This window comes from Hymenobacter negativus (assembly GCF_017571495.1).
In the GTDB taxonomy this organism is placed as follows: Bacteria; Bacteroidota; Bacteroidia; order Cytophagales; family Hymenobacteraceae; genus Hymenobacter; species Hymenobacter negativus.
This window is the reverse complement of the sequence record NZ_JAGETZ010000004.1, coordinates 400051-515393: the sequence shown is the minus strand read 5'-3', so window position 1 is coordinate 515393 and position 115343 is coordinate 400051. Positions and strand designations below refer to the sequence as shown.

The window sequence follows — 115343 nt, the reverse complement described above, 5'->3', positions numbered from 1 at the left end:
CTTGCTCGTCGGGAGCGCAGTCTTCGCAAAGGCCAGCGCTATGGTTCCAGCAGGCATCGGGACACACCCAATGGCCGCAGCGGGTACATTGCTTGAACTGCTGCTTGCCCTCGGCTACTGCTTTTTCCAGGGCCTCGTCGTGGGCCTTGCCGCCTACCGCACGCTGGATGTGGTAAGCCGCACTTTCGGCCCCGCCCAGGCCGCCAAACAAGCTGCTGGCCGCCTGAATAAAGCTCCCGGCAATGCCGATGGCGTTGGGCTGAAACCGCGACATATAGCCGTTGCGGCATTTGTCGCAGTGAAACTTAAACTGGAAGCCCTTGTCTGTGGAAAGGTCGTCGTAGTTGGCAACAAATTGAATCATGGAGCTCATGGGCAAGGTTCGGGAAGGTGGTGAGGCAAAAGTAGGCGCAGCAGCGTATCTACGCAGCTTTAGCGTCTGAATCGTAGGAAATGGCTCAGCATTACGGTCCCTTGGCCAACAGCGTATTATCAACGACCGCAACGCCGCAAAAAAATATTGCCGCGCTGCCCAAGCTGAGCAACGCGGCAATGCGAATGGAGCCATCAGGGGCCAATAGCTAGTGGGCCACCACGATGCGCCTGGTGAGCGTGGCCGTGCCGGCTTGCACGCGCAGCATGTACACGCCGGGAGCCAGGTCAGCCACCGGCAGTTGGGCTTTGAGGCCGGTGCTGCTCAGGGGCTGGGCCTGCTCGCGCACCCGCTGCCCAAGGCTGTTGTACAAGCTCAACTGAACCTGGCTCACGCCGCCCACGGCCGGCAGTTGTACAGTGACACTTTGGCGGGCCGGATTGGGATAAAGCTCGATGGCACCCGCCGTCAGGGCCGATTGCGTAGCCAGGGGGCGGGCCGGGCCAAAACGCAACTCGAAACGGCTGGGCAGGCTGGTAGCCGTGCCAGTGCTGAAGGTGTAGCTGCTAACCTGTTGCAGGTCGATGGTTTGGTTGGTTTGGGCATCGTAGAGGTAAACCTGGGCACCCACCAGATTCAGGATTTCGGCCACATGCAGGGTGTAGCTACCGGCTTGTGGCACATACAGCGTCAGGGGCACCACGCGGGGAGCCGTCAGCTCCGGCAGGCCGTTGATGGCGAGGTCGAGGTCAGGAGCCTGCGAGGCCAGGTTCAGCCCATGGGGATTGGACAGTTTCACGGCATCGTACCGTCCGTCGACGCCGGCGGTAGCACCGGTCTCGAAATACACATAGGTTTCATCGGCGATGCTACCGCTGCCCTGCACTGTCAGGTGTAGCACGGGGCGAGGGTCGGCGCCCCGGCGCACGGGGGCCTGCTGGCCGTAGCTGGTAACGCGGTTGGCGTTGCTGAGCGTGAGCGTGCCGGCGGTCTGGCCGCTGCTCACTCGCATAAAGAAAGCCTGCGCCGTGCCAATGAGCGGGTTGCCAAACCCATTAACAAAACTGCGGTACTGCCCGGCATACTGTGCAGTGCTTTCGTAAGTGTAGAAAGCTGCGTCAAGGTTGAATTGATTAGCAAGGGGAATGGTGCTGAAATCCAACGGAGAAGGGTAGGGGTTACCGATGAAGTTCCAGCCTGCATCGGCGGCCGTGGCCCCGGTGGCGCGGCTCATTGGCAGGGTGCCGCTGCCATTGCCCACCTGCCCGACAAAGCTCAGCGTCTGCGCGCCCGGCAGCTGCACCGTGAAGCCAGTGCTGCCCAGGGCGGCCGGGCTGCTGAGCGCCGCCGGCGAATACCAGCCTTTATCGAACACCGACGATGTAGTGGACGGCGACGACGCCAAACGCGCCTGGTCGTAGGCGAAGATGGTCGGGAAAGGCGTAATCAGGTTGGGAGTAGGCGACGTATTGTAAGCCGGGGTGGTCACTAGCGCGGCACCACCCGAGCCAAAGGCCGCCACAGTGGCGCCGGCCACCGGGGCCGATAGGTGGCGGTAGCCCAGGCCCGGGTTCAGGGTCGGGTCGATGTAGCGTTGCACCGTCACGTTGCCCACGACGGCTCCCGCGCCCAGATTGGCAATCAGGGCCGTGCCCGTAGCATCAGAAAGCAGCGTCAGGGTCTGGTTGTTGGTGCTCAGGTTGCCCGTGTTCAGAGCCAGCACCTGCCGGATGGCTAGCGCCTGGGACAACGTCACGAGGCTGTTATTGGCCGAAGTCAGGTTGCGAACCTGGCCAGGTAGGCCGGTGCCCGTGGCCTGCGCCGTAGTGCCGTTGTACACGTAGCTGGCATCGGCGCTGAAGCTGCGGGGGCCTGCTACCTGCACCGCGCCGGTAGTACCCGTGGCGGCAATGCCAGCCGCGTTGCAAATGCTGAGCGTGGCCCCGGCCGCCAGGGTAAACGAGCCGGCGCCGGTCAGCGCCTGGCAGTTGGTATTGAGTGAGCCATTGGCCTGCACCACGAAAGCACCGGCCACATCCACAGCGCCGGTGAGGGTGCCCACGCCGGTACCAGTCACGGTGATGTTGTTGTAGTAGCCGGCCGGGATGTTTTGCACAGTACTCACCGTCAGGTCGGGCCGCGGCAATACGCTCACTGTTTGCGGGGCCGAGCTGCTGCAGGTGCCGCCGTTGCTCACGCTTACGGTGTAGGTTTGGGTACTGCCGGGCGCGGCCGTAACGGTGGCCGTGTTGGTGGCGCTCAGGCCAGCGGCCGGGCTCCAGGCGTACGTGGAGGCCACAATGCTGCTCTGGCCGGGCGTTACGTAAGTTGGGCCATTGGCAAGGGTGCCGTTGTTGGTGCCGGTTTCGTCGGTGGCCGTAGTGCCGCTGCCTTCGTTGAAGCGCCAGAAACCGACCAGCCCGGCTGTGTTGCCAGCCGGAGCATCGTTTATAATTGCCTGAATCTGGCTTTGATTACGCGCCGTGTTCCACACGCGCACCTCGTCAATCTGCCCCTGCCACGACTCGCTCGGAAAACTGGGGTTGGCACCAATAGCGAAGCGTGCGTTGGTAGAGCCCAGATTGGCCCCGCCGCCATATGCATACTCCACACCGTTTTTATAAAATCGGATGCCTGTGCTGCTGTACACCACCGCTACGTGCTGCCACTGGTTCAGGTCGACTGGGGCAGCTTCCCACACGCTGGTGCCGGTGAAAATGCCCCAGTTGCTGGTCCCCGCTTCAATAACAAGGCTGCGGTCGAAGCCACCATCATCAACGGAAAACACCGTTTGCCGCACCGTATAGTTGGTGCGCGTAGGATACACCCAGGCTTCCCAAGTGCTGTTGGGCAGCGCAGGGGGGGCAGCGTTCAGATTGGTCGTCACGCGCTGACTGCTCGCGCTGTTTGCCCCCGTAAAGCTCAGGGCCAGGTTGGCGCGTGCCGTCAGGGCCACCGAGCCGCCGGCCGGGAAGGTTGTAGGGCCACTTGCTACAATGGACGGCGGAGCCACGTAATAAATGGTGGCCGTGACGGCCGTGCGCGTGGCGCTTTCCATATTGTTGGCGTTCACGATGCTCACGTAGTAGGTGGTGCTGCCGTAGAGCGTGGGCGTAGTGTAGCTGCTCCCGGTTGCTCCGCCGATGGCTGTGCCGCCCGTGGCCTGGGCATACCAGCGGTACGAACCGCCCACTGGCGCACCGCTGGCCGCTAGCGTCACGGCCCCCGTGCCGCAGCGGCTGGCACCGGTGGTAGTTGGTGCAAAAACAGCGGTATTCAGCAATACGCTGATGGTGCCGCCGGCGCGGTTGGCCACCACAATGTCGGGCTTGCCGTCGTTGTCCACGTCGCCAGCAGCCACGCCCCAGGGTTGCGTACCAGCGCCGGTCGAATACGTGGTGGCCGTGCCAAATGTAGCGCTCCCCTGGTTCAGCAGCACGCCCACTGTCGAGCCGAATGGGCCAGAGGAAAGCGGCCCCAGGTTGCTTACCACAATGTCGGGGCGGCCGTCGCCATTAAAGTCCGCAATATCCACTTCGCGCGGCCCGTTGTCCCCGGTGCTATAGGTAGTCATCGGGCCAAAGGTGCCGGTGGCCTGGCCCAGGAGCACCCCCACGGTATTGCTGCCGTAGTTGGCCACCGTAATGTCGAGGCGTCCGTCGCCGTTCAGGTCGTGCAGCTTGAGGCCCGCGGGGGCCGTGCCCACGGTATAAAACGTAGGCGCGCCCAGCGTACCGTTACCCGCGCCCAGCAGCACCGATACTATGTTGCCAGCGCCCGAATTGAAGTTGGTAATAACCGCATCGAGACGGCCGTCTCCGTTAACGTCGCCCAGGTCCACCCCATATGTGTTATTGGAATTGCCGCTGGCGTAATAGGTAGGTGTGCCCAGCGTGCCGTTGCCCGCACCCAGAAATACACCTATCGGAAGGCTATTGGCCGATGTCGTTACGGCATCGAGGTAGCCATCCCCATTCAGGTCGCCCAGCGCTACGTTATAGCTGCTTGTAGAGGCACTGATATTGGTTGGGAAGTTGGTGGCCGTGCTAAAGGCGCCACCGGCCTGGCCCAATAGTACGCTCAGGTTTTGGGTACCATTGGCGGCGGAGGTGTTGACCACTACTGCATCGGGGCGGCCATCACCGTTCAGGTCGCCCATGTCCAAGCCAAAGGCGCTGCCATTGGCCTGGGCGGGGTAGTTGGCGCTGCTGCCAAAGGTGCCACCGGCCTGGCCTAGCAACACGTTGAGGTCAGATGTTGAAATCCTGGTCGAAATAATGTCCAAGCGTCCATCGGCGTTAACGTCTCGCAGGGCTACATAACTGGGGCTGCTGCTGGGGTAGCTCACCACCGGTGCAAACTGCGCCCGGGCGGCCCCACTGGCTAACCCCAGGCCCAGGAGCAGCACCAGGCGCTGGCTGCAGTAAGAATATGCGTCTAATTGTTTCATAGAAAAGTTGAAAAGTATGACTGGCAAGAAGCAGGTAGGTAGTCTGACGACTATGCAAAACAAAAAGAATCAGAGCAAAAACTGTGATTGCAAGGGTTATATATAGAAGATGAATAATAAAAGTATTAGACGACATATATTAATTCTATGTCTTGTCGTGGGCAGTAATTAGCAAGCTGCGCGGTGCCCTTGCTGCAAACTGGAAATGGAGAAACTATTTAGGAAGTAAGCCGAACAGTGTATTCGTGCCGGCGGCGCGAAAAAAGCGTTTGGCGCTGGCTAAAGCAGTTTCGGAGTGGGTGCACAGGTCGCATGCAGTAGCGCGGATTGTGTAGTCCTCGCTACAATGCGATGAATGCAAAGTCCCTCTAAGGCGTAGATTCGTCGGCCCGGTGCCTGGCCCAAGGCGGCTGCGCAACGTCCGCATTTACTATGTCTGCACTCACTACGCCGGCGGCAGGCCGACTGCCTGGCCTCGACCACCTCCGCGCCCTGGCCATCAGCCTGGTTTTCCTGTTCCACTACCGCATTTTTCCGCACCCGGAGTGGCTGATGGAATTCGGCCGCTTCGGCTGGACTGGCGTGGACTTGTTTTTCGTGCTGAGCGGCTACCTGATATCGGCGCAACTGCTAGCTGAAATAGCCCGCCGCGGCACCATCTCCCTGAGAACATACTTTATTAAGCGGACGCTGCGCATCCTGCCAGCCTACCTGGCGGTGGTGGCGGTATACTTCCTCGTGCCGGCCTTTCGGGAGCGGGAGGCCCTGCCGCCGCTGTGGAAATTCCTGACCTTCACGCAGAACTTCGGGCTGGATTTGATGCACGCCGGCACATTTTCGCACGCTTGGTCGCTGTGCGTGGAGGAGCAGTTTTACCTGCTGCTGCCGCTGCTGCTACTCGTGCTGCTGCGCTTCCGCGTGGGCAAATGGGCGGTGGTGCTACTGCCTGCACTGATTGGGGCTGGCTTCGTAGCGCGGCTATTGAGCTGGTACAGGGGCGTGGTGCCCAGTCTGGCTACCGACCATTCCTGGCTCGAATGGTATCAATACATCTACTACCCAACCTACAATCGGCTCGATGGGCTGCTGATGGGCATTGGCATTGCGGCGCTGTTCCACTTTCGGCCGCAGGCGGCGGCCCAGCTGGGCCGGTACGGGAATGGACTGTTGCTGCTGGGCGGAGCGGTGCTGGCCGGGGCATATTGGCTGTGTTTCGATGCGCAGGCGTTTGGGGCATCCATCTTTGGGTTTCCGCTGGTGGCGCTGGGCTACGGCCTGCTGGTGGCCGGTGCCATTAGCCCAACAAGCGTCCTGCACAAGGTAGAATCCCGCGTGACGGCCCGGCTGGCAGCCCTTTCTTTTGCGGTCTACCTCACCCACAAAGGCGTTATTCACCTGACGCAGGAGTTCTTTTCGGCCCACGGCTTGGCTCCCGATGGTAATGCCATGCTGCTGCTGTGCACCGGAGCGGTATTGGCCGGGGCGCTGGTGATGAACAACCTGCTTGAACAGCCAATGCTCCGGCTGCGGAGCCGCCTGCTGAAACGACGGCCCCGCATCAAGCAAATGGAAATAGCGGCAACTGGTACGTTTGATTAACGTAACTTCGGGCCATGGCTGCTACTCACACCCTCGAAGACTTTTACCGCGTCAAGGTCAACTGGCTGCCCGATAACCTGCGCCAGGACATCGGCCATTTCAACGTGTTCCGGCTTGATGACTTTGTGGGGCCGGCCGCGAAATGCCTGCCCTATAGCCGCAAGGACTTCTACAAAATTACCTTCGTGGTGGGCCAGAGCACCTACCACTACGCCGACAAAAGCGTGGGCGTGGAGGGCAATGCCCTGTTCTTTTCCAACCCGCAGGTGCCCTACCACTGGGAGCCCTTTGATGAAAAGCAGAGCGGCTTCTTCTGCATCTTCACCGAGCACTTTCTCCAGCAGCACACCAGCATCCGGCTCCCCGATTTTCCGGTGTTCCAGCCCGATGGCCAAGCCATCTACCTGCTGAATGAAACCCAGCAGGCCAACGTGCGCCAGCTCTACCAGAAGATGTTCGATGAGCTGGATTCGGACTACGCCTTCAAGTACGACCTGCTGCGCGCCTACGTGCTGGAGCTCATTCACAGCGCCCAGAAGCTGCAGCCAGCCACCACGCTTTACCGCGAAAGCACGGCATCGACGCGTATTGCCTCGCTCTTTACCGAGCTGCTGGCCCGGCAGTTTCCCATTGAGGTGCCAGGCCAGCAAGTGCCGCTGCGCACGGCCCAGGCCTTCGCTACCCAGCTGGCCGTGCACACCAACCACCTCAACCGCGCCCTGAAGGAAGTGACCGGTAAAACCACTACCCAGCTGCTGGCCGAGCGCCTGGTGCAGGAGGCCCAGGCCCTGCTCAAGCACACTGATTGGCCGGTGGGCCTCATCGGCTACAGCCTGGGGTTTGAGGAACCCGCGCATTTCAACAACTTTTTTAAGAAGCACACCGGCCGCACGCCCACGGCGGCGCGGGTTGTTTGATTTTCGTAAGCATTGGTTTGAATGGGGCAAACGGGCCGGCCGCAGCTAGCCCAACCTTTGTGCTGTACTAACAGCACGCTTTATGGATACCCCCAAAACCTGGTTTATCACCGGGGCCTCACAGGGCCTGGGCCTTGCCCTGGCCACCCGGCTGCTGGCCGGCGGGCACCGCGTAGCGGCCACTTCGCGCCAGCTTTCCGGCCTCACCAAAGCCATTTCAGAGCCCACCGATTTCTTCCTGCCGCTGGCCGTGGACCTGCCCAGCGAAGCCAGCGTGGCACAGGCCATCGAAACGACTATTGCCCGCTTCGGCCGCATCGACGTGGTGGTGAACAACGCGGGTTATGGCATGGGTGGCAGCATCGAGGAAATGACCGATGCCGAAACCCGTCACAGCTTCGAAACCAACGTATTTGGCGCGTTAAACGTCATTCGAAAAGCACTGCCGCAGCTGCGGGCGCAAGGCCACGGCCACGTCATCAACATTTCGTCCATTGCGGGCATTGCCGAGGCTACAGGCTGGGCCATCTACGCGGCTACCAAGGCGGCAATGAACGCCTTTTCGGAAGTGCTGGCGCAGGATGTAGCCGATTTCGGGTTGAAAGTAACAGTAGTTGAGCCCGGTGCGCTCCGCACCAATTTCCTCACGCCCGAGTCGCTGGTCATGCCCCGGCAGCCCATTGCCGCCTACGAGGCCGTGCGCGCCTCCCACGCCCGCTACCTCACCATGAACGGCGCCCAGGCCGGCGACCCGGCCAAAGCCGCTGCCGCCATCATTCGCCTCGCGGAAGCAGAAAATCCGCCACTGCACCTGCTGCTCGGGTCCGATGCCTATACCCGCGCCCATGCCAAGCTAAGCGCAATTAACCAGGAGTTTGAAGCCTGGAAAGCATTGTCCACCAGCATCGGCTTTGCAGAGTAGCGCGAACTTTCAGTTCGCGTCACGGAACGAACCAGGAGGCCGCTGCCGGGACGCGAACTGAAAGTTCGCGCTACTACCCACCGAATCCAAAACCGCTCTAACCCTCACTTTATGACAACTGAAAAAACAGCGAAAATGCCAGATACGGCGGCTGTCAATAACCATCCTTACCTCGGGATGTGGGTAACCAGGGACGGCCACATCCGCCAGGAATTGCTGCCGGGTGGCCGCTACGACGAAGCCCGCGGCACCACCAAAAGCGCCTACACCGGCCGCTACACCATCAGTGGCCACCACATCGACTACGTGGATGATACGGGCTTCACCGCCGACGGTGAATTCCGTGACGATGTGCTCTACCACGGCGGCTACATCTTCTACCGCGAAACCTCAAAATAATCCCTCAACTGCAATCAAAACTGCTTTCCAATGACTCCTTCAACCAAGAAAACATGGTTTGTAACCGGGGCCTCTAAAGGGCTCGGCCTGCTGCTGGTGCAGCAATTGCTGCAACAAGGCTACAACGTGGCCGCCACCTCGCGCAACGCCGACGACCTGCGCCGCGCCGTGGGCACCGCTCCCGAAAACTTCCTGCCCTTGCCTATGAACCTGGCCGATGAAGCCAGCGTGGGCGAAGCCGTTCAGGCTACCGTGGCCGCGTTTGGCCGCATCGACGTGGTGGTAAATAACGCAGGCTACGGCCTCATCGGCAGCCTCGAAGAGCTGTCGGATGCGGAGGCGCGGCAAAACTTCGACATCAACGTATTCGGGCTGCTGAATGTGCTACGGCAGGCCACGCCGCAGCTGCGCGCTCAGCAAGCGGGCGTAGTGTTCAACATCTCCTCCGTAGGCGGTTTCACGGGCAATTTCCCCGGTTGGGGCATCTACTGCGCCACCAAGTTTGCAGTGGCGGGGCTCACTGAGTCATATGCGGCAGAGGTGGCGCGCTTCGGCATCAAAGCCACGGTGGTGTATCCGGGGTATTTCCGCACCGAATTCCTGTCGGCCGGCTCGGTGGGCACCCCCCAAACGCCCATCGAGGCCTACCAGGAAGTACGCGAGTCGCAGCTGGTGCATCAGCAGCAAATCAACGGCCAGCAGCCCGGCGACCCAGCCAAGGCCGTGGCCCTGCTCATCGAAGTGAGCGAGGCCGAGCAGCCACCCATCTCTCTCTTCCTCGGGGCCGACGCCTACCAAATGGCCGACCAGAAAATGACGGCTGTGCGGCATGACATGCAGCAGTGGCAGGCCCAAGCTACGGCTACCGATTTCGGCGCGTAGCAACGCAGGCCCTAGTGGCAAGTAGCGCGAACTCTCAGTTCGCGCTACTGCCCAGCCGGTACATGGAGGCCGAAACGGCTCTAAGTAGCTGATTGACTACTCGCCCATGAGCGTGAGCACCAGCGAACGACGGCCGCCATGGTCGCGGTGCTCGCCCAAGTAGATGCCCTGCCAGGTGCCCAGCGCCAGCCGGCCGTTGGCCACGGGAATGCTCACGCTGCTGCCCAGCAGGGCGGCTTTGAGGTGGGCGGGCATGTCGTCGGGGCCTTCTGAGTTGTGCCGGAAGTAGGGCGCGTTCTCGGGGGCCGTGCGGTTGAAAAACTGCTCAAAATCGTGGCGCACCGTGGGGTCCGCATTCTCATTGAGGCACAAGCTAGCCGACGTGTGCTGAATGAAAACGTGCAGCATCCCCGCCCGCACCTGCTGAAGCTCAGGCAGCTCGTGCAGCACAAGGTCGGTGATGAGGTGGAAGCCACGGCGCATGGCCGGCAGACGGAGCTGTTTCTGGAAAACCATTGGCGGAAGGTGTGAGATATGCCCGGCATACGCGGGATGGGTGCTACAGGTCTTGAGGCATGATGGGGCTTAGTGCTACGGTTATTACTGCATGACGTGCGTAGCCTACAATGTTGCGAGCGATACTTATGAGCCACAAAAAAGCCCCACCAGCTACTGGTGGGGCTTTTTTGTGGCCGGGCGCTCTGGTGGGCTAGTCAGGCAGCAGGGGTTTGGCCGCCGCGCCGCCTTGCACGGCTTCGGTCGGCTTCACAGGGGTGCCGTTGAGGGTGACGTTGTTAAATTTTACGCTGGGGTACTTGTTGGTGAAAGTGGCTTTGGGCGACGTGGCTTCGACGTTGGTAAAGACAATATCACTGACTTTGTCGGTTGGGTTGCCATCGAGCACGGCGAACTCGCGGCACTGCACTTTTACGTTGGAAATGCGAATGTTGCGGATGGTGCCGAAGGGCTTTTCGGTGCTGCCCGCCATGTTGAAAAACTGCATCCAGGGCGAGAGCGTGACGATGGTGCCGCACTTGCCGGTGATGTTTTCGACGGTGATATTTTCGTACACTTGGTAGGTGTCCGGGCGCATTTTGAAGAGGAGAACCGGCCGGTCGTTGTCCATCTTGCAGTTGCGCATCGTGATGCGGTTGGCGTGGATGCACTCGCTGCCGCAGGTCATGGCGGCGTGCACTTCGCCGAAGGTGCAGTTTTCCACCAACACGTCTTCAATCGGGCCATTTTCGGGTAGCTTCTGGGCCGTGGGGCCTTTGCCGCCCTTCATGCAGATGCCGTCATCGTTGACGGAGACGTAGCAGTTTCGGATGGTTACTTTGCTGCACACGTCGATGTCGACGCCATCGGTGCTGGGAGCCTTCACCGGGCGGAAGGGCGAGCGGATGTCGCAGCCTTCCATCAGCACGTTGGTGCACTGGTACAAGTGGGTGGTCCAGAAGCCCGAGTTGTGCAGCTTCACGTTCTTGATGGTCACTTTATCGCAGCCCCAGATGAAGAGCAGCCGGGGCCGGTGCACCTCCAGGTTGGTAGAGGGCTTGTGCGCTTTCTGCATCGAATCCCGGTGCGCCCAGAATCCTTTCCAGAACTGCAGCCCGTTGCCGTCGATGGTGCCGGGGCCGGTTATGGTGAAGCCATTCACCTTGGTCGCATTGACGAGCGCGGCATAGTAATCGAGCTTCTGGCCCTCCATCCGCGACGGAATCAGGGGGTAGTCAGCAATATTATCGGAACCTTTGAGCTTGGCGCCGGCTTGCAGCCGCAGGTGGGTTTTGGGCTTGAAAAACAGCGCCCCACTCAGGAAAACACCTTTGGGAATCACCACCGTGCCCCCGCCAGCCGTCGCCGCCTGGTCGATGGTTTTCTGAATTGCCTGCGTATTGAGCTTGGTGCTATCGGTGCCCGCCCCGAATGCGGTGATGACGTATTCCTTGGGTTGGGGTGCTTTCTTAGCAGGAGCCGCAACGTGAAATAGCTGCGAGAAAGCGGTCAGCCAAACAGTTAGCAGCGCAAATACAATCTTCATGGGGCGGGAAAAATGGTGAATGGTGCAAAGAAGCGTTTGCCAACGAGGAGCACTGTTCTGTAGTTACCTGATGTGCCCGTTATAATTAGCGTAACGGCGGCAGCCGGTCCGGTTGTCGTGGCACGGTGCCGTTGCGGCCGAGCAAACGGTGCACCCTTCAACCGGTCGGACGGCGCTGCTGTCGGACCGGGACCGCCCAGCCGCAAAGCAGCAGTCCGCACAAGCAGCGTCGGCGAGCGGCGCAGTTTCTGTATATCGGCAGATAACTATTCGTTTCTTAGCGCCCGGCAGCCCTGTGCGGGGCTGCTGCCCGGCTTTGCCTCGGCCGGGGATTCTGATGCTTTGGTGTGCTTACTGGCCGCCAGGTATCTCACCCTTAAATTGATTAGTCTAGCGAATGGAAAAAGCTCCTGTCCGTCCTCGTTCTACCCCCTTCGCTTTTTTCCCCGCGCTCGTTGAGGCGCTCAAGTGCATTAGCCTCGCCCTCAAAGATTCCTTGAACGCGAAAGTTATTTTTTATTCCGTAGCCATTTGGGTGGGAAGCTTTGTGTTTTGGGGCGCGCTATTCTTTTGGCAGTGGGCCACCATTGTTGCGCTGGCTCAGGTCGCGTCGGCATTTGTGGCTTTGGGAATATTTCTCTTCTTTCCCCATCTGCTGGCCGTTGGTTCGGCTACTCAGGCGGCCATGGCCGCTGCGCCGGTTGCGGCAGCGGCGGCCGGGATTGGGTTCACCATCCTGTCGTATGCTTTTATCGTGGTGGCGTTTATTTTCCTGATTCTGATTTCCGTTAGAATCCTGCTCGAAGTATTCCTGATGAAATATGTGCAGAAACGGACGTTAACGCGCTACCCGCAGCTGGAACAGGGCATCGAAACGAGCTGGCTCGCCGGCTTGCAGGGAGCAGCCGGCAACACCATCAAAGCCTTGTTGTTCGTCTTAATCTGCCTGTTCATTCCCGTCGTCAATGGCATCCTGATTCTGCTGATTGGCTGCTACTACAGCGCCAAATCCTTGGTCGGCGATGCCCTAGAAGACCTTGCTACCATCGAAGAGCAGAAGCAACTCATCCGCGAGAACCGTTTGGGGATTCTGCTAATGGGCCTGCTGCACTTCGGACTTTTGCTCATTCCCTTCATAGGTCTGCTGGCCCCGGCAATTATCGGGTCCAGCATGTGCCATTTCTGTTTCCGAGCAAAAGCGCGGGGATTGGCTGTCTGACGTTAGCGAGGTTTCGGGTGCGTTATAATGTGCGGCTCTGGCATCCATCCAGAGCTGCGCAAGATGCGCCTACGCGAGTCGTTCCAATGCGAGGTACAGCCTCGCCCGATAATTGGCGCGAGTTAAGATGCGCTAAACTCGCGCCAGAATAGAAAGCCTACCATCCCAAACCAGATGCCATTGGTTAAGTCAGATTGCGCAGCAGCCGCGTAGCGGTGACAGATTCCTAGTTGGTTCTGTCACCGCTACGCGGCTTTTACTTTTGAACACTCAACTTTACAAGCCTGTCGCCGCTATGCGGCTACTGCGCAACCGGGGTTAGGTTAATCTTTCTCCAACACCTGCCGGATGCCGCCCAAGCCACTCGAAATATTCTCCAGCTGTGTGAGCACGCTGTGTAGCTGGCCGCCGCTGCTGGTGCGGAGGTTGCGCACGAATGTAGACTTGATGGCCTCCCAGCGCGCTTTTTCTTCGGGCGTGAGCCAGCCCAGCAACTCGCGCAGCTTGAGCAGGTTGGCCTCGGTGCCGCTGGTCAAGGTTTGGGCTTCGTTGTCGTAGTGCGTGGCCAGGAGGGTTCGCACTTCGTCGTCGTTCATCACGGGGCGCACTTTTTCGGCCAGCTTGGCCATGTTGCGGTAGGAGCCTTGCAGCTTGAAGGGCGGCTCGGTGCGGTACTCATTGGCCTGGGCCGCCGAGCGGATGTATTCCTCGTTCACGCGCGCCACCACGTCGCGGATACCCAGCAGCTTTTGCAGCACGGCCACATACTCATTGATTTCCGCAGGCGAGTGGTTGGCTTCAAAGCTGAGGCCCGCGCTGTCGCCGGTTTCGGCCAGCTTGATGAGCGGGTACACGTCGGCCTGGCTTTTGGCGGCGAGGCGACTTAGCACCGGATTTGCCACCAGTGAGTTTTCCACGTAGCTGAGCAGGAAGGTGTTGGCGGTGTCGCCGATGATGTCGCCGAGGTTATAGATGTCGGCCCGGTTGGCCAGCATGTCGGGGATGCGGAATTGCTCGCCCGATTCGGTGTAGGGGTTGCCGGCCATCACCACGGCCACCTTGCGCCCCCGAAAATCGTAGGTGCGCGCCCGGCCCTGGTACACACCCTCAATCTTGCGCTGGGCATCGCAGAGGGAAATGAATTTCTGCAAAAACTCCGGGTTGCAGTGCTGAATGTCGTCGAGGTAAATCATCACGTTGTCGCCCATCTCAAAAGCCAGATTGAGCTTCAGCAGCTCCTCGCGGGCGCCAGAGTTGGGTGCTTGCGCGGGGTCCACGCTGGTCACGGCGTGGCCGATGGCCGGCCCGTTGATTTTCATGAAAATCAAGCCCAGGCGGTTGGCCACGTATTCCATGAGCGTGGTTTTGCCGTAGCCGGGCGGCGACACCAGCAGCAGCAGGCCCATGAGGTCGGTGCGCTTGTCGGCTCCCGCCGTGCCAATTTGCTTGGCCAGGTTGGCGCCGATGAGCGGCAGGTACACTTCGTCAATCAGCTTGTTTCGCACAAACGACGAGAGCACGCGGGGCCGGAATTCGGCCAGTCGCAGTTCCTCCGCAAAGCGGGCCACCAGTTCCTTCTTCAGCGTTCCGAACGACTCAAACAGCGGCACTACCGTGTGGGTGTAATGGTGCAGCCGGCGGCGGTATTCGGGGAAGTTCAGCAGGTAGTTTCGCTCGTGAATGCGGGCGTGGGAGCCTTGCAGACCCGTCAGCATCTCGCGCAAGGGCGTGCGGATGATGCGGGCCGCGTCGAAGGTGGCCGTCATCAGGAGGGTTGCTGCTTCGTTCATCCCATCCCCCTTCCCCTCCAGGGGAAGGGGAGCCACGGTAGCACTGACGTCTGAGTTCGTCGGGCTCCCCTCCCCAAGAGGGCCGGGGCTGGGGTGAACCAGGTGCTGTGCGAATGCGCTCAGCCACTGCCGTACCAACTGGAATTGCGCGGCGGGCTGGTCGGCCAGCGTGGCTATGGAGGTTTCGTATTGGGCCGTGGCGTTGCGCTCCTTCAGGGCTTGCTGGAAGGATTGGTATAGCTCGGCGGCTTCGGGAGAGATGACGAAGGTTTCGCTGCGGGTTAATTCCTGGAATAAATAATCGCCGGCCTCGGCTACTTCCGGGATGGTGAACAGGCCAGTACCAGTGGCAAATTCTTCCACGGCCAGCTGTAGTTCGGCCTTCAGCGCCTCAAACTCCCGCGAGTCGGGGAATACCTGGAGGAGCACGCCGATGCCCTGTAGCTGGTGCTGCCAGGCGGCCTTCTTCTTGCGGCCCGTGAAGCGCTGCCAGTAGAGCGCGGCGGCGGCGCGGGCATTGGCCGGGTAACGCAGCAAACCGGCGGTGCGGGTGAGGCGCACCAGCGCTTCGAGCAGCAGGGCGGCGTCGTGGTCGTGCACGCCCTTGAGGTAGCCCTCAGCGTAGCGCGGGGCCATAAATTCCTGCACGTAGGTAGTCAGTTCGGCCACGGTGAGGTGCGAGAGTTGGGCTAATGACTGCACGGCGTGCGCGCCATCCTGGCCCGGGGTGGGGCGCTGGGCAGCTTGCAGAATCAGCCAGGCCAGGTACTCGGCGCGGTACACGTCGGCGTTTTCGGATACCACCGTTTGGTCCCACACGGCGCGGGCGGCCAGGAAGGCAGGCTCGGTTATTTTCTGGAAGAAGTTGGTGCCCGTGAGGTGGTAGTGCAGGTCGCCGTCGCGCAGCACCACCGTCAGGTCCAGCGGCTGGGTATTGACGGTGAAGGCGTAGGGACCAAATTTCAGGGCCTGCCCACCGTCGGTAAATAGCTCGGCGCGGTCCTTGAGCTGGCGCACGGCGTCCTCCTTCACCGTCTTGAGGCGGCTCTGGATGTCGTCGGCTTTCACCGGGTCGCCGAGGTTGAGCAGGTCCTGCACGGTCTGGCGTACCTTTTCCACCATCAAATCGGCGGCGAAATAGCCGTTGATATCGGCCACCGTTTCGAAGCGTCCCAGGCGGTTTTGCACCGCTTTCAAAATGCGCTCTGCCGACTGCAGCAGGGCCGTGGCACGCTGGTTGCGGGCCTCCACCAGCCCCACCTTGCGCGACTCAAATGCCTCCGAAACCTCTTCCCGCTTGCCCGCCAGCTGCGTCAGGAACTGGTCGAATTCTGGAAACTTACCTTCCAGCTCTTCTAGCTGCACCAGCAGCTTGGTGCTGTACTCGTCGCACTTGGCCGGCGAGTCGCACAGGTCCAGGTAGTTTACCAGGGCTTGGTCGAGCAGCTTGATTTGGGCCGTGAATTCGGCCTGGGCTTCGGTGCCGGCCAGGGCCTGCCGCCGCCGCTTCAGCGCCGCCCGAATCTGGTTGAAGCTGGCGTAAATCGTGGAAATATTATCGATGATGCGCGTGGTCTGCGTGGGGTCGGGCATCGGCAGGTTGCTCACCACTTCAATCAGCAATTCCAACTCCCCGGATACCCCGTTGGCCAGCTTTTCCTGCTCGTTGGCTTCGGCTACCTTCTGCACCTTCTCAATGGCTTCGGCAATGGCCTGCACGCGCACCGTGTATGACTTTAGCGCGTCGGGTTTCAGTAAAAATTCTACCGTTTGAGCGGCCACGTCCTTGCTGGTTTGCTCCAAGTCGGCGGCGGCTTTTTCCACGGTGGGCAGCTCCACGTAGCGCAACTCTTTGAGGGAAATCACTTTGCCGCGTACCGTGCGCAGCTCTGCCAGCAGCTGCACAAACTCGTTTACCTCAGTAGCCGTGGTACGCTTGATGCGGCTGGCCAGTTCGTCGGCTTTGGCCAGCACGCGCTGGGTTTCGGCGTCCGTACTCTTGCGGATGCTTAGCACCTTATCGAACTCCTCCACCGCCGCATTGGCAGCCTGCTGGATGTCGCGCAATGGCTCGGCCAGGGCCTGAGCCGCCGGCTCGCGCAGCCAGTGGTAGGTGTCGGTAAGGGTAGTGGTGAGGCGAATCAGGTCGAGGTAGAGGCCGGCGTAGCTGTCGTCTTTGTTCAGCAGCGTCAGCACTTCCTGGGTTTCGGCCATGGCCCGCACTATTTCCTTGTTGCCCAGCTTGTAGAGGTAGGAGTTGGACGTTACCGGCAGCTCAAAATCGGGGGCCACGTAGGGCGTCTGCCAAATCTGGACGTTGTGGTGCTTCTTCGGCTCCTCGTCGGCGCGGAAATAGCACAGTTCACCATTCTCAAACAGCGCGTAGCCGTGGCAATTAATCGGATTTTCGACCCGCTGCGCGATGATGTTATAGGAGAATAATAAATACGCGCCGCTCTCCTTGTTATAAAAAACATACAGGAAATCTTCCCCGTTCGGCGACGCAATTCGCTTCTCAAACAGCATGTCGCGCAGGCCGTTTTCGAACAGCTTTCCCTCGCCAGTTTGCAGGTAAAAGCCGTGCGAAAATATCAGGCCCTGGCCGTCGGGCAGCAGCACGCAGGCATCGGCCAGCGCGTCCAGGCGCTGCGCTGTTTTCTGCTTGGAATTGTAAATAAAATACCGGTATTCCGACTCTTGGTACGGCCGGATTTTCAGCAGAATTAAATTGCCGACAATGGCGTAATAAATCTCCGAATCGTCGAGCGTCTGGTCCTTGTCGGCCACCGGCTCGGCGTAGATTCCGCGTCCGGTGGCGGTGTTGTCCTCTACTTTAATGGTGAGGTCGCCGTGGATGGTTTCGACAAAAACCCGGTCCTCAATGCTGATATGCGGGTGTTTGCCGGCCCGCTGCATGTCGCGCGTGGTGCGCTTCCAGGTGAATTCGTGCTGCGGCGGATACACGTACTCGTGGTCGCTGCGGTTGTCGATGTAGGTCAGCGTATCGTTCTGCAAAAGCCACTTAAACGTCTTGATATCGTTTACGCTTTTGCCCACCCGGAACACCATAAATAGGTGGTTGCCAAGTACCGCAAATTTCACAAATTGCGTATTCTTGTAATACCGATACAAGTCGCGGAATTCCCCGGCAAATTGCGCGTTATTAATCAGGTCCAGCGGCAGCGGATGAAACTCGTGATTCGCGTAGTGGTAGGCCCCAAAAACATCGGATAATTCCACCTCTGTTTTCAGGCCGAGCACGACGTTGAAACCGAAGAGAAATTTGTCGCCCACAGGCACCATATCCCACGGCACACAATTGTGCTCGGTGGTAATGCGCCCGGTCCCAATCAGCTTGGTATCAATTGCGCCGAACACGGTTTTCCGCTCGGCGTTCAGCTTATCAAGACGGGTTTTGAGGTCAACGCCACTCTTGTGCAGGCGGTTGCGCAGGATTTCGTAGGTGCCGCCTTCGAGCTGTACCCCATCCCCCGGCCCCTTCCCCTCCGGGGGAAGGGGAGCCTGATGGTTAGCGTTGTTGTCTGTAGCTGTTGAGTTATTTGGGCTCATGGTTAGGGTAGAGGACAGCCAAATGCTCGGCAATTGTCTTTAACACTTTGGGTGTGTTGTGCAGAACCTCCTCGTTGGTGAAGCGGAGGACCAGGAAGCCATATTCCTGTAATTCGTGGGTGCGGCCGCCGTCGTATTCGGCCTGGCTTTCGTCGCCGTGAATGCTGCCGTCGACTTCGATGATTAGCCACGCGGCGAGGCAGACAAAATCAACGATAAAGGACTCAATGGCGTGTTGGCGGCGGAAGGGCGCGTTCAGCTTATTGCCGCGTAGCTCCTGCCAGAGATAGTTTTCGGCGGGCGTGGAGTTTTTGCGGTTGTGCTGGGCGTAGGCTTTGAGCGACGTTTTCCAGGCTCGGCGTCGGTGGTGTACATGCCGAAGGGGTAGACCTCGGCCCCGTGGACCCCATCCCCCGGCCCCTTCCCCTCTGGGGGAAGGGGAGCCTGACGAATCTTCTTTTCGTTTTCGTCACCCTTCATGACAAAGCTCAGTTAACCAAGAAATAACAAACAATGTCGTGTGTATGTAGCCGGGCGTCCGCGCCGCCTTGGCTCCCCTTCCCCCGGAGGGGAAGGGGCCGGGGGATGGGGTTCTACAGCTGCAACGTCTTCGCCGGCTTGTCCCCAATGCCCAGCGCGCTGGCTGTGCTGGCCAGCTGCGTAATGGTGCTCCGTGTTGCCTCATCGCCGGCTTTGTTCATCATTTGCAGCAGTAGCGCCGATACACTCAGGTTCTTCATGTCATCGCTGCTCAGGCCGAACTGGTTTACGAAGCGGCGCAGGTTGGTTTTGAAGTCCCCGCCGCCATCGTGGCCGAAGAAGGCGTCTTTCACCGTGCCCAGCACTTCGGAGTTGTGCACGGCGCGGTCCACCATCTTGCCTTTGGTGATGGAGCCGATAATCTGGTCGAAGAACATGGTTTCGCCGCCTACGATGTCGATTTTGGCCGATTTCAGCGCTTCCGAGATAACCCCGGCCTGGGCACCAGCAATGTCCTTCTGGATGTTGATTTGAGCCAGCTCCACCGATTTTTCCTTGTCGAGGCGCAACTTGAATTCTTCGTGGTCTTTGCCCACGCCGTCCAGCTTTTTCATGGCGTCGGCCTTGGCTTCGATGCCCTTGGCTTCCACTGCGAAGCGCTGCTCGTTCACGGTCACTTCGGCCAGGCCGCGCTTCTGGTCGGCGTCGGCCTTGGCTTCGATGACGCTGGCTTCGGCCAGACCTTTTTCGCGGTTCACCTTGGCGGCTACCACGCCCAGCTTTTCGTCGGCTTCGGCTTGGGCCGTGGCGCGCACCTGGATGGACTGCGCCTCGGCCGAGGCGGTGAGCTGCATCACGTTGGCTTCGGCTTCGCCTTCTTTTTGGCGGGCAGCGGCTTTGGCCTGCATCACCTGGGCTTCGGCCAGGCCCACGGCGCTGGCTTTGCTGGCCTCGGCTTCGGCCATGATGCGCATGGCCTGCGAGCGGTGTTCCGAAGAGGCTTTCTCAGCTTCAGCATCAATCAGCGACTGCTTGGCGCGGAACTCGGCGGCCTGCTTGGCCATGTCGGCGTCGCCGACCAGCGCAATGGTGGCCTGCTCGGTTTCCTGCTGGGCCTTGGTCACGGCCACCAGCTTTTCGCGGTCGGCAGCGGCCTGGGCGCGGGTGTCCTTGATGCGCTCTTCCTCAATCACCGTGGCTTTTTCCACGGTAATACGCTCGCGGATGATGCTTTGAATGTTCTTGCGCTCCTCTTCCAGGGCCTTTTCCTTTTCAATCTGAGCGAGGGCCACAATGCGTTCGCGCTCGTTGATTTCCAGGGAGCGGGCCTGTTCCACGCGCTCGGTTTCCACGGCATCGGTGCGTTGCTTGTTGCGCTCGGCAACCAGGATTTGCCGGTCGCGGTTTTGCTCCGAAATCTGGATTTCTTCGTCGGCCGAGATGCGGGCTTTCTCGCCTTTCAGCCGTTCCTCTTGGCGCACTTTCTCGGTTTCGGCGGCTTCCCGGGCCTTGATGTTGGCAATTTCGCGCAGCTGCTTTTCCTGGTTTTCGGCCAGCTGCTTTTCGAGCTGCAGGATAGTTTCCTGCGCTTCTACGTCCTGCTTCTTGATGGTTTTCTGCTGGTCGCGTTGAATCTGGTTGGCCTGAATTTTTTGCTCCGAAGTGAGGGCAATAATCTTCTTGATGCCTTCCGCATCCAGGATGTTGTCCTGGTTCAGGGCTTGCAGCGGCGTCTGCTCCAGGTAGTCAATGGCGCAGTCATCCAGCACGTAGCCGTTCAAATCGGTGCCGATGATGCGCAGTATTTCCTGCTTAAACTGCTCGCGGGAGTTGTAGAGCTCGATAAAATCGAAGTGCTTGCCCACGGTTTTCAGGGCCTCCGAGAACTTGGCGTCGAACAGGCTTTCGAGGGCCAGCGGGTCGGAGGCGCGGTGTGCGCCGATGCTCTGGGCCACGTTCACCACGTCGTCGTGCGTTTTGTTGACGCGGATGAAGAAGTTCACCTTCACATCGGCCCGCAGGTTGTCTTTGCACACCAGTCCTTCGGAGCCGGCGCGGGAGATGACAATGGTTTTCAGCTTGATGTCCATTATTTCCAGCTTGTGCAGGATGGGCACCACGATGATGCCGGAAAACGATACCTTGGCGTCGCCCATGCCGGTGCGCAGCAGGGCCTCGCCCTGCACGGCTTTCTTATACATCTTGGCGATGACCGCCAAAAAGCCGAGGAGAAACAGGCCGACGATAATCAGAACGGCCCAGGAAAGGGATGCTAGCATGTGCGTGGAAGGTTAACCCCATCCCCCGGCCCCTTCCCCTCCGGGGGAAGGGGAGCCAGACGAAGAGCTTGCGTAAAAAGTTGTTGAATAGAAGTGGGTTAGGAAAAAAGCTTGTCCTGAACTTTCGTCAGGCTCCCCTTCCCCCGGAGGGGAAGGGGCCGGGGGATGGGGTTAAGACGTATGGTAAGGCTCCACTAAATAGCAGCGGCGCTGGTCGTCGAAGTCGATAACCAGCCCCGATTCACCCTTAGCCAGCGGCGTGCCCGTGCTGCGGATGTTGAGCATGAGCGGCGCCCCGTCGATGCGGACGGCGGCCTGGCCTAGGCGGTCGGCGGTGGCGGGCAGCAGCACGGTACACACCTTGCCGATGACCACCGCACCGCCGTCGTGGTCTTTTTCGAGGGCCGTGAAGAGCTTCACGAAGGGCAGCGTCAGGAATTTGGCCACGAACAGGCTGCCGATGAACAAGGGCAACAGAAACGCCAGTCCGAGCAGGAGGGAGGTGTTGCCGGTGTAGTAGTTGGCCAGAATGCTGCCCACCCACAGCGGCAAAAACACGAAGCTGAGGAACACCATCAGCGGGATGCGGCCCAGGTTGAAGAAGGCCAGCGCGCCGTTGAGCCAACTCGTGCCCAGGCCATCGTGCGGCGCGTGGCTGTCGTAGTGGAAGTGGCCGTGGTCGCTGATATCGAGGTCCACCGTTTTCATATCCAGCAGCCCCACGATGACGGTGAGCCAGTAGAGCAGCACGAATACCAGCAGGCCGGTGGGCAGCAGATTGGGCGGAGAGATGGCAGCTTGTAAAAGTTCGGTCATGGGCATAAACACGGCAGCTTAAAGGTAGGGGAATTGAGACAACTCCGCAGGCGGCCCGGCCCGGTTGGCTTATTCGGTGTAGCCAAGCTTCGCTTTCAGGGCCTTGAGGTCTTCGCTGGCCTTGCTGGCGCCGGTGCTGCCGAGGGCCTTGTCAATTTCGGCGTCGATGCTCTTGCCGGTCTGGGCAATTTCGCCGTACGACTCGGCCAGGGCTTCCTGCACAGCAATCTTTTCCTTCATGCGCTCCAGCAGCGCCACCGTGCCCGAGGAGTCGAGCTGGGCCATCTGCTTGTTGATGGCGATGGTGGCGGTGCTCACCGTCACGCGGGCCTTGAGGGTTTTCAACTCGTTTTCCCACTGGCTGATGGTCGTTTTCAGCGTGGCCACGTTCTGGTCCATCTGGGCGGCTGACTGCTCAAACTTCGCCTGGTCGGAAGCGGCGCGGGCGGCCTTGGCTTCGTTTTCGGCCTTTTTCAGCAGGGCTTCGCCGGCCAGACGGTCGGCCTCGCTGGCGTCCAGTTCGCCGCGGTGGGCGCGCTGGAGCAGGAGTACGGCTTTGCCCTCGTAGTCGGCCGCTTTGGTGCGGAAGCCCTCGCCCTCGTTGCGGGCCCGAATGGCCATGGCCTTCACTTCGGCCAGACCGTGCAGGCTCTTGTCGAGGTCCTGGCGCAGGTCGCGCAGGCCTTGCTCGGTCATTTTGATGGGGTCTTCCAGCTGGTTGACCGCTGCGTGGGCCTCCGATTGGCCAATTTTGAAGAGACGGTTCAGAATATTCATGACGTTGGGTTAGATATGCGTTAGAGAATTAATTCGTTGACCCTATCCCCCGGCCCCTTCCCCCGGCGGCGAAGGGGCCGGGGGATAGGGTTACTTCGAAAACGAAATCAGTTCCTCGGAAAACTCGCTTAGCAGCAGGCCCAGGGAATTGAAGCATGCTTCCAGCTCGGCTAAATCCAGGGTTTCTATCTGGAGGGTGTCGCGGAAGATGAGCCTGCGGCCGGTGTCGTCGAGGGCGAAAGCGCCGTGGATGATGTCGCGGTTCTTTTGCAGCAGGCGCTGGTACACTTCCAGCGAGGGGGCGGGCAGGTCGAGCAGGTATTGCTCCATAATCAGCAGCGGAGCGCCGCAGCCGATGACGAGGTTCTTAATGGCCAACTCCGGTTTGTCGACCACGAACACGTTTTCCTGCTCGTCGGCGTGGCAGATGTCGAAGCCCAGTTCCAGCAGGTAGCTCTTGATAGTGGCGAAGTAGGGGTTGGTCATGCGGTAACAGGTGGAATGTAGGAGGCTGCTCAAAAAAGTAGCGGTGCAGGGAAGGGCTTCGCCTGAGTTGTGGTAGTTTTACGACGCAATAATAAGCAAAGTTTTGGAACTGCTCATGTTTTGAGCGAAATAACATTTCCGTAACATGTCATTCGTTGGTAAGAATATTCGTAAGCTTCGAACTGTTAAGAAGCTGAGCCAGGCGGCTTTCGCAGAATTATTTGGTTTGGCGCGGCCCAGCGTAGGTGCTTATGAAGAGGGCAGGTCAGAGCCAAAAATGGAAACGCTGATTCAGATTGCTCAACATTTTGGCTTGTCTGTAGACTTGCTACTTACAAAAGAGCTGACGGTGAATGAGCTCTACCACTTCGATATTTTTAAGGAGCAGCTGCAGCAAACGGCCCCGACGCCAGCGCCCGTTGCCAAGGCCGACCGCGAGCAAAACGTGACCCCGTTGGTGTACCGCAACCGGGCCCTGGAATACATCGTGCATCACCACGACCCCACCTTTGTCGACGCGCTGCCTTGGCTGCAGTTGCCGCACCAGCTCACGGGGCCCACGCGGGCCTTCGAGGTATCGGGGGCCGACATGCTGCTGCACCGCCAGGGCCTGCGCCACCAGGACATTGTGCTGTGCAGCCGCATCGACAAAGCCAAGCCGCGCCTGAAAACCGGCAACGTTTACGTTTTCATCACCCAAAGCAAAATCCTCATTCGCCGGCTGGCCGAGCGCCTCGAAGACAACAAGCTGCTGCGCCTCCGGGCCGACAACCCCGACTACGGCAGTCAGGAGCTGGAGCTGACCCAGGCACTGGAAATCTGGGAGGTGCGCGGCGTGTTTACCACCCACCTGCGCGCCCCGGCCCTTCTTGACGAGCGGGTGGCCGAGTTGGAACGCAAAGTGGAGGAGCTGGCCGAGCGACTGGGCCAGGTGTGAGGGGGACAACTCGCCTCGTGCCGCCAACTCCATCCGGGGCGTCTGGTTGCTGCTCAAGTCTATGCTACACCACATTAGCATTCCCGGCCAGGGCCCTGCTCCGCCCGGAAACCGAAACGGCTGAATCAGCAATAAGCCCCGCTAGTAGCGGGTTTGCTCTTGTCCAGGAAAGCATCGCTCGGAAAGGCGGTGCTTTTTTCATGGGGTGTTACAGGTCTTGGGTAAATGGCTGATATCATAAGATAAGCGGCCACTGGGCAACAACTATCAGGTGGCATCTCGTCTCGCGCACTACATCCGGTTCAAGCGCTTTGTCGAAGATAATCTTACCGAGCAGCCAAGCATTGTCGCTATCGCGGAAGAGCTTGCCCTCAATCCCAACAGCTTATATAGCGTGGTGAAGCAGTACTCCGGGCTCTCCCCCAAGGAGTTTCTGAACCCGCCGGCTCATGCTGGAAGCCAAGCGGCGGCTCTACTACTCGCATGGTTCCATTAAGGAGCTGGCCTACGACCTGGGATTCAACGACCTGGAATATTTCTCCCGGCTGTTCAAAAAAACGACGGGCCAAACGGTGTCGATGTACATGCAGGATTTGTCGGGGAAGTAATGCGTTTTGTCCAGTTCCTTCTTTTCACTGCTTCAGAGCTTTGCCCAACAAACCAACGTTCAACACAATGAACAGAATACTAGGAATCAAGAGTGCCGGCGTGGAAATCATGCTGACACATGAGGAACGATTAGCGTATGCTCCAGGTGCAGTCCCAGGCAAATCCACTTGCACGAAGATGCTTCTATTGGCGCATTACGGCACGAATATCAGCATTTCGTTGATGAGCAAGCGGCGGGCTATCTGGGTACTCGGGGACTGTATGATTTGGCTTTCCGAAAGCAGACCGAGCAAAAAGCCTATGCAATCGAAATTGCGATGATGGAAAAGATGGGTAACGAAGAAGCCGCTGCCCAACTACGACTGAACCTGCAAGAAGAACTGGACCGCCTAGCGCGGGACTTGGGCGATATTGAAATCATTTAGTTAACACGTCATGAATACAATACTTCTTGTGGATGCCCAAATGGCCGGGTTAGACGACCAACGGTTGGTAGGCTTCCTTTCCCATGCTTCGGGCCCAATCCGCGCGCGTGCGCTGCCAACGATAGGCGCACGCATTACCAAGGTTCCCCTGCTCAAGGAAGAATTATTTGCCGCTGCTGCCGACCCGGCTAATTTGGCATTGACTTTCTACGCATTCGTCAAAGTTGCCTGGATTGCGGGAATGACGGTCTTAGATTACGGAACTGCCGAGGACATCGCGCGGCTCAAACAGGTTGTGAGTACATGGCCGGAGTCGGAACGAGAAGGATTCTTAGCTTACGTCAAAGACTATCGAGGTTTTGATAAGGTAATGCAACACGTCTGAATAGCAATTGCTGGAGCGTGTACTAAGTCCCAGGTCAGTGCGTGCTGATATGCACCACCGAGCGCAAACCCCTCATCGCCCTGTTGCACCACCACGCCAACCTCATCAAGGAGATGCACACGCAGCTCAAGGCCTACCAGAACTCTCCTGCCAAGCACGAGGTGTGGTTGCGCTTCCAAGGCGACACCTAGCTAATCGTGCTAGGTGGGGGCAGTGCCAAAGGCGACACCGAAGCGAAGAAAGAAGCTTAAACCACTGGAGAAACAAAAATCCCCGCCAGCAGCTGGTGGGGCTTGTTTGGATGGGTTAGTCTGCCTAAATATCTTATTTAGTAGTTTCTTGCCTGTGTTACCTTCCTTACGCTGACCCTATGAAAGCAAGTATCCCATCCCCGGACACTGCCTGCAGCGCCGCCCAACTGGCCGGAGCAAAGCGGCTGTTCCCTCTCCTGCTGCTACTCGTCGTGCCCAGCGCGGCGGCCTTCGCGCAGGCCAAACCCGCCGCACCCGCCAGTCAGCCAGCGGCCAGCGCGGCGAAGGAGGAAACCATGAAGCAGCTGCTGGACTACTCGCGGCCCGGCAGCAACCATGCCTTGCTGAGTAGCTTGGTGGGCAGCTGGACTTTTCAGGATGCGGCCCGGCCATTTGTGAAGGGCACGGTGCGCCGTACGCCGCTTTACGGAGGGCGCTTCTATACCGTCGCCATCACCGGGGGCAATCTGCAGGTGCCCGTAGCGGATGGGAAGATGGAAGAACAGAACTACCAAGGCATGCAGACCGAAGGCTACGATAACGGGCGCCGGCAATTCGTGACGACGTCCATCAACAACCACATCGGCAGCGGCATCGAAACCCAAACCGGCACCTACGACGCGGCCCGCAAAGCCTTCACCTATGAATGGGAAAGCGAACTGATTACGGGCCAGCGACAGAAAAACAAGCGCGTCCTGCGCCTCATTGACACTAGCCATTACGCGGAAGACTACTACGAAATCCGCAACGGCGCCGAAGTCAAGGTGCGGGAATTGGTGTATACCAAAACCAAAGAGGAGTAACGAGCGATGAGCTGGGGCCGGTGTTCGGCTTGCCTAAGCGGCTACACCCAGCTCATCGTGCGGGGCAGGGGCGGCGACGCCACCCAACCCGCCCCGCACGATGAGCCGCGGCAGAAACGAAAAGCCCCACCAGTAGCTGGCGGGGCTTTTTGGTAGGGCTTATCTAGTGTGAGGACTACTCGGCGCGGTGTGTTTGCGCTACATCAGCCATATAGTCTTTGAGTTGTTTGAGTTGCATGGGTTTGTAGTTGCTCAAGCGTAGACGCTTGAAACCGTCCGCGCCCATTTCTTCAAACAGGGTGCCTAACGAGGAGTTCAGGAACGAGCTGGAGAACCCAATGACATCGGTTAGGTCCAGCGTTATGGGGCCCGATTGCGAGGCCATGGCTTCTTTCAGGGCCAGCAATAACTTGTAGCCGTCGGCATTGGAAATGGTGCCGGAGGTGAGGGTGGTTACCGTCAGAACCGAGTTGGTGGGAACTGCGGTAGTCATGGGTTGGGGAGATGGTGAGAATAATAGTGCTGTAAGCTACTAGGCTGCGTTTTGGGTATACGTCCACTCTTGCAGTAGGTGCTCAACCAACGTGTGCAGGGGGCGCGCTTCCTGGGTTGCTTCGGCAGCCTCGAAGCCGTGAACCAGCCGGTTGCGGACCTGCAGCGCGGCGCGGGCTTGCTCAAATTGTTCGTAAGCCAACTCGCCTTGCGAATATAGGTAATCAAGCAAGGCTGCGGTGGACAGGCGCTCAATGGGCAAGCCTACCTGTTCAGCGTGGCGGCGGAGCATGGCCTCGAAGGCCGACCACAACATAAGGAAGGCGGCATCGGACTCACCCAACTGCAAAAGGTGGTCGGCGCGCTTGGCGCGTTCGGCCACAGCTTGCCACGATACCAGTTCATTGGTGTTGCCGGTAGGCAGGACAGGGCCTTCTTCGTCGGTGGGCACCAGCAGCAAGCGCCAGCCTGCATGCTGACGGATGGTTTCAGCGAGGGCTTGCAGGCGGTCGACCGACAAGGGTACCCCGGCTTTCTTGACTTCGATGATAAAGTGTTGCCCCTCCTTCTCGGCCAGTAAATCGGGACGGTACGGGCCCAGGTCGAAGGGAATATCCTCGGCTGCTGGGGCAGTTTTTACCACGAAGCCCTGGGCTTCGTAGCTCCGGGCCAGCTCCAGCACTTTCGTCGTCTCTTTGGTTTTCGGGTCAGTATTCATAGATAATTCTGAAGTGGTTGGGCAGTTCCGGCTTGCACCCGAACATAAACGCATTCTTGCTGCTGGGCGATGCCCTGAATGAGCAGGATAGGCAGACTGGTTAGGTCGAAGGGCTCCGTGAACAAGCGCCGGTGGCTGTCAACGTCGGTGATGAGTTCGTCGGCTGGGTAGACCACCGTTTCCAGCGCATCCTGAATGGGCTTGATGATGTTGTCGATATCAACCGGGCTGGTGTTGCAGAGGTACACCAAGGTAAGCCGAAAAGCGTCCGCATCGGAAGGGCTAGTGGTCCAGACCTGGGCGGCTTCGGCGCGCACGTAGGCTTTCCAAGGTTGTAGCCGCTTGGCTTGCAGCGAAACGGGCCGGCGCGGCAACAACAACTCAAAAATCGTGACCATTCGAGTAGGGGAGTTCCCCACGAAAGTAGGCAGTTCAGCTCGCCCACCCAGCCCGCGGTGTGACTGCGCTTCCAGGGCTACCCCCGGCTCATCGTGCGGGGCGGGGGCGGCGGCAAAGGTGATGCCACCCCACCCGCCGGCCGCTAAGCCGCGAGAGAAATAGAAAGCCCCGCCAGCTGCTGGCGGGGCTTTCTATTTCTCCCTTTGGGTGAGCGTATGGGGCCCGGTGTTTACTGTGGCGCACGAATGGTGGTCCAGTACTCTTCTTTCACGTCATCGTCGATAAGGATGGTTACCCGTTCATAATGCGCGTCGCCCCCACGCTTCTTGGGTCCGGACACCCAGTATTCCTCATTGGTAGCAATGTCGAAAAAGTTGCCTTTGATGCTCGCACTCCCGCCCCGCTGTAGGACCTTGTCTTGGTAGTAAACCGTTTGCATCGTGCGCGAGAACGTGACCCGGCCGATATGTGCTTCGCCCGTTTCTTTGTTCTCGATGTATATAATCCGCGTTTTCATAGCGCATATTACCAAGCCGCGAGTGAAACAAAAAGCCCCGCCAGTAGCTGGCGAGGCTTTTTGTAATATCTGCATTTCGGCAAGAAGCCTAAAATGATGGTAGAAATATCACCGGTTTCCAGAACCTGCTGAGCGCCCGCCCGCTTGGTTATTCCGGTTCGTACGGAGCGTATTCTCCCGGCAAGTAGGTGCGGACGCTGTCGCGGCGCAGCAGCACGAAGCGCGAGGGATGGTATTCGATGCGATAGAGCCGGGAAATGGTATCGGTGTAGGACCGTTGATGGCTGCGGCGGAAGGCGTAGGTGGAGCGTCCCGTTGTGGTTCGCACCGTCGAGTCGTTGAGCACGAAGCCGCGGGTGTTCTCTCCCTGATGAAAAAACCGGTCATCTGTCCACGACGTCTCGCCGCCCCCGGACAAGTAGAGGTTGGCTGGTCGGGATAGCCAATGACCAAAAACAAGCCGCCGAACTCATCCGCTTGCGCGTACACCACCTGGTGGCAGCTGGCCCGAGCGCTGCGCAGCAAGCGCCGCACTTGTCCGCAGTAGTACGCGCCGCCATAGGTATTGAGGGCGGTACTGTCGTCGAGCATGCCGCCAATGAAGTGGGCCCCGTGCAGCAGGCGCTGCTGGTGGGCAAACGGGAGGCGCAGGCTGTCCACCTCAAAGGAAAACCCTTCACGGTTCACTTCTCGAATAAAATCGAAGGTATCGCGCGGAGCAACCGCTGGCCCGCGTGACAGGCAGTGCTGCGCGGCTTGGGGAGCAGAATGGCAGCCGCCCAGCAGAGCCAGACTTATCAAGCATCCGCTGGCTCTCGCGGAAACAAACGAAGGGGAAAACATGGGCCTTTTGTGGAAGCCGGTTGCGAGGCTTTTGGACAAAGATTCACTTCCTTTCGGTAATGCCCACCCAGCCCGCGGTGTGACTGCGCTTCCAGGGCTACCCCCGGCTCATCGTGCGGGGCGGGGGCAGCACAGGCGACGCCACCCCACCCGCCGGCCTCTAAGCAGCTGAGGAAACAAAAAGCCCCGCCAGTAGCTGGCGGGGCTTTTTTGTGTACATTTTGAAATAAGAGCTGTGTAGGAACACTAATCCTCCGAGCCTAATACAATCATTTTTGTATTAGTCCCATTGGAGCTTATGTAAGCATCAGCAGCTGCTAAAATACCAGATATTTTCTGTGTCAAACTGGCTTTGGGTATTCCAGGTTGAACAACGTATACTTCGAATTTGAGTGGGAGTTGCCCTTGAATCATACTGGTTGCTAATGCTAAGTCCCCAATTAAAAATTTATTACATGAACCATCGACTTTCGGAGGTAGGTAGGGCGTTCGTAATTTGTCTCGTCTTTTGAGCGCGTTAATTAATCCCCGTTTCGTGTCTATCCATGTCAAACATTTGACGGATTGTCCGCAAACTTCATAAACGTCACCTGACCTGTCTCCTGGAGATGCTGCGCTCGAACCCTTTATGTGGTATAAAGCAACAATCATAAAATCTCCTTCTGTCTTCAGTCCGACAAAGTCGGCAATTTCTCCAGTTCCGTGGTCATACATTAGTACATCATAGTTTTTGCTGAGAAGTTCTGTTTGAATTGTTTCATGTATTGAGTTTAGATTATTGTTAGCTGATTTTTTAATAATTCTCGTATTTTTTTCATCATAAAATTCTACAGTTATATCGGTATTGGTCGCTTTCCAATCTAATGTGGTAATTAATTCTTTGTCGTAGTTTTCGTCGGTCACAAGGATGCTGCCCATTAACTCATTGCCCATCATGTAAGAGAAATCTGTAAGAAAGAATACGATTGGTCTACTATTTAGGTATTTTGTGAAAGGTATTTTCTTGGCTTTGTCTTCAATATACATTTCGATATCATCCGGGTCTAGGATTCTATAGCCATGTTGTATCTCATATGTAAATTTGATTTCAATTCCCTCGCCATCTGTGACAGTGAATTCAACATGACTATTGCCCTTCACAGAATCGCTGATGTGTATATCAAGCTCTGCAAGTAAGAATTCTTTGGCGGGCAATCCTGATAATTTTATGAATACAGTTTGGCTGTTTATGTAAGCATCAGTGTCCCATGACGCTGAATATGCCGCAGCTGGAAATGTTTTAGTTATTATCGAACGTTGTAAGTTGTCAAATTCGCTTTTTGTATCCACGACAACTTTAGAGTCAATCTTTGCAGCAGTTGCCTTACACCAAGTCGTGAAGTCGGCAATGTTCAAATAAGTATTGCTCCATACTTTGGAAGCGCTGCTATAACCAAGCGTGACTGATTTATTTCCTTCTTTTGCGCTAGCAAACATATGGCCATTAGCAAACATTCTGCCGTCACTTCGCTTTAAAGAGCGTTGCGTTGATTTACCTGTAAGTATTCTGTAGCTCTCTCCATCGGCAACTTTTGATTGTAAACCTAAATTGAAAAATTCAACGTCATCTAGTCCGTGAAGTGTTCTGTGGATTTCATTTTTAGATATCTTTTCGTAATTTTCTGTTAAAAATTTAAGCGCTAAATAATCATATACTTCTTCTGTTTTAACAGAGGAATTAATGAATAATAATTTACTTTCTGGGTTGTAATACAGAAAATAAAAATTGTATTTTATATTTAATAATTGGTCGGATTTAATCCATTTTGGCGCATAATACTGCTTAGTTACAAATAATGTAAAATTTTCCTCCTCGTTACGGTAATGATTTATTAGCTCTTGACCAAATTCTGCAAAATCAGGTACTGCGTGTAAATTAAAAGTGCTGGACTGAAAAATTTTTGCATGGCAAAATGGCCTTAGGCTATGCTTTGGCGCAATTTCTTCTTCGTTATCGCTGTTAATTAGTAAGGTTTCGTCAAATACTTTCTTTATTGTTTGTTCCCTTCCAACGGAAGTTTCTGAAATTTGAACTATTAATTCTGCCCATGCGGCATCTTCTTTGAATAGTTTCTCATTCCCAATTTCTATATCGTTGGTGGTTGCAATAAATTTTGCGCTTCCAATATTCTCGGCGTTAGTTCTTGCAAATCTGCCTATGAATTGTAAGGTTGCGGCTAGCGACTTGTGAGGTGTGTGTACTGCTGCAATCTTCAAATTCGGGAAATCGAATCCTTCTCCGAGCATGTTTACGCATATAATACCATGTAAGTCTCCTGCTCTTAATTCTTTAATTGTTTTGTCTACAACTTTATTTGGCGTGTTGCTATCAATCCTTTTGAGCTTAAGGGAAGTGTTTTTATATATTTCCTCTAATTTTATGGCATGCAATTTTGATGACGTTCTAACCATTATGGAGTGATTGTAATGGTTTTCGCCATCTCTGTCACTATAAAATATATCAGCAGCCTTTTTTGCTATAGCTTCATCCTTGTCTTGTTCTTGAGCACTAACAGCAATGAACTCGATTTTGCCAAAAATCTGGTCTTCAATAGCTTTTGACAAAGGGTAATTGTATACTATTTTGCTATCAATATATTTCTTGTCCCTTCGGAATGGAGTCGCTGTGAAAAGTACTTTCTTCGCGGGTTGAAATAAATTCATGACGCTTTTCCAAGTATTGGCAGCGTAATGATGAGCTTCATCTATGAGGATTAAATCAAATAATTCGTGGTCTGGCGCATATTGTTTAATATTTTGGACTAATCGTGATGGGATACTAACAACTACATCGAAATCTTCTAGTTCTTTCCAATTTACTTCTGAAAGAATATTCTTTTTTGCTTCAAATACTTTAGGAGTGTCCCCATCTTCAATTGCATTTATTTTTTTTAACACCGATAAGGATGAGAAATCTTTTACAATTTGCTCTCTTACCATTCTGGTTGAGCTAAGGACTAAGACTCTTTTTGCTCTTTGCAAAAACGCTGTGGCAATAAGCACTGCTGTTTTTCCAGCTCCAGTAGGTAAAACTATGAGTGCAGAACTTTCAAATAATGTGTAATGCGCGCTGATTGCATGAATGGCTCCAAGTTGTGCGTTTCTCCATCCCTTATCTTTTTTTTTGGTTTCCTCGTCTCTATTGTCTGGTTCAGAGGAATCAATTGCTTTTGCTGCAACTGGAAACTTGAGCCTCTGATAATTTTCTTGAAAGAAAGGCATGTTTGAAAGTGGTCAGTTATGTGGAATTAAGCTAAGCAATGTAACCCTTTCTTCTCTTAATGCAACTAAAAGAGCCCCGCCAGACACTGGCGGGGCTTTTTGTTGCTTAGGCGGCGGGGCTTACTCCTTCACCAGGCGTTCGACCACGGTGCCTTCCTGTGCGTGGATGCGGACAGTGTAGACGCTGGTGGGCAGGCCGCTCAGGTGCCCGCCAACTCATCCGACTCGTGTATCCGGATGCCACCGCCATCGTCCTCGGCGGCGCGCAGCATGGCGGCGGCTACGGCCGCACCCGGCACGGCGCGGTATTTCAGCAGCGGGCCGCGCATCAGGGGAGCCAGCAGCCCCAGCACGCCGGCCCCGATGCGCTCGCCCAGGCGGGGCTTGGCCCGCTCGCCCAGCAGCAGCAAGGGCCGGAAAATGTGGATGGCCCGAAACGGCGTCTGACGCACGGCGGCTTCCATCTCGCCCTTCACGCGGCTGTAGTACACGCGGCTTTCGGCATCGGCCCCCATGCTGCTCACCACCAGCAGCTGCGAGGCAAAGTTGCCCGCCGATACCGCCGCCAGCTGCACCACGTACAGAAAATCAACCTTGAAAAAAGCCTCCTTCGAGCCGGCCTGCGCCATGGTGGTGCCCAGGCAGCAATACACGTCGTCGGCAATGAGCTTGAGGCGCACGGCTTCCAGCTTGTCCAGCTCCGTCACTACCTGCACCAGCTTGGGGTGAATGACGGGCACGGCCTTGCGGCCCACCACAATCACCTTTGTATACCGCTCCGATGCCAGCAGCAGCGGCAGTAGTTGCGAACCAATGAGGCCCGTAGCCCCGGCGAGTAAAGCTGTTTTCATGGGAATTCTACTGGACGGCGGGGGAGAAGGCGGCAACGCTTACCGTCGTTTCAGACCGAAAATTTAGCTGAAGAATTGGTAGGCCGGCAATTTGCAAAATCCGCGCTTTCAAGGCCGGGTCCGGCGGGTGGGATGGCTGGGCTACCTGTGCGTAGGGCTCCGTGGGCAGCGACCAGCTGTAGGGCTCCCACTGCCCGCTCCAGTCAAAGACGAACAGCCCGGCCTGGGCCAGGTCGCGGGCCAGGTTGAGGCTGCCCACGTAGGGTTGCTCCAGCTCCTGCGCCACCTGGGCATGTGTCACGTAGCGGGCCTGCACGGCCTCGGGCACGAAGCCGAAGCCTTCGTTGAAGAAGATGCCAACGTTGCCTTCGGCATCGGCGGCAAACCAACTGAAGTCGACGCCATGGTATTCGTTCAGAAAGGCGTTGGCTGGCTCAGAGCCAGCGTCGTCGCGGCCCATTATTTCAGCACCGTTGCTTCCGGTTCCAGCAGCACCAGCCCCTGGCGGAACAACGCGCCTAAGGCCTTCTTGAACACCTTTTTGCTCATGCCCACGCGGCAGTACACGTCCTCGGCCAAGCTCTTGTCGCCCAGGGGCAGACGCCCCCCCGGCGCGGCTTTCAGGGCCTTGAGCAGCGTATCGGTGGCCGATTCTACTTCGCCGTAGCCTTCCTTTTGCAGGCGCACATCGAGCTTGCCATCTTCCCGCACCTGGCGCAGGAAGCCGGGCAGCTGCTCGCCCAGGCGCAGGGGCCGGAACACCTCGTTGTGAAACAGCAGCCCCTGGTGCGTGCCGTTCACGATGACGGGGTAGCCCAGCTCGGTTTCGTCGGCCACGAGCAGGCGCACCTCGTCGCCGGGCTCGCCTTTGAAGGGAGTATTTTTCAGGAATTGCTTCCACTTGGCGGAGGCCACCAGGCGGTCGCTTTCCTCGTCGAGGTACACGTACACAAACACCCGCTCGCCGATGCGCAGGTCGCGCCGCTGGTTGCGGTAGGGGAGGAGCAGGTCTTTTTCGAGGCCCCACTCCAGGAAGGCACCGGCCGGGCCGTGGTCCTTCACGGTGAGGGCGGCGAAGCTGTCGACCAGGGCCAGGGGCCGCAGGTTGGTGGCAATGAGGCGGTCTTCGGAGTCGCGGTACACGAACACGCGCACGATGTCGCCCACGCGGGTGCCGGCCTCCACGTACTTTTCGGGCAGCAGCAGGTCGCCGTCGTCGGAGGTGAGGTAGAGGCCGATGCTGGTTTCGCGGGCTACTTCGAGGTCGTTGTAATCGCCGAGGAGGAGGCTGGCCATGGGATGCAGTAGTGAGGAGTGAAGAGGCAAAGGTCGGGAGAAATGCCGAGGTCTGATAGAGGTTGGGGCGGGGCAAGCCCCGCCCCAACCTCTATCAACACTGCTGCTTGGCGTAGGGCGGGAAGGGGAATTTTAACTCGAACAACATTAAGTCGGACCCCAACTGGTTCGGTTCCGACCCCAACCAGTTCCCTGTTGCCCCCAACTAGTTGCCAAAAAAGCCCAACTGGTTTGGGCCCGACCCCAACCAGTTGCCGAAAAAGCGGAGTGAATTGCCAAAAAAGGGCAGCCAGTTTCCGAAAAAGCGGAACCGACTGCCCTTTTTGCCCCGCTGGTTGCCAACGGACCCCAACCGGTTGCCTAAAAAGCACAACCAGTTGGGGTTTGCTTATGGATTGCTGGATTTAGGTTTGGCCCTGCCCTGGCCGGCAAAGCGGGGCTCCAGCACCGTAACGGCAGCCTGGGCACCGGGCTGGTTCAGGCTGGCGGCCGTTTTGAGGGCGCTGTAGGCCACCAGCGAGGCGGTGTAGCCCTCAGACCCGGCCTCCATGCGGGTGCTGTCCACGTCGGTGGTGAAGCCGTTGAGCTCCAGGTAAAGGGGCAGCAGGTCCGCATTCACGCCCGCATCTATGGCCAGGCTGGCCACATCGAGGTACTGCGGCATGAGGGTGGGCAGGCTTTGCGCGTATTCAGCCGCCTTGCTCACGAAAGCCAGCGACTTGTCGCCCATCTTGGGCAGGGCAGCGCGCTCCTCCGGCGTGAGCGAAATGAGGTAGGGAGCCACCAGGGCGCGGGCTTCGCGAATGCTCTTGAGGGCGTCGGCGAGGACTTTGGCCGGGATGGCCTGGTTCACAAGGTTGTTCATTGGGGGTGATGGGTTGGTAGAAGCCCCACGGTAGCCGGGCCCCGCGTGCCCCGTCGCTCACCCTTGTGAGCAGCCGGTGCCGGCTCACAAGATAAACGGAACAGTAAGAAAAGAAAGCGAGCCGTTGGCAAAGTGCGCAAATGAGGGCCCGTTTCCCCGTCCGACGGTGGAACTGTCGGACTGGCCCAGCCCATACGCCAACCTGCGCAGCGCTTCGATTACTATTAATTCTTAAGTCAAAGAAGCCCTCGATGCCTAATGAAGAACGCTTTTTCGGGTTTTTTTAACTGATTTTACAAAGGCCTGAAACCTTGTACATGAGCCGGAAGAATGGTTTTAGGACCAGCGGGGAGTAAACTGGACGACAACCTTGTGCCCTGCGTAGGGTATAGTTAGGAGCCCCGGTGTGTGGTCCCGTACCGGGCAATAGACTCTTTTGGACCTTATCTATCACCCAAAACCTCACTCTATGAGACGTATTCTAACCCCCCTGCTGGCGCTGGTTGTGGCGCTGCTGGCGGCTTCGCCCGGCCAAGCCCAAACCGCCGACCGCAAAACCGCCATCAGCCTTTTCGGCAGCGCCTACCAGTACAAAGGCAGCCTCGGCGAAGACTTCTGGAAGTGGGACCGCAACTACTACGGCCCCGGCATTGGCATCAACCGCTACCTGACCAAGGGCCTCGACCTGGGCCTGCAAGGCAGCTACGTGGAGCTGAAAGGCACCCAAAGCCCCGCCACGTTCTTTAATACCAACGTGGTGAACGTGAACCTGGCCCTGAAGCTGAAACTCAACAACGGCTGGGCCCTGAAGGAAGACGCCTTCGTGCAGCCCTACCTGCTGGCCGCACCCGGCTACGTGTACATGAGCCGCGAAGGCCAGGTGCGCGGCACCAACGTGAACGAGAACAAGTCGTACGTTGACCTCTTCGGGGCGGCCGGCCTCAACTTCCGCATCACCGACGGCATCGGGCTGTTTGTGCAAACCGGCCAGCACATTCCCCTCAATGCCAACATCGACGGCGAGCCCAACCGCGACTCCGACAAGTTCGACGACCGGTACCTGCAACACACCGTGGGCGTCACCTTCGCCTTCGGCAAGCCCAAGGATACCGACCAGGACGGCGTGCCCGACCGCAAGGACAAGTGCCCCAACACCCCCGCTGGCGTGGCCGTGGACCCCAACGGCTGCCCGCTGGACAAAGACGCCGATGGCGTGCCCGACTACCAGGACAAGTGCCCCGATGAGAAAGGTACTGCCGCCCTGGAAGGCTGCCCCGACCGCGACGGCGACGGCGTGCGCGACGGCGACGACGCCTGCCCCGACCAGGCCGGCAAGCCTGAGTTGAAAGGCTGCCCCGACGCCGACAACGACGGCATCCCCGACAACGTGGACAAGTGCCCCGGCACGCCCGCCGGCACCAAGGTGGACGCCACGGGCTGCCCCGCCGTGGTTGATGAGGACGCCGACGGCGTAATCGATACCCGCGACCGCTGCCCCGGCACGCCCGCCGGCACCCGCGTCGATTCAGTGGGTTGCCCCCTGGCCATCGACCCGGCCGTGCAGAAGCTGCAAGTGCCCATCGGCTTCCGCACCAACAGCACCATCATCGAGCGCCGCTCGTACCCCACGGCCAACCGGATTGCGGATGCCATGAAAACGCACCCCGACTACCAGCTGCGCATCATCGGCCACGCCGACAGCCGCGGAACCGAGGAGTATAACCAGGACCTCTCGCTGCGCCGTGCCGAGGCCGTGAAACGCTACTTCACCAATAAAGGCGTCGAGCCTGCCCGCATCATCACCGAGGGCCGGGGCGAAGCTGAGCCAGTAGCCCCGAACACCACCAAAACCGGTCAGGGGCGCAACCGCCGCGTCGAGTTCCGGTTCGAGTTCGTGCCCACTACCACGCCCATTCCATAGCCCGCCCCAAGTACCCCGAAGCTAGGCTTCGGCCCTTGTTGCGCCCAATGGCACGAGTACCCCGAATTTCCAATTCGGCCCGCGTTGAGTAAATAATTTCAACGCAAGCCGAATTAGAAATTCGGGGGACAAGTTCTGAAAAAGCGCCCCACCATATTGGTAGGGCGCTTTTTTATTGCTGGAAAGTCAGCGGGCAAGCTGGTTTACCGCACCGCTACGACTACCCCCGCTTCCTCCAGCAGCGCCAGCACCTGCCGCTCCACCAGGTCGCGCACCAGTCGGAACTCGGCCGGCTCCAAGTGCTTGGGGTCGGAAATCTGCCAGTCGCGGCGGTGCCGGGCGGCGATGAACGGGCAGGCATCCCCGCAGCCCATGGTCACCACGTAGTCGAATGCGTGGTCGCGCACCGCATCCAGCGACTCGCTGGCGTGGGCAGTCAGGTCGTAGCCGCGCTCAGCCATTGCGGCAATGGCTTTGGGGTTGATGACGCCCGAGGGACGCGAGCCGGCGCTGTAGGCCGCCACCTGGGCCCCGCCATGCATGGTGGCAAAGGCCTGCGCCATCTGGCTCCGGTTGGCGTTTTCGATGCAGACAAAGAGAAAGGTTTTCATGGGCTATATGAGCAGTTTGGAGTAGCAAAAGATGGCCAACGCCGAGCAAGGCAAGCCAGGTGTGAAGAAAGCAGGCCACGCTAGAGAAGGCCCGTCATCCAAAGCAATTCTCAGCACGACGGGTGGCATTCTGCAGGAAGGGCGGCACGCTACGCAACGGGCTGCGCATTGCATAAAACCGGTTGGCAACTAAGCGGCCGGCGCTTTCAACTGCAGCAGCTTATTCACGGCCACGGCCAGCAGCGCGCCGGCCACTGGGCCCACGATGTACAGCCACCAGCCCGTCCAGACTCCGCTGAGCAGGGCCGGGGCCAGCGAGCGGGCGGGGTTCATGGAAGCCCCGCTGAGCGGGCCGCCCACCAGCGCCTCCAGGGCCACGGTGGCACTAATGGCCAGCCCCGCCAGCATGCCCGCTTCCTTCGAGCCCGAGGTGACGCGCAAAATCACCAGCATCAGCCCGAAGGAGAGGAAGGTTTCGATGCCCAGGGCCTGCCCGATGCCATGCGCCGGCAGCGTGGCGCCGAGGGACGAGCCCGGCGTGGCAATGAGCTTCACCGAGGCGCTTCCCAGCACCGCACCCAGCAGCTGGGCCGCCACGTAGGGCAGCACCCGCCGCGCCGGAAACCGCCCCGCCGCCCAGAAGCCAACCGTCACGGCCGGGTTGATGTGGGCCCCGCTGGTATCGCCCAGGCTCTGAATCAGTAGGAAAACCACCAGCCCGAAGGCCGTGGCCACGCCACCGTGGCCCAGCGCGTGGGTCTGCTCATTGACCACGGCCGCGCCGGTCCCAAAAATCAGCAGAATGGCCGTGCCCAGCACTTCGGCCAGCAGGCATTGGCGCAGGCTTAGCTGCATGGCGAAGCCAAGTCACAAGCGGCGGTTTCGGTGCCCACCACGGCACTGCGGCGCTCCAGCAGCAGGGTATCCTGCCACTGTCCGCGCAACTGGCCGATGCGTTCGCGCCGCCCCACCAGCCGGAAGCCCGCCGCTTCGTGCAGGCGCACACTGGCCACGTTTTCCGGAAAAATGCCGGCCTGCAGCGTCCAAAAACCGTTTTGCTCCGACTCAGCTACCAGCGCCGCCAGCAGCGCCCGACCCACGCCGCGCCCCCGCGCCGCTTCGGCCACGTACACGCTCACTTCGGCCACGCCCGCATACACGCAGCGCCCCGATACCGGCGAAAGCGCCGCCCAGCCCTGCACCGCCTGGTCGTCGTCAACGGCTACCAAACGGCAGGTGGGTAGGTGGCCGGCGTCCCATTCAGCCCACGCCGGAATGGCCATGGCGAAGGTGGCCGTGCCGGTGGCAATGCCCTCGGCGTAAATGGTGCTGGCGGCGGGCCAGTGCGCGGCGGTCAGCGGTAAAATGGTCATCAACGAAAAGCCGTAAGAAATGGGAAAAAGGACCTGTTGGCTGCTGCGCTACGCGGTTTGGAACCGGGCCCGTACTAAGTCATGGGTATAGGTATTTATCTGGTCGCGCACGTCCCGGAGCTGGTCCGTGGTTTCTGTCTCGTAGCCCGTAGCCCGGGCTGTGTCGGGAAAATTGTGGTGCAGGCGCCGCGCCAACAAGCAGTGAGAACAGCCGCACCCCAGCTACGGGCGTGGCCAAAACAGGATAATAGCCACGCCCAGCATGGCAATGGTTCCACCAATAACGTCCCACCTGTCGGGCCGGAAACCGTCGAAATACCGCGCCCAGATAATGGACATCACAATGAAAATGGCCCCGTACACCGCGTAGGTTTTGCCAAAGGACGTGTCCTGCCAGGTTGCCACCACGCCGTAGAGCACCAGTAGCACGGCACCGGCCACGGCCAGCCAGCCCGATTTGCCTTCGCGCAGCCATTGCCATATCAGATAGCCACCGCCTATTTCACAGAGGCCGGCCAGCACAAAAATGGCCAGTGCTTTCAGTACTATCATCGCGCATTCAAAACGGTGAAAAGCCGCGGCCCAGCCAGGCCGCGTGCAGATTGTACGGCTGCTCCCGGGCCAACGCTATTGCCGGTACCCAGAAGGCGAAAACTAGCGGCCGGGCCTACCCATGCTAGCAGCACCCGCCGCCCGGTGTGCAGCTCGCTACTTGTAGCTGCGGCAGCGCCACCAGGTGGTTGGGAATGCCGCAGGCGTCCTGCGCCAGGCAAGCCGTCTGCTTCGGCGTCAGCAGGAAATCCGTGCCGTCGAACGCCAGGCCGAACTTGCCAATTGTGGCCTGCTGGTACTCCACCTCAATCTCCAGGTCCTCGCGGCCCAGAATCTTGTCCGAGAGCTGGAGGATGTGCAGGAATTTTTGCGGGGCGAGCCGGTGGTCGTAGTCGCCTGCTTCCCAAAGCTGAAAATTGGCTACGGTTTCCCGGCGCTCCACGCCTCCGCAGTCAATAAAATGCTTGCTCACCAAGCCCACCTCCGTCACGTGGAAGTGGGCGGGTAGGTACGCCCCATCCGGCAGCTTGAAGCTGATGGCCGCTAGGTCCGGCAGGGCTGTTTTCATTTCTGCTATTGTCATGGCTTGCTTGGGTAAGAAGTTGATTGGTAATGCCGGCCACACCGGCGGGGGAGTAGGTTAGTAGCTTGCTTCAGCAGCAGTTGTTTGTATTGGGCAGCTCGGCCAGCAAGCCGCCCAGCAGCTGCCGGGCCCGGGCCCAGCCCGCCGGGTCGATGCAGTAGCACACCCGGGGTCCATCCACTTCGCCCTGCACCAGGCCGGCAGCCTTTAGCTCCTTGAGGTGCTGCGAAACGGTGCTTTGCGACAAGGGCAGCTCCAGCACCAGCTCCCCGCACACGCAGGCCTGACGCTTGGCCAGCAGCTTCAGGATGGCCACCCGCGCCGGATGCCCCAGTGCTTTAGCAATGGTGGCCAGTTGCTGCTCGGCTTCGGTAAACTGCTCGCGCTTGTGAACGGCCATGGCTTATTCGTTTATCGTAAATTTACGATTGCAAACATCGCACAGAAAATTTAAACCAACCATAATCTAGAATCTATTATCAGAATAATTATAATTAAAACTCGAAAACAAAAAATATAAAATCAGTTTCGGTTAGGGGATGGAGCGGCCGCTGATGTTCTAAAATCATCCAAATGAGTAATTTTAGAACGGTTTTAATTGATGAGGGGATATTGATGGCTGCTAACACCAAGACTTGGCCACTGCGATAGGAAATCTGGTGTTTCTGTAGAAAAGACAATTCATCTGATAACAGTATGTATCTTTCGTACGTTATCTGGCTTTCGGTTGATTTCGGAGCCAACGCTACAGAATTGTTTTACTAGATATCCTACTTACACATGAATCATTCGCTACGCCTGTTGACTTTCGTGGGGGCCTTGGGCTTATTGGCTACCAGCCAGAGCCACGCCCAAGCTGGTCCCAATGCCATTATTGCCCACGAAGGGCTGGCAACGTCCGCTGCCATCAAGCCGGATTCCGTGTTCATCAACCCCGAAGTGCGGCCCCAGTTTGTGGGGGGTGACAAAGCGTTTATGGCTTATCTGAGCAAGAACATTCGCTACCCCCAGCAGGCCCTGCAGCGCCGGGTTTCGGGCCGGGTGTACGTCAACTTCATTCTCAGCGCCCAAGGCAAGGTGCAGGATGCCCACGTCATCAGCGGCCCCGGCAGCGGGCTCAACGACGAGGCCCTGCGTCTGGTTTGGCTGATGCCACCCTGGGAGCCCGGCCGCTCCAATGGCCAGCCCGTGCGCGTGGCCTGCACCGTGCCCATCGCCTTCAATTCGGAACGATAGGGGAGCAGACAGCAGGAAAAAGCCTGCTTTCCTTTATTCCTGTTCTCGCTACTGATACTGCCCCGTGCCCGGCGCACCCAGCCCAAAATCGGTGAAGGTGACGGTTTCGCGGGCGGTTTCAAACATGCGCACACCGTTGGGGGCGGTGAGGCCGCGCGGGTAGTAGCCAATCAGCAGTTGGAAGGTGCGCAGGGCCGTAAACTCGTTGCGGAAGCGCAGCCCCATGCCCAAACCCATGTAGGGCGCGCTGCCAAACGGCGAGCCCCCACGCGGCTTGTCGCTCACCCAGGCGGCATCGGCAAACACGACGCCGGCCAGGCGGAAGCCCAGCAGTGAAAGTGGGGTAAATAAGGTGTTTTCGTAGCTCACCACAAAGCGGCTGGTGGCCAGAATGGGCTGACCCGGCGAAAAGCCCCGCAGTCCCCGCTCGTTGGAAATGCCCTGCAGCAGCTCACCCGGCCGGCGGTCGAACCCAATGGTGCCCTTGCTGGTGAGGAAGTGCCGGTACTGCCAGTTGCCAAAATGATAGAGCTTGGTGAAGGCTGTGAGCTCGGTGGAAACCAGGCCCTGTTCCCAGTCGCGGGACTGGTCCAGCTTCTGGTAGGCACCTACGTCTACGGCGCCGTAGAGGTAGCCGGTTCTCACGCCGAAGCTGGCAGCGGCTATGCGCAGGTCGAGGTAGCGGCGCGGAATCACGCGGTTGACTTCGACGCCGGCCGTGAGGCTGATGAGGGTGCCGGTGGGCACGTCCTCGGTGCGGCCAAAGCCGAACAGGTACCGGTCCTTATAATAGCGGCGCACCGAATAGCCTACCGTGCCCAGCACCAGCATGCCGTTGTGAAAGTCGGGTGCGGCCAGGCCGGTGCTGGGGTCGGGGCGGGGCGTTTCTGCGTAGATAGTATTGATGGCACGGGCGGCCACGATGATGCGGCCCGGGTTTTCGTAGCCCAGGTCGTAGGAGCGCAGGTGCAGGGCGCGGCCCACCCACACATCCTGCGCCGTGTAGCGCAAGGGGTAATACTTGTAGGGCTCGCCGGCCGGGGGCGCCACCAGTGCCACGTTCTGGTTGTAGCTATTCAGGTTGATGGCCCCGGCGTAGCGGGTGCTGGGGGAGTAAAAGTCGCGGGTGAGCGAGAGGCCGGTTGAGCGGTAGTTGTATTCGTCGCGGTAGCGGGCCTGGGCGTAAAGAAAATGCCGAAACGGAGCCGTGTAGCTGCCATCGTACGACCATTGCTGCGGGTGCTCGCCGTTGTCGGTGCTCAGGCCGCGGCCGTAGCGGTAGGCATTGCTGAATTGGTGCCCCTGGCCCAGAAAGTTGTCGTCGCCCAGGGTAATGAGGCCGGCCGTGGCCGAGCCCAGCTCGTAGCCCGCCGTGATGCTGAACACGTCCTTGGTCAGTACCTCAATGTCTACACTGTCGCGGGTGGTGGTGCGCTCATTCACCAGCACGCGGGCATCCAGAATTTCGGGGGTTTGGCGCAGCAGGCGTTCCGACTCGGCCAGGGCCTGAGGCTCCAGCGGCTGGCCGGGCCGGAACAGCAGCACCTGCCGGATGCGCGAGCGGCTGGTTTTGATGTGCAGCGCATTGCCCGCCTTCTCGATGACGGTGCGCGGCACCCGGGTCGAGTCGGAGATATTGTAGCCAAAAGCATCCAGCGTGCGGATGTTGATGCGCCGCACGATTTTGAAGTTGTGCCGGTCGAACTGCCGGTCCAGCAGCACGGCATCAATGCCCGCCTGCTCTTCCTGGCGGCGGGTGAAATTGAACAGCGCCGACACGGCCCGGCCGGCAATGGTTTTGCGGCGTGAGTAGGCTTGCAGGCGCTTGATGAGCCGTTCCTGGTCGAAGCGCTGGCGCAGGGAATCGGGGCTTTGCGGGAGGACTTCCAGGGTGGCGCGCAGCGAGTCGGGTGGTACGGCCGAGCGCGGGTCGAACGTCTGCGCCCGGGCCGGCCGGGCCAGCCCGCCGAGCACTACTACCACCAGCCAGAAAAGACAACCACGAAAGCTCATAATGGGACGCAACGCCGCAAAGTACGAAAAGGAGCCGGGGCAGGGTGTTGTGGTTGCATTAAGGAGCCGTCCGGTTGGCCAGGTGGAAGCTTGGCGGCTGGCCACACTATTTCATTATTTACTAAAAAGCCAATCCAAAGCGGGAAGGGGATTTTCTCGAAAAAAGAAACTATTCCCAAAAAAATTAGCTTAGAACCTTGTGCCTAATTGGCCACTGTATATTACTTTTAAGCCCGAAAGCAACCCGCTGCCTTATGAATGAGCGCATTCAGGAGAAACTAAGCATATTAGCTGATGCCGCGAAGTACGACGCTTCGTGCAGCAGCAGCGGCGGCAAGCGCAAAAACGAAAGCAAGGGCCTCGGCAACGCCGAAGGCATGGGCATTTGCCACAGCTACACGGAGGACGGCCGCTGCGTGAGCCTGCTCAAAATCCTGCTCACCAACCACTGCATTTTCGACTGCGCCTACTGCGTATCGCGCCGCTCCAACGACGTGAAGCGTGCCGCTTTCACCGTGGATGAAGTGGTGGACCTCACCATCAACTTTTACCGCCGTAATTACATCGAAGGGCTGTTTCTGAGCTCCGGTATTTTCTCCAGCCCCGACTACACGATGGAGCGCCTGGTGCGCATTGTGAAGAAGCTGCGCACCGAGCACAATTTCAACGGCTACATTCACGTCAAAACCATTCCCGGTGCTTCGGAGGAGCTGATTCAGGAAGCAGGCCTGTACGCCGACCGCCTCAGCGTGAACATCGAGCTGCCCTCAGAGCTGGCCCTGACCACGCTGGCCCCGGAGAAAAACTACCAGGAAATCCTGACCCCGATGAGCCAGATTCGGGACGGTATTGCGCAGAATAAGGAGGAAAAGGCCCTGTTTAAGAAAGTGCCCAACTTCGCCACCGCCGGCCAGACCACCCAGCTTATTGTGGGCGCCAGCGCCGAAACGGACCTGCAAATCATCAAGCTGACCGACTCGCTCTACCAGGGCTACGGCCTGAAGCGCGTGTACTACTCCGGCTATATCCCCGTGACCGACGACGCCCGCCTGCCGCAAGTCACGCAGCCGCCCGTCATCCGGGAGCACCGCCTCTATCAGTCCGACTGGCTGATGCGCTTTTACGGCTTCCAGGCCGACGAAATCCTCGACCCTGCGCACCCCCACCTCGACCTCGAAATCGACCCCAAGCTGGCCTGGGCCCTGCGCAACCGCCACGTTTTCCCCGTGGATGTGAACACCGCCGACTACGAAATGATACTGCGCATTCCCGGCGTGGGCGCCCGTTCGGCCAAGCGCATTGTGGCCGCCCGTCGCTTCGCCACCCTCAACATGGAAACCCTGCGCCAATTGGGTGTGGTACTGAAACGCGCCAAGTTTTTCCTCACCTGCCAGGGCGAGCACCAGCCCATCATCGGCGAGCTGACCGAGCAGCAGGTGCGCCGCCAGATTCTGTTCGGGTCCGGCTCGGTGCGTTCGGCCCTAGTTACCCAGCAGCTCGACTTATTTGCCCAAGCCTCCTAACTCCACTATGCAATCCGCCGCTTTTCTTCCCCAAGGCGCCTCCAAACGGCCTACCAGCCAGTTGGGCGGCGTGCAACACGACATCTTTTTTTCTGTCATGAAAGTCATTCATCGCCAATCGCAGCCGGTGCCGCCGGTCCCTTCCGATAAAGTTGCCCGGCTTTCGTGCGTCTGCCGCATCAGCGAGCTTATGCCGTTGGTCCGCCAGCTGCACGACGATGCCCGCGCCCGCTACCAGGCCGAACAAGGCGAGCAACAGCGCCAACAGGCTGCTTAGGGCCTTGGGGCGGTTGTGGTGGCAAACATCGCCTTGCTTGCAGCACGCAGCAGCGCCTGACGTTTCGTTTTCGTCAATCGCCTATTCCCGCCGCAGGCCCAGCCGCTCTACGGTTTCCCCCTCGAAATCGAACTCGATGAGGACGGCGGGTGAGTCGCCCACTACCCAACCATCGTGGCCCGGCGCAATAGCCACCACTTGCGGCGCAACATATTCCTCCAATACCCCATCGGCGTACTGAATGGTGAGGCTGCCAGCCGCCAGAAAGCCGACGTGGGCATGCTGGCAAAGCTCGGTGCCCACCACCGGCTTCATGTCTTTCGACCAGCGGAAGCCCGCCGGGTACACCACGCGCTTCACCCGCGAGTTGCCGGTGCGTACCACATCAACTTGCGCACCGCCCACTTCGCGATGGGTAGCGTCTTTGAGCGGGGCCAGAAGGGATTCAAGGTTCATAAGGAAGTGTTTTGGGTGGGAAAATGGAGGTGTGCCTACGTGGCTAAAGGTAGGGATTTTAAGTAATTGGCTTAGGCTACGGAAGGATGATTGTTCTGAGGCCAAGGGCTCTGGCTGCGGGGCAGACGCAACTCCGCACCGACTGGCCGGGTAATAGCCGTATGGCAACATTGCACCCGCTCGAACACCACACCGTGCCTACCAACGGCCTGCACCTGCACGTGGTGCAAACCGGCCCAGCGGATGGCCCGCTGGTGATTCTACTGCACGGCTTCCCCGAGTTTTGGTATGCCTGGCGAGAGCAGCTGCCGGCCCTGGCGGCGGCCGGCTATCGCGTGTGGGCACCCGACCAGCGCGGCTACAACCTGAGCGACAAACCCAGCCGCGTGCGCGACTACACCATCGACCAGCTGGCCGCTGATATTATCGGCCTGATTGACGCGGCCGGGCGGGAAACGGCCGCCATTGTAGGCCACGACTGGGGCGCTGCCGTGGCCTGGCACCTCGCCGCGCAGTATTCCAACCGCATCAGTCGGGTAGCGATTCTGAACGTGCCGCACCCCCAGGCGCTGGGCCGGGCGCTCACCCGCCAGCCCCGCCAATTGCTCAAGAGCTGGTACGTTTTCTTTTTCCAGCTGCCGTGGCTGCCTGAGGCACTGGTCCAGCTGCGCCGCTGGTGGCTGGCCCGCCAAACGCTGCTGCGCACCAGCCGCCGCAGCACGTTTAGCGCCGCCGATTTGGCCTTGTATCAGACGGCCTGGACGCAGCCCCGCGCCATGCGCAGTATGATGAACTGGTACCGGGCCGCTGCCCGCTACGCCCGTCGGCTGCGTGCGACAGGCCGTGTGGCGGTGGCGGTGCATATTATTTGGGGCGAGAAGGACGCATTTTTGGAGCGCGAGCTGGCCCGCGCAAGTCTGGCTTTCTGCGATAACGCCCAACTAACGTATCTGGATGCCACGCACTGGGTGCAACACGAATCTCCAGCTCGAGTTAATGAGCTGCTGTTGGCATTCCTGGGGCAGGAAGATGCCTTAGGTTAAATTATAAACCGGTCCGCCGGGCACAAATGCAGGAACTGTCGTTCAACGTTTCATGAGCAAGCCAATTCGTATTCCTGCTTCTTCGGTGGCGGCTCCAAGGGCAGCACGCCGCCCTGCGCCAGAGCTCACGGCCACGCCCCGCGACTACACCTACGACGGTACCTTCGAGGGCCTGCTCACGGTGCTGTTTACCATCTACGACTGGCGGGCGGCCCCCAACAGCATTCAGCCTGAGGCTACCGCCCAAACCGGCCTCTTTGCCCAGCCGTCCCACCGCGAAACCGATGAGGCGCTGGCCGCCCGGGTCTGGGACGGCCTCCTGAAAAGCATGGATGCGGAGGCCCGCACGCGCCTCTACCACGTTTTTCTGAGCGAGGATGCCGACCGCGAGCTGCTGATTTTTCGCTACGTGGATTTGGCCCTGCGCTCAGCTCAGGACATTGCCGAAAACTACGCCAATGCCGACGTGCGCCGCGTGCAGCGCCTGGCCCAGCAGATGTTTCGGGAGAAGCATCGCATGGAAGCCTTCGTGCGTTTTGAGAAAACCCAGGACGAGCTGTTTCACGCCACTATTGAGCCGGATATGGACGTGCTGCCACTCATTGCCGCGCATTTCACCAAGCGCTACGCCGACCAGCGCTGGCTGATATACGACCGCCGCCGACACTACGGCCTGTACTACGACCTGACGCGTACCGACGTGGTGCAGTTCGAAAACAGCGCCGGTGCAAAATCAACCGATATTTCGGCCACCGTACTCGACGAGCGGGAGCCGCTGTTCCGGCTCCTCTGGCAGGCCTACTTCGACCACGTCAACATTCCCGAGCGCAAAAATCTGAAGCTGCATCGCCGCCACATGCCACTCCGCTACTGGAAATACCTCAGCGAAAAGCAGCCCCGCGAAACGCGATTCGAGCCTATTCAAAACAAGCAGCCAGTGGCGGGCAAGGAAGTGGTGGCCGGGCAGAAGCGACTCCCGGGATAGCCACAAAGCTGCCACAGCAACGGATTCGTAGTACAATGAAATGCCCCAGAAGGATAGCCGCGCAACCGCGACAGAAATACCAGAGAATCTGTCGTTGTTGCGCGGCTCGTTCGGTTCAAAGGCTTGGACTGCTACAAAGCTGTCGTTGAGCGGCGGCTACCAATTGGGGCTGACCTATACTTCTTGGCTAAAGAAACAAGGCCGAGGAAACGGCCTCGGGAAAAGCCAGGCGCAGGTAGAAATAGCCGGTGCCGGCCAGGCCCAAGAGCAGGCCAGGGGCTTCGGCGCGGCCGGGCGTAGTACCAGAAGGGTCGTTGACGCCGCTCGGCCAGCTCAGGCCAGGGCGATGATATTTCTCGATGCCGTAGTTGCCGGCGGCTTCGGCTACCTGGCGGTAGAGGTCGTTTCGGAGCAGGCGGCTGCCTTCAAGCATTACATCGGCATTGCCAGCCAGGCCGTGGCAAAGCGAGAAGTTGGGCTGGGCCGTGGGATTGGTTACCAGGTTGTAAATGCCCCGGTGGGTGGTGTTGAGGGCCATTTCGGCTTCCTGCCGGAAACTGTCATCGCCGGTGAGCTGCCAGGCCCGCAGGCGGCTGAGCGCGATGCCGGGCGCACCGTGGCACCAGGCCTCACCATAGGTTGGGGGCGTGCCGGCGGCCGGCGCGGCCACGCCCAGGCTGCTCATCTCGCGCAGGTCGGGCCAGTTTTGCAGTTGGGGGTTGAAGTGCAGGCGCTCAAAGTTGAAGCCCATCATGGCGCCGGTATAGTAGGTGGGGTTGTTGGTGACGCGGTACAGTTCCAGCAGGGCCAATGCGATGCCGGCCGCGCCGTGCGAGTAACCCGTCATGGCCGGCTGGCCGGGCAGGGCCTGCCAAGCCCAGGCGTTGGGCTGCTGCACGGCCTTGGCCACCAGGAAATCGCCGCAACGCACAGCCGTTTCGCCCAGGCCAGGGTCGGGGTACTTGGCTAGCAGGCGCAGCAGCACCGGAATGGCCCCCGCCACGCCGGAAATCACGTCTACCTCGAAATCCTGCACCGGTTGGGCGCAAATGCGGTTGAGCCGCTCCCAGCCGGCCGCCGTCCAGTCGGACCGGTTGTGGCGCTCGCCCACCTCGATAAGCGTACTGGCTAAGCCCAGCGCCCCGCCGTAGTAGGCGTAGTTGGCTGGCCCGCCGGTGGTGCGCTGGTCGCGCATAACGTGGTTGATGGCGCCTTCCAGGGTTTCTTCCAAGGCGGGGTCGGGCTGCTGGGCCAGCAGCTGCGAGAAGAATTGAGCCACGCCGGCCGTACCGCTGTACACATCGGCCGCACAGGCGCGCTGCACCGCCTGAAACGTGCCATGCACGGGCTCAGTGGCACTGCCAATCCAGTTGCAGCGGTCGCCGTCCCACACGGCAGTCTGGGCCAGGTGTGCGGCAATAGCCTGGGCCGTCTCCAGAAAAGGCGAGGCGGCCGGCAGGGGCTCGACGAGGGTATCGGTTTGAGTAGCAGCGTTAGTCATGGGCCACGGAATGCTCGGCGGCCAGGGCCGCGAAGGGATAGGAAAGGTGAGAGTTGGGGTTGCGGTAGAGGTGGGCCACATCGAGGCCATTGCGCTCGAACGTGCGGCGGATTTCGGCCAGCTGGCTCGTCTCATCACTGGCCTGCTTGTAGTGCGCCGCTATCAGGGCTTCGGCCAGCAGGGTGCAGCGGCTCATGCCGAAGCTCTGGCCACTGCCGGGGTCTTCGGAAAACGACACGCCGGGCCGCAGCACTTTGGTAAAGAGTGGCACGGCGGGTTTGAGGTGCGGCATGAGGGCATCGAGAATGGGCCGCAGCAGGCGGCTGGCAAACCGCATGTCGAACTTGCTCAGGTAAAGCACTGCGCTATCGGTGCGCGTAAACAAGTCGGGGTGATTGAGGCACTTGAACAGGAACGGCAGCCGGTAATGGTTGAAGGTGCGGGTGATTTCGCGCACCAGCAGCTCGGCCCCGGCAAACGTGGTATTGAAGTAGATGCGCACAAACTCGGCCTGCTGCGATACCAGCGCGGTGCCACGCACATGATAGAATACCGGCTGCACTACCTTGTCTTCGCGGCTGATGCGCAGCCGCACCAGCGCGCCCACCTTTAGGCTGGTTTCGTCGGTGTTCATAAACTCCCACTGGCCGGCCATGAGCTGGCGCAGCTGGCCGTTTTTGGTCACGAAGGCATTGCCGTGGGAGTCTACCGAATACACCGACCAGTGCGGGTCGAAGCCGTCGGGCGTCTGGTTGGCGGCCGAGAGACGGGCCATGCTTTCCTCGCGGGCCGCGGGGGCGGGCATGGGCGGCGCGGCTTCCGGTGCGGCCGTGGCATCGGTGTGGCCGGGGCAGTAGAAAGCTCCGTAGAGCGCATTGGCCAGCTGGTATTGCAGGTTGGTGCGGGCCTGGCTGGCATCGCCGCTGTTCTGGCCGAAGTGCTGCAGCGGCTGGTGCCACTTGGTGTATGACTGCTGGTAGGTGACGGGAATTTCCTGTCCGCGGAGCCGGTAGGTGTGCTCATCAAGCACCGTTACCTGCTCCGAAATGGCCGTCAGGGCTTGCAAATAGGAAGGCGTGCTCATGCGAGTTCGGCCACGGGCGCGGCGGTAAATTGTTGGAGAATAGCCGGACCATTGCTCAGCATGGCGTAGCTGGCTTGCAGCAGCTTGGTCGAGTTGGGCTGGACGGTGGGCATCATCATGTTCTGCTCAATAGCCGACTGAATGAGCCGCACCCCGGTGAAGCGCAATGCTTTGGCCAGGGCGGCGGCCTCTTCGGCTGGCTTGGCGTCGGGCGCCGTCTGGGCCCGGTAGAGCCGCCAGAAATGGTCCATCAGCGGCCAGGCTTCCTGCAAATGGCCCAGCCCCACGCCCGGCACCAGGCTAAAGCTGTCGGTGGCAATGTTGGGATGGTAGAGAATGATGTTGGTGACGAAGCCCTGGAGGACGCCGGCCACGTCCCACAGCGGGTCGCCGATGTCGGCAATTTCCCAATCGATTACTTTCACCTTTTCCCGGTCTTCGGCTCGCTGCACCAGCAGGTTCATCCACTTCAGGTCGCCGTGAATCAGGCTGGTGGCCATCCATTCGCTCTTGATGCTGACCAGCACGCTGCGAAAATCAGCACTGCCCAGCACGGCGCTCAGCACCGGGTTGGGGGTGGCGGTTTGCGAAAACAGGCCCTGCTGCGTGCCAACGTCGGTGTCGGCCAGGTTCATCACCCAGGGCATTTGCCGCGGGAAAAACTGCACCGAGCGGCTGCCCAGCACCTGGGCCGTCAGGGGAAAGTGGTAGCTGGCCAGAATGGTAGCCAGCTCCTCGCGGACGTGGAGCGGCAGGCTGCCTTGGTTTAGGCGGGCGTAGTCTTCCAGGTTGCTGGAGTCGGGCAGGTATTCGGTCACCAGCACCTGCTTTTCGGGGTCGAAGCCGAAATAATCGGGCACGTAGCCCGACAGCTGCTCAAATGCCGGATGGTTTTTGATGAGCCACAGGCAAGTGGCGTCCTTTTGCAGCACGTAGGTATTGTTCGGGTCGAAGCTGTTGAGCTGCTTCACAAACAGGCTTTTGGCCGCCTGCCGCGTAACCCGGAAAATGATGTTACGGGTCTGCATCTGGGTGGCCATGTAGTCGCCGTCGGCCAGCGAAGCCGGCTCGATGAACCCCTTGTCCAGCAGGTACAAGTGAATGCGTTCCAGGGTGAGTCTCATAGGAATTATGCGGAAAAAAGGTGGGGTGGCAGAAACCCTAAAAACTCCCCGCCCAAGCGGGCGAGGAGTTTTGGAAAGCTTCCCAAACCGGCGGCTAGCAGCGGTTCCGGGCTTGCGGTAGCTGGCTAGCAGATAACCGGGATGCCGGTCACGCCGCCGCAGCTAGCGATTTTCGTCACGATGCACACCGCCGGAATGAGCGTGGGCGGGCAAATACCTAAAAAGGTGACGCCTTGCGCTTGGGCTTGGCCACCGCCGTTAGCCGGGGGGCACATGGGCGCTACCGTGGGGCAGTGGGGCGGTACCGATACCAGCGTCTGGGCCTGGGCCTGCTGGCCGGAGCAAACCCAAGGCAGCCCGGTGCAAGCCAAGATAGTGGCCGTCTGAGCCTGACTACCCATTACATCACACTTTATTATGGTATCACTTGGGCAAATAATAAAAGTAGCCGTCTGGGCCTGGGCCTGCGGAGCTTGGGCCTGGGCGCTGGGGCATACCCAGGGCAAGCCGGTGCACAAGGCCAGGGTGTTGGTGATGGCCTGCGCTTGGGCTCCGCCGCCATGTGCCGGGGGCGGGCACATGGGTGCTACCGTGGGGCATACCGTTGGCATCGACAGCATCGTTTGGGCCTGTGCCTGCTGGCCGGAGCAGATAACCGGAATGCCGGTGCAGGCAATGATGGTAGCCGTCTGGGCTTGGGCCTGCTGGCCGGAGCAAATCCAAGGCAGGCCAGTGCAGGCCAGAATAGTAGCCGTCTGGGCTTGAGCTTGTGGTGCCTGGGCCTGAGCGCCGGAGCAAACCCAGGGCAAGCCTGTGCACAAGGCCAGGGTGTTGGTGATGGCTTGTGCTTGAGCACCGCCGCCGTTTGCCGGGGGTGGGCACATGGGTGCTACCGTAGGGCAAATGGTTGGCAGCGAAACCGGAGTCTGCGCTTGGGCCTGCTGGCCGGAGCAAATCCAGGGCAAGCCGGTGCAGGCAATGATGGTAGCCGTTTGGGCTTGCGCCTGCGGTGCCTGGGCTTGGCCACTAGCGCAGATGGGCGTAATGCCGGTGCACAGTGCGATGGTGCAGCCAATCAGGGTTGGAAAGACCGTTTGGGCCTGAGCCTGCTGGCCTTGGCTTTCACCGCCATTAGCCGGAGGGCATATGGGTGCTACCGTGGGGCAGTGCGGCGGCACCGACAGATTGCAGTAGCCGGGCTGGGTGTGCCAAATGGTTTGAGCCTGGGCTTGCTGGCCGGAGCAAATCCAGGGCAAGCCGGTGCAGGCAATGATGGTAGCCGTCTGGGCTTGGGCGCTGGGGCAAATCCAAGGCAAGCCTGTGCAGGCCAGAATAGTAGCTGTTTGGGCTTGAGCTTGTGGTGCCTGGGCCTGAGCACCGGAGCAAACCCAGGGCAAGCCTGTGCACAAGGCCAGGGTATTGGTGATGGCCTGTGCCTGGGCACCGCCGCCGTTTGCCGGGGGCGGGCACATGGGCGCTACCGTGGGGCAATGCGGTGGCACCGACACGTTGTTTGTGGCATCGGCGGGTGGGCAGCCCACTTGGGTGCAGATTGTGGCGGCCGTCTGGGCGGCGTTGCCGACAGGTGGACAAATAAACCACATGGTGTGAGGCACGCAGCCCGGCAGGCTCATGTGAGGCTGACAGCCAATCTGAGTACAGACTGTCGCCATCGTTTGCTGCACGGGTACCTGCGGGGCCGTGCCTTGGTTGCCGGTTACGGGGCCGCATGCGATGGTGGGCCAGCAGTAAATGCTGGTGGGGAAAATAGTATTCATGCGCGTTCAGGGGTTAGATGGGTGAAAAATTGGGCAACACCTCTTGCAAAAGGGACTTATTCAGGGGCCGCTTCGGCGGCGTCGGGAGAGCCGGCCTCGGGCACGTCGGCGTCGGGCTCAGGCTCGGGCGCGGACTTTGCCTGGAGCTGACTGGCCTGCTCCAGAGTTTGCAGCAGGGACAGTAGCCGGGTGCCCACCACGCTGCCCAGGCCGGTGCAGGGGTTCCAGTAGGGCGCGGCCGCATACAGTTGGTTGTTGCCCTGAGTGATGGCCCGGAAAGCATCGGAGCCGGCAAAGCCATAGAGCAGAGTATTTAGGTAGCCCAGGCGGTAGCCCAGCTTCTCGCCAAGCAAGGCTATCAGGGCTGCCACAAACGGGGTGGCCCCGCTGGTGCCCCCAATCACGGTGGTCTGGCCGCCCAGCACTACCCGGTAGCCATTCACGGTACTTGCATCGGCGGCCACGTCGGGCACGCCGCGCATGGTGCTGCGCTGGTAGGGATACCTGGCCACTGCCTGGGCCTGATAGTAGGGTTGGGCGTAGAGCGAGCTATAGCCGCCGCCCGTGGCCACCTGGCCACCCAACTCGTTCCACACCACTTCGCTGGTCAGCTTATCGTTGGTGAGGGTGGCAATGGTGCCGCCGCAGCCCAGCACCAGCGGACTCGAAGCCGGCAGCGACACGTTGGGCACGCTCATCCCGTTGTAGGCACCGTGGTCGGCCGAGGCGGCTACGATGGTGATGCCCAACAGGCTGGCCTGATACAGCAACAGGTTCATCTGCTGCACTTCCTGGGCCGAGTAGTTGTATTCCGAGCCGGCCCAGCTCACCGACAGCACGGTGGGCTTGTTCACTTCGTCGCCCACCGCGGCTTGCAGCGCTTCTATCAGCGTAGCGGCGTAGTATACCACCAGCTTGGCCTGCGGAGCCAGTGCCCCGGCTACTTGCAGGTCCAGGGCCACTTCCGCGTTGTTCACCAGCTCGGTGGTGCCGGTGCTGGGAGGCGCAGTGCCTACCTCCACAATGCGCGGTTTCTTCACCCCGATTTCAGCGAAAAACTGCTTCAGGTCGTTCTGGTTAAGCTTGCCGCCCAGCTCTACAATGCCGATTACCTGCCCTTCGCCGGTGACGTCTTCCGGAAACTGGTAGGCCCGAGCCAACTCCTGGGGGCCATAGCCGGGCGGTGTCACAGCCGTCGCCTTCAGGCCATCAACCGGCGGTTGGGGCGGCTGGGGCGGGGTAGGCAGGCGCGACTCTTTCCGCACTGGCTGCTGCAGGGGCTGGGTGGGCTCTACCACCGTCAGCAGGCTGTCGGGCAGCTTGTAGGGGCTGGTGGTGGCCATAAACTGCACCCGGTTAGGCGCCTGAAACGTGGCTATCTGCGTGCGGAAGGCTCGCTCGAAACTGGCCACGGTGCCGGCCAGCGTCACGCTGCCCAGTATCAGGCTGCGCGTCTTCACCCGGATGTCGAAGGCTTGGTAATACGTTTCCACGGCAGCCACATCTTCAGCAAAGCCGCCGGTGGCCGCGGCCACTTCGTCGTGCGAGAGATAGCGCCGCAGGTGAGGCGGCTGGTTCAGAATCTCGTTGAGCGGCCCGGCGGCTTCCGGGGTTAGCTGCTGGCGGCGCAGGGCCAGCTTCACCTCGATTTCCTTGCCTGGATTGGGGTAGCCGGCCAGGGTAGCACTGCGCTGGCTAGCGGATTCGGCAACGGACAGTAAGTTCTTATCCATAATGCTGATGGGGTCTGCGGTTTATTGTTGGCAAAGGATTGATAGCCTGCGTGGAAAGCGCCATGTTGACTTGTCGCAAAGCTATTTTGGCGCCGAGCCTGCCGCGTTAGTGCTGGCACTAGTTTTTCAAATCCTAGTGCTGGTACTAGGATTTGGCAAGCTGCCGGACCGGCTGCCGGTCCGGCAGCGGCGAGCAGGGCGGAGGCGCCGATAAAAGCCCCTGCCGCTGGGCAAAAAGTACCAGTCCCAGGGTGGTGCGGGTGCCGGCCTTCTGGAGCATTTGGCTGCGGTGGTACTCCACCGTGCGCACGCTGGTGCAGAGGTATTCGGCAATCTCCTCGTTGGTGTGGTCGTCGGCTATCAGGCGTAGCACTTCGAGTTGCCGGGCCGAGAAGCAGTCGGCCGGCCGGGGCAGTTGGCGGTGGTGTAGCTGGCTTTGCAGCAGGTTCAGAGCGTACTCGTTGTAGCAGCGGCCGTGTGCTAGCACGGCGCGCACGGTTTCGCATACTTCCTGGGGCGGGGCGGTACGCAGGAGCAGCGCGCTCACGTTTTGGCGCAGCAGCCGCAGGGCTACCAGCTCGGGCGTTGTATCCGGGTCGATGACTACCACCACGGCCACTTGCGGCTGCTGTGCGCGCAGGGCTGCCAGCACGGCACCGGGGTCGGCGGGAGCATCGGGCAGGCCGGCGGCCATTACAACCACGTCAGGAGCCCACCTTTGGGCTACAGCCAGTACTTCAGGGGCCGTCGCGGCTTCGCAGAGCGCATGCGCCGCGAATGCCTGCGACAGCACCTGCAGCAGCCCGTGCCGGAATATCGGCAAGGCATCAGCAACCAGAATGGCGGGGGACTGGGTGGGGCGGGGAGGTAGCATTTCGGGTAGAGAAATGACCGTGGAAGAATGAAGAATCTACCCGACAAAGGACCTGATTAAATAGGCCATGGAACAGCGTACAATTACCTGATTTTAAATGCGGGTGATTGTACCTGAGTGCGCGTAAAGAATGATGAAAAGCTGCCCGCCGCCCGCCAAGCAGTTGCAGAAAAGTAAACAGGTAGCAAGCACATTACGCCATGCCGAGCGCTGTCTCGGCAGCGCCCGCTATGTGCGGTTTTCGGCGTAGCTATTGAGGTAAAGCCATTGGCGTTGACGTTATCCGCCACAACACCGAAAACCCAACACCTGGCATTGGTGCGGTTCACAATGCCAATGAATTATGATGGTGCGCTAGACGCCTCGGCTGCGCTTGGCGTGACGAGCGTTTTGGGCTGGATTTCCCGCGTCTCTCATCCCGAGCCTGCTACGGGCGTTGCGGCGCTCAGGACGACGGCTGACTACTCCACCCGAAACCAGTCCACGTCGGCATTGCCGGCATCGTTGAACTTGGTGGGCCGGGTGCAGAACAGGCCGACTTTGGCTCCAATCCACTTGCCTTCGCGGGCCTGAAATTCGGTGCCGGCCTGGGTGAAGGTCTGGCCGTCGAAGCTGTAGCTGAACTGGCACTTGGCCCCGGCTCGCACGGCCACGCGCAGGTAGATGGGCTCGCCGCTTTGGGGAGCGCGTACCTCGGCTTCGGGCGTGCCGATTTCGGGCGCGAGCTGGTCGGCGCCCCGGCAAATGCTCTGGCTGAAGTGCAGCCGACCCTCGATGCGGGTGGCTGAGAGGTAGGCGTAGTCCATGCCCATTATCAGGAGGCCCACTTTTTCGCCCTCCACGCGGGGGCTGAAGGTGAGCTTGGTGGTAACGGTGAATGTTTCGGCGGGGAGCTTTTGCAGGAGCAGGTTGGGCACCTGCCAGAGGTTTTTGGTGCCCTCGGGCTGCTGCACCGAGTAGAGGCGCAGGAAGCCCTGCGGCCCGTTGAGGTAGGCCCAAAAATCCTGCGGATTGGCGTGCCATTGCCATTGCAGGCCTAAGGTGTTGCGGTTGAACTCGTCGGAAGTAGCAGGTGTGGCTAGTGGCTGCGCCAGGCCCTTGATGCGGGGCTTGCGGTGGGTGCGCACGGGTTGGCCCTTGCCGTCGCCGTCCGGGTCTTCGCCGATGATGGGCCAGTCGTTTTTCCAGACCATGGGCTCCAGGTGCACCACGCGACCATACGGCCCTTGGTCCTGGAAATGCAGAAACCAGTCTTCGCCCGCGTTGGTCGTGACCCAGGCCCCCTGGTGCGGGCCATTGACGGTGGTTTTGCCCTGATCCATCACAATGCGCTCTTCGTAAGGACCGTACACGTTGCGCGAGCGCAGCACCAGCTGCCAGCCGGTAGGCACGCCGCCGGCCGGGGCAAAGATGTAGTAGTAGCCGTTGCGCTTGTAAAACTTGGGGCCTTCCAGGGTCGGTTGCCCTTGGTGCCCGTCAAAAACCAGCGCGTCGGGGCCGATAAGGCGCTGGCCGTCGGGGCTCATCTGACTCACGGCCAGAATGGTTTTGATGCCGGCGCGGCTGCCGGCGAAGCCGTGCACGAGGTAGGCGCGGCCGTCCTCATCCCAGAGCGGGCAGGGGTCAATCCAGCCCGTGGCCTGCTTCACGCACACCGGAGCCGACCACGGTCCGGCCGCATTTTTGGCCTTGGTCACAAAGATTCCGAGGTCCGGGTCGGGGTAATAGATGTAGAACTCCTGATTGTGGTAGCGAATGGCAGGGGCCCACACGCCGTTGCCGTGCTGGGGCAGGGCGTAGCGCGCCAGCGGCGGCTGCGCCTCAAACACCGCCCCAATAATGGTCCAGTTCACCAGGTCTTTCGAGTGCAGAATTTGCAGGCCCGGCACGGCATTGAAGCTGGACGAGGTGAGGTAGAAGTCATCGCCTACGCGCACCACATCGGGGTCGGAATAGTCGGCGTAGAGCACCGGATTCTTGTAGGTGCCATTGCCCAAATCGGGTACCCAGACTTTGGAAATGCCCTGAGCGGCAGCTGGCAACACTCCCAGCAGCATCAGCAGGAGCACAGCGCTGCTTCTACCCCCGGCGCGAATGGCTTGCGGAAGGCGAAGCAGTACGGAAAGAAGTTTCATAAAGAAAAAAGGGGGGTGGGAACACGCAGCTTTGGACCAGCAAAATAAGGCCTGCGGGCGGACCACCACTCTTTTCAGGTGCAAATGGCTCTAACTTGCAGCCTTCTAAACCAGAAATTCAGCGGCCCCGCGGCACGAGTAAATATGAGTAATACCTTGGTTTTTGGTGCCTCCGGGCAATTGGGGCAGTGCCTGGCCCACGTCGCAAAGCAGCGCAACATCCCCGGCCTACACTTTCTGCCCGAGGACCAAGCCAACATCCTGAACCCCGCTGGCCTGGCCGCGCTGTTTGCGCAGCACCGCCCGGCTTACGTCATCAACTGTGCCGCCTACACAGCCGTCGACAAGGCTGAGGACGAGGTGGAAATTGCCCGCAAAGTGAACCGCGACGGCGTGGAGAACCTGGCCAGGCTGTGCAGCGAATACGGCACCATTCTCATCCAGATTTCTACTGATTTTGTGTTTGCCGGTACCGGCAACGAGCCTCTGACCGAAACCGACGAGGCCGCGCCCATCAGCGTGTATGGCCTCACCAAGCTGGAGGGCGAGCAGGTGATTCCGCCGCTTACGGCGCGGTATTTCACCCTACGTACCAGCTGGCTCTACTCCGAGTTTGCCGGTAATTTCGTGAAAACCATGCTCAAGCTGGGCCGTGAGCGCGACGAGCTGCGCATCATCTGGGACCAAGTGGGTACGCCTACCTACGCCATCGACCTAGCCGGTGTTATCCTGCACCTCATCGAGACCGAAAGCCAGGCCTTCGGCCTTTACCACTATAGCAACGAGGGCGTCACGTCGTGGTACGATTTCGCCACGGCCATCTTCGAGCTGAGCAATACGTCGGTACGCACCACGCCCATCCGCACCGCCGAATACCCCACCAAGGCCACCCGCCCGGCCTTCTCCGTGATGGACAAGACCAAAGCCAAAACTCGACTCGGCGTGGCCATTCCGCACTGGCGCACCAGTCTGCAAGCCTGCCTGCACCGGCTGGCGGATATGGAATAACGCAGCCAAGCATATACTATAAAAAGCCGCGTAGCGGTGCCAGAAATCAAGTGTTTCTGGCACCGCTACGCGGCTTTTGCATTACTTGAATCGTGCTTCTCTACAAACTTGCCGCGGCTACGCAGCCTACTCGCGCACCAGCTTCAACTGGGCGTGCTGGGTGCCTTGGCTCAGGCGCAGCATGTACACGCCGCTGCTCAACGGGCCCAGCTCAGCCAGCGACAGGGCCGTGGTGCCAGCCGACAGGTCGAGGGTGCGGCTCAGGATGAGGCGGCCCAAAGCATCGCGCACTACCACCGTGGCGGGGCCAGCTGTGGCCGTGCGCAACGTAAGGTTGGTGCCCTCCGCGCCGAAAGGCTGGGGCCAGGACTCGGCGGCGAAGCCCATCGGTGTGGTCACGCGTACCTGGCGCACGGGCGAGTAGGAGGCGGTGCCATCCGCATCGACCTGGCGCAGGCGGTAGTAGACCGGGTCGGCGGCGTAGTGGGCAATGGCCTTGTCCGTAAGCTGGTATTCCGACGCCTGCGTGGTGGTGCCATGGCCCGCCACTATGCCAATGAGCCGGAAGTTTTTGCCGTCGGCACTGGCTTCCACCTCAAAATGGTCGTTGTTTTTCTCCGAAGCTGTGGTCCAGCGCAGCAGGGCATCCGCGCCCTGGGGCTCGGCCGTAAAGCTCACCAGCTCCACCGGCAGCGGGGCCGAGATGTTGCTGATGGTGAGGGCACCAAGCAGGGTCACGTTGGCGGAGAAACTGCGGGTAGCCGCAGAGCCTGCCGGGCCCATCTTGCCCCACGGCCCGGCCGCCGACGTTGAGCGCCAGAGCTGGGCATTGGTACCTGTCGCAAAGCCGTTGTCATTATCGGCCAGCCAGCTGAAAGCCACGGTGGCGGGAGTGGCGTTGGAAGGCTGCGTGCCGCTGGCAGCCACGGTCCACACCCGGTCGATGCCTTTGGTGGTACCGGCCAGGTTTTGCCCGTAGCTCACGCCGGCCGTCAGCATGCCGGCTGTGCGCGTCACGGTCACCGTGCCCAGGTTCGTGCCGTTGGCGTTGATGGTGGCGCTATTGGGGAACACCACGGCGGTGTTCCCGCTCACGGGTGCCACGGCCCGCAGGTTGCCCTGCACGTAGCGACCGGTGGCCTCACCCGTCAGCGTAGCCCCGGCGGGCAGTGTGATGACGGCGGCGGGTGTAGTGCGCACCATGCCAGTGGTGAGCGTGAGTTGGTTGGTTACGTTCAGGTCGGCGGGCACTAGAACGCGGTTGCTGCCCGTGCTGCCAGTGTTGGCTACCTCCAAGCCGGCCAGGCTGGTGCCGGTAGGCGAGGTCAGGGTCTGGTCAGTGCTGCCGCTAAAGCGCAGCTTGCCTGCGCCGCTCAGGCTGGAGGCGGCGGCCGCGTTGGTAAAGTCACCGGTCAGCTCCACCGTGCCATCGTTGGCGATGGTGCTGCCCGTCTTATTCTGGATACCGCCGGCTACGTACAGCGTGGCGCCCGATTGCACGGTAATGGCGGCCCCGTCGTTGGTGAGGGTTTGGGCAGTGGCGGCCAGCGCGGGAAGGGAGAGTGCAAGGGTAAGGAGTCTTTTCATAAGCGAGGGGGAGTCAAGCGTGCTGATTGCTGCAAAGGTCGGTGTTGGTAATTGGTAATACAATACATATTAACGAAATAGCGATAGAGCTATTTCACCGATTCGGCTAACTGCTCCGCTGGTTTTGAAGCCCTCAGGCCCGGGCCTGATTGGCTTGGCTTCCGGCGGTACATTCCGGTCGGCTGGCGGAACACGGCGAATGGAAAGGAACAGTGAATATAGAATCAGTAGGGTAGACTGGGTGGCCTTAGCAAACTGAAATTGGCAAGCCGACCAGGCGGGCGCAACAAAAAATAGCGGAAAGCTTCAAATGGTAAGTGAACAGCCCGGCACGGTATGCGAAGCGCCGAACCGTATTACTCTGGTCGGCGTCGTGCGTAACTTTCGGAACTCCTGCCTGTCGCCCCTGCCTCATGCCTGCTCCCCTCCAACTGCTCATCATCGAAGACGAAGCCGTGCTGGCCCTGGACCTGCGCGCTACCCTCCAGGCCGAAGGCTACGGCGTGGTGGGCATTGCCGCTACCGGCCCCCGGGCCCTGGAACTCTTCACCCAGCACCCCGAAGTAGCGGGCGTGCTCTGCGACATCCACCTGCAAGGTCCCTGGAACGGCATCGAAACGGCCCGGCGGCTACTGGCCCTGCGTCCGGTACCGCTCATCTACCTCACCGCCCTGGCCGACCAGCCCACCCTCGACGAGGCCCTGACTACCGGCCCGGCGGCCTACCTGCCCAAGCCTGTGTCGGCGGCCAGCCTGCGGGCGGCGCTGGCGCTGGCCCTGCACTCCATTGCCCGGTCCGTAACCCCCGCCGCAGAGCCCGAAACCACCCCCGATACGCTCACGCGCGACACCATTCTGCAACTCGACGAACACGTCTTTATTAAGGATAACAACCAGTTTGTGCGTATCCCGCTGGCTGATATTCTGTTGCTCGAAGCCGACAATACCTACACCGCCCTGCGCACGTCCACCCGTAAGTATGCCCTGCGCCTCACCCTGGGCGCGGTGCTGGAGCGCCTGCACTTTGCGCAGCTTGTGCGGGTGCACCGCTCGTTTGCCGTCAACATTCAGCGCGTCGAAAGCTTTTCGGACACCGAAGCCACCGTGGCCGGCCAAACCGTACCCCTGGGCCGCCAGTACCGCGAGGCGTTTCTAAAGCAGTTTCAGTTCCGATAAGTGTGCGCCAGGACCGAGTACCCCGAATTTCCAATTCGGCTCGCGTTGAGACAGTAATTCAGACGCAAGCCGAATTGAGAATTCATGGTACTCGAGCTTGGCGTGGGCCACTTACCAAATGCGGTAGTTCACTAGCGCAGTCAGGCTGTTGGCAGCTTTTGCGGTAGGACGGTAGCGTTGGGGTGATATTTTCGTTGCGTGCCAGTAGCTTCTGCTTGTTTGGTGGCGCTTTCATGATGCCGGGTTTCAATTGATTTTATGATGGCTTGGTTGCGGGTATTTCAAGGGCGGATGTGGGCTTTGGTGCTCGTGCTGCTGAGCGCGCCGTTGGTGAGTCGAGCCACCGAGGTTCCGCTTGGCGCCGGCCCGGCCGATACGGCTATGGTGCGGCAGCAGCTGGCAGCAGCCCAAGCCTTGCTGGTGCGCAATAACGACTCGGCCACGATTCTGAGCCGGCAGTTGCTGCGCGCCAGTGAACACCTGGGCTATTCCTACGGCATAGCCCAGAGCTGCCTGCTGCTCGGCACCGCGCTGCGCAACCAGAGCGAGTTCGATTCGAGCTTTTACTACGGGCGCCGGGCGCAGGCCCTGTTTGAGGCCCAGCACCGCCCCGACGGCGTGGCCTGGGTGCTCAACCTCAATGCCCAAACTTACAAGCGGATGGGTGACGCTCAGGCAGTAACCTTGCTCACACGCAAGGGCTTGCAGCAGGCCCAGGCGGCGCTGGCCCTGGGCCGGCGCGGCCCGTACCCATCCGTAATGGTGTCAGCGCTGCTCAGCCAGGGCATCATCTACCGCGACCTACAGCGTCCCGATTCGGCAGCGGTCTGCTATCGCGAGGCCATTCGCATCGAGCAAACCCTGCGCCCGGTGCCGTCGTCGCTGGGTGTGGCCTATGCTAATTACGGGCAGCTGCTGATGGACCACGACCACGACTACCCGCAGGCCATCGGCTACTTCCGGCGGGCATTGCGGCTGCACCGCGCTCAGCACAACCGCAACGGCCTGGAGCATGCCTACCGCCAACTCAGCTGGGCATACCGGCGGCAGGGAAAGCACCCGCAAGCCGTAGCTACTGCCGACACCTGCCTGGCTTTGGGCCGCGCCATTGGCGACCCGCACCGCCTGAGCAATTCGCTCGAAGCAGCATGCTTTGCCTACCGCGACGCCGGCCGCTACCGCGAAGCCACCGACCTGATGGAGGAGCGCCGCCTGCTGGACAACAAAACCAACCGGCTGGAGAAAACCCAGGCTGTGGCCCGCATCGAGGCTGCCTATCGGCTCGAAAAGCAGCAGGCTCGCATTGCCGGTCTGGCCCTGGCCAATGCTCGCAAAAAGAACCTGCTGCTGGGCTCAGCGCTGGGGCTGTTGGTGCTGGCTGGGCTGCTGGGCTTTGGGGCGTGGCAGTACCGTGCCCAGCGCCGGGCCAATGCCCAGCTACGCGCCACCAACCAGACCATTACTGAAAACAACCTGCGCATTCAGGAGCAAGCCAGCCGCCTCAAGCTGCTGCTGCGCGAGCTGCACCACCGCGTGAAGAACAACCTGGCCATTGTAAGCAGCCTGCTGAACCTGCAGTCGGGCAGCCTGACCGACCCCGTGGCTGCCCGTGCCGTGCGCGAGGGGCGCCAGCGTGTGGAAGCTATGGGCCTGATTCACCAGCGCCTCTACCAGACCGACGACGTGGTGAGCGTCGACATCCGGCCCTACCTCACCACCTTGGTCGAAAACCTGTTGGCCGCCTACGGCTTCGATGAAGACCGGTTCGACCTGGTGCTGGAGCTCGACCTGCCGGCTATTGACGTAGACCGGGCCGTGCCCCTGGGGCTTATTCTGAACGAGCTGGTGACCAACGCCCTCAAGCACGCCTACGCCCAGGTGGCCCGCCCGCTGCTGCGTCTGCACCTAAGCGCCCCAGCCGGTGGGCTGCTGCTGGAAGTGGAAGACAACGGACCCGGCCGCCCAACCGGCTTCGACAGCGGCAACTCCTTCGGCACCCAGCTCATCATGGCCCTGAGCCAGCAAATCGGCGGCGAAGCCCTTATGGGCAACCAGCCCGGCGCGTATTTCCGGCTATGGGTGCCGGGAGAGGCAGCCGTGCCCACCAGGGCTGTGGCATCAGTAGCGCGGACGTCGTAGTCCGCGTCCCTGGCGCAAACCCAAACGACGCGGACACGCGAACGATAAAGCCCACGCTACTGCCGCCCGTAGAACCGGCTCACCAGGTAGGCCGCGCCTGCGAAGGCGGCTCCCAGCAGGCACACGCCTGGCCAGCCGGCGTGCGTCCAGGCTAGCCCACCGGCGACGGAGCCAATGGAACCGCCCGTGAAATAGCCAGTCATGTACACCGTATTGAGGCGGCTACGGGCCTCGGGTACCAGGGAAAATATCTTGGTCTGATTGGAAATGTGGGCCGCCTGCACGCCCACATCCAACAGAATCACGCCCAGCACCAAGCCCACCAGCGAGTAGCCGCCCAGCCCCAGCACTGCGTAGGATACCAGCGCCAGCAAGATGCCCACCCCGATGGCAAAGTCTGGTCCACGCGTGTCAGCGGCCTTGCCCGCCAGCGGCGCAGCTAGCGCGCCCACGGCCCCCACCAGCCCAAAAAAGCCCGCCACATCGGAGCCGTAGCGGTAAGCGGGGCCCTCCAGAAAAAATGCCAGCGTGGTCCAGAATACACTGAAGGCGGCGAATAGCAGCCCACCCACCATTGCCGAGCGGCGCAGGGCGGGCTGCTCGCGCGTCAGGGTCAGGATGGACTTCATGAGCGCGCCGTAGGAGCCTGCGAAGTTGGGCCGGTCCTGTGGCAGGCGCCAGGCCAGCAGGCCCAGCAGAGCCAGCATCAGGCCGGCCGCAATTTCAAACATGGCGCGCCAGCCCAGGTGCGCGCCCACGTAGCCGCTCACCGTGCGCGAAACGAGGATGCCAATCAGCAAGCCGCTCATAATGCGCCCTACGATGCGGCCCCGGTCGGCCTCGGGTGCCAGGTGGGCGGCCATGGGCAGCAGCAGCTGCGGCACCGCCGAGCAAATACCAAGGAGCACGCTGGCCCCGGCCAGCACCGCGAAGCTGGGCGCGAAGGCTGCCAGTGCCAGGCAGGCGGTGGCCCCTAGCAGCATGAGCAGCATCAGGCGCTTGCGCTCCAGCATGTCGCCCAGCGGCACCACGAACAGCATGCCGGTGGTATAGCCAATCTGGGTGGCGGTGGCAACCAGGCTGGCGCTGCTGTCGCTCAGGTGGAAGGTGCGGCCAATGGCGGCCAGTAGCGGTTGGTTGTAGTAGATATTGGCCACCACCAGCCCGCAGGTGAGGGCCATGAGCCAAACCAGCGCCGCGTCGAGGCGGGCGGCGGGGTGGGAGAGGGGTGGGACGGAAGGAGCTTGGGCGGAAAGAGCGGAATCGGACATGAGGGGCAAGGGGGCGAGTCGGGAGCCTCGCTGACATAGGGGGAGTCAACAGCCAAACGTGGGTGTTGGTTGCAGTACACCTGCCGGTGCGGCACTAGTTATTGACCTCACACCTTTTAATGCACCGCGAAAAAGCGTGAGGTTGGTTGCGACCTCACGCTTTTTCGCGGTGCATTAAAAGGTGTGAGGTCGCAACCGACCTCACACAATTTTAACTGGTATGAAAAGCTGTGTGTCTGCCGGGTGCCAGCGGGCTATAGGGGCGGGGTTTATCTGGATTTTACGGGCGATGGTAGAAAAAAAGCCGGCTGCCGGGGGCTGTCGGCGGTAAGTTTGGGGTATGAAGCCAAGGCCTACCTCATTTCCACCAGTTATTTATCTGTTTCGTTTGCTGCTGGGTTCACCGGGGCGGCTGGCCGGCGGCGCGGCGTTGGCCACGCTGGCGCTGAGCCCGCAGCTGGCACAGGCGCAGGGCCGGGTTACCATCAGCGGCACCATCAAAGACGCGGGCACGGGCGAGGACCTGACCGGCGCTTCCATTCGCATTGTGGAGCTGCCCGGTACCGGCGCGGCGGCCAACGCCTACGGCTTCTACACCCTCACGATACCGGCCGGCACCTACACGGTGGAGGCCAGCTTTGTAGGCTACAAGGCCCAGCCGCGCAAGGTGACGCTCGACAAAAGCCAGCGGCTCGACTTCAAGCTGAGCAGCGGCGGCCAGGAGCTAAACGAAGTGGTGGTGACCGGCCGCGGCAGCCAGGCCAACATCAGCAAGGCCCAGTCCGGGGTAGAGACGCTGGACATGAAGCAGATTGCCAAGGTGCCGGTGCTCTTCGGCGAGAAGGACGTCATCAAAACCCTGACCTTGCTGCCGGGCGTGAAAACGGCGGGGGAAGGCAGCAGCGGCTTTTCGGTGCGCGGTGGCAACGTGGACCAGAACCTGATTCTGCTCGACGAGGCGCCGGTGTACAACGCCTCGCACCTGCTCGGCTTCTTTTCCACCTTCAACTCCGATGCCATCCGCGACCTGACCGTGTACAAGGGCGGCATGCCCGCGCAGTACGGCGGCCGGCTGTCGTCGGTGGTCGATATCAAGATGAAGGACGGCAACAACCAGCAGCTGCACGGCAGCGGCGGCATTGGGCTCATTGCCTCGCGGCTGGCGCTGGAAGGGCCCATTGTGAAGGACAAGGGTTCGTTTCTGGTGACGGGACGGCGTACGTACGCCGACGTTTTCCTGAAGCTCAGCTCGAACCCGACCACCAAAAGCGCCAGCCTTTACTTCTACGACTTCAACGCCAAGGCCAACTACACGCTCAACGACCGCAACCGCCTCTACTTTTCGGGCTACCTGGGCAGCGACGTGCTGGGCATCCAAAGCTTCGGCACCAATTACGGCAACCAGACCGCCACGCTGCGCCTCAACCACCTGTTCACCGACAAGCTGTTCAGCAACACCTCGCTCATCTACAGCAAGTACGGCTACCAAATCAAAATCAAAAGCAACGACCTGGATTTCAGCATTGACTCCAAAATAATGGATTTCAACCTGAAGCAGGACTTCGAATACACGCCCAGCGCCACCCAGACGCTACGTTTCGGCGTGAATGCCATCTACCACACCATCACGCCCGGCCACGTCACGGCCGCCGCCGATGCCGCCGTGAACTCCACGGCCGATAAAACCAATTACTCGCTCGAAACCGCTGCCTACGTTTCGCACGAGTGGGCCCTGACCGAGAAGCTGGATTTTACCACTGGCCTGCGCCTGAGTGAGTTCAGCCTGCTGGGGGCCGGCGACTACTCCACCTACAACACGGCCGGCACGGTGGTAAACACCACGCACTACGGCGCGGGCGAGTTCATCAAAACCTACTTCAACCTGGAGCCGCGCTTTGCCGCCAGCTACCAGGTCACGGCCAACACGTCCCTGAAAGCTGGCTACGCCCGCAACGTGCAGAACCTGCACCTGCTCAGCAACTCGGCCGCGTCGTCGCCCACCGATTTGTACGTGCCCACCACGCTCAACGTGAAGCCCGAACTGGCCGACCAAATTTCGGCCGGCTACTTCCGCAAGCTGGGTAAAAACCAGGACTATTCCTTTTCAGCCGAAGTCTATTACAAGTGGCTGCAAAACCAGGTCGACTACCGCGACGGCACCCAGCTGCGCGGCAACCAGGACGTGGAAAGCACGCTGCTCTACGGCAAGGGCCGGGCCTACGGTGTAGAGTTTCTGCTGAAAAAGGAAACCGGCCGCCTCACCGGCTGGGTGGGCTACACGCTGAGTAAATCGGAGCGCCAGTTCACCGAAATCAACAGTGGCAGCTGGTTCAACGCCCGCCAGGACCGGCCCAACGACCTTTCCGTAGTTGCCGTGTACGAGCTCAACCCAAAGTGGAGCTTCTCGGGCACCTTCGTGGCCAGCACCGGCAACGCCGTAACCTTCCCAGTAGGCAAATACTACGTGGCCGGCCAGGCCGTGAGCCTCTACGGCCAGCGCAATGCCGACCGCCTGCCCGGCTATCGCCGCCTCGACATCGGGGCCACCCTCGAAAAGCCGCAGCAGGAAGGCAAGCGCTTCCACCACAGCTGGAACTTCTCCATCTACAACGTGCTGGGCCGCGAAAACCCCTACAGCATCACCTTCCAAACCGTGCCTGGCGATGCCACCCGCACCGAGGCCTTGCAAACCGCCCTGTTCCGAATGGTGCCGTCGGCCACGTACAATTTTCAGTTCTGATGTTCTGGCAGGGGCCTAAACTCCCAGTCCTTTCTGTTAGAGGATGCCAGACGACAACAGCACTATCAGCAATAGCAAGAATGCCATGCTCATCCGCGCCTGCTCGGCACCCCTCTCCATCGGAGAGGGAGCCGGGAGGTGAGGCCCCGCCAGAACAATCATGAAACCAACATACCTCCTCGCTGCCTGCGCCCTGTTCCTCGCCACTTCCTGCCAGAAAGTCGTCACCCTCGACCTCAAGGAAACAGCCCCGCAGCTCGTCATCGAAGGCAACCTGGCCGATGATGGCCGGCCCTGCACCGTGCTGCTCTCGCGCAGCGTGAGCTACACCCAAACCAATACCTTTCCCGCCATCAGCGGCGCCGTCGTTACGCTGAGCGACGACGCGGGCGGCCTCGAAACCCTGACTGAAACCAGCACGCCCGGCCAATACCAGGGCCGCACGGTACTGGGCCAGTCGGGCCGCCGCTACACCCTGCGCGTGGAGGTGGAAGGCCAGTCCTACGTGGCTGTTTCCACGCTGCCGGCGCTGGTGCCCTTCGCCGGCCTACGTGCCCAGAAAGCGCCCATTGGCGACCGAATCCAGGTGCTGCCCGAATTCAACGACCCGGCGGGTGGCCGCAACTACTACCTTTTCCGGCAGTACCGCAACGGGCGCCTGAACAAGGCCATCTACCTGCAAAACGACGAATTCACCGATGGCAAGCCCAACAACCGGGGCCTCGGGGGCCGAAACAGCGAAGAGGTTGACGACCTTGTGGCGGGCGACAGCGTGCACGTGGAAATGCAGAATGTGGACGTTGATACCTACGAATACTTCCGCACGCTCAACCTGACCCTGCAAGGCGGTGGCGCGGCCACCGCCTCGCCCGCCAACCCCAAGTCGAACTTCACCGGCAACGTACTGGGCTACTTCAGCGCCCACACGCAGCGGCACCGCACCATCCTGGTGCCAGCTCTGTAAAGGGTTGTTTGCCTAGCTGCTACGGGAAAGGAAATCATGCTGAGTGCAGCCGGACCGAAGGTCGTCGTAGGCAAGCATCTCTACTACCTCGCCTGATTCCTCTCTCCATCGGAGAGGGCCGGAGGCAGTCCTTACGTCAGAATGAGGCAGCTGCTACGCTTCCAGTTTCCCCAACCCTCTCATGCCGTCTCCCTTCCTTCAACCCCGGGTTCTTCGCATCCTGATACACGTGGCCGTGTGGCTGGCGCTGGCCGCGCTGGTGGTGGGCTTCGTGCAGCTGGGGTTGGGGGTGGAGGTAGCATTTAACTGGCGCGTGCTGCGGGTCTTATTCCCATTGGGCCTGTTGGCGGGCTTTTTCTACCTGAACTACTGGGTTCTGATTCCGCGACTGCTGGCTCAGCGGCGCTTCGCCGGCTACTTCGCGCTGGTGGTGTTTATTGGGGTAGCGTTTGCCATGCCCATGATTTTGCGGCATTTCGGGGTAATCACCAAACCGACCCACCCGGCGCGCCTGGCGGCGTACCACCCCCTCCAGATGGTGTCCGTGGCCCTGGTGCTGACGTGGGTGGTGAGCAGCGCCCTGCGCATCACCGGCGAATGGCTGCAAAGCGAGGAGATGCGCAAGCAGCTGCACAGCGACCAGCTGGCCGCCGAGCTGGCCTTCCTCAAGTCGCAGGTCAATCCGCACTTCCTCTTCAATACCCTCAACAACGTCTATTCCCTGGCCGAGCTCAAGAGTGACGACGCCCCCGCCGCCATCCTCAAGCTCTCGCACCTGATGCGCTACATGCTCTACGAAGCCCACGCGCCCCGCGTGCCGCTCACCCACGAAATCGAGCACCTGCGCACCTACGTCGACCTCCAGCGCCTGCGCCTCGACCCCGACCAGGTCCCCATCTCCTTCGACCTCGAAGGCGACCCGCACGGTCACCTCATCGAGCCCATGCTACTCATTCCCTTCGTTGAAAACGCCTTTAAGCACGGCATCAGCTTTCAGCACCCTTCCGATATCGGCCTGCACCTGCGGGTGGGAGAGGATGGCTTGCTTTTTACGGTGCGCAACCATGTATTTGCCGCGGCTCCCGAAGCCCCGGCCGGCACTACGCCCGTGGGCGGCGTGGGCTTGCAAAACGTGAAGCAGCGCCTCCGGCTGCTCTACCCCAGCCGCCACAACCTGGCCCTCTACCGGACCGAAACCGACTTCACCGCCACCCTCACCCTCACCTTCGACCATGCTCCGCTGCCTGTTAGTTGATGACGAGCCGCTGGCCCTGCGGCTGCTGGCCAGCTTCGTGGCACGGGTGCCCGGTCTTGTGTTGGTGGGCACCTGCCGCAGCGCTCTCGAAGCCCACGAAGTGCTCCGCCGCGAGTCGGTAGACGTCATTTTCCTCGACATTCAGATGCCCGACCTCTCCGGCGTAGAGTTTGTGCGCAGCCTGCGGCCTGAGGCGCTGGTCATCTTCACCACGGCCTACGAATCCTTTGCAGTGGAAGGATTCGCTCTCAATGCGCTGGATTACCTGCTGAAGCCCATTGCCTTCGACCGCTTTCTGCAAGCCGTGCAGCGCGCCCAGGACCGGCTCGCTGTGGCGGCCGAAGCTACACCACCCGCTCCCACACCGCCCGAAGACTACATCTTCGTGAAAGCCGACTACCACTCCCAGCGCGTCAGTCTGCGCGATATTCGCTACCTGGAGGGCCTGAAGGACTACGTGAAAATCTTTACCTCCGCGCCGCGCCCCCTGCTCACGCTCAACTCCCTCAAAGCCTTTGAGGAGCGGCTGCCGGCCACCGATTTTGTGCGCGTGCATCGTTCCTACATCGTGGCGCTGGGCCAAATTGACTCTATTCGTAAAAACCGGATTTATATGGGGGAGGATGTGATTCCGGTTGGCGACGCATTTGTGGAGTCCTTCAACCGTGCAATCGAAAAGCGGAACATGCACTGACTGGCGCCAGCAATCCGAAAGGCCATGCCAGCTCGCGTTGCGCAAGTAATTCCAACGCAGGCTGAAGTGCCGCTTCGGGGGTACTCGTGCCATCCAACTCCAGGTAGCCGTATTTTTGGCCGGCGCAGCCTCCAATCGGCTGCCGCCTGCTTTGCATGATAGTCTATAAATCGTCCGACTGGTGGGAGGCCCTGCGCCACCTGCGCGCCTCCGGCATCATCCGCTCGTTGCTGAAGCGGGTGCTGTGGGTGGGACTCTACGCCACCGCCGTAACGGCCGTTGTTATTCTCTACCACCGGCTAAATGTGGCCGTCGATAAAGAGTTCTTCTCCTTTCTGGGCATCTTGCTCAGCCTGCTGCTGGCCTTCCGGACCAATACTGCCTACGACCGTTTTTACGAAGGCCGCCGCCTGTGGGGCCAGCTCGTGAATAATTGCCGTAACCTGGCCGTGCTGCTGCACGCCCGCCTGCCCGCCGACGATTACGCCACCCGCACCTACCTCGCCCGGCTGCTTTCCAACTTCCCCATTGCTCTGGATGGCCACCTGCGCAAAGGCGTCCGCTTCGAAAAGCTGGAAGCCGTCGAACCCGGCTTCATCGAGCATTTGCAGACCGTGCGGCACGTGCCCTCGCGCCTCTCGGCCATGCTGCAGGAATTCTATGAAGACCTGCTGCGCGAGGAGCGGATTTTACCCATCCACCTCATTACCATCCAAAAGCATCACGAAGCGTTGCTCGATGTGGCTGGGGCTTGCGAGCGAATTAAATCCACGCCTATTCCCTTCTCCTACAGCTATTTCATTAAGGGTTTCATCACGGTGTTCATCCTCACCATGCCCTTCAACCTGCTCGATACTTACCAGTGGCTCACGGTGCCCATCACCATGTTCGGCGCCTACGCCCTGCTGGGGGTCGAGATGATTGGCGACGAAATTGAAGACCCCTTCGGCAAAGACAGCAACGACCTCCCGCTCACCCAGATTTCCAACCGCATCCGGGCCAATGTGCACGAAATCCTGGGCGTCGACCTGCACGAAGATATTCGCGGCCTGGCCGACGCGCCGTACAGCGTAGTGTTCTAGCAGAACGAGTACCGCGAAATTCCATTTCGCCTTGCGCCAGGGTTGGCTTGAGATGAAGCGAATGGCGCAGGCGTGAGGCGAAATGGAATTTCGCGGTACTCGTCTTACGCCACCATCTGCTTCTTATAAGCTCCCGGCGTCACGCCCTCGTACTTTTTAAACAGTGCCTGGAAGTAGGAAAGGTTGTTAAAACCCGCCCGCAAACACACTTCCGCCACGCTGGCCAGCGGGTGGCGCAGCAGCCGTTTGGCCTCGCCCAGTCGCTCACGAATGATGAACTCGACCGGCGTAATCCCGAACTCGCGCTTGAACACGCGGAAGAACGTGGCCTTGCTCATGCAAGCCAGCGCGCTCAGCTTATCAATCGTCAGATTTTCGGCCAGGTGTTCCTTGATGTATTCCACCACGGCGGCGAAGCGGTGTGTGGTGAGGTGCCGGGCGTAGTCGTGAAAAATAAGCTGGCGGGCCTGCGTCTGCATCAGGCGCACGAGCAATTCCTGGAGCGTAAAGCCGGCCAGCACGTCCTTATTAATATCTGATGTGCGCGACACGGCTACCAGGCGACCCAATGTATCGGTTAGCTCCGGCGTGTTGGTGAGGTGGGCATATTCGGGGCCCTGAATGGCCCAGGGCTGGTGGGTTTCAGCTTTCGGATACCGCTCATTCAGCAAATCCACGGTGTGGCGGATGGTGTCGGGCGCGATGGCCACGGCCAGGCACTGCGTGGGCTGGCAGAGGCAGGCGTCGGGAAAGTCGATTTCCATTAGCTCGTCCTTGTCCACCACCACACTTTCACCGGGGAAGTAGTCAAAAGCTTCGCGGCCGGGCAGGTGCATCACTTTCTTGCCGCGCAGCATGGTGGTCAGGGCCAGTCCTTCGAGGCGCAGGGGCACGCGGTGAGCGGCGCGGTGCGTTTCAAATACGTTGAGCTCGAAGCCTTCCAGGTTGTACACCGTCCGGTTTTCTACCAGCGAGTGCAGGCGTTCGAAGGCGAGCGGGGCAATGGCGGCAGGCAAATGGACGCGCGAAGGCATAGTGAAGTGGCTTGGTGAGGGAGTACACACTCCTAACACGGGAAGATGCTGGCAAGTTGCGACAATTTTCGCACACATTGCGACAATACCACAACCCGGCCGCCAAGGAAAAAGGGACCTTTACACCGTTTCCCATTCACCAAATTCCCACGTTCCAAAAGCCATGGCTGAAACCCTCGAAGAAACCACCACCGTGGTGGCCCGCCCCCAGTTCAAGAACCATTACGACAACTTCATCGGCGGCAAATGGGTGGCGCCCGTCAAGGGCCAGTACTTTGATAACCCGTCGCCCATCGACGGCAAAGTATTCACCAAAGTAGCCCGCAGCACTAAGGAAGACATCGACTTAGCCCTCGATGCCGCCCACGAAGCCTTCAAAACCTGGGGCAAAACCTCCGCCACCGAGCGCAGCAACATCCTCAACAAAATTGCCAATCGCATCGAGGAAAACCTCGCCCACCTCGCCGCCGTGGAATGCGTCGAGAACGGCAAGGCCATCCGCGAAACCACTTATGCCGACATGCCGCTGGTCATTGACCACTTCCGGTATTTTGCCAGCGTAATTCGGGCCGAGGAAGGCAACGTGACGGAGCTGAACAGCACCACGGTTTCGATGAATATTCAGGAGCCGCTGGGCGTCATCGGCCAGATTATTCCCTGGAATTTCCCGCTCCTCATGGCCACTTGGAAGCTGGCCCCGGCCATTGCGGCCGGCTGCACCGTGGTGATGAAGCCTGCCGAGCAAACCCCCGCCAGCATCATGATTCTCATGGAGCTGATTCAGGACCTGGTGCCCCCGGGAGTCATCAATGTGGTGAACGGCTTCGGTCTGGAGGCTGGCAAGCCGCTGGCCTCGTCGCCGCGCATCAATAAGGCCTCGTTCACGGGCGAGACAACAACCGGCCGCCTCATCATGCAGTACGCCGCCGAAAACCTCATCCCCGTGACCATGGAGCTGGGCGGCAAGTCGCCGAACATCTTCTTCAAATCCGTGATGGATGCCGACGACGACTTCCTCGACAAAGCCATCGAAGGCGCCGTGATGTTTGCCCTGAACCAGGGCGAAATCTGCACCTGCCCCTCGCGCATGCTCATCCAGGAAGACATTTACGACGAGTTCATTGCCCGTGTCATTGAGCGGGTGAAGGCCATCAAGCTGGGCAACCCGCTCGATATGGAAACCATGATGGGCGCGCAAGCCTCCAACGACCAGTTCGAGAAAATCCTGAGCTACCTCGAAATCGGCAAGGCCGAAGGGGCCGAAGTGCTGGTGGGCGGCGAAGCTTACTCGCAGGCCGACGGCGCGCTGGCCGAGGGCTACTACATCCAGCCCACCATGTTCCGGGGCCACAACAAGATGCGGATTTTTCAGGAGGAAATCTTCGGCCCGGTGGTATCCGTCACCACCTTCAAAACGGTGGAGGAAGCCATCGAAATTGCCAACGACACGCTCTACGGCCTCGGCGCCGGCGTCTGGACCCGCGACGCCCACGAGCTGTACCAAGTGCCCCGCGCCATTGAGGCCGGCCGCGTGTGGGTGAACTGTTACCACGACTACCCTGCCGGCGCGCCCTTCGGCGGCTACAAAGCCTCCGGTTTCGGCCGCGAAAACCATAAGATGATGCTAAGCCACTACCGCCAGAACAAGAACATGCTTATCAGCTACAGCCAGCAGAAGCTGGGCTTCTTCTAGGGCTAATTAGCTTCGCTGCTTAGCTCAAAAAGGACGGTCATGCTGAGCGTAGTCGAAGCATGACCGTCCTTTTATTTCGCAGTAGTATCAGCTGGTTTGGGCAATGCTACTGGTCGTAGTTGCGAATCGAAATATGCAATGCCGTTTTCGTTTTTCTCGCTGCTGTCAAAGGCAACGGCTAGTGGCGGCAGGAGCAGCCATTCTTCCTCTTCAATAGCTTGGCGGGCCTGTTTTATAATACTGTTGTCGTCGGTGCCCCAGACCAGTGGGCGCGGCTCAAAATTGAGGTAGATTTCGCCGTCCGCATCGGTTTCTCCGAACAGGGAAACGCACGGCACCTGCTCGCCCAATTGCTCGGGATGTACAGTGAGCTGCGGAACAACAACCTGCTTCACGCCCCATACGATACCGCCAGTTTCGTCCTCATCGTCGTCGCTGGTTCGTACATCGGCCAGGCAGGTGATGGTCAGCGGATTCAAATTGGAGATGATGCCTGGAATCAGCAAGCCGTTGCGGTAGGCATCGCCCTTGAGCGTTTGCGGCAGCCGTGAGGCAATAAATAGCACCGGCAGGGCCAGCACCCCAAAAATGCTTCCCCATATCTGGTGCTGGAAGTACCAAAGGGCGACACCTATAGCCAACAGGACCAACCCAGCTAAGCCCCAGCCGCGCAGCAATTTGCTGTATTTCTGGTGGTAGATGTCGAGCCGCCGGACTTTGCGCATGTCCGGCTCAATATTCACGGCCCGGGAGGCCACTGAATTGTTCAGAAATTCGCCGGGGTCACCTACTGTTCGTTCCATGTGCGCCTTGGGTTGAAGGGTACTTAAGCCAACGGCAAGGCCTCAAATCGGGTTGTGCTGTTGCGTGAGGTTTCACGGCGAGGTCATCCCAATTGGCGTTGCATTTCGAAGCATCCTTTTCGTAGTAAATGCGTCTTGTTCAGAAACCAATGCATCGACCTTATGAAACGCTTGTTCTTGTTTTTGGTACTTCTGAGCGGGGCTCACGCGGCCCAGGCCCAACTGCTGCCCGTGCCCGGCAGCAAGAATCCGGATTGGAAAGCAGAAAAAGCGGAAGCGCTGCCGGATGCTACGCCAGTTGGCGAGCCGCTCAAAACCGACCGTATGCCTAACGCAGGGCAAAGAAGCATCTCCAGCAGCGGCAACCGGCACTACCACTGGGACGCCGAGCACCAACTGGCTTACCAGTGGCTAAGCCGCCCCGGCTCGGGCACCGTCGCACCCGACAAGGAGGTGCTAGTGCGCGAAGAGCGGACAGGCATCACCTACACCTTTCGCCGCAAGCAATAATCTCTAACTGACCCCGACCATGCCCACCCCCCGCGTCCTCGTCACCACCGCCGCCGAAGCCACCATCGACCTGCTCCGCGACGAGCATGGCCCGCTTATGTTTCATCAAAGCGGCGGCTGCTGCGACGGCTCCTCGCCCATGTGCTTTGCCAAGGGCGAGTTTCGGGTGGGCAGCAACGACACGTGGCTGGGCCGCATTCACGGCTGCGACTTCTTCATAAGCGCCAGCCAGTTTGCCTACTGGAAACACACCCAGCTCACGGTGGACGTGGTGAAGGGCCGCGGCGCGAGCTTCTCGTTGGAAATCCCGCTCGGGGTGCGTTTCCTCATCCGCTCGCGGCTTTTCACCGAGGACGAGGAAAAGGACATGGAGCCGGTGTACGCCGGCGATGAGTACCCGGAAATTACTGAGGCGGCGTCTTAAGTTTACGCTGTGATACTAACTGCTGAAATTCGTCAAAAATTTGGAGTCATCGGCAATTGCAACGACTTGCAAGAAGTCTTGGCTATTGTTGTGGTCCGGCGTTTCAACTTAGTTGAATGGCGGAATGTAGCCGCCTTTGGAATGGTGCTCTGTGCCACGCAAGCCGTTAGGGAAACGAGCTTTTATCACGATACCTGCCATGTTGTCGACCAATTGGCCCTTGGTAAGGTGGCGTTGGACCGTGCAGGCGGTCACAGTATGGTAGTTGCGTCGACAACAGGCGCAATTCTCATGAACGCCCAAATTTATGTGTACAAAGAAGCTATGCCTTGTACGGAGTGGCCATTGCCAGCCGAAGTCGCTGCCTTCGTGCTCGACAAGGCCTGTCAACTGGTGGACATGTAGCCGCGCTGATGCTTCGGCCAGCAGGTACCAGCCGAAGCATCATTTTCTGGCGGGTTTCCGTCAGTACTATTGCTCCTGAAAATGATACAGGAACGTAACCACGCCCGTGTATGCGGGCTTTTTTGCGCCCTCAATCTCCAGCGCTACTTCGATGCGGGTTTTAGCGATGCCGCGCAGGTTGGCTATTGATAGTAGCTTGGCGCGGAGGCGCACGGCGCTGTCTACGGTCACGGCCTGGTTGAAGCGGAGCGACTCGATTTCGTAGTTCACCTGCATTTTCAGGTTTTCAATGGTCACGATTTGCTGCCAGAGGTAGGGTAGGAGCGCCACCGTGAGGTAGCCGTGGGCAATGGTGGCCTTGAAAGGCGACTCCGTGGCAGCTCGCGCGGGGTCGGTATGAATCCACTGAAAATCGAGCGTGGCGGCGGCAAACTGGTTGATTTGCTCCTGCGTGATGGTGTGGAATTCGGACGTGCCCAACTCCTGGCCGGCGTATTGTTCTAGTTCGGCGAGGCTGCCAATGGTAATGCTCATAGCGGGGCAAAGCGGTTAAAAATGGCCGCAAACATACGTCTTTTGTCAGTGCTGGTGGTGCCGGGTCAGGACTGCGGGGTGGCATTGGCGGGCTCGGTCGACTTATCGGCGGTGTCGGCTCGCACGTTAGCTTGTTGCTCGCGAACCCAGGCCTCGTTGCTGGCCCGGGGCATCACGATGGGAACTTGCAGGCACACGCTTTGGGCGGGCAGCACCTGGTTCCAGTCCGCGATGAGCTGCTTGTAGGCCGCGCCAACGGGGCGGATGTTGCGGTCCAGGTCGTACAATCCCAGCGGGTTCACGTTGCCATTGGGCTCGCGCAGGGCAGTGTCCCAGTCCACTTGGTCGGTGAGGGAATACCAGGTGAAGCCAATCATGGGCACCCCGTCGTTGCGCACGCGCAGCACGTTGGCCCACTCTTTCCATAACCAGTTCACGGCTTCGTCGCCGCAAGGGCCCTGCCAGAGGTTGGTTTCGGTATGCATTACGGGCAGGCGGTAGCGGTCGTGGTACTGACTGGTGATGACGTGGTAGCCAAAGACTTCGCCCGAGGCCGAGGTGCTGCCGTCGGCCCGCACGCGGTGTTCGTTGGTGCGGTAGTAGTCGTTGCCCATGATGCAGTGGTGCTTCAGGCTATTGCCCTGGAAGAAGTGGTACTCGTCGCGCGTCATGCCGTTGTCGAACAGGTACTCGTACATCTCCGAGTTCACGCGGCGGCCGTAGTTCAGGTCTAATGACAAAAACCGGCGGGCGTTCATGATTTCGGCGGGCTTGATGGCGGCCGGGTTTTCGGCGTGGAAATACTCCGACGACTCGCTCTGAATGAAAATGGCATCGGGCCGCACTTCCAAGATGGACTGCATGGCCATGACGTTGGCCTTCACGATGTACTTAAGCGCTGTTACGAAGGCCTGGTCGCTGCTCAACTGCTCGTTCCACCAGCCATACAGGGCCGAAAATTGCGCACAGATGTACATCTCGTTCACCGGCGTGTAGAGCTGCACCCACGGAAACCGCTGCGCAAACGCCCGCGCATATTGCGCAAACAGCACCGGAAACTCCGGATTCTGGAAGTTGCCCAGCCAGTCAGGCACGCCGAAGTGGCACAGGTCCACGATGGGCGCGATGTTGCGCCGTAGCAGGTCCTGAAACGTTACGTCGGCAAAGCTCCAGTCGTATTTGCCCGGCCCCAGCCAAGTGGTGTGAATGGGCGGCCCGTAGCGCAGGAAGCAGATGCCCAGCTCCTGTACCAACTCAAAATCGCGCTGCCAGAACTTATAATGGCCGCATTTCTCCATCTCATCCACGCGCAGCTTGCCGTTTTGGATGGTGGGGTTGCTGTTTTCGATGCCAGTAGCGAATAGGAATTGCGGGCCCATGCGGGTGGGAATGGAGCGCCGGTTTCGGACGGCGCCGGTGGGTGAGAAAGTTGATGCCCAGCTTACTCCGTTCGGTGCGCTGGCGTTGCGATTTGTAAGTAGTGCGGACCACCAGGGCCACGCTACTTACAGGTTGCGCGTTTCTACAATCTTCATCTCTGCATCGAACCGGTAAACGTGTACGCCGCCGGTCACGATTTCCAGCGCCATTACCTGCTCGGGCGTGAGATGCTCCAAATACATGCGCAACCCGCGCAGCGTATTGCCGTGCGATACGATGAGAATATTCTTGCCGGCCCGGAGCTGGGGCACGATTTCGGCTTCATAAAATTTTACGGTTCGGGCCTGGGTTTGCTGGAGGCTTTCGCCGCCGGGCGGGGCAACATCGTAGCTGCGCCGCCAGATGTCGACCTGTTCCTGGCCGTATTTCAGGGCGATTTCGGCTTTGTTGAGGCCTTGCAGGTCACCGTACATCCGCTCCTTCAGGGCCTCGATGTGGTGCACCGGGATAGTGGCCCAGGCCGGCCGGGCCACAATAATGTCCAGCGTGCGCTCGGCCCGGATGAGGGTGGAGCTGTAAGCCGCATCGAAGTGGTAGCCGCGCAGCTTTTCGGCCACTAACTGCGCTTCCTCGTCGCCTTTGGGGCTGAGCGCCACATCGAGCCAGCCAGTGAAAACATTTGCAAGGTTGGCCGTCGATTCGCCGTGTCGGACGAGCACCAGTAATCCCATTAATACAATTGATTAAGCGGCACTAACCGGCCGTTGGCTAACAACTCGTCCGGGGCATGGCAGGTTTGAAAATCCGCTTGGCACGAGTACCCGAATTTCCAATTCGGCCCGCATAGGACTCGCGGGCCGATGCCTGAGCTATATGCGCAAGGTGCGCCGAATTAGAAATTCGGGGTACTCGTTCAGGCCAGGCGTTCGAGGAGAGCGTCCTGCATGGCAATCCACTGCTCGTACTCATCACCTTCTTCCCAAAGCTCCTTGAGCTCAGACTTTTTAAGAATAACCTTAATAGCCTTGCGCGTCAGTCGCTGGGCCGATTCGGGGTTGGTGAGGTGCAGATTTTGAGCGCTTTGCAGCAGGTCCTCGGGGAAGCCGCGTACGGGTTTGCCCAAGGCGGCGGCGATGATTTCGGCGGCGGCCAGGGCTTCGCTGGCTTCGTCAGCTTCGGGGTACCCTTCGTCGGCGACCGATGCCAGGGTTTCGAGCAGCATGGTTTCGTTGGGGTCGTCCTGAAAAGCAGCAGCGTAGTCGGCCGCCATGTCGTTGTCGAAATTGCCAGTTCCCCAGGTACCCATGTTGTATAACGCAGTAAAATAGAAAGCTGCAATAATACCAACTCGACCCATTTTACCAACAGGCTATATAATAAAAATGCCTCTCTGACAGTAGAGAGGCATTTTTATTATTCCCGTAATATGGCAGATTACGCCGGGCTGGGCTCTGGCGCGGGGCCTTTTTCCTCGTGGTGGCCGCCGTGCTCCTCATCAGGCTTGTAGTTCTTCTCCAGCTCGGCCAGTTTCTCCTTGCCGTAGGCGAAGCGGGTGATGAGGACGTAGAGCACCGGCACGATGAAAATGGCCAAGGCTGTGGCCGCCAGCATGCCGCCGAGTACCGTCCAGCCCAAGGTCTGGCGGGCTTGCGAGCCAGCGCCGGAGGCAAACGTGAGCGGCGCAATGCCCAGAATAAAGGCCAGCGAAGTCATAATGATGGGGCGCAGGCGCAGGCGCACGGCTTCGAGCGTGGCATCTACCAGCGGCATGCCCTTATCAACCCGTTCCTTGGCAAATTCGATAATCAGGATGGCGTTTTTGGCGGATAGACCAATCAGCGTAATCATCCCGATTTGAGCGTAGATATTGTTGGTGAGCTTGGGCAGGAAAAACAGCGCCAGGATGGCTCCGAAGATGCCCACCGGCACCGCCAGCAGTACCGAGAACGGCACCGACCAGCTCTCATACAGGGCCGCCAGGAATAGGAACACGAAGGCAATAGACAGCGCAAAGATGTAAATCGTCTGGCCGCCCGCCAGTAATTCTTCGCGGCTCAGGCCCGAGAATTCGTAACCGTAGCCCTGCGGCAGGGACTTGGCAGCTTCCTCCTGCAGGGCTTTAATAGCGTCGCCGGAGCTGTAGCCCGGGGCCGGGTTGCCGTTGATTTCGGCCGAGCGGAACAAGTTGTAGTGCGAGATGAGCGGGGCGCTTTCGGTGCGCTTGTAGGTGGTGAGGCTGCTCAGGGGCACCATGGTGCCGGCGGAGTTGCGCACGTAGTACTGCCCGATGTTGGAGATGTCGCCTCGGTAGCTGCTGTCGGCCTGGGCCACCACGCGGAAGTTGCGGCCGTAGAGCGTGAAGTCGTTCACGTAGGCCGAGCCCAGGTAGGTGCGCAGGGCCGTGGCTACATCGGAGATGGATACGCCCAGCTTCTTGGTGTTCTCGCGGTTGATTTCGAGCTGGTAGCCCGGCGTGTTGGCCGTGAAGAAGCTGAAGCCGCTGGCAATTTCGGGCCGCTTCCGAATGGCCCCGAGGAAGCCTTGCAGGTTGGCATCAAAAGTCCTTACATCGCCCGAGCTTTCGCGCTCCTGCAGCACGAAGGAAAAGCCCCCAGTATTACCCAAGCCGGGGATAGCAGGCGGCGAAATCACCACGGTGGTGGCCTGCTTGAAGCGGGCCATGCGCTGCTGCACGTTGGCCATCAGCCCTTGCAGGCGCAGGGCCTCGTCCTTGCGGTCTTCCCAGGGCTCCAACTGGCAGAAAATGGTGCCGGAGTTCGATTTGGAGGAGAAGTTCACGGCGTTCAGGCCGCCGAGCGCGGCGTAGTGCGCAATGCCTTTCACCTGCGACAGCTCCTTCATCATTTCCTGAAGTGTAGCCACCGTGCTGGAGGTGCTGGAGGCTTCGGGCAGGTTGAAGGTGATGATGATACGGCCTTCGTCCTCGGTGGGCAGGAAGCCACTGGGCTTGCCTTTGAACAGCAGCACGGTGCCCGCCACAATGCACACCAGGATGACCACCACAAACTTGGAATTCTTGATGCCTTTGGCTACGCCGTTGCCATACTTGTCGGTCACGCGGCCAAACCAGTTGTTGAACTTGAAGAAGAACTTGTCTAAGCCTTTCGACTGGTCGTCGCGCTTGGTCGGCTTCAGCAAGAGCACGCACAGGGCCGGCGTGAGCGAAAGGGCTACGAAAGCCGAAATCAGCACCGAGATGGCAATGGTGATGGCAAACTGCTGATACAGCCGCCCAGTGATGCCCGGAATGAAGCCCACCGGCACAAACACCGCCGCCAGAATCAGGGCAATGGCAATAACCGGGGCCGAAATCTCGCGCATGGCTTCCAGCGTGGCATCGAGCACGTTCATTTCGCGGGCATCCATGTTGTGCTCCACGGCCTCCACCACCACAATGGCGTCATCGACCACAATCCCGATGGCCAGTACGAAACCAAACAGCGTGAGCGTGTTGATGGTAAAGCCAAGCGGAATAAAGAACATGAACGTGCCGATGATGGACACCGGAATGGCCAGCACCGGAATGAGCGTAGAGCGCCAGCTTTGCAGGAACAAAAACACCACCACAATAACGAGCAGCAGGGCGATTACCAGCGTTTCCACCACTTCGTGGATGGACACTTTTACCACGCTGGCCGCTTCGAAAGGCACGATGTAGGTGAGGTCGGCGGGGAACTGCTTTTTGAGCTGTTCCATGGTTTTGTTCACGTTCTCGAAGGTTTCGAGGGCGTTGGCGCCGGGGGCCTGGTACACCAGCAGGTAGGCGGCGCGCTTGCCGTCCACGTAGGAGTTGTTGCCATAGTTGAACTTGCCCAGTTCCATGCGGGCCACATCGCGCAGGTACACGATGCCGCCGTCCTGGTCGGGCCGGGTTTTCACAATGATGTCGCCGAATTCTTCGGTAGTAGCCAGGCGGCCCTGCACCGTCACGATGTACTCAAACGTCTGGCCCATTTGCTGGGGCGGCGCGCCGATGGAACCCGCCGCAATCTGGGCGTTCTGCTCCTGAATGGCCGCCAGCACATCATTGGCCGTGATGCCGAGCTGCGAAAGCTTATCGGGCTTCAGCCAAAGGCGCATCGAAAAGTCATCGGCGCGGCTCACGATGTCGCCCACGCCCTTGGTGCGCAGCAGGGCGTCCTTGATGTATACGTTGGCGTAATTGTCGAGAAAGGTGGCGTTGTGGGAGCCTTTGGGCGCAAAAAGCGCCACCAGCATCAGGATGCTGGGGTTTCGCTTGCGCACGGTGAGGCCGAGGCGCTGCACTTCCTGGGGCAGGGTGGGGGTGGCAATGCCCACGCGGTTCTGCACGTCGAGGGCGGCGATGTTGATGTCGGTACCGACCTCAAAGTTCACCGTCATGCTCATCTGGCCGTTGCTGGTGCTGTTGCTCTGGAGGTAGGTCATGCCGGGCGTGCCGTTCACCTGCACTTCCACCGGCGTGGCCACGGTTTGCTCCACGGTCTGGGCATCGGCGCCGGTGTACGTGCCCGATACTGACACCGTAGGCGGCGTGATTTCGGGGTACTGCCCGATGGGCAGCTTGAGCATGGCCAGCATGCCCACCAGCACGATGACCAGGGAGCTGACAATGGCCGTAACGGGACGGCGAATAAAGGTTTCTGCTATCATTTTCTATAGCTGTTGGCTAGTAGCCATTAGCTTTTAGGTTCAATTCTATTCTAATAAGAGGAACGTCATGCTGATAAGAGAAGCGGCTACTTCCCGGGGGCTGCGGGTGGGGCCTTGGGCACTTCCGTGGTAATCTTGGCACCGTCGCGCAGTTTTTGCACACCTTCGGTCACGATTTTTTCGCCGTCTTTCACGCCATCGAGCAGCACAATCTGGTCTTTCAGGCGCGGGCCGAGCTTCACTTTGCGCTGCTGAGCGGTGCTGCTGTCGGTGGCGGCGTACACGAAGTTTTCGCCCATTTGCTCCACGATGGCCTTAAATGGCACGACGATGCGCTGGCCCGACTGCGTATTGAGCACCTTTACCACGGCGCTCATCCCATCTTTCAGCTCGCGCTTGGGGTTGGCAAACTCCACGCGTACCGTGATGGTGCCAGTGCCGCTGTTCACGCCGCGGTCAATGGTGCGGATGTGGCCGGGCAGCGGGTATGTTTTCCCACCGGGCAGCACCAGGCGGATAGAGGAGTCGCCGCGGGCGACTTTACTATTCTGCAATTCGGCGAAGCGGGCAATGTCCGTTTGCGTCACCACAATGTCGACGCCCACCGGGTCTTCGCTCGAAATGGTGTTGAGCAGCGTGGTGCCGGCGCCCACCTGCGAGCCTAACCGCACCTGCGAGATGCCGATGCGACCCGAAAACGGCGCCGTGACACTGGAGAAGCCGAGGTTGTTGCGGGCGATGTTCACGGCGGCCTGGGCGGCGGCCACCTGGGCACGAGCCGTAGCAGCGGTGGTATTGGCGTTGTCTACCAGCTGCTTGGCCACAGCGTCTTGCTCGGCAAGGCGGCGGTAGCGGCCGGCGTTTACTTCGGCGTTGTTGGCGTTGGCCTGCACGCTGCGCAGGTCGGCCTGGGCCTGCTGGTAAGCAGCCTGATACTGGCGCTGGTCAATTTCGTAGAGCCGCTTGCCTTTGGGCACCACTTCGCCTTCCTTGAAATAGATGCCCGTCACGAAGCCAGTAACCTGGGTGCGCAGCTCCACGGTATTGAGGGCCACCACGGTGGCGGGGTATTCGTCGTAATACACAGCCTCAGTGGTGCGGGCCGCTACGAGGCTGACGGGCGTGGGCGGTGGGGCCGCGTTTTTCTTCTGCTCGTCTTCCTTTTTACCGCACGAGGCCAGGGCCAGTAGGCTTAGCGCCAGGTATTTCTTGTTCATCTTCATCTTAACTGTTCGCCGACAGCGGGGAAGCAGCGGCTTTTAGAGTATGTAGGGACGGCCACGCCTCGGCTGCGCTTGGCATGAAGGCCTGGAAGCGTACTTAATTAATAGTCCGTTGGCAGCGTGCCCAGCGTGCGTTGCAACTCCACCTTGCTACCCAGCACCTGGAACAGTGAGGTGTAGTAATTGAGCTGCGCGGTGCGAAGCGTCGTTTGGGCAATCAGCAAGTCGAGGTAGGCTTTGATGCCTTCGCGGTACTGCAAGTCGACCACGGTGTACACCTGCTTGGCCAAGTCGAGGTTGCGCTTGCCCACCAGGTAGTCGTTGAAGGTGCTCTTGTACGAGGCCAGGGCCTGGGTGTACTCGGTATTAATCTGGTTGCGGGTGCTGTTGATGTCCTCGTCGATGCGGTTGTCCTGCAGGCGGGCGCGGCGCAGGTTCTGGGTGCGCCGGAAACCGGTGAAAATGGGCAGCGCGGCCTGCAAACCCGCGTAGGAGTTTGGAAAGCGTTGAGCATAGAGGTTCCCAAACTCGTTGTTCTGGTACACCGCGTTGTAGTTGCCAAACGCGCTGAGCGACGGCAGGAAGCCCAGCCGATAGTAGTCGATGGTAACGCTTTGGAGCGACTTCTGAGTCAGGAGCTGCTGGAACTCGATGCGGCTGGCTACGTTCAGGCCAGCCGTGGTGTCGAACACGGCGTCGGTTTCCAGCTTCAGCGTGTCGTATTGCAGCGAGATGGGGCGCTCGGGCGGCAGGCCCATTAGCTGCTGGAGGTAGGCAGTTTTGGCCTTGATGCTTTCCTGGGCCTGCTTGCGGCCGGCCAACGAGTTGTTCAGCGAAATCTCGGCCTGCAGGTAGTCGGTTTTATCCACAATGCCCACGTCGTAGCGCGCCTTGGCATCCTGGTAGTTGCGCCGCAGCCGCACGATGTCCTCATTAAATACGTCGAGCTGCCGTTGCGAAAGCAGCACGTCGTAAAACGCCTTGCTCACGTCCGATACCACATTGATGCGCGTGTTTGTGGTGTTCTGCTGGGCCGCCTGCCGTGAGAAGCGGGCGCCCCGCGACGCCAGGTTTACATCGTTATTATAGATGACCTGCGTGCCCGAAAGCCCAATGGTGGAAGTGTTTTTCACCCCCAGCTGCCGGGGCTCATTCAGGCCGGTGGTCAGGTTGGGGAAAATGGTAGTAGGCAGCTGGAAATAGTGCTGCGCCGAGGCCGTGACGCCTACTTGCGGCAGCCAGGCAGCCTTGGCAATGCGGATTTCGGCATCCGTGACTTGCTCGTCAATTCGGGCTTGTCGCACCACGGGCTGGTTTACCAGTGCGTAGTTCAGGCACTGCGACAGCGTCAGGGTACTAGCGGGTGGGGGTGGGGCAACTGGTTGGGATAATGCGCAAAAAGGGGCAAACAGAAATAATCGAAACAGCGGTTTTAACGCCAACAAGGTTTGTTTCATAAATAGATAGGCAGAGGCAACTCACTAAGCAATACTGTTCGGTATCACCTTCGGATGGGCTAACCGGTAAAAGCCACTTTAACCAAGGTTCGTTAACACGATTCAGGCTGAAAGGTTACAGATAGCTAAAAAACCATCAGAAACGATTCGGGTCTTTTACTGTCAGGGTATTTCTGTCTAATACTTATGTATGTCAGATACTTATGCTGTTTAATCAGCACAGGATTACCTGACTGCCCAGGTCAGGCTGAACCGCCGCTACAATTCAGCCACTTGCAGCTGAATGTCCACATTGCGCCCGTGGTCGTCGGCGCAGGATATTTTCACCGTGCCGCTGGGCGGCCAAAAAAATACCCGCTCGGTAGCCGCTGCGGCCCGCAAAAACTGGTCGTTCACGTACCAGAATACTTGGCGCACTTCGCTGCCGGCCGCGCAGGTGAGCAGCATTTGTTGCTTCTCCTTGCGGTCGAGCACGTATTCGGCATGGTCGAGCGGAGAGGTGATGGCCAGGGCCGCGCCCGCGCCGTCGTTGGACGTGCGCACCAACTGGCAGGCGGGGTTGTGCGGCGGCAGGCGGCTGGACGGCAGCCCCTGAGCCTCCCGAAACGCCAGCACTTCCGGCAGTGGATTGGGGAACAGCTGCCGCCGAAAGCCCATTGCCGGCACGCAGGCCCGGCAGTAGGAAATGGCCCCATCGCCCGATACCAGCGTTTCTTTCTGATGCTCGCAGTGCCGCGCCGTCGACACGCCCGGCAGGTAGTAGTCAATCAGTTGGTTGGGGCAATGCTCGCCGGGCACAAGGCCGGTTTCGGCGCAGACCAGCCGGAAGTCCAGCGTGGCGGGCGGCACAGCCCAGTTGTTGGGGGAGTTGTAAGCCAGGGCGTTGAACAGGTCGAAGAGCAGGGGCGAAGCCACGTCGGCGCCGGTCAGGGACGGGCTGCCCTGCCCACTGAAATTACCCACCCACACGCCAATGGTGTAATCCTGGTTGTAGCCAATGCTCCAGGCATCGCGTCGGCCATAGCTGGTGCCGGTTTTCCAGGCAATTTTGGGCAGGTGGCGGCTGTTCTGGTAGCCCATCGGCAGGTCAGGGCGGGTGCGCTGAGCCAGGATGTCAGTGATGAGGAAGGCAGCGGCGGGGGAGATGAGGGGCGTTCCGGCGGGAATTTCATCTCCTGCCCCCCTATTCAAAAGAGAGGGGACACCGGTTTTGCGCGGAGTTGAATCGTCAGGCTCCCCTCTCTTTTGGAGAGGGGTCGAGGGTGAGGTTCCGGCAGGTAGTGAGGTAAGCCGTAACCCCCGGTACCGCCCGCCGTCTGCCAGCGCCGCGTACAGGCCCATCAGTTCCTCCAGCGTCGCCCCGCAGCCGCCCAGAACGGTGCTGAGGCCTAGCAGCGGGGCGGCTTTGGCCACGCTTTTGAAGCCGGCCTGCCGCAGCTTGTCGGTGAGAGTGGGCACGCCAACTTCGGCCAGCACGCGCACGGCAGGGATGTTGAGCGAATAGGTGAGGGCGCGCTCCACGGTCACTTCGCCGGCGTAGGTTTTGTCGAAATTCTCGGGGTGGAAGCCGCTGAAATTGGTGGGCACGTCGGGCAGCTTCAGCTTGGGCGTTACGATGCCGCGGTCCACAGCCAGGGCGTAGAGGAAGGGTTTGAGCGTGCTGCCCGGCGAGCGTACGGCGCGCACGCCATCAACCTGCCCGCTGCTGGCCGCATCCTGAAAATCGGCGGAGCCCACATAAGCTTCCACGGCGCGGGTGCGGTTGTTCACGACCAGCACAGCGGCCTGCGAAATGCCCAGTTCGTGCAGGCGGCGCACGTAGTTTTTAGTCAAATCCTCGGCTTTGGCCTGTGGGGCGCGGCGTAGCGTAGAACTGATGATGGGCTGACCAGGAAACTGCGTCACGAGCCGCCGTGCCAGGTGCGGCGCCAGTGTGGGGGCGGCGTGGCGCTGCACGTCCAGCGGCTCGTTCACCGCGTCTTCAATGTCCTGGTCGGGGAACAGGTGCTGCTGCTGAAACTGCCGCAGCCAGCGGTTGCGCTCGGCCAGAATACGGTCGTTGTTTTTGCCCAGCACCAGCACGCGGGGCTGGTTCGGGATGATGGCCAGCGTCACGGTCTGGGCCAGCGAGAGGTAGTCGGGGGGCTGTTGGAAATAGAGCAGCGCGGCCGACTTCACGCCTTCGATATTGCTGCCGTAGGGCACCAGGTTCAAGTAAAGCTGCAGAATTTCGGCCTTGCTGTAGTGCGCTTCCAGCTGCATGGCGCGCAGCATTTCCTTGAGCTTATTGCCGAAGGTGCGCTCCTTGGGCTCCAGCAATCGGGCCACCTGCATGGTGATGGTGCTGGCCCCGGTGGTGCGTCCCTTGCCAAACAGATTGCGCCCGGCGGCCTGCATTATTGCCACCGGGTTCACCCCAAAATGGTAGCGGAAGTATCGGTCCTCTTTATTGATGATGGCCTGCTGTAAAGCGGGCGTGATTTCGGCCAGCTCCGTTTTCATGCGCCATTTCTGAGTGGGGTTCAAGAAGGCGTGAAGCACGGTGCCATCAGCCGCCAGCACGATGGGGGAGTAGCGCGGCGCCGGCGGCAGGGGGAAGAGGCGGTCGAGGACAAAAACCAGCAGCAGCCCGCAGGCTATGCCAATTCCATTCCGTACCCAATGCCGCTTGCTCATCCCGAAAGTTACTACTGAGCCGCTTTCTCCCGAAACCGGCGACGGCGCAACGTGTCCATACGCTGCTCCAGCGCATCATCAGCAATGAACATGGCTGGGTTGAGGTCGGCATCGCGGAGGGAGTCGAGCAGGGTCTTAGCGACATCGTATTGATGCTGATTCATGAGGTTGTCGGCTCGGCTAAGCAGCTGCTGGCCCCGGGCTTCGGCGGCTGGGCTGTCGGCCTCCCGGATTACGTGGCCCCGGCCATCGGTACGGAAGTAGAAGAAGTAGGCCATCCAGAGGACCATGGCGAGAAACATGGTCAACAGGATAATCAGAAGGCGGCGGTTTAAGACGAACATAAACAGAATTGATGGAAAAGGAACCTACCGTACGCTTGCTACTGGCGCGAGTTTAGCGCAAATGCTACCTGGACCAGTTTCAAAGTCCGCGCTACTGGAAATGCTTACTCATCGTCCTGACGCGGCGCTGGATGCTCCTTTCCTCACTATCCCAATCACGTTCGGCAGTGCAAATGCTTCCTGAGAATTATCGTTTTCGGTAAAGCCCGTTTCGTAGCTGCCGAATAAATTACGCTCGGTAGCACCACTTTTCAGGTACAAGCTGGCCTCCGGGCCGCCTTCCAGGTACATGGCCTGCTGAATGTTCAGTGGCGCTTGCAGGAGGATGTCCACGTAGTCGTGCATGGTGTAGGGCGAGCGGCAGAATATCATCAGTGCCTGCCCTTCCTTGTCCATGCCCCACACCGCCGAACTCCATTTTTTGGGCTGTTGCGCCCAGGTATTATTCTGGTGGCAGTCTATCATGCGTACGCTTTGCGAAACGGATTGGTAGCGCTGGGCCTGCTGTTCCCAGTCGGCCTCACATCCCCGGTCAATCAGCTTGATTTCGGCTTGTGAACTATCAGTGGGGTTGAAAGCCAGCAGGCAGTTGTCGGCGTTGAAGGCCGTGTTATTAATGGACTTGTAGTTGCGCATATAGCCGGTGTTTTGCCCGTCGGGTTGGTACATACCGGCATTGATGCAGGCGACCAGCTTCTCCTGTTGGCACCACTGCGCCGCTGTCTTGCGTTGGTCTTTGAATCGGACCGACTCCAGCAAGCGGAAGGCGTAGAAATTCGGGTTGATGCGAAGAATGGTGATTTTAGAATCGCCTAGCTCAGATTTGCTTACGGGCGTGTATTCGCCCAGCGCCAGACCTTGGTCGAGCTGCTGCCACACCAATGCATCAGCTTTGGCTTGGGGCAACAGGGCCGAACTGCCCGCCTCGAAGGCAGCCAGTGACTCAAGCAACACAAGCAGTAAGCGTCTCATTGTTTCCGAAGTCTTGGAATAGCAGGCACAGCCCTACCGTATACGACTTGCGCCATTACCGCACGCTCACCACGCCGGCCCCATTGTAGCTGTGGTATTCGGCGTTGTACATCGCATCCGCATTCACTGGTCCCAGCTTGAAAGTGCCTTTGCTCACGGCGCGGCAGAGGTAATAGAAGTGCTTGGGCGTGCCAGTGGCGGTGGTGAAGAGGTTAATCCGGTCATCCCGCACGTCCAGATAATCGGGCGTGCTGGCGTCTTTTGCCCAGTTCAGCTCGCGCAGCGCTCCGATGCGTGGGTTCTCAATTTCGAGGCCGGCGGGGAGCAGGTCGGTGATGGCCACGTTCTTCACTTCGCCCGCCGCATCGCCGGCTTCGAGGGTGATTTTTACCACCACCAAGTCGTTCTGACGGAAGCTGGGGGCACCCAACGGGGCGCCGTCGCGGGTAAGGAACTCGCGGCGCACTTTCAGGTAGGCATCTTCCTCGTGCACCTGGCCGCTGGCCGAGATGCCCTCGGTTTCCCAGAAGTAGTAGAGGTTGCCCTTACCGGCGGTGCGAATGCTCAGGTTGCGGTTGGCCACGTTGCGCAGGGTGAAGTCCTTACCATCGAAATTGCCGGCCGGCTTGCCGTCGATGAACAGGCTGGCAGTGGCGGTGCTCTTGGCGTTCTGGCGGGCTATTTTGCCGAGGGCCAGCAGGCCGAAGGCGCGCTCCTGGGTGCTGAGCCAGCCGGCCTGCTTCATCTGGCGGCTGAGCTGGCGGGCGATGCCAGGAATTTGCGGGTTGTTGGGGTCGGTGCTGACGAGGGCATTGAGGATGAGGCCCTCGTCGCGGATGGGCGAGTAGAACGAGCCATCAAGGGCACGGCCGGCCGCTTTCTCGCCGCCAAACTTGGTGGGCAGCAGCTCGCGGAAGGCGCGCTGGTTGCCGAGCAGGCTCTGGGTGCAGGCCAGCAGGAACTTGGAGTCTTCGGCCAGCAGGGGGCGGTTGGCGCGGTAGTAGTTCAGGGCCACGGGGTCCTGGCGGCCGGCCAGGGCCAGCACGTAGAGCGTGTAGGCAATTTCCTTTTTGGCGATGGTGCGCTGGCGGGCCAGGTTGTTCACGTCGAAGTACTGGTAGGGCTCGGTTTCGCGCTTTTTGAGGCGGAAGGCCAGGTATTTCAGCACCTTGTCGAGCACCGACTTATTCACCGCGAAGCCGGCCTGCTGGGCTTCCTGCAGGAAGTGCGCGGCGTAGGCAGTGGCCCACCAGTTGTCGTAGTCGCCGCCCGGCCAGTAGCTCAGGCTGCCGTTGTAGAGCTGCATGCTCTCAATCTTGCGGATGGCTTCCTGCACGTGGTAGTTGGGGTTGTAGCGCTGAGCCTTGGCGGCGGCCCCGGTTTTCTGCTGCAAGGTGGCGGCCAAATCGGCGTAGTACAGCTGCGGGAAAGCGGCCGATACGGTTTGCTCCAGGCAGCCGTAGGGGTATTGCAGCAGGTAGCGCAAGTCCTTGCTGAACTCTGTGAGCGGCGAGCGGCTCACCACCAGCCTACTGGTGAGCGAGGCGGGCAGGAAATCGGTTTTTAGGTTGAGCGGAAGCGTGGCCCCGCCGGCTACTACGCCGCTGCCGGTGCGCTTTTCGAGCGAGGCGGCGGGGCGGATGGGGAGTTCGATGGTTTCGGAAAAGATGCTTGTGTACCCACTCTTTGCTTCCGGATTACACGTTGCTTTGAGCTGAACGGAGCCAATCTGATTGCCAACAACCATGTGAAATATAAACCGGCGTTCAGCATTAGCGGAAAGTACGGTTTCGTTAGCGTCCCCTTGTTTTCCTTTCTCAAAACCGTTGAAAAAAGCCACTCTTGCACTAGGCTGAGGTTGCTTATTATCCACGGCAATACCAGCATAACACTGGATGGGTTTATTGGTCGTGTTTGTAAAAGTTATGGGCACGTCAACCGTATCGCCAGGACTGGCAAACCGCGGCAGCGCTGTCGAAATCACCACCGGGTCGGCCACCTTCATCGTGGCTTCGGCCGAGCCGAAGGCATCGTCCTTGTAAGCCACGGCCATGATGCGGAGTGCCCCGCTGAACTGCGGTACGCGGACCCGGTAGCGCACTTTGCCGTCGCCGTCGGCGGTCAGCACGCCGCTCCATTTCGACACCAGTTTCACGCGGCGGTTGGGCACGGGGTTGGTGCGGCGGGCCAGGTCGGCGGCGTCGCCGCCGCTGCTGCTGGTGCCCAGCTCGGGCAGCAGGAAGGGGTACACATCAAACGCCGACACTTCGAGGGCGCGCTTCTGGTAGAAGTAGGCGTGCGGGTCAGGGCTCTGGTAGCCGTTGCGTTGGAGAATGCCCTCGTCCACCACGGCCAGGGTGAGCTGGGCGCGGGGCGCGGTTGTGATTTCCACGGTTTGCCAGGTCTGGGAGCGGCTGGCGGCCGGCGCGGCAATGGCCACGGCCAGGCGCGAGTCTTCCTTTTCCACGGTCAGGGGCAGGAAGCCGCGGGCCACGGTGAGGGGCAGGCGGTCCTGGGCGGTGTGGGCGCGCACGGCGGTGGCCGTCACGTACACGTTGGGCACGTGCTCGCCCTTGATGGGGATTTTGACCTCGGCCGCCTTGCCGTCGGTGTTCACGTAGAAATGGTCGAGCACATTGGCCCGCTCCACCGTCACGAGAATGCGGCCGGCGAAGGGCGATTTCAGCAGCAGGTTGGCGGTTTCACCGGGAGCGTACTTGGGCTTGTCGGCCTCAATGGTCACCTCACCCTCGTTGTTTACCTCGAAGGCATTGCCCTGGGTGTCGCCGTAGCCGTAGGCGTAGAAAGTCTGGCTGACGTAGCTGGTGGCGCCTGGGCGGCGTACCTGCACCTCATACTCGCCCGAGTAGATGGGCGTGAAGTTGAAATCGGTCTGGCCCTTCACCGTGTAGTCCACGTTCATCACGGTCTGGGCGCGGCGTTGCGAATTGTACACGAACCGACCGCCCTGGCGTTCCAGCACGGTTTCCCAAAGCATGCGGTAAATAGTTACCTGCGCTTCGGCGGTGGTGGGCTTGCCGGCAGGCGTCACGGCCACCAGCTTGAGGGGCAGCTCCTGCCGGGTACTCACCAGGCTGGGCAGGTCGCGCATGCCGAACATGGTGGTCTGGGTTTGCACGTCGAAGGTGGCGAGGCGGTTCACGGGCCGGCCGGTTTCGTCGAACACCGTGGTGAAGGCCACGCCTTCCAGCGTGCCCATGTCGTGGTAGTCGGGCACGGTATAGGAGGCCGTGCCGTGGCCGGTGGCGTCGGTGGTGCCTTCGCGCACGGTTTTCCCAAGGGTGCTTACCCAGTCGTCGCTGGTTTTGCTCTGGCCGTTGTTTATCTCAAAGCTGTAGTTGGGGTAGCCTTTAGGCTGGAAGGACTTCTGCTTGAGCGAGAATTCGACCTCGTACTTGCGGTCCGACGCGGGTGGGCCAAACAGGTTCATGGCCGTGATGCTGGCCGTTACGTCCTGGCCCGGCTTGAGGATTTTTGGCGCGGCCGTCACGGTCACCTTCAGGCGGTCCGGAATGAATTCTTCCACGCTGATGGGCCGCGAAGTCAGCAGCACGTCGTTGCCGGTCAGCACCTCCAGGGTGTACTGGCCGGTCATCACGGTGGGCGGCAGAATAAAGCTGCTTTCGAACGAGCCCGCGCCGTTTAGCTTCTTCTGCAAGATGCTGTATTCCTTGCCGGTGGGCATCAGCAGACGGATTTTCATGGGTAGGCCAGTGGGCGGCAGCTTCCAGTCTTCGGTCCGAATCACCGTGTTGGTTCGCACCGTGTCGCCGGGCCGGTACAGGTTGCGGTCGCCGTATAGAAACGCTTGGTAGTGGGCCGCGTTCGAGGTCAGCCCGCCCACCTCAAAGCGCGAGGTTTCGACCCGGCTTTTGGTCAAATCCAGGAATGAAAAGTCGGCATCCTTCACCGCCGTAATCATGCCCAGCGTGAAGCGCTTCATGCTGGCCGCCGAGTCGAACTGCGCCACACCGGATTTGTCGGTCGTGGTCGTGCCAATCACCTGGTTGTTGGAGCTCACAAGGTTCACCGTTACCCCACTCAGCGGCTCGGCTGTGCGGATGGAATTGGCGAAAACCACCGTGCCGCCCGTGGCGCCCTGCTTCACAATCAGGCCCACATCGGTCACGGCCACCAGCTTGCTCACTTGCAGCCACTGGCGCTCGGTGTCCTGCACGCGCACCACGTACAGCCCCTTCATCGGTCCCTGAAATTCCAGGTCCTTCAGGTTGAGGTTGAGCAGGCGCAGGCCCGCTTCTTTGGGCAGGCCATTCACCGAAATAGTGCGCTCCGAAATCACGTTGCCAATGTTTTCGGTGTCGTAATACTGGAAGCTGTGGTCCACGTACTCGCCGTTTTCGTCGGTGCTCGACTCGCCGGAGTCCTCCGAGTCCTCGCCGTCCATGCCGGGGTAGCCGTACTGCTTTTCGCCGCGCAACAGCTGCTGAATGTTGTTGGCGTATACCTTGGCAATGGTCACTTTCACCTTGCCCACTTCGTTGATGCGCAAACCCAGGTTGCGGTTCCCCAGCGCATCCAGGTACATGGCCTTGTCGTTGCTGGTGAAGCTCAGGCTCGGCCGCTCATTACCAAACGAAACCGCCTGACTATACGCATTGTCCAACGTGCCGCCCAGCAGCCCACGCGCGCCCTGCGCCAACGAAACCTGGTAGGTTTTGCCCACTTCAAACCCGCCGCGCAGTGCGAAGCCGCTTTCCAGCGCTTCGGCCGTAAAGGCCACTGTAGGCGTCACTTTCAGGCTGCTCTGGATGTCAGCCACGCTCACGGGCTGGTTGGTGAGCACCGTCACCACGGGCTGCCCGTTAAGCAGCGAGCCGGTGAGCTCGCGCACTTCCAGCGTGCTCTGGTAGGGCACGTCGGCCGGGGCACTGAGGGCCTTGGTGGTGGGGGCGGTGCCAGTGGCCGGGCGCAGGCCGGGGGCCACGTTAATCTGCAACGCAATGCCCGGCTTCACCTCCTGCATGAAGGTGATGGCCACCATATCGTCCGGTTCGGCCGAGTTCACCTCGACGGCCACGGGCGCGCCGTCCTGGGTCACGGTTAGGCGCGACTTCACGTCGGAGGGCCGCACGGGGTAGTTGAACACCAGGTTGGCCTTGAGCTCCGCCGTGCCCGCCGCCCGCTTCGAGCTGCCGTAGAACACCTGCGGCGCGCTCATATCCAGGTAGGGCGTGTGGAACTTAGGCCGGTTCAGGGCCAGCTTCTGCTTGTCGCTGGGCAGTGCTTCGGGCCGCAGCGCTGCCGAAAAAACCGTGCTGGGCCGGAATGGCTCCAGTGGCGAAAACGTCAGCTCCCGGTCGCCGGTCCACTTGAACTTGCCCCGGATATTAGGCGAAAACGTAACATAGCGCGTGGTGTCCCAGCGGTTCAGCTTGCCCTCATCCACCACCTTCTCATCAAAGGTGAACACGAGGTTGGAGTACGGGTCGATTTCGTCGCCGTCGGTCTGGGCCGCCTCAACGGCTTGCTCCTGAGCGGTTTTTTTCGAGCACGAAGCAGCCGCCAGCAGCACAAGCAGCAGGGGCAAAAAACGGTATTTGGCCAACATGGGAAAGGAAGGAGTGAAAACCGGCCGGAAGGTAGCAGAAAAGCGCCAGCGTTGCGTTAGATGAATACTACGGAGGTGCAATATTTTGCCTCCCGGCATGGCTGGTTGCAGGCGTGGGGCCGGGGGTAAGGCCTAACATCAGAACGTCACTTCACCAACTCCAGTACCTCCCGTAGCCGCTCCACCGCCCAGAACTTCACCTCTGCCAGTAGCTCCGCCGGCACGTGTTCGTGAATCCAGTTGGCGTGGTAGGGCACGTGGACGGCCGAGAAGCCTAGCCGAGCCACCGGCAGAACATCCGACTTCAATGAGTTGCCAATCATGACGAAATTTTTAGGCGTGGCCCCAAGGCGCGTAAAGAGGCGTTGGTACGTGGGCACGTCCTTCTCGCTCACGATTTCGACGTAGTCGAAGAAGTCGCCCAGGTCGGAGCGGGCTATTTTGCTTTCCTGGTCGAACAGGTCGCCTTTCGTGAGCAGGATGAGTTTGTGCCCACGTTGCTTCAGTTCGGTCAGCACGTCCACCACATCGGGCAACGGCTCAATGGGGAAGCGCAACAAGTCCTTCCCCAGGTTTAGAATCTGCTGGATTTCGGCGCCTACCACGGCCCCGCCCGAAAGCTGAATCGTGGTTTCAATCATCGACAACATAAACGACTTGGCCCCATAACCAAACAGCTGCATGTTGGCCCGCTGCACGTCGTAGAGCCGCGCATTGATGGTAGCGTCGTCAGCATAGGGGGCCAGCAGCTTCAGCAGCTGGGCTTCCACATGGTCAAAATGCGGTTGGTTAGGCCAGAGCGTGTCGTCGGCGTCGAAGGCGATAAAGGTTTGGATAGGCATGGGGTGGAGCCATCAGGGGTAGGAGCAGAGTCTGCCCCCGCCCGTTGTTGAACGGTGACGTTGGTAGCGGCGCGACCGGTGGGCGGGAACAGGACCCAGCCCCGACGTCCGTTCAATTACCCAACGAACGCCGCAAAGCTACCGAACTTTGCCCCCTATGAAGCACCTTATCGACCTCGAAACCTGGCCCCGCCGCGAGCATTTTGCCTTCTTCTCCGCCTTCGAAGAACCCTTCTTCGGCCTCGTGGCCAACGTCGACTGCACGGCCGCGCAGGCCGAAGCCAAGCGGCTGGGCGTGTCATTTTTTCTCTACTATCTCTACCACGCGCTGGAAGCGGCCAACGAAATCGAGGAGTTTCGCTACCGCATCGAAGACGGCCAAGTGGTCTGCTACGACCGCATTCACGTCTCCGCCACCCTCGGCCGGCCCGACCACACGTTTGCCTTCTCCTTCATTGAACAAGACGATACGCTGGCCGGCTTCATCGCCGCGGCCGAAGTGGAAATAGCGGCCGTGCAGGCCAGCTCCGGCCTGCGCCTCTCCGACGCCACCGCCCGGCCCGATGTTGTGCATTGCTCGGCCCTGCCGTGGGTGCGCTTCACTGGGCTCACCCATGCCCGCAGCTTCCGCCACCCGGATAGCTGCCCGAAAATCTCCTTCGGCCAGGTGTTCACCGAAAACAATACGCTGCAAATGCCGGTGTCCGTCAACCTGCACCATGGGCTGGGCGATGGCTACCACGTCGGGCTGTTTCTGGCGGCATTTCAGCGGCGGCTGGGGTAGGAGCTGTTTGGGCGCGTAATAGCTGCTAGGGTGAGATTTTTTTGACGGTATGACCCTAGCAGTTTTGCTAGGGCAAGTTTGTTTTTACGAAACGGCCCTAGCAGCCGGTGTCAGTCCGCCGTTGCTGGGAATACTGGCTTACGTTTGTGGTGTGCCGGGCTACCAAGTGGCATCGCGTCGGCCACCTGCCGGGCCCCGTATTGCCTCTGCACCCAGTCTGTGAAGCAGCTAACCGTGGTTTCCACGCTGCATTACTCACCTCATGCGCTACTAAACCCCATACTGCCATGCCCGCCGACCAAATCCGCCTCTACGACGACGTTGCCTTCCTGACCGGCCTGCAACCTGCCCGCAACTACCTCAACCTGGAATCCCTGAACCGGGCGGCCGACTACATCAAAGCCGAACTGGCCAAGCTGCGCGGCACCGTCACTGAGCAGGCGTTCGAGGCCGATGGCCGTCGCTACCGCAACATCATTGCCTCTTTCGGCCCGCCGGACGCGGCGCGCATCGTCATCGGCGCGCACTACGACGTGTGCGGCGACCAGCCCGGCGCCGATGACAACGCCAGCGCCGTGGCCGGCCTGCTCGAAACCGCTCGCCTGCTGCACCAGCACCAATTACCCCTGCATTACCGCGTCGATTTTGTGGCCTACCCCAACGAAGAGCCGCCCTTTTTCGGCACCGAGCACATGGGCAGCGCCGTGCATGCCCAGTCCCTGTACGCGGCCGGCGTGCCGGTGCGGGCCATGCTGTGCTACGAGATGATTGGCTACTTCAGCAACAAGCCCGGCTCGCAGCATTTCCCTAACGAGGCGCTGGCCGCCCGGTACCCCAGCGTGGGCAATTTTATCATCGTAGTGGGCAAAACGGGCCAGGAGAAGTTTACCGAGTACATCCAGCATCATATGCAGGCCCATGCTGATAACCTCGATGTGCAGCAAATCAGCCTGCCCGAGAGCATGCCGCTGGCCCGCCTCTCCGACCACCGCAACTACTGGACCTACGGCTACGACGCCGTGATGATAAATGACACGTCTTTCCTGCGCAATCCCAACTACCACGAACCCTCCGACACCATCGACACGCTGGACTTTGCGCGCATGGCGCAGGTGGTGAACGGCGTGTTTGGGGCCGTGCTGGCACTGTAAGTGACAGGCTCGTCAGGTGTAAGTGTGCTGGCAAGCAAGTTGCTAGAACGCAGCTACTCCGTCAACGTGGGTTAATTATTCCAATGCTTCCCCGCATTTAGCCGGCCATCAAGTGGCTTTTTTCATGGCGGCTGTTTGGAATATATTTTATGGTATTCCGATGGCCGAAACCCAATAGATGCCGTATATTTAAGTAAAGCCAACTGCGGCCTTAGGCCTTGTAAGCCAAGCCTAAAAGAGAAGAACTGACGGCCGCATAATCTGCTGAAATTCCAGTTGGCTCCCCCGGACTCAACTAAATCTTCCGACTGATTAATATGAGCGAAAACGTACTCTTCTCAACTCGTCATGCAACTTATTGGGTGCCTGTCGCTGGCCGTAGTGCTGGTGCAGGCCGCCGCAGACCCGCCGCGGAAAACTGACCCACTACCGACCACTGCCCACTCGACATCCATCACCTGGGCCTCGCCGGATACGCTGCCTGCCGCACTGCAGGCGTTGCTAAATGATACAGTGGCCAGTCCCAGCCACCGGTTGGTGCGCTGGCACGACCTCCGCGCCACCCGGGCATTCTACGCGCGGCGAGCATATGCGCCCGCTTGGCCAGCCGGCCCGGACCCCCACGCTCCGGGACAAACTGCCCTGGGCCTGTTGCTGCAAGCCGAGGATTATGGTCTCCAGGCTGCCAACTACCACGCGCCCGCCCTGCGTGCACTGGCGGCTCTACTAGCGCAGCCCGATACCAACAGCGCCCGCCGCCTTGGGCGGCAAGCCCGCTTTGAGGTACTGCTGACCGATGGCTTAGTACGCTTTGCCCAGCATCTGCACCAAGGTCAGCTGCGCGAATGCACGCCCTCGCCCCTGGAAAAACCGAATTCGTTGTTCGATGCTGGGGCATGGCTGACGCAGGCATTAGCGGCGCCCGATTTTAGCTTGGCACTGCTGCGCTGCCAGCCCCAGCAGCGCGAATATCAACTGTTGCAGCAGGCATTGGCCCGCTGGCTGCACCAGCCTGCCACGACCAAATCGCAGGCCTGGCAGCGCCGGGCTCAGCAAATGGCCGTGACCCTGGAGCGTTGGCGCTGGCACGCCATCCCCATGCCCGACTCCGACTATGTGTTGGTGAATCTGCCGGCATATGCCCTGGAAGTGGTGCGCCGGGGCCAGGCAGTGCAAACCCAACGCCTCATCATTGGCAAGCCTGACAGCCCCACGCCCACGCTCAGCAGCCAGCTCAAGGCTTTCACCCTCACGCCCGAATGGCGTGTGCCCTACAGCATTGCCTCCCGGGAACTCCTGCCCAAGCTGCGCGATAATCCCGGCTTCGCAGCAAAGAACAACTACGTCATCTATAATGCGAAGGGTGAGCCGATAGAGGCCCGCAGCGTAGACTGGTGGGACGTGCGCCCCGAGCGGTTTCCCTACACCATCAAGCAGAAGCCCGGCAAGGGCAATGCACTGGGCACGGCCATCTTCCGCTTCACTAATCCTTACGAAATCTTTCTGCACGCCACCTCCCGGCCCCACGACTTTGCCTTGGCTTACCGGGCACTGGGCCACGGCTGCATCCGGTTGGAGCACCCGCGTCGGCTGGCTACTTTCCTGCTCGGGGCCGACAGTACCCAAGCTGCCCTGCCACCCGAAGGCGTTGCCGAGGCTGCGCCCAGCCCGCGCCGCTATGCCCTGCGGCGGCAGGTGCCGTTGCACGTGCGCTACGCCACCTGTGCCGTAGTAGCGGGCCAGCTGCACTTTTACCCCGATGTTTATCAGCAGGATGAGTTGTTGCGGCAGCAGCTGTTCGGCTCCGCATTGGTGGCTAAAGCTCCAGCGCCGCGGCCCGCAACACTACTGCTTCACCAACTGGCGGGTGGTGGGCAAACCGTCAATTTCAACCAACAGGGTGTACACCCCAGCCTGCCGAAGCCCTAATTCTTCGGTGTGCAGCTGGTAGTCATAGGTGCCGGCAGCCTGGCGGGCTTTGGTGAGGGTTTTCACGCGGCGGCCGGCGGCATCCAGCACCACCAGGCGCACGTCGGTGGCGCGCGAGAGGGTGTAGGAAAGGTTTAGCACATCAGTGACCGGGTTGGGATAAGTTTCAATTTTATACTCGGCGGTGCTGGCGTCGAGCCGGGTGCCCGTCACAGTGTTTTGCACGTTCCATTCCACCACGTAGCGGTGCGCCGTGTTGTGGCTGACGTTTTTGCTGAGCGCAGTGGTATCCACCACTTCGGCCCGAATGATGTGCGGACCGCCCGTGAGCAGGGTTGTGCCTACACGCACCACAGCGGTATTTCGGTTGAATACCACGCCATCGCGCTTCCAGGTCACTTTTAGGGTATTGGGGTTGGGCTGCAGCAGGTCGAGGCGGAAGGTGATGTCCTGCGTAGGGTTGCTGATGGTGGTATTGGTGGGGGTGTAGCCCTGCAGGCCGCGGGCCGCGGCGTGGGTGCGCTCAATCAGTGTTTCGATGCAGACGCTGCAAAAGGGTACGCCCAGAAAGCGCATTTTGCAGTTTTGGTGCGGGCGGCTCCAGGCGGGATTTTCGGTGGCGGCGAAAGGGTAGTTGCCCACACCATTCAGGCCCACCCAACTCTGCCAGCGCAACGGCGTTACCACGGCCGGCTGGGTCATGTTGGGCTTTTCGGCGGCGTATTGCTGGCCGGCCCAGTACTCGTCGGCCAGTGCGCCGAAGGTGTGACCCATCTCATGAATCATGACTTCCGGGGCCGAAGTATTGGCCGTCATCGTGATGATGGACCCACCCGAGCCGCCGTATTCCGGGCTATTCACCATCACAATGGCCTTGGTGTACTGCGGAAAGCTGGCGGCCAGCACCGAGCCCAGCGCGCTCTGTCCGCTGGTCACAATCAGCCGGTGGATGTTGCCCGAATCAAATGTGGTGTTAAAATACGTGGTGGGGTTGGCTATCCCGAAGTTGGGCACAGTGGTGCAGTCGCTCGCCGTGCGCGGGTGCTTCGTGCCCGACTGCGTGGAGGGCACGCGAATAGCAAACACGTTGAAATACTGCTGGTACTGTGAAAACGGTGGTTGCTGAAAAATAGCCGATACCGCCCGGTTCACATCGGCCAGGTAGGTACTCATCTGATTGGCCTGGTAGCCATCGCCCACGAAAACAAGGTTGATGCGGTTGTTCAGCGGGCCATTTTTGATGAGGGTATCCACTGGAAATACCTGGGCCCGGCCGGGCAGGGCCAACAGCAGCGCACAGCTCAATAACAGTAAAAAGTTTTTCATGGGAAGCTAATTTGGCAGTGGGAATGTGACGGAAATAGGGGATATGGCGGCTGGCCCAACCTCTTCCAGCCGCACGGCGCGGGCCTTGGGCTGGCGGGCCACCCGCACGAAAAACTCGGCCTGGGCCAGGGAGATAGTGTGGCGCTGCATGGCGCCGGTGCCGGGAGCGGCTGGGGCTTCCACATCCTGCAGCAGCGGGTGCGGCAGCTTGCGGGACGGGCCGCAGGGCGCATTGGCGGCATCCAGCTGCGAGAGCAGGAGGTAAGACGTCCCGGAGGGTTCCTCATCATCGGCCGCGGGATTGGCTTGGCCTGGCGTGGCTTTTAGCATCAGCGGCTCCAACTGGTGCGTGCCGGTAGCAGCCGTACTCATCCGAAACGACAGAAACAGCAGCTGCGGCGTAGTTCCAACACTGGTAGTAGCCGCGGCATCGGGCAGGGGCTGGTAGCGGTAGGGGGCCCGCTGGCAGGCCGTCGCAATCATTAAAAGCGCTAGTGCGAATATGCCCGTGGGCCAGCAGGTTGTCATGCTTCAAATATAACCTTTTGCTCAGCTAGTAGGATGCCCGGGCCGTCGGACCGGGCCGCCGACGTTCGGCAAGGCAATACCTTTGCGGCATGCGCATTCTCCACGTTCTATCGGCTGAGTTCTTTGCGGGTTCTGTTGCCTACGCCGTGTCTTTGGCCGAAGCTCACCGTGCCCAGGGCCACGCCGTGTGGCTGGTGGCTGATTCCGACCAGCTTCCCACCGGTGCTACCCAGGTGCAAGCGCCCATCGGCAACCGGCGCTACGGCCAGCGCCTGCGCAATGCCCGGCTCATTCGCCAGCTCATCCAAACCGAACATATTGACGTTGTGCACGCGCACTCACGGGCGGCCAGTTGGGTGAGCTACGTGGCCCTGCGCGGCCTCAAAGTGCCACTGGTGAGCACCGTGCACGGCCGCCAGCACCTACACGCATCCACTTCCCTGTTCGACATCTACGGCGATACCGTTATTGCCATTTGCGGCAACCTGCGCGAGCATCTGATAACGGAAGTGAAGATGGCGCCCGCCAAAATCGTGGAAATTCCCAACGGAATAACCTTTCAGAATGAGGAATTCGCCAGTGCTGTCGCTGACGTTGCTGGCACAAACAATTCCTCAGGTGAGCCATTACGCCTCGCGTTTATTGGTCGTTTTAATGGAGGGAAAGGGGAGCGGGCGGCGGCGCTGTTGCAGCAGGTATTTCCGACGCTATTGCGGGAATTTACCGCGCTGCGGCTGGCACTCATCGGCGGCGAGCTGGAGCATCTGCCGGCCGCGGGTAAGGCGGCCCTTGCGCAGGTGCAGGCCGAGTTTGGGGAGCGCATCGAAGTAGTAGGGTTTACTAAGGATGTGGTTGGTTGGCTGGCCCGTACTAGCTTGGTCATTGGTGCAGGGCGCGTGGCTATCGAGGCGTTGGGGGCCGGACGGGCCGTACTGGCACTAGGCGAATCCAGCTACGCAGGCCTGGTAACGGAGGCTACGTTTGCTACCGCTGCGGCTTCCAATTTCGGCGATATTTCGGCCCGGCAATCTCCTTCAGAGGTCGATTTTGCGACCTTGCTGGCCGATGCGCGAGCCTTTCTGCTAGCGCCGCAGCCCGTGGCTGCGGCGCTATGCCAGCGGGTACGGGCGCGCTACAGCTTGGCCACGGTGGCTGCGCGGGTTCTCGAAACCTACCAGGCCGCTCGCATGCGTAAGGCCGTGCCGAATTTCATTCCAGTGCTCATGTACCACAAAATTCCTGACGCGCCACTGGCCACCAAGCACCAGATTTACGTCACGAAGGAGAACTTTGAAAAGCACCTGGCTTACTTCAAGCAGCACAAGCTGACACCCATCACCTTCGTCGACTACCTGCAATTTGCCAGTGGCGAGCGGCCCCTGACCGACTTCCCGCCCCGCCCCATCATCCTCACTTTCGACGACGGCTACACCGATAATTACACCAACCTGCTGCCGCTGATGCAACAATACGGCTACCGCGGCGTGCTCTACTTGCTCGGTGATTTCGACGTGCGCTACAACCGCTGGGATGCCGACTTCGACCCCTCCGAACCCCGCTCCGAAATCATGGACGCGGCCCAAAAACGAGCCTTCGTGGCTGCAGGCTGGGAAATCGGAGCCCATACCATGTCGCACCCCCGGCTGACCACCTTGCCACTGCCCGAAGCTGCCGCCGAAATCCAGCGCAGCAAAACGGCGCTGGAAGCCGCGCTGCAAACCCAGCTTGTGAGCTTCGCCTATCCCTACGGCGACCTCAACGAGGACGTGAAAGAAGCTGTGCGGGCCGCCGGCTTTGCCTTCGGCGTAGCCACCGACACCGGCGGCCTGCACCTGGAAGACGACCGTATGCAGGTGTTTCGGGTCAACATGTTTCCCAATGAAACGGCTGGCAGCTTATTCAAGAAAACTGCCACCTGGTACCGCAAATACTACCGCTGGAAGCGGAAGAAATAGTAATTCATCGCATCAATCAACCGCACTCCGCAACCGGGCCAGTACCTGCTGAAGCTGCTCGTTGCTCACATCGGCCAGTTCTACTTTTTTGAAGGGCGACGTGTGGCCAGCCAGTAGTGTTACCCGGTTTTTGGCAATGCCGAACGTGGTAGCCAGGTAGGCTTGCAGGGCAGCATTGGCCTTGCCCTCCTGCGCGGGGGCATTGAGGCGAACAACGGCGGTGCCATCGGGCCCAATAAGGAGTTGATTGATGCGGCTGCCGGGCTTGGCTTTGAGGTGTAGAATGGCCATGCGACGGCGAAAATACGCTACTCTTCGGTCCGGCCCAGGCGCGCCTGCCCGAAGGGACACTGGTCCAGCACCACGCAGCGCCCACAAGCCGGCCCGCTAAAGTAGCAGCACTTCTGACCGTGAAACATGAGTGCTTCGTGGTGGTCGTATACCTGCTGGGCGTCCCAGCCGGGCGGAAGCAGGGCTTCGAGCAGCTTGTGGGCCGGGCCTTCGCCCACCTTCGGCCCGATGAGACCCAGGCGTTGAGCCACGCGGTGGTGATGGCTATCAACGGGCATGGCGGGGATGCGTAGCGTGCTGAACAGCAGCGTGGCTGCGCTGGTTTTTGGCCCCACCCCGCTGATGCTTTCCAGCCAAGCCCGCGCCTCGGGAATGGGCATTTCGGCCAGAAAATCGAGCGAGCACGGCGCGTCGGTGCCGCAGCGCTGGCTGATTTCGCGCAGCACAGCCTGAATGCGCGGAGCCTTCTGCTCAGGCCAGGTGCAGGCCCGGATGGCATGCTGCACGGCCTCAGTAGGCGCGTCGCGCACGGCCTCCCAGGTGGGAAACGTGGCCCGCAGCTCCTGGTAGGCGCGGTGCGAGTCGGCGTTTTTGGTGCGGTGGGAGAGCAGCGCACTCACCAGCTCGCTCAGCGGGTCTTTGGTGCTGAAGAAAGGAAAAGGAGCCCCGTATTCGGCACACAGGCGGGCGTGCACCAGCAGGGCTTTGGCCTGGCGGGCTGCGAAATCAACATCAACAACAATAGGAGCGGGCATAAAAGAAGGTACTGCAAACCACCGACTGGGGTTCGCAGTACCTTGCTTTGGTTGCGGCGGAAATGCAGCTTGTCGGGCTGCTACCGCCCCGCGTTGTACAGGGCAATGGCCTGCCGCTGGTTGTTGGCCTGCTTGCTTTGCAGCACAATAGGCACGATGAGCACCGGCAGCGCCAGATAGGTAATCGGCGACACGCCGTTGACGCCGGGCCGTAGCGTCTGGGTGAGGCCGTAGAGTAGCAGAGCACCGCCCGCCACATAGCTGCCCACGGTAAGCTGCTGGTAGCGCCGCGACTCCAGCAGCAGCTGTTGCGCACCGGCATTGTCCTGGGTGGCCAGGAGCAGGTTTTTGGAGGTCAGGTTCTGAATAGGGCCGTTGTCTTTGGAAAAATACTCGGTTTTGATGGTGCGGTAGCCGCCGTAGGGGTAGCCACCAAAACCACCGTAACCGTACCCACCATAGCCGGGGTAGCCAAAGCCGCCCGGCCCCGAGCTATACTGCGTCGAGGTGATGGAGTAGAGGCTGAGGCGGCCGGTTTTCTCGCGTCGCAGCGTAGTCTCCCGCGAGGAGTTGGGCAGCGTGGTGCGCACGTAGTGCCCGGTTTCATCTTCGTAAAAACCCACTTCTGCCAGTTCAAACTTCCGCTGCCCGTCCAGCAGCAGGTAGGAGCGGCCGAAGAGCGGGTTCTTTGTTTCCACATCGTTGGCGCTGTACACCATGCCGTTTTTCAGCCCCACCTGGAAGCGGGTCGGGCGGGCATTATTGCCCGGTAGCTGGCCCGCAGGCGTGGGCGCGTACACGGGAGCTGCCGGAGCAGGCGTAGGAACCGGCTGGGGTGCCGTAATGATAGCGCGGCGGGCAGTATCGGGCGGAGCCACGGGCACGGCGTCGAGCTGGCGTGGGGGCGGAGCTACCCGGGGCTTGGCAGGAGCTGGCATGGCGGGCGGGGCTCCCAGCTGACGCGGAGCATCGTCTTGCGCCCTGGCGGCGCGCCCACCCAGCAGGCTCAGTGCCAGCGCTGGAAGAAGAATGGGAATTTTTAGCATAGCAAGGCAGCGGTGAAGGCCCGGAGGCCGAACAAGGTACCAACGTTCGGCAGAATTACGCCAAACCGGCCCCCAAAGCTGGTAAACCGGCTGCCGATATCCCAAACCGCGAACGAAAAACAGATACTGTAAATTCCGCTTTCAGCCCCTGAAATGCGTGCGAAGCGCTGGCTAGTTTCAGAGGTTCAGTCGCTTACTTCAGGAGCTTTTCCAGCAGGCTGAGGCTGTCGGCTAGGTCGCTGCCGGTTTCAAAGTCCAGCGGCTTGAGAATATAGCCGCTCACGCCCAGCTTGTCGGTATTGATGCGGTCCACATCCATGCTGGATGTAGTGGTGATGAACACCGGAATGTGGGCAAGCTCGGGGTTGGCCCGCAGCTCGGTCAGGAATTCGATGCCGTTCATGCGCGGCATGTTCAGGTCCAGCAGAATAACTTCGGGCAGGGGGCGCAGCGGTGCAGCGCCGTTGCGCCCTTGCAATAGGTCAAGGGCTTCTTCGCCGTTGAAAGCGGTATGTAGCTGGTGCGGCACATTGAACTTGGCAAAGGATTTCTCCGCCGTCATCGTGTCAAAAATATCGTCTTCAACTAGTAAAACAGAACGCATGGATTTAGTGATTAATGATTAACGCTTAGTGATTAATTTGATGGGTAATGGCTGGTGATGAATGATTGCCAATTAGTAATTAATGGAACCGTTTTAGTTGGTAAATAGAGGCCTGACCCATTTGCAAGCAATAATGAACGGTTGATTAATAATCATTAACCATTCATCACCAATCAATATTCAAGTGGGTTTATTTTGGCCACGTAAAGATAAAGCCTGCACCCTGGCCCACCGCCGATTCGACGCGAATGCTGCCGTGCTGCTCGTTGATAATTTTCTGCACAATGCTCAGGCCAATGCCCGTGCTCTCCGCCGTGTTGCGGTCACGTAGGGTCTGAAAAAGCAGGAAAATCTTCTGGTGATATTCCGGTGCAATTCCCGGTCCGTCGTCCTGCACCCGGAATTCGTAATAGCTCCCTGCGTCCTGACAAGTTACTGCGAGGTGGCCGGCACCGCGCTGGTGATACTTCACGGCATTCGAGAGCAAGTTGGTGAACACTTGTTGCAAGCCCAACCGCTCGGTTTCGAAGGTGGGCATGCCGGGGCCGATTTCAAGCCGAAAATCGGGGGGCACCACTAGGTCGCCTACTTCATGGAGCAGCTGCTTCACGTCCACAGTTTCGCGGGTTTGGGTGGTACGGCCCACGCGGGCGTAGGCCAGCAGGCCATTTATCAGGTCTTCGAGCCGGCTAAGGCGGCCTTTCATCTGGTTGAGGTAGGTACGCATCTGGGGCGAGAGTTCAGCCGCCAGCTCGTCCTCAATCCACTTCACAATAGTCGTCACGCCCCGTAGCGGGGCTTTTAGGTCGTGCGAGGCCACGTAGGCAAACTGGTCAAGTTCCTGGTTGCGCTTTTCGAGGGCGCTGAAGCTGGCATCCAGCGTCAGGGTCATGCGGTTGAGGGTGGCGGCCAGGCCACCGAGGTTGTCTTCAGTTGTATCGGTTATTTTCACGGTGTAGTCGCCCTGCACCACCTGCTCAGCCAGCTCCCTAATCTGAGCAATCCGGCGGCTGACTTCAGCATTAATTTCGGCCAACTCGGCTTGCAGGCGGCGGTTGTCGGCCAACTCCTGGATGATTTTCATCACCAGCCACACCACAATCAGCACCGCCAGCACAGCCGAAATCAGGACTACAATCGGCGTAGCTTTCTCAAATATGTCCTGCAGGGCACTGCGCTGGGCCAGCAGGGCCAGCTCATTCTGCTTGATGCGGGTGTAGAGCAAGCGCACCTGCCGCAGGGTCTGGCGGTCGGTGTCGAGCAGGGTTTGCATGGCCGACTGGCTCATGGATTTTTTGATTTCCGTGAGTGGGCGCAGAATGCGGAACTCCTGCTCCACCAACTCCTGCAGCGAGTCGAGGCGTGCGCGCTGGGCGGGGTTATCTACGGTCAGCTCTTCTAGGCGCTTCAGGCTGGCGGGGAGCTGGCCGCTGGCCATGCTGTAGGGCCGCAGGTACAGCGTGTCGCCGGTGAGCAAGTAGCCCCGGGTGCCCGCCTGCGCGTCCTTGAGCACGGCCGTCACCGATTCCACTTCCTGAAGCACCTGATAGGTATGCTCTACGTTTCGGGTTTGCACACCCAGGCCCCGGATGCTCCAGAAGGAGGCCGCCGCCGTGAGCAGCAGTACCCCAATAGCCAGGGCGAAGCCGATAATGATTTTCAGGTCAATTTTTGATTTCATAAGGGGCGAAGGTACTGGCCCGCCCTACGCCCGAGCTCGGGGTAAGGTTGGGGGCGGGGCTGGGGCCGGTATCTTTGTGCCCATGCCTTTTGTCCCCACCGACCGCCTCAGCAGTCCCCAAAACCCCCGCATTAAGCAACTGCTCAAGTTGCAGCAAAAGTCGGCCGAGCGTCGCGCCTTAGGCCTTACCCTGGTCGAAGGCCTGCGCGAGCTCACCATTGCCGTCGAGGCCGGCGTACCAGTTGCTACCATTTACACCTGCCCCGAGTTGGCCGGCGAAACGGGTTTAGCTGAGCTGCGGGCTTTGTTTTCGGGCAAAAAAGATGCGCCCGAGTGGTTTGAAGTCACCCGCCCCGTCTTCGAAAAGGTAGCCTACCGCGAAGGTTCCGACGGCCTGCTGGCTGTACTGAAAACGCCCGCCCGCTCTCTCGCCGACCTACGCCTGCCAGCCAACCCGCTTGTTATCGTGCTCGAAGCAGTGGAGAAGCCCGGTAACCTCGGTGCCATCCTCCGCACCGCTGACGCTGCCCCCGTTGACGCCGTCCTCATCGGCGACCCGCGCACCGATTTATTCAACCCCAACGTCATACGGGCCAGCATTGGCTGCGTGTTTACCGTGCCTACCGTGGCTGCGCCGGTAGCCGATATTCTGGCTTTCCTGCAAGAGAAAGGTATCCGGACGCACGCCGCTGCCCTCGCCCCCGAGGCCCGGCCCTACACCGAATACAGCTTCCGGGGCCCTACCGCCTTGGTAATGGGCACCGAGGCCGACGGCCTCACCCCCCAGATGCGCGCAGCCTGCGACGAAACCCTCATCATACCCATGATGGGCCGCATTGACTCGCTCAACGTGAGCGTAGCCACCGCCGTGCTCACTTTCGAGGCCATTCGCCAACGGGTAGCCGGCGTTTAGGCAGCCTGCTCAGGTGCTTTTCTCCTTGCCCAGCTGCGCCCGAATCCGGCTGAGCGAAGGTCCTCTGATGCCCAGATAAGAAGCAATGTGCCCAAGCGATACCCGATTGGTAATGCCCGGAAACTGCTGCAGCAGGGCCAGGTAGCGTTGCTCGGCCGATTGAAAGAGCAGGCTTTCGGTCTTGCTTTGTTGGTAAATCAGGTATTGCTCGGCAAGCCGGCGTCCAAACCGCTCCCAGCCGTGTGACTGCGTGTAGAGGCGCTGCAACTGCTCGGTGGTAATCACCAGCAAGTCGGCGTCTTCCAGCGCGGCAATGTAGTAGGGACAAGCCTCGCCGGTAAGTAAGCTTTTGAGTGAAGTCAGAAACTGTCCCTCGGTCACAATGAAAACCGTGTGTTCCTCCGATGTCTCCGGGTCGACATAGTACACCCGAAAAAGCCCGCTCACGATGAAGCCAACGTGTCGGCATACAGAGTTACGGAAGTTAAAAAACTCGTTTTTCGCAATGCTGCGCAACGTCCAGCAGCCATCAGCCAGCTGCAAATCATCTTCCGAAAGGTCGGCAAAAGCTTGCAGGCTCTGGGACAATAATGAGTAAGGAGAAGCGGAAAGCATGGCAAATGGACAAGAGAATGAACGCAGCACGGCTACAACTATTCACGACCCTGGAAGTAACGGACGTGTGAGCGCAAATAGGTATTGAGGCAAATGAAGCGACGTTTCGATGCTTTTTAACATAGGTGAAAATTCGGCTTGGGACGGGTCGGGACCTTTGTCCTATCATCAACCTTCACCCCAAAGCCCTATGTTCGCTCCCTCAAATACCGCCGTCAACCCTTTCCGCATAGCCAGTACCGCTCAGGCCCTGCGAACCCTGTACTTCGTGCGCGCCGCTTTTTCCCTCATTTGGGTTGGCCTGTTGCTCGCTTTCGTAAAATCCTCGCCCACCATCACGGCCATCCTATTGCTGGTGTATCCTACCTGGGATGTGGCGGCCACTTTCTTCGATATCCGCGCCAATCGTGGGCCCTCATCCAAACTGCCGCAGTTCACCAACATCGTTATCGGCCTTCTAACGACCGTGGCGGTCAGCGTGGCCCTGAAGCAGGGAGTGCCAACGGTACTTGTCGTTTTCGGTGCCTGGGCTGGTCTCACCGGGCTCATTCAGTTGGTGCTGGGGCTGCGTCGCCGGCGCACATTTGGTGGTCAATGGCCCATGATTTTGAGTGGTGGCCAGTCCATTATTGCAGGTGCTTCATTCATCGCCATGGCCCAAGCACCCACCATGGGCATTGTCAATCTGGCCGGCTATGCTGCTTTCGGAGCATTTTATTTTCTGCTGGCGGCATTCCGGCTGGGTAAACCATCTCGTGCGGTCTAATCACAAACCAGCCCTTGGAAACCAAGAGCCGAATATGCCCTTTACTGCCGATGCAGGCCCGATTGGCATCAATACACCGTCACACTAAAACCCAACTCCTTGGCCAACTGGCGCGTTTCTTCAGCCTGTGCATCGGCCACCACCGTTAGCGCATAAGAGTCGCTGTCCAGCGTAAGCAGCACCAGCGCCAGGCCAATAGGCTCTAATAAATCCTGCACGATGTCGAGCGCTTCGGGCCCGGTCACCGCAGAGCGTCCCCAAGCCGGCTCGCCAAGCTGCATAGCACGATGCTGCTGCGTCAAGGTCTCATTAAGGCCATAAACCAAGTCGGAGGCCACGTCTTTCCAGTCACTTTCCCAAACCAACTCCTCGTTCAGGAGTGCATCAATCAGCGCTAAATCCCGCAGTTCCTGTACCGGCAAGCCGGCCACAATGCCGCGTTCTGCCAACTCTTCGGCATACTGCTCCTGATAGCCGGCCGGGTCGCTCAGCACCAGTGTCAGTCGTTCAGTCACCCGCTCGGTAGCGGCCTCATCAGCAAGCGTGAAAAGCTGCACAAACTGATTTATTACATCCATATTCATAAAGGAGGGGGTAAAAAAATAACTAAAGCAAAAAGGCGCGACTTAATTGTCGCGCCTTTTTATCATATTAAATTCAATAATCCACCAAATCTACGGTCCTTACTCAGCCGTCTTGGCGTAGCGCAGACGCTCGTTCTCGTCGAGCAGAATCTTACGCATCCGAATCGACTTCGGCGTCACTTCCAGATATTCATCCTTCTGGATGTATTCCATGGATTCTTCCAGCGAGAACTGACGCTTAGGCACAATCTTGGCGTTTTCGTCCGAACCCGAAGCACGCATGTTGGTTAGCTTCTTGCCTTTCTGAATGTTGATGGTCAAGTCGTTGGGGCGGGTATGCTCGCCGATAACCTGGCCCGCATATACTTCCTCGCCCGGGTCCACGAAGAACGAGCCACGGTCCTGCATCTTGTCGATGGTATAAGCCGTGCCGGGGCCGGTTTCCAACGAAATCAGCGAACCAGCGATGCGGCCGGGAATTGTGCCCTTATGCTCTTCGAAGTCGATGAATCGGTGATTCATGATGGCCTCGCCACCCGTGGCGGTTAGCACGTTGTTACGCAGGCCAATCAGGCCGCGCGACGGAATGCGGAACTCCAGGTGCTGCAGGTCGCCCTTAGGCTCCATGATGGTCATCTCGCCTTTGCGCATGCTCACCAGTTCAATCACCTTGCCGGCAGTCTCCTCAGGTACGTCTACCACGAGCAATTCCATTGGCTCGAGGCGCTTGCCGTTGTCATCTTCTTTAAAAATAACCTGGGGCTGACCTACTTGCAACTCGTAGCCTTCGCGACGCATCGTCTCGATAAGTACCGACAAGTGAAGAATCCCGCGGCCGAATACGAGGAAAGTATCCTCTTTGTCGGTCGTCTGCACGCGCAGGGCCAGGTTTTTCTCAGTTTCCTTGAACAGACGGTCACGCAGGTGACGCGAAGTTACAAACTTGCCTTCCTTGCCGAAGAACGGCGAGTTGTTGATGGTGAACAGCATGTTCATCGTAGGCTCGTCGATGCTGATGCGCTCCAGGGCCTCCGGGTTTTCGAAGTCAGCCAGCGTATCACCAATGTCGAAGCCTTCGATGCCCGACACCGCGCAGATTTCGCCGCTGCTCACTTCCGTTACCTTGGTCCGGCCGAGGCCTTCGAATACTTGCAGTTCGCGGATTTTAACCTTCTTAATGGTGCCGTCGGCCTTCATCAGGCTCATGTTGGAACCTTCTTTCAGGGTGCCGCGGTGCACGCGACCAATGGCGATACGACCTACGAACGACGAATAGTCGAGCGAGGTAATCTGCATCTGAGGAGTACCTTCCAAGGTCGGTGCGGGTGGAATTGAAGCCAACACAGCGTCCAGAAGGGGCGTGATGTTGTCGGTCTTCACTTTCCAGTCGGTGCTCATCCAGCCTTGCTTGCTCGAACCATAAAGGGTCACGAAATCAAGCTGGTCCTCGGTGGCACCGAGGTTGAACATCAGGTCGAATACCTGCTCGTGCACCTCGTCGGGACGGCAGTTTTCTTTGTCTACTTTGTTTACCACCACAATGGGCTTCAGGCCCAAATCGATGGCTTTGCCCAGCACGAAACGGGTCTGCGGCATGGCGCCTTCGAAGGCATCCACGAGCAGTAGCACGCCGTCGGCCAGCTTCAACACGCGCTCTACCTCACCACCGAAGTCGGCGTGGCCAGGGGTGTCGATGATGTTGATTTTTACGTCTTTGTAGCGTACCGATACGTTTTTGGAAACGATGGTAATGCCACGCTCGCGCTCCAGGTCGTTGTTGTCGAGGATGAGGTCGTCGAACTGCTGGTGGGCGTCGAAAATTTTAGATGCGTGGATGATTTTATCCACCAAAGTGGTCTTGCCGTGGTCAACGTGAGCGATGATGGCAATGTTCCGAATATTCTGGGCCATATGGATTGGTTTTGCGGGTGCAAAGGTACAGAGAAAAAGGCGCAAAGCCTTGTGGTACTCAACTATTAACATGCACCTAGTTGGGTCGGGCTATTGGCGCAAGATGTTATGGTTGGGTCCAGTGCGCTAAATTCCAGAAGTAGGGTGTAAGGTTCCCGCAGCGCAATCGTCTAACCCACCGACCAAACCGGCCTCCGGCTCCGTATGTTGGCCATTCACCATTCTAGCAAATTCTTGCCATGCGTTTTCCCTTGCTGTTCTTATTTATTTCGGCGCTTACGCTCAATTCGGCCTGCTCCCAAAAGCGCGATGTTGCAGTTAATACGCCCCGCCCACCCCGCACCGTAGCTGGCAAAACGTACTTTCAGCCCCAGCCCGTGACCGGCCAGCCCAATGAGTTTCCTGTACGCCACACCGAGGCCGAATGGAAGAAATTACTCACACCCGACCAGTTCTACATCCTGCGCGAGCAGGGTACTGAGCGCCCTTTCACTGGCAAATACCACGATAACCACGCCGCTGGTACCTACTACTGCGCTGCTGACCACAACCTGCTTTTTACTTCCGATGCCAAGTTTGAATCAGGTACCGGCTGGCCTAGCTTCTACGCACCGGCCACCAATACCAGCGTGAAGGTGGCTTCAGACAATAGCTTTGGTATGAGCCGCGACGAGATAGTCTGTGCCAAGTGTGGCGGCCACCTCGGCCACCTTTTCGACGATGGGCCCAAGCCTACTGGCCAGCGCTATTGTATGGACGGTAATGCGCTGGTGTTTGAGAAGAAAAAGTAGAACAGCCTGCACTATTATAGGAAAATTCACAAATCGAGGCCCTCTGGCAATCCAAGCCGGGGGGCTTTTCGTTGGTATTAAGTCACTATAATACCAGTTGTGGGTGGGAAACCACAGAAGGTGTTAGTTAAAAATTCATACTTAATCTTCTATGGAAACGAATTCATCCCCCATCAGCTACTTGCAAAAGGCCGTTGAACCCACACGTCAGGTACTACTCAACAATGGCTTGTATTACCGCCTGCGCACCTTACCTGACCTACGCCATTTCATGGAGCACCATGTGTATGCAGTGTGGGATTTTATGTCGCTGCTCAAGGCACTGCAGCGCGAACTGACCTGCGTGCAGGTGCCCTGGGTGCCCACTGCTAACCCGGCCACGCGGCGGCTCATCAACGAAATTGTGCTCGAAGAGGAAACCGACGTGGACCCGGAAGGCCAGCCAGCCAGCCACTTCGAGCTCTATCTACGCGCCATGGAAGAATGTGGGGCCAACACGGCACCCATCCGCCGGCTGGTGGCAGCAGTGGCGGCGGGGTGTACCGTTTCCCAGGCCCTAAGCGAAGCCCAAGCCCCGGAATCGGTTCGGCACTTCGTCGAAACCACTTTCGATGTTATTAATTCGGGTAAACCTCATGCGGTGGCAGCGGCCTTCACGTTTGGCCGTGAGGACCTGATTCCGTCCATGTTCCGGCAGTTGGTACACGAGTTGCGCGACCGATTTCCTGGCCAACTCGATACCTTTACGTATTACCTTGACCGACACATTGAGCTTGATGAGGAGGTGCACGCACCACTAGCCCA

Annotated in this window: 99 protein-coding genes and 1 pseudogene (2 of these 100 only partly in view); 39 read left to right on the top strand and 61 right to left on the bottom strand. The window is 59.8% G+C overall.

What is annotated here, in order from left to right:
* Both J4E00_RS11960 and J4E00_RS11955 read right to left on the bottom strand, forming a co-directional pair.
* Positions 1-364 carry the 5' portion of a zinc ribbon domain-containing protein gene (locus J4E00_RS11960; protein WP_208175377.1) on the bottom strand. The gene continues 275 nt to the left of window position 1, outside the view, so the window shows 364 of its 639 coding nt (coding positions 1-364); the start codon lies at positions 362-364; its stop codon lies beyond the left edge, outside the window.
* Between the two features lie 217 nt (positions 365-581).
* On the bottom strand, positions 582-4823 hold the full coding sequence (locus J4E00_RS11955; protein WP_208175376.1) for an FG-GAP-like repeat-containing protein: 4242 nt from the start codon (positions 4821-4823) through the stop codon (positions 582-584).
* A 432-nt stretch (positions 4824-5255) separates the two neighbouring features.
* Between J4E00_RS11955 and J4E00_RS11950 the strand changes: the two genes are divergently transcribed.
* From J4E00_RS11950 to J4E00_RS11930, 5 genes are all read left to right on the top strand, one after another.
* Entirely contained in the window at positions 5256-6422 is a 1167-nt protein-coding gene (locus J4E00_RS11950) for an acyltransferase family protein (protein ID WP_208175375.1), read from the top strand.
* A gap of 14 nt (positions 6423-6436) precedes the next feature.
* The gene (locus J4E00_RS11945) at positions 6437-7339 is read left to right on the top strand and encodes a helix-turn-helix domain-containing protein (protein ID WP_208175374.1); all 903 of its coding nucleotides are present in this window, start codon (positions 6437-6439) and stop codon (positions 7337-7339) included.
* Between the two features lie 82 nt (positions 7340-7421).
* Positions 7422-8261, top strand: coding sequence for an SDR family NAD(P)-dependent oxidoreductase (locus J4E00_RS11940; protein ID WP_208175373.1), 840 nt, complete (start codon positions 7422-7424; stop codon positions 8259-8261).
* A 111-nt stretch (positions 8262-8372) separates the two neighbouring features.
* Positions 8373-8660, top strand: coding sequence for an Atu4866 domain-containing protein (locus tag J4E00_RS11935; protein ID WP_236049717.1), 288 nt, complete (start codon positions 8373-8375; stop codon positions 8658-8660).
* A gap of 30 nt (positions 8661-8690) precedes the next feature.
* A complete protein-coding gene (locus J4E00_RS11930) occupies positions 8691-9542 on the top strand; it encodes an SDR family NAD(P)-dependent oxidoreductase (protein WP_208175372.1) in 852 nt (283 codons plus the stop codon).
* Positions 9543-9638: 96 nt separating this feature from the next.
* Here the strand turns inward: J4E00_RS11930 and J4E00_RS11925 are convergent, their stop codons facing one another.
* Together J4E00_RS11925 and J4E00_RS11920 are read right to left on the bottom strand one after the other, a co-directional pair.
* Complete coding sequence (locus tag J4E00_RS11925) at positions 9639-10058, bottom strand: secondary thiamine-phosphate synthase enzyme YjbQ (protein ID WP_208175371.1); 420 nt, start codon at positions 10056-10058, stop codon at positions 9639-9641.
* Positions 10059-10251: 193 nt separating this feature from the next.
* On the bottom strand, positions 10252-11583 hold the full coding sequence (locus J4E00_RS11920; protein WP_208175370.1) for a glycoside hydrolase family 28 protein: 1332 nt from the start codon (positions 11581-11583) through the stop codon (positions 10252-10254).
* Positions 11584-11980: 397 nt separating this feature from the next.
* On the opposite strand from J4E00_RS11920, the gene J4E00_RS11915 reads away from it, so the two are divergent.
* Positions 11981-12802 carry an EI24 domain-containing protein gene (locus J4E00_RS11915; RefSeq protein WP_208175369.1) on the top strand — a complete coding sequence of 274 codons (822 nt, stop codon included), beginning with the start codon at positions 11981-11983 and terminating at the stop codon, positions 12800-12802.
* Between the two features lie 323 nt (positions 12803-13125).
* Here the strand turns inward: J4E00_RS11915 and J4E00_RS11910 are convergent, their stop codons facing one another.
* From J4E00_RS11910 to J4E00_RS11885, 6 genes and pseudogenes are all read right to left on the bottom strand, one after another.
* Positions 13126-18162, bottom strand: coding sequence for a DNA repair ATPase (locus tag J4E00_RS11910; protein WP_208175368.1), 5037 nt, complete (start codon positions 18160-18162; stop codon positions 13126-13128).
* A pseudogene (locus J4E00_RS11905) lies at positions 18149-18442 on the bottom strand (endonuclease domain-containing protein); the annotation flags it as partial. The pseudogene J4E00_RS11905 and the gene J4E00_RS11910, both read right to left, overlap by 14 nt.
* A 313-nt stretch (positions 18443-18755) precedes the next feature.
* Entirely contained in the window at positions 18756-20921 is a 2166-nt protein-coding gene (locus J4E00_RS11900) for a flotillin family protein (protein WP_208175367.1), read from the bottom strand.
* Positions 20922-21092: 171 nt separating this feature from the next.
* Positions 21093-21737, bottom strand: a complete 645-nt coding sequence (locus J4E00_RS11895) for a hypothetical protein (RefSeq protein WP_208175366.1) — start codon at positions 21735-21737, stop codon at positions 21093-21095.
* A gap of 69 nt (positions 21738-21806) precedes the next feature.
* On the bottom strand, positions 21807-22514 hold the full coding sequence (locus J4E00_RS11890; protein ID WP_208175365.1) for a PspA/IM30 family protein: 708 nt from the start codon (positions 22512-22514) through the stop codon (positions 21807-21809).
* A 90-nt stretch (positions 22515-22604) separates the two neighbouring features.
* On the bottom strand, positions 22605-23000 hold the full coding sequence (locus J4E00_RS11885) for a YbjN domain-containing protein (RefSeq protein WP_208175364.1): 396 nt from the start codon (positions 22998-23000) through the stop codon (positions 22605-22607).
* Positions 23001-23145: 145 nt separating this feature from the next.
* Between J4E00_RS11885 and J4E00_RS11880 the strand changes: the two genes are divergently transcribed.
* From J4E00_RS11880 to J4E00_RS11855, 6 genes are all read left to right on the top strand, one after another.
* Positions 23146-23937, top strand: a complete 792-nt coding sequence (locus tag J4E00_RS11880) for an XRE family transcriptional regulator (protein WP_208175363.1) — start codon at positions 23146-23148, stop codon at positions 23935-23937.
* Between the two features lie 449 nt (positions 23938-24386).
* Positions 24387-24545, top strand: coding sequence for a helix-turn-helix domain-containing protein (locus J4E00_RS29495; RefSeq protein ID WP_236049715.1), 159 nt, complete (start codon positions 24387-24389; stop codon positions 24543-24545).
* Between the two features lie 168 nt (positions 24546-24713).
* Positions 24714-24971 (top strand): hypothetical protein, encoded by a 258-nt coding sequence (locus tag J4E00_RS11870; RefSeq protein WP_208175362.1) that lies wholly within the window; start codon positions 24714-24716, stop codon positions 24969-24971.
* Between the two features lie 10 nt (positions 24972-24981).
* Positions 24982-25356: a hypothetical protein gene (locus J4E00_RS11865; protein ID WP_208175361.1), complete on the top strand. Its 375-nt coding sequence runs from the start codon at positions 24982-24984 to the stop codon at positions 25354-25356.
* Between the two features lie 41 nt (positions 25357-25397).
* Positions 25398-25547, top strand: coding sequence for a hypothetical protein (locus tag J4E00_RS11860; protein ID WP_208175360.1), 150 nt, complete (start codon positions 25398-25400; stop codon positions 25545-25547).
* A 179-nt stretch (positions 25548-25726) separates the two neighbouring features.
* Positions 25727-26410, top strand: coding sequence for a DUF1579 family protein (locus J4E00_RS11855; RefSeq protein WP_208175359.1), 684 nt, complete (start codon positions 25727-25729; stop codon positions 26408-26410).
* Positions 26411-26585: 175 nt separating this feature from the next.
* On the opposite strand, the gene J4E00_RS11850 is transcribed toward J4E00_RS11855, so the two are convergent.
* From J4E00_RS11850 to J4E00_RS11830, 5 genes are all read right to left on the bottom strand, one after another.
* A complete protein-coding gene (locus tag J4E00_RS11850; protein ID WP_208175358.1) occupies positions 26586-26903 on the bottom strand; it encodes an STAS-like domain-containing protein in 318 nt (105 codons plus the stop codon).
* Positions 26904-26942: 39 nt separating this feature from the next.
* Positions 26943-27620 carry a hypothetical protein gene (locus J4E00_RS11845; protein ID WP_208175357.1) on the bottom strand — a complete coding sequence of 226 codons (678 nt, stop codon included), beginning with the start codon at positions 27618-27620 and terminating at the stop codon, positions 26943-26945.
* Positions 27617-28018, bottom strand: a complete 402-nt coding sequence (locus J4E00_RS11840) for a RusA family crossover junction endodeoxyribonuclease (RefSeq protein WP_208175356.1) — start codon at positions 28016-28018, stop codon at positions 27617-27619. Before J4E00_RS11840 ends, J4E00_RS11845 begins: the two co-directional genes overlap by 4 nt.
* A 230-nt stretch (positions 28019-28248) precedes the next feature.
* Positions 28249-28458, bottom strand: coding sequence for a hypothetical protein (locus tag J4E00_RS11835; protein ID WP_208175355.1), 210 nt, complete (start codon positions 28456-28458; stop codon positions 28249-28251).
* A gap of 226 nt (positions 28459-28684) precedes the next feature.
* Positions 28685-28882 carry a hypothetical protein gene (locus tag J4E00_RS11830; RefSeq protein WP_208175354.1) on the bottom strand — a complete coding sequence of 66 codons (198 nt, stop codon included), beginning with the start codon at positions 28880-28882 and terminating at the stop codon, positions 28685-28687.
* A 131-nt stretch (positions 28883-29013) separates the two neighbouring features.
* Between J4E00_RS11830 and J4E00_RS11825 the strand changes: the two genes are divergently transcribed.
* Positions 29014-29274, top strand: coding sequence for a hypothetical protein (locus tag J4E00_RS11825; RefSeq protein WP_208175353.1), 261 nt, complete (start codon positions 29014-29016; stop codon positions 29272-29274).
* A gap of 351 nt (positions 29275-29625) precedes the next feature.
* On the opposite strand, the gene J4E00_RS11820 is transcribed toward J4E00_RS11825, so the two are convergent.
* The 5 genes from J4E00_RS11820 to J4E00_RS11800 form a co-directional block, all read right to left on the bottom strand.
* Entirely contained in the window at positions 29626-32640 is a 3015-nt protein-coding gene (locus J4E00_RS11820) for a DEAD/DEAH box helicase (protein WP_208175352.1), read from the bottom strand.
* A gap of 200 nt (positions 32641-32840) precedes the next feature.
* On the bottom strand, positions 32841-33491 hold the full coding sequence (locus J4E00_RS11815) for an NAD-dependent epimerase/dehydratase family protein (protein ID WP_213017941.1): 651 nt from the start codon (positions 33489-33491) through the stop codon (positions 32841-32843).
* Between the two features lie 7 nt (positions 33492-33498).
* Complete coding sequence (locus tag J4E00_RS11810) at positions 33499-33951, bottom strand: hypothetical protein (protein ID WP_208175351.1); 453 nt, start codon at positions 33949-33951, stop codon at positions 33499-33501.
* Positions 33951-34787, bottom strand: a complete 837-nt coding sequence (locus J4E00_RS11805) for a S1 RNA-binding domain-containing protein (RefSeq protein ID WP_208175350.1) — start codon at positions 34785-34787, stop codon at positions 33951-33953. Before J4E00_RS11805 ends, J4E00_RS11810 begins: the two co-directional genes overlap by 1 nt.
* Positions 34788-35175: 388 nt before the next feature.
* Positions 35176-35652 (bottom strand): hypothetical protein, encoded by a 477-nt coding sequence (locus J4E00_RS11800; RefSeq protein ID WP_208175349.1) that lies wholly within the window; start codon positions 35650-35652, stop codon positions 35176-35178.
* Between the two features lie 469 nt (positions 35653-36121).
* Here J4E00_RS11800 and J4E00_RS30000 point away from each other — a divergent pair, with 469 nt between their 5' ends.
* Entirely contained in the window at positions 36122-37573 is a 1452-nt protein-coding gene (locus tag J4E00_RS30000) for an OmpA family protein (protein WP_208175348.1), read from the top strand.
* 203 nt (positions 37574-37776) lie between these two features.
* Here J4E00_RS30000 and J4E00_RS11790 read toward each other — a convergent pair whose 3' ends face one another.
* From J4E00_RS11790 to J4E00_RS11765, 6 genes are all read right to left on the bottom strand, one after another.
* Positions 37777-38184, bottom strand: coding sequence for an arsenate reductase ArsC (locus J4E00_RS11790; RefSeq protein WP_208175347.1), 408 nt, complete (start codon positions 38182-38184; stop codon positions 37777-37779).
* A gap of 189 nt (positions 38185-38373) precedes the next feature.
* Positions 38374-39039, bottom strand: a complete 666-nt coding sequence (locus J4E00_RS11785; protein WP_208175346.1) for an MIP/aquaporin family protein — start codon at positions 39037-39039, stop codon at positions 38374-38376.
* Complete coding sequence (locus J4E00_RS11780) at positions 39030-39557, bottom strand: GNAT family N-acetyltransferase (RefSeq protein ID WP_208175481.1); 528 nt, start codon at positions 39555-39557, stop codon at positions 39030-39032. The genes J4E00_RS11785 and J4E00_RS11780 overlap by 10 nt, the downstream gene beginning before the upstream one ends.
* 222 nt (positions 39558-39779) lie before the next feature.
* Positions 39780-40109 carry a YnfA family protein gene (locus tag J4E00_RS11775; protein ID WP_208175345.1) on the bottom strand — a complete coding sequence of 110 codons (330 nt, stop codon included), beginning with the start codon at positions 40107-40109 and terminating at the stop codon, positions 39780-39782.
* A 124-nt stretch (positions 40110-40233) separates the two neighbouring features.
* The gene (locus J4E00_RS11770; RefSeq protein ID WP_208175344.1) at positions 40234-40692 is read right to left on the bottom strand and encodes a DUF6428 family protein; all 459 of its coding nucleotides are present in this window, start codon (positions 40690-40692) and stop codon (positions 40234-40236) included.
* Positions 40693-40762: 70 nt separating this feature from the next.
* Positions 40763-41092 carry an ArsR/SmtB family transcription factor gene (locus J4E00_RS11765; protein WP_208175343.1) on the bottom strand — a complete coding sequence of 110 codons (330 nt, stop codon included), beginning with the start codon at positions 41090-41092 and terminating at the stop codon, positions 40763-40765.
* Between the two features lie 380 nt (positions 41093-41472).
* Here J4E00_RS11765 and J4E00_RS11760 point away from each other — a divergent pair, with 380 nt between their 5' ends.
* Positions 41473-41928: an energy transducer TonB gene (locus J4E00_RS11760; protein ID WP_208175342.1), complete on the top strand. Its 456-nt coding sequence runs from the start codon at positions 41473-41475 to the stop codon at positions 41926-41928.
* 48 nt (positions 41929-41976) lie between these two features.
* Here the strand turns inward: J4E00_RS11760 and J4E00_RS11755 are convergent, their stop codons facing one another.
* Entirely contained in the window at positions 41977-43941 is a 1965-nt protein-coding gene (locus J4E00_RS11755; protein WP_208175341.1) for a hypothetical protein, read from the bottom strand.
* A gap of 254 nt (positions 43942-44195) precedes the next feature.
* On the opposite strand from J4E00_RS11755, the gene J4E00_RS11750 reads away from it, so the two are divergent.
* Positions 44196-45464: a putative DNA modification/repair radical SAM protein gene (locus J4E00_RS11750; RefSeq protein WP_208175340.1), complete on the top strand. Its 1269-nt coding sequence runs from the start codon at positions 44196-44198 to the stop codon at positions 45462-45464.
* Positions 45465-45561: 97 nt separating this feature from the next.
* Complete coding sequence (locus tag J4E00_RS11745; RefSeq protein WP_208175339.1) at positions 45562-45741, top strand: hypothetical protein; 180 nt, start codon at positions 45562-45564, stop codon at positions 45739-45741.
* An 81-nt stretch (positions 45742-45822) separates the two neighbouring features.
* On the opposite strand, the gene J4E00_RS11740 is transcribed toward J4E00_RS11745, so the two are convergent.
* Entirely contained in the window at positions 45823-46197 is a 375-nt protein-coding gene (locus tag J4E00_RS11740; RefSeq protein ID WP_208175338.1) for a hypothetical protein, read from the bottom strand.
* A gap of 161 nt (positions 46198-46358) precedes the next feature.
* On the opposite strand from J4E00_RS11740, the gene J4E00_RS11735 reads away from it, so the two are divergent.
* Positions 46359-47240 carry an alpha/beta fold hydrolase gene (locus J4E00_RS11735; RefSeq protein WP_208175337.1) on the top strand — a complete coding sequence of 294 codons (882 nt, stop codon included), beginning with the start codon at positions 46359-46361 and terminating at the stop codon, positions 47238-47240.
* A gap of 52 nt (positions 47241-47292) precedes the next feature.
* On the top strand, positions 47293-48225 hold the full coding sequence (locus tag J4E00_RS11730; RefSeq protein WP_208175336.1) for a TIGR03915 family putative DNA repair protein: 933 nt from the start codon (positions 47293-47295) through the stop codon (positions 48223-48225).
* Positions 48226-48412: 187 nt separating this feature from the next.
* Here J4E00_RS11730 and J4E00_RS11725 read toward each other — a convergent pair whose 3' ends face one another.
* The 7 genes from J4E00_RS11725 to J4E00_RS11695 all read right to left on the bottom strand — a co-directional run bounded on the left by J4E00_RS11725 (position 48413) and on the right by J4E00_RS11695 (position 58454).
* Positions 48413-49726, bottom strand: a complete 1314-nt coding sequence (locus J4E00_RS11725) for a lanthionine synthetase LanC family protein (RefSeq protein WP_208175335.1) — start codon at positions 49724-49726, stop codon at positions 48413-48415.
* The gene (locus J4E00_RS11720) at positions 49719-50810 is read right to left on the bottom strand and encodes a T3SS effector HopA1 family protein (protein ID WP_208175334.1); all 1092 of its coding nucleotides are present in this window, start codon (positions 50808-50810) and stop codon (positions 49719-49721) included. Before J4E00_RS11720 ends, J4E00_RS11725 begins: the two co-directional genes overlap by 8 nt.
* Entirely contained in the window at positions 50807-51934 is a 1128-nt protein-coding gene (locus J4E00_RS11715; protein ID WP_208175333.1) for an aminoglycoside phosphotransferase family protein, read from the bottom strand. Before J4E00_RS11715 ends, J4E00_RS11720 begins: the two co-directional genes overlap by 4 nt.
* Positions 51935-52059: 125 nt before the next feature.
* The gene (locus J4E00_RS11710; protein WP_208175332.1) at positions 52060-53712 is read right to left on the bottom strand and encodes a hypothetical protein; all 1653 of its coding nucleotides are present in this window, start codon (positions 53710-53712) and stop codon (positions 52060-52062) included.
* Positions 53713-53768: 56 nt separating this feature from the next.
* Entirely contained in the window at positions 53769-55445 is a 1677-nt protein-coding gene (locus J4E00_RS11705) for a protease pro-enzyme activation domain-containing protein (protein WP_208175331.1), read from the bottom strand.
* Between the two features lie 145 nt (positions 55446-55590).
* Complete coding sequence (locus J4E00_RS11700) at positions 55591-56319, bottom strand: response regulator transcription factor (RefSeq protein WP_208175330.1); 729 nt, start codon at positions 56317-56319, stop codon at positions 55591-55593.
* A 461-nt stretch (positions 56320-56780) separates the two neighbouring features.
* A complete protein-coding gene (locus tag J4E00_RS11695; protein ID WP_236049713.1) occupies positions 56781-58454 on the bottom strand; it encodes a glycoside hydrolase 43 family protein in 1674 nt (557 codons plus the stop codon).
* 144 nt (positions 58455-58598) lie between these two features.
* Here J4E00_RS11695 and rfbD point away from each other — a divergent pair, with 144 nt between their 5' ends.
* Positions 58599-59462 carry a dTDP-4-dehydrorhamnose reductase gene (rfbD, locus tag J4E00_RS11690; RefSeq protein WP_208175329.1) on the top strand — a complete coding sequence of 288 codons (864 nt, stop codon included), beginning with the start codon at positions 58599-58601 and terminating at the stop codon, positions 59460-59462.
* Positions 59463-59588: 126 nt separating this feature from the next.
* Here the strand turns inward: rfbD and J4E00_RS11685 are convergent, their stop codons facing one another.
* Positions 59589-61049 carry a T9SS type A sorting domain-containing protein gene (locus tag J4E00_RS11685; RefSeq protein ID WP_208175328.1) on the bottom strand — a complete coding sequence of 487 codons (1461 nt, stop codon included), beginning with the start codon at positions 61047-61049 and terminating at the stop codon, positions 59589-59591.
* Between the two features lie 413 nt (positions 61050-61462).
* On the opposite strand from J4E00_RS11685, the gene J4E00_RS11680 reads away from it, so the two are divergent.
* Together J4E00_RS11680 and J4E00_RS11675 are read left to right on the top strand one after the other, a co-directional pair.
* The gene (locus J4E00_RS11680) at positions 61463-62224 is read left to right on the top strand and encodes a LytR/AlgR family response regulator transcription factor (RefSeq protein ID WP_208175327.1); all 762 of its coding nucleotides are present in this window, start codon (positions 61463-61465) and stop codon (positions 62222-62224) included.
* 258 nt (positions 62225-62482) lie between these two features.
* On the top strand, positions 62483-64363 hold the full coding sequence (locus tag J4E00_RS11675; protein WP_208175326.1) for a histidine kinase dimerization/phosphoacceptor domain -containing protein: 1881 nt from the start codon (positions 62483-62485) through the stop codon (positions 64361-64363).
* A 56-nt stretch (positions 64364-64419) separates the two neighbouring features.
* Here J4E00_RS11675 and J4E00_RS11670 read toward each other — a convergent pair whose 3' ends face one another.
* Positions 64420-65634, bottom strand: coding sequence for an MFS transporter (locus J4E00_RS11670; protein ID WP_208175325.1), 1215 nt, complete (start codon positions 65632-65634; stop codon positions 64420-64422).
* A 340-nt stretch (positions 65635-65974) separates the two neighbouring features.
* Here J4E00_RS11670 and J4E00_RS11665 point away from each other — a divergent pair, with 340 nt between their 5' ends.
* The 5 genes from J4E00_RS11665 to J4E00_RS11645 all read left to right on the top strand — a co-directional run bounded on the left by J4E00_RS11665 (position 65975) and on the right by J4E00_RS11645 (position 72369).
* The gene (locus J4E00_RS11665; RefSeq protein ID WP_208175324.1) at positions 65975-68374 is read left to right on the top strand and encodes a TonB-dependent receptor; all 2400 of its coding nucleotides are present in this window, start codon (positions 65975-65977) and stop codon (positions 68372-68374) included.
* 160 nt (positions 68375-68534) lie between these two features.
* Positions 68535-69338 carry a DUF4249 domain-containing protein gene (locus tag J4E00_RS11660; RefSeq protein WP_208175323.1) on the top strand — a complete coding sequence of 268 codons (804 nt, stop codon included), beginning with the start codon at positions 68535-68537 and terminating at the stop codon, positions 69336-69338.
* 181 nt (positions 69339-69519) lie between these two features.
* A complete protein-coding gene (locus tag J4E00_RS11655; protein ID WP_208175322.1) occupies positions 69520-70593 on the top strand; it encodes a sensor histidine kinase in 1074 nt (357 codons plus the stop codon).
* Positions 70571-71287: a LytR/AlgR family response regulator transcription factor gene (locus J4E00_RS11650; protein ID WP_208175321.1), complete on the top strand. Its 717-nt coding sequence runs from the start codon at positions 70571-70573 to the stop codon at positions 71285-71287. Before J4E00_RS11655 ends, J4E00_RS11650 begins: the two co-directional genes overlap by 23 nt.
* Positions 71288-71442: 155 nt before the next feature.
* Positions 71443-72369: a bestrophin family protein gene (locus tag J4E00_RS11645; RefSeq protein ID WP_208175320.1), complete on the top strand. Its 927-nt coding sequence runs from the start codon at positions 71443-71445 to the stop codon at positions 72367-72369.
* A 104-nt stretch (positions 72370-72473) separates the two neighbouring features.
* On the opposite strand, the gene J4E00_RS11640 is transcribed toward J4E00_RS11645, so the two are convergent.
* Complete coding sequence (locus tag J4E00_RS11640; RefSeq protein ID WP_208175319.1) at positions 72474-73403, bottom strand: AraC family transcriptional regulator; 930 nt, start codon at positions 73401-73403, stop codon at positions 72474-72476.
* 163 nt (positions 73404-73566) lie between these two features.
* On the opposite strand from J4E00_RS11640, the gene J4E00_RS11635 reads away from it, so the two are divergent.
* Positions 73567-75096: an aldehyde dehydrogenase family protein gene (locus tag J4E00_RS11635; RefSeq protein WP_208175318.1), complete on the top strand. Its 1530-nt coding sequence runs from the start codon at positions 73567-73569 to the stop codon at positions 75094-75096.
* 71 nt (positions 75097-75167) lie between these two features.
* Here J4E00_RS11635 and J4E00_RS11630 read toward each other — a convergent pair whose 3' ends face one another.
* Positions 75168-75899, bottom strand: coding sequence for a DUF3239 domain-containing protein (locus J4E00_RS11630; RefSeq protein ID WP_208175317.1), 732 nt, complete (start codon positions 75897-75899; stop codon positions 75168-75170).
* Between the two features lie 162 nt (positions 75900-76061).
* On the opposite strand from J4E00_RS11630, the gene J4E00_RS11625 reads away from it, so the two are divergent.
* From J4E00_RS11625 to J4E00_RS11615, 3 genes are read left to right on the top strand one after another with little or no spacing between them, the layout of a single operon-like run.
* Positions 76062-76409, top strand: a complete 348-nt coding sequence (locus J4E00_RS11625; protein ID WP_208175316.1) for a hypothetical protein — start codon at positions 76062-76064, stop codon at positions 76407-76409.
* A gap of 19 nt (positions 76410-76428) precedes the next feature.
* Positions 76429-76833, top strand: a complete 405-nt coding sequence (locus J4E00_RS11620; protein ID WP_208175315.1) for a DUF779 domain-containing protein — start codon at positions 76429-76431, stop codon at positions 76831-76833.
* 9 nt (positions 76834-76842) lie between these two features.
* On the top strand, positions 76843-77238 hold the full coding sequence (locus J4E00_RS11615) for a hypothetical protein (RefSeq protein WP_208175314.1): 396 nt from the start codon (positions 76843-76845) through the stop codon (positions 77236-77238).
* A gap of 66 nt (positions 77239-77304) precedes the next feature.
* On the opposite strand, the gene J4E00_RS11610 is transcribed toward J4E00_RS11615, so the two are convergent.
* From J4E00_RS11610 to J4E00_RS11555, 12 genes are all read right to left on the bottom strand, one after another.
* Positions 77305-77772, bottom strand: a complete 468-nt coding sequence (locus J4E00_RS11610) for a MaoC family dehydratase (protein ID WP_208175313.1) — start codon at positions 77770-77772, stop codon at positions 77305-77307.
* 65 nt (positions 77773-77837) lie between these two features.
* Entirely contained in the window at positions 77838-79151 is a 1314-nt protein-coding gene (locus J4E00_RS11605) for a family 1 glycosylhydrolase (RefSeq protein ID WP_208175312.1), read from the bottom strand.
* 126 nt (positions 79152-79277) lie between these two features.
* The gene (locus J4E00_RS11600; protein WP_208175311.1) at positions 79278-79883 is read right to left on the bottom strand and encodes a 2,3-bisphosphoglycerate-dependent phosphoglycerate mutase; all 606 of its coding nucleotides are present in this window, start codon (positions 79881-79883) and stop codon (positions 79278-79280) included.
* A gap of 182 nt (positions 79884-80065) precedes the next feature.
* Positions 80066-80458 carry a DUF4259 domain-containing protein gene (locus J4E00_RS11595; RefSeq protein WP_208175310.1) on the bottom strand — a complete coding sequence of 131 codons (393 nt, stop codon included), beginning with the start codon at positions 80456-80458 and terminating at the stop codon, positions 80066-80068.
* A gap of 128 nt (positions 80459-80586) precedes the next feature.
* The gene (locus tag J4E00_RS11590; RefSeq protein WP_208175309.1) at positions 80587-83805 is read right to left on the bottom strand and encodes an efflux RND transporter permease subunit; all 3219 of its coding nucleotides are present in this window, start codon (positions 83803-83805) and stop codon (positions 80587-80589) included.
* Between the two features lie 86 nt (positions 83806-83891).
* Positions 83892-85022: an efflux RND transporter periplasmic adaptor subunit gene (locus J4E00_RS11585; protein WP_208175308.1), complete on the bottom strand. Its 1131-nt coding sequence runs from the start codon at positions 85020-85022 to the stop codon at positions 83892-83894.
* 107 nt (positions 85023-85129) lie between these two features.
* Entirely contained in the window at positions 85130-86485 is a 1356-nt protein-coding gene (locus J4E00_RS11580; protein ID WP_208175307.1) for a TolC family protein, read from the bottom strand.
* A gap of 258 nt (positions 86486-86743) precedes the next feature.
* Positions 86744-89161: a penicillin-binding protein 1C gene (pbpC, locus tag J4E00_RS11575; protein WP_208175306.1), complete on the bottom strand. Its 2418-nt coding sequence runs from the start codon at positions 89159-89161 to the stop codon at positions 86744-86746.
* An 11-nt stretch (positions 89162-89172) separates the two neighbouring features.
* Positions 89173-89505, bottom strand: a complete 333-nt coding sequence (locus J4E00_RS11570; RefSeq protein WP_208175305.1) for a hypothetical protein — start codon at positions 89503-89505, stop codon at positions 89173-89175.
* 108 nt (positions 89506-89613) lie between these two features.
* A complete protein-coding gene (locus tag J4E00_RS11565; RefSeq protein ID WP_208175304.1) occupies positions 89614-90477 on the bottom strand; it encodes a phosphodiester glycosidase family protein in 864 nt (287 codons plus the stop codon).
* A 55-nt stretch (positions 90478-90532) separates the two neighbouring features.
* Positions 90533-96067 (bottom strand): alpha-2-macroglobulin family protein, encoded by a 5535-nt coding sequence (locus tag J4E00_RS11560; protein WP_208175303.1) that lies wholly within the window; start codon positions 96065-96067, stop codon positions 90533-90535.
* A 146-nt stretch (positions 96068-96213) separates the two neighbouring features.
* The gene (locus J4E00_RS11555; RefSeq protein ID WP_208175302.1) at positions 96214-96909 is read right to left on the bottom strand and encodes an HAD family hydrolase; all 696 of its coding nucleotides are present in this window, start codon (positions 96907-96909) and stop codon (positions 96214-96216) included.
* A 157-nt stretch (positions 96910-97066) separates the two neighbouring features.
* On the opposite strand from J4E00_RS11555, the gene J4E00_RS11550 reads away from it, so the two are divergent.
* The 3 genes from J4E00_RS11550 (at position 97067) to J4E00_RS11540 (ending at position 100773) form a co-directional block, all read left to right on the top strand.
* Entirely contained in the window at positions 97067-97693 is a 627-nt protein-coding gene (locus J4E00_RS11550) for a chloramphenicol acetyltransferase (RefSeq protein WP_208175301.1), read from the top strand.
* A gap of 287 nt (positions 97694-97980) precedes the next feature.
* Complete coding sequence (locus J4E00_RS11545) at positions 97981-98844, top strand: M28 family peptidase (RefSeq protein WP_208175300.1); 864 nt, start codon at positions 97981-97983, stop codon at positions 98842-98844.
* A gap of 348 nt (positions 98845-99192) precedes the next feature.
* A complete protein-coding gene (locus tag J4E00_RS11540) occupies positions 99193-100773 on the top strand; it encodes a L,D-transpeptidase family protein (protein WP_208175299.1) in 1581 nt (526 codons plus the stop codon).
* Here the strand turns inward: J4E00_RS11540 and J4E00_RS11535 are convergent.
* Both J4E00_RS11535 and J4E00_RS11530 read right to left on the bottom strand, forming a co-directional pair.
* Positions 100690-102099, bottom strand: coding sequence for a M64 family metallopeptidase (locus tag J4E00_RS11535; protein ID WP_208175298.1), 1410 nt, complete (start codon positions 102097-102099; stop codon positions 100690-100692). The genes J4E00_RS11540 and J4E00_RS11535 overlap by 84 nt on opposite strands.
* A gap of 6 nt (positions 102100-102105) precedes the next feature.
* Positions 102106-102582 carry a hypothetical protein gene (locus J4E00_RS11530; protein ID WP_208175297.1) on the bottom strand — a complete coding sequence of 159 codons (477 nt, stop codon included), beginning with the start codon at positions 102580-102582 and terminating at the stop codon, positions 102106-102108.
* Positions 102583-102716: 134 nt separating this feature from the next.
* Here J4E00_RS11530 and J4E00_RS11525 point away from each other — a divergent pair, with 134 nt between their 5' ends.
* Positions 102717-104582, top strand: a complete 1866-nt coding sequence (locus J4E00_RS11525; RefSeq protein WP_208175296.1) for a polysaccharide deacetylase family protein — start codon at positions 102717-102719, stop codon at positions 104580-104582.
* A gap of 12 nt (positions 104583-104594) precedes the next feature.
* Here the strand turns inward: J4E00_RS11525 and J4E00_RS11520 are convergent, their stop codons facing one another.
* From J4E00_RS11520 to J4E00_RS11500, 5 genes are all read right to left on the bottom strand, one after another.
* Positions 104595-104873: a DUF167 domain-containing protein gene (locus J4E00_RS11520; protein ID WP_208175295.1), complete on the bottom strand. Its 279-nt coding sequence runs from the start codon at positions 104871-104873 to the stop codon at positions 104595-104597.
* Positions 104874-104890: 17 nt separating this feature from the next.
* Positions 104891-105628 (bottom strand): endonuclease III domain-containing protein, encoded by a 738-nt coding sequence (locus J4E00_RS11515; protein WP_236049711.1) that lies wholly within the window; start codon positions 105626-105628, stop codon positions 104891-104893.
* An 80-nt stretch (positions 105629-105708) separates the two neighbouring features.
* Positions 105709-106674 carry a hypothetical protein gene (locus J4E00_RS11510; RefSeq protein ID WP_208175294.1) on the bottom strand — a complete coding sequence of 322 codons (966 nt, stop codon included), beginning with the start codon at positions 106672-106674 and terminating at the stop codon, positions 105709-105711.
* 193 nt (positions 106675-106867) lie between these two features.
* Entirely contained in the window at positions 106868-107278 is a 411-nt protein-coding gene (locus J4E00_RS11505; RefSeq protein WP_208175293.1) for a response regulator, read from the bottom strand.
* A gap of 190 nt (positions 107279-107468) precedes the next feature.
* Positions 107469-108959 (bottom strand): sensor histidine kinase, encoded by a 1491-nt coding sequence (locus J4E00_RS11500; RefSeq protein WP_208175292.1) that lies wholly within the window; start codon positions 108957-108959, stop codon positions 107469-107471.
* An 82-nt stretch (positions 108960-109041) separates the two neighbouring features.
* Between J4E00_RS11500 and J4E00_RS11495 the strand changes: the two genes are divergently transcribed.
* Entirely contained in the window at positions 109042-109872 is an 831-nt protein-coding gene (locus tag J4E00_RS11495; RefSeq protein ID WP_208175291.1) for a TrmH family RNA methyltransferase, read from the top strand.
* A gap of 9 nt (positions 109873-109881) precedes the next feature.
* On the opposite strand, the gene J4E00_RS11490 is transcribed toward J4E00_RS11495, so the two are convergent.
* Positions 109882-110487, bottom strand: a complete 606-nt coding sequence (locus J4E00_RS11490; RefSeq protein ID WP_208175290.1) for a Crp/Fnr family transcriptional regulator — start codon at positions 110485-110487, stop codon at positions 109882-109884.
* 190 nt (positions 110488-110677) lie between these two features.
* On the opposite strand from J4E00_RS11490, the gene J4E00_RS11485 reads away from it, so the two are divergent.
* Positions 110678-111253, top strand: coding sequence for a hypothetical protein (locus J4E00_RS11485; RefSeq protein WP_236049710.1), 576 nt, complete (start codon positions 110678-110680; stop codon positions 111251-111253).
* A 68-nt stretch (positions 111254-111321) separates the two neighbouring features.
* On the opposite strand, the gene J4E00_RS11480 is transcribed toward J4E00_RS11485, so the two are convergent.
* Complete coding sequence (locus J4E00_RS11480) at positions 111322-111837, bottom strand: hypothetical protein (protein WP_208175289.1); 516 nt, start codon at positions 111835-111837, stop codon at positions 111322-111324.
* A gap of 99 nt (positions 111838-111936) precedes the next feature.
* The gene (typA, locus tag J4E00_RS11475) at positions 111937-113748 is read right to left on the bottom strand and encodes a translational GTPase TypA (RefSeq protein ID WP_208175288.1); all 1812 of its coding nucleotides are present in this window, start codon (positions 113746-113748) and stop codon (positions 111937-111939) included.
* 239 nt (positions 113749-113987) lie between these two features.
* Here typA and msrB point away from each other — a divergent pair, with 239 nt between their 5' ends.
* The gene (msrB, locus tag J4E00_RS11470; RefSeq protein ID WP_208175287.1) at positions 113988-114539 is read left to right on the top strand and encodes a peptide-methionine (R)-S-oxide reductase MsrB; all 552 of its coding nucleotides are present in this window, start codon (positions 113988-113990) and stop codon (positions 114537-114539) included.
* 151 nt (positions 114540-114690) lie between these two features.
* On the top strand, positions 114691-115343 hold the 5' portion of the coding sequence (locus J4E00_RS11465) for a DUF3050 domain-containing protein (RefSeq protein WP_208175286.1). The gene runs 139 nt beyond the window's last position; the window shows 653 of its 792 coding nt (coding positions 1-653); it begins with the start codon at positions 114691-114693; the stop codon falls past the right edge of the window.

Bases quoted from the DNA above. Each gene is read 5' to 3' on its own strand.
- J4E00_RS11495 (WP_208175291.1), top strand. From the start codon at position 109,042: ATGCCTTTTGTCCCCACCGACCGCCTCAGCAGTCCCCAAAACCCCCGC.
- J4E00_RS11915 (WP_208175369.1), top strand. From the start codon at position 11,981: ATGGAAAAAGCTCCTGTCCGTCCTCGTTCTACCCCCTTCGCTTTTTTC.
- J4E00_RS11850 (WP_208175358.1), bottom strand. From the start codon at position 26,903: ATGACTACCGCAGTTCCCACCAACTCGGTTCTGACGGTAACCACCCTC.
- J4E00_RS11910 (WP_208175368.1), bottom strand. From the start codon at position 18,162: ATGAGCCCAAATAACTCAACAGCTACAGACAACAACGCTAACCATCAG.
- J4E00_RS11765 (WP_208175343.1), bottom strand. From the start codon at position 41,092: ATGGCCGTTCACAAGCGCGAGCAGTTTACCGAAGCCGAGCAGCAACTG.
- J4E00_RS11805 (WP_208175350.1), bottom strand. From the start codon at position 34,787: ATGGCCAGCCTCCTCCTCGGCGATTACAACGACCTCGAAGTAGCCCGC.
- J4E00_RS11630 (WP_208175317.1), bottom strand. From the start codon at position 75,899: ATGGAACGAACAGTAGGTGACCCCGGCGAATTTCTGAACAATTCAGTG.
- J4E00_RS11790 (WP_208175347.1), bottom strand. From the start codon at position 38,184: ATGAAAACCTTTCTCTTTGTCTGCATCGAAAACGCCAACCGGAGCCAG.
- J4E00_RS11605 (WP_208175312.1), bottom strand. From the start codon at position 79,151: ATGGGCCCGCAATTCCTATTCGCTACTGGCATCGAAAACAGCAACCCC.
- J4E00_RS11485 (WP_236049710.1), top strand. From the start codon at position 110,678: ATGTTCGCTCCCTCAAATACCGCCGTCAACCCTTTCCGCATAGCCAGT.
- J4E00_RS11710 (WP_208175332.1), bottom strand. From the start codon at position 53,712: ATGAATACTATTTTCCCCACCAGCATTTACTGCTGGCCCACCATCGCA.
- J4E00_RS11815 (WP_213017941.1), bottom strand. From the start codon at position 33,491: ATGAAAACAGCTTTACTCGCCGGGGCTACGGGCCTCATTGGTTCGCAA.
- J4E00_RS11685 (WP_208175328.1), bottom strand. From the start codon at position 61,049: ATGAAAAGACTCCTTACCCTTGCACTCTCCCTTCCCGCGCTGGCCGCC.
- J4E00_RS11935 (WP_236049717.1), top strand. From the start codon at position 8,373: ATGACAACTGAAAAAACAGCGAAAATGCCAGATACGGCGGCTGTCAAT.
- J4E00_RS11640 (WP_208175319.1), bottom strand. From the start codon at position 73,403: ATGCCTTCGCGCGTCCATTTGCCTGCCGCCATTGCCCCGCTCGCCTTC.
- J4E00_RS11840 (WP_208175356.1), bottom strand. From the start codon at position 28,018: ATGGTCACGATTTTTGAGTTGTTGTTGCCGCGCCGGCCCGTTTCGCTG.
- J4E00_RS11920 (WP_208175370.1), bottom strand. From the start codon at position 11,583: ATGAAGATTGTATTTGCGCTGCTAACTGTTTGGCTGACCGCTTTCTCG.
- J4E00_RS11700 (WP_208175330.1), bottom strand. From the start codon at position 56,319: ATGCTACCTCCCCGCCCCACCCAGTCCCCCGCCATTCTGGTTGCTGAT.
- J4E00_RS11780 (WP_208175481.1), bottom strand. From the start codon at position 39,557: ATGACCATTTTACCGCTGACCGCCGCGCACTGGCCCGCCGCCAGCACC.
- J4E00_RS11650 (WP_208175321.1), top strand. From the start codon at position 70,571: ATGCTCCGCTGCCTGTTAGTTGATGACGAGCCGCTGGCCCTGCGGCTG.
- J4E00_RS11490 (WP_208175290.1), bottom strand. From the start codon at position 110,487: ATGCTTTCCGCTTCTCCTTACTCATTATTGTCCCAGAGCCTGCAAGCT.
- J4E00_RS11585 (WP_208175308.1), bottom strand. From the start codon at position 85,022: ATGAACAAGAAATACCTGGCGCTAAGCCTACTGGCCCTGGCCTCGTGC.
- J4E00_RS11505 (WP_208175293.1), bottom strand. From the start codon at position 107,278: ATGCGTTCTGTTTTACTAGTTGAAGACGATATTTTTGACACGATGACG.
- J4E00_RS11680 (WP_208175327.1), top strand. From the start codon at position 61,463: ATGCCTGCTCCCCTCCAACTGCTCATCATCGAAGACGAAGCCGTGCTG.
- J4E00_RS11755 (WP_208175341.1), bottom strand. From the start codon at position 43,941: ATGAGCTTTCGTGGTTGTCTTTTCTGGCTGGTGGTAGTAGTGCTCGGC.
- J4E00_RS11595 (WP_208175310.1), bottom strand. From the start codon at position 80,458: ATGGGTACCTGGGGAACTGGCAATTTCGACAACGACATGGCGGCCGAC.
- J4E00_RS11535 (WP_208175298.1), bottom strand. From the start codon at position 102,099: ATGAAAAACTTTTTACTGTTATTGAGCTGTGCGCTGCTGTTGGCCCTG.
- J4E00_RS11620 (WP_208175315.1), top strand. From the start codon at position 76,429: ATGCCCACCCCCCGCGTCCTCGTCACCACCGCCGCCGAAGCCACCATC.
- J4E00_RS11525 (WP_208175296.1), top strand. From the start codon at position 102,717: ATGCGCATTCTCCACGTTCTATCGGCTGAGTTCTTTGCGGGTTCTGTT.
- J4E00_RS11565 (WP_208175304.1), bottom strand. From the start codon at position 90,477: ATGAGACGCTTACTGCTTGTGTTGCTTGAGTCACTGGCTGCCTTCGAG.
- J4E00_RS11725 (WP_208175335.1), bottom strand. From the start codon at position 49,726: ATGACTAACGCTGCTACTCAAACCGATACCCTCGTCGAGCCCCTGCCG.
- rfbD (WP_208175329.1), top strand. From the start codon at position 58,599: ATGAGTAATACCTTGGTTTTTGGTGCCTCCGGGCAATTGGGGCAGTGC.
- J4E00_RS11600 (WP_208175311.1), bottom strand. From the start codon at position 79,883: ATGGGATTACTGGTGCTCGTCCGACACGGCGAATCGACGGCCAACCTT.
- J4E00_RS11880 (WP_208175363.1), top strand. From the start codon at position 23,146: ATGTCATTCGTTGGTAAGAATATTCGTAAGCTTCGAACTGTTAAGAAG.
- J4E00_RS11770 (WP_208175344.1), bottom strand. From the start codon at position 40,692: ATGACAATAGCAGAAATGAAAACAGCCCTGCCGGACCTAGCGGCCATC.
- J4E00_RS11890 (WP_208175365.1), bottom strand. From the start codon at position 22,514: ATGAATATTCTGAACCGTCTCTTCAAAATTGGCCAATCGGAGGCCCAC.
- J4E00_RS11955 (WP_208175376.1), bottom strand. From the start codon at position 4,823: ATGAAACAATTAGACGCATATTCTTACTGCAGCCAGCGCCTGGTGCTG.
- J4E00_RS11670 (WP_208175325.1), bottom strand. From the start codon at position 65,634: ATGTCCGATTCCGCTCTTTCCGCCCAAGCTCCTTCCGTCCCACCCCTC.
- J4E00_RS11590 (WP_208175309.1), bottom strand. From the start codon at position 83,805: ATGATAGCAGAAACCTTTATTCGCCGTCCCGTTACGGCCATTGTCAGC.
- msrB (WP_208175287.1), top strand. From the start codon at position 113,988: ATGCGTTTTCCCTTGCTGTTCTTATTTATTTCGGCGCTTACGCTCAAT.
- J4E00_RS11540 (WP_208175299.1), top strand. From the start codon at position 99,193: ATGCAACTTATTGGGTGCCTGTCGCTGGCCGTAGTGCTGGTGCAGGCC.
- J4E00_RS11675 (WP_208175326.1), top strand. From the start codon at position 62,483: ATGATGGCTTGGTTGCGGGTATTTCAAGGGCGGATGTGGGCTTTGGTG.
- J4E00_RS11930 (WP_208175372.1), top strand. From the start codon at position 8,691: ATGACTCCTTCAACCAAGAAAACATGGTTTGTAACCGGGGCCTCTAAA.
- J4E00_RS11560 (WP_208175303.1), bottom strand. From the start codon at position 96,067: ATGTTGGCCAAATACCGTTTTTTGCCCCTGCTGCTTGTGCTGCTGGCG.
- J4E00_RS11785 (WP_208175346.1), bottom strand. From the start codon at position 39,039: ATGCAGCTAAGCCTGCGCCAATGCCTGCTGGCCGAAGTGCTGGGCACG.
- J4E00_RS11580 (WP_208175307.1), bottom strand. From the start codon at position 86,485: ATGAAACAAACCTTGTTGGCGTTAAAACCGCTGTTTCGATTATTTCTG.
- J4E00_RS11705 (WP_208175331.1), bottom strand. From the start codon at position 55,445: ATGGATAAGAACTTACTGTCCGTTGCCGAATCCGCTAGCCAGCGCAGT.
- J4E00_RS11730 (WP_208175336.1), top strand. From the start codon at position 47,293: ATGAGCAAGCCAATTCGTATTCCTGCTTCTTCGGTGGCGGCTCCAAGG.
- J4E00_RS11865 (WP_208175361.1), top strand. From the start codon at position 24,982: ATGAATACAATACTTCTTGTGGATGCCCAAATGGCCGGGTTAGACGAC.
- J4E00_RS11695 (WP_236049713.1), bottom strand. From the start codon at position 58,454: ATGAAACTTCTTTCCGTACTGCTTCGCCTTCCGCAAGCCATTCGCGCC.
- J4E00_RS11925 (WP_208175371.1), bottom strand. From the start codon at position 10,058: ATGGTTTTCCAGAAACAGCTCCGTCTGCCGGCCATGCGCCGTGGCTTC.
- J4E00_RS11530 (WP_208175297.1), bottom strand. From the start codon at position 102,582: ATGATTGCGACGGCCTGCCAGCGGGCCCCCTACCGCTACCAGCCCCTG.
- J4E00_RS11520 (WP_208175295.1), bottom strand. From the start codon at position 104,873: ATGGCCATTCTACACCTCAAAGCCAAGCCCGGCAGCCGCATCAATCAA.
- J4E00_RS30000 (WP_208175348.1), top strand. From the start codon at position 36,122: ATGAGACGTATTCTAACCCCCCTGCTGGCGCTGGTTGTGGCGCTGCTG.
- J4E00_RS11610 (WP_208175313.1), bottom strand. From the start codon at position 77,772: ATGAGCATTACCATTGGCAGCCTCGCCGAACTAGAACAATACGCCGGC.
- J4E00_RS11510 (WP_208175294.1), bottom strand. From the start codon at position 106,674: ATGCTAAAAATTCCCATTCTTCTTCCAGCGCTGGCACTGAGCCTGCTG.
- J4E00_RS11895 (WP_208175366.1), bottom strand. From the start codon at position 21,737: ATGACCGAACTTTTACAAGCTGCCATCTCTCCGCCCAATCTGCTGCCC.
- J4E00_RS11750 (WP_208175340.1), top strand. From the start codon at position 44,196: ATGAATGAGCGCATTCAGGAGAAACTAAGCATATTAGCTGATGCCGCG.
- J4E00_RS11775 (WP_208175345.1), bottom strand. From the start codon at position 40,109: ATGATAGTACTGAAAGCACTGGCCATTTTTGTGCTGGCCGGCCTCTGT.
- J4E00_RS11820 (WP_208175352.1), bottom strand. From the start codon at position 32,640: ATGCCTTTCTTTCAAGAAAATTATCAGAGGCTCAAGTTTCCAGTTGCA.
- J4E00_RS11745 (WP_208175339.1), top strand. From the start codon at position 45,562: ATGAAAGTCATTCATCGCCAATCGCAGCCGGTGCCGCCGGTCCCTTCC.
- J4E00_RS11945 (WP_208175374.1), top strand. From the start codon at position 6,437: ATGGCTGCTACTCACACCCTCGAAGACTTTTACCGCGTCAAGGTCAAC.
- J4E00_RS29495 (WP_236049715.1), top strand. From the start codon at position 24,387: ATGCTGGAAGCCAAGCGGCGGCTCTACTACTCGCATGGTTCCATTAAG.
- J4E00_RS11950 (WP_208175375.1), top strand. From the start codon at position 5,256: ATGTCTGCACTCACTACGCCGGCGGCAGGCCGACTGCCTGGCCTCGAC.
- J4E00_RS11660 (WP_208175323.1), top strand. From the start codon at position 68,535: ATGAAACCAACATACCTCCTCGCTGCCTGCGCCCTGTTCCTCGCCACT.
- J4E00_RS11760 (WP_208175342.1), top strand. From the start codon at position 41,473: ATGAATCATTCGCTACGCCTGTTGACTTTCGTGGGGGCCTTGGGCTTA.
- J4E00_RS11655 (WP_208175322.1), top strand. From the start codon at position 69,520: ATGCCGTCTCCCTTCCTTCAACCCCGGGTTCTTCGCATCCTGATACAC.
- J4E00_RS11480 (WP_208175289.1), bottom strand. From the start codon at position 111,837: ATGAATATGGATGTAATAAATCAGTTTGTGCAGCTTTTCACGCTTGCT.
- J4E00_RS11835 (WP_208175355.1), bottom strand. From the start codon at position 28,458: ATGCAAACGGTTTACTACCAAGACAAGGTCCTACAGCGGGGCGGGAGT.
- J4E00_RS11940 (WP_208175373.1), top strand. From the start codon at position 7,422: ATGGATACCCCCAAAACCTGGTTTATCACCGGGGCCTCACAGGGCCTG.
- pbpC (WP_208175306.1), bottom strand. From the start codon at position 89,161: ATGAGCAAGCGGCATTGGGTACGGAATGGAATTGGCATAGCCTGCGGG.
- J4E00_RS11715 (WP_208175333.1), bottom strand. From the start codon at position 51,934: ATGAGACTCACCCTGGAACGCATTCACTTGTACCTGCTGGACAAGGGG.
- J4E00_RS11845 (WP_208175357.1), bottom strand. From the start codon at position 27,620: ATGAATACTGACCCGAAAACCAAAGAGACGACGAAAGTGCTGGAGCTG.
- J4E00_RS11555 (WP_208175302.1), bottom strand. From the start codon at position 96,909: ATGCCTATCCAAACCTTTATCGCCTTCGACGCCGACGACACGCTCTGG.
- J4E00_RS11570 (WP_208175305.1), bottom strand. From the start codon at position 89,505: ATGTTCGTCTTAAACCGCCGCCTTCTGATTATCCTGTTGACCATGTTT.
- J4E00_RS11550 (WP_208175301.1), top strand. From the start codon at position 97,067: ATGAAGCACCTTATCGACCTCGAAACCTGGCCCCGCCGCGAGCATTTT.
- J4E00_RS11500 (WP_208175292.1), bottom strand. From the start codon at position 108,959: ATGAAATCAAAAATTGACCTGAAAATCATTATCGGCTTCGCCCTGGCT.
- typA (WP_208175288.1), bottom strand. From the start codon at position 113,748: ATGGCCCAGAATATTCGGAACATTGCCATCATCGCTCACGTTGACCAC.
- J4E00_RS11855 (WP_208175359.1), top strand. From the start codon at position 25,727: ATGAAAGCAAGTATCCCATCCCCGGACACTGCCTGCAGCGCCGCCCAA.
- J4E00_RS11885 (WP_208175364.1), bottom strand. From the start codon at position 23,000: ATGACCAACCCCTACTTCGCCACTATCAAGAGCTACCTGCTGGAACTG.
- J4E00_RS11545 (WP_208175300.1), top strand. From the start codon at position 97,981: ATGCCCGCCGACCAAATCCGCCTCTACGACGACGTTGCCTTCCTGACC.
- J4E00_RS11515 (WP_236049711.1), bottom strand. From the start codon at position 105,628: ATGCCCGCTCCTATTGTTGTTGATGTTGATTTCGCAGCCCGCCAGGCC.
- J4E00_RS11810 (WP_208175351.1), bottom strand. From the start codon at position 33,951: ATGGGCCGCGACGACGCTGGCTCTGAGCCAGCCAACGCCTTTCTGAAC.
- J4E00_RS11740 (WP_208175338.1), bottom strand. From the start codon at position 46,197: ATGAACCTTGAATCCCTTCTGGCCCCGCTCAAAGACGCTACCCATCGC.
- J4E00_RS11800 (WP_208175349.1), bottom strand. From the start codon at position 35,652: ATGAACAACCTTGTGAACCAGGCCATCCCGGCCAAAGTCCTCGCCGAC.
- J4E00_RS11645 (WP_208175320.1), top strand. From the start codon at position 71,443: ATGATAGTCTATAAATCGTCCGACTGGTGGGAGGCCCTGCGCCACCTG.
- J4E00_RS11735 (WP_208175337.1), top strand. From the start codon at position 46,359: ATGGCAACATTGCACCCGCTCGAACACCACACCGTGCCTACCAACGGC.
- J4E00_RS11625 (WP_208175316.1), top strand. From the start codon at position 76,062: ATGAAACGCTTGTTCTTGTTTTTGGTACTTCTGAGCGGGGCTCACGCG.
- J4E00_RS11665 (WP_208175324.1), top strand. From the start codon at position 65,975: ATGAAGCCAAGGCCTACCTCATTTCCACCAGTTATTTATCTGTTTCGT.
- J4E00_RS11720 (WP_208175334.1), bottom strand. From the start codon at position 50,810: ATGAGCACGCCTTCCTATTTGCAAGCCCTGACGGCCATTTCGGAGCAG.
- J4E00_RS11635 (WP_208175318.1), top strand. From the start codon at position 73,567: ATGGCTGAAACCCTCGAAGAAACCACCACCGTGGTGGCCCGCCCCCAG.
- J4E00_RS11900 (WP_208175367.1), bottom strand. From the start codon at position 20,921: ATGCTAGCATCCCTTTCCTGGGCCGTTCTGATTATCGTCGGCCTGTTT.